The 115,343-nt window shown below is 60.0% G+C and carries 94 protein-coding genes and 8 pseudogenes (2 of these 102 cut by a window edge); 41 read left to right on the forward strand and 61 right to left on the reverse strand.

All coding sequences use genetic code 11. From position 1 onward, the window contains the following. Window positions 1-123, forward strand: partial view of a glutathione transferase GstA gene (gene gstA, locus RG540_RS29070; protein WP_041365703.1) — the end only. It extends 561 nt beyond the left edge of the window; only the last 123 of its 684 coding nucleotides appear in the window; its start codon lies off the left edge, out of view; the stop codon is at window positions 121-123. 48 nt (window positions 124-171) lie between these two features. Here gstA and nadE read toward each other — a convergent pair. Next, window positions 172-832: pseudogene (gene nadE / locus RG540_RS29075) on the reverse strand (ammonia-dependent NAD(+) synthetase); the annotation flags it as partial. A gap of 27 nt (window positions 833-859) precedes the next feature. On the opposite strand from nadE, the pseudogene RG540_RS33380 reads away from it, so the two are divergent. After that, window positions 860-1,027: pseudogene (locus RG540_RS33380) on the forward strand (SOS response-associated peptidase); the annotation flags it as partial. 47 nt (window positions 1,028-1,074) lie between these two features. On the opposite strand, the gene RG540_RS29080 reads toward RG540_RS33380, so the two are convergent. The 7 genes from RG540_RS29080 to RG540_RS29110 all read right to left on the reverse strand — a co-directional run bounded on the left by RG540_RS29080 (window position 1,075) and on the right by RG540_RS29110 (window position 8,101). Then, window positions 1,075-1,368, reverse strand: a complete 294-nt coding sequence (locus RG540_RS29080; RefSeq protein ID WP_155414783.1) for a hypothetical protein — start codon at window positions 1,366-1,368, stop codon at window positions 1,075-1,077. Window positions 1,369-2,005: 637 nt separating this feature from the next. Beyond that, a complete protein-coding gene (locus RG540_RS29085) occupies window positions 2,006-2,755 on the reverse strand; it encodes an ABC transporter ATP-binding protein (RefSeq protein ID WP_041365705.1) in 750 nt (249 codons plus the stop codon). After that, window positions 2,752-3,639, reverse strand: a complete 888-nt coding sequence (locus tag RG540_RS29090; protein ID WP_041365707.1) for an ABC transporter ATP-binding protein — start codon at window positions 3,637-3,639, stop codon at window positions 2,752-2,754. Before RG540_RS29090 ends, RG540_RS29085 begins: the two co-directional genes overlap by 4 nt. A gap of 1 nt (window position 3,640) precedes the next feature. Beyond that, window positions 3,641-4,537, reverse strand: a complete 897-nt coding sequence (locus RG540_RS29095) for an ABC transporter permease (RefSeq protein WP_041365709.1) — start codon at window positions 4,535-4,537, stop codon at window positions 3,641-3,643. Continuing rightward, window positions 4,537-5,595 carry an ABC transporter permease gene (locus tag RG540_RS29100; RefSeq protein ID WP_080725131.1) on the reverse strand — a complete coding sequence of 353 codons (1,059 nt, stop codon included), beginning with the start codon at window positions 5,593-5,595 and terminating at the stop codon, window positions 4,537-4,539. Before RG540_RS29100 ends, RG540_RS29095 begins: the two co-directional genes overlap by 1 nt. Window positions 5,596-5,613: 18 nt before the next feature. Continuing rightward, complete coding sequence (locus RG540_RS29105) at window positions 5,614-7,212, reverse strand: ABC transporter substrate-binding protein (protein WP_046601468.1); 1,599 nt, start codon at window positions 7,210-7,212, stop codon at window positions 5,614-5,616. Window positions 7,213-7,333: 121 nt separating this feature from the next. Continuing rightward, the gene (locus tag RG540_RS29110; protein WP_080725132.1) at window positions 7,334-8,101 is read right to left on the reverse strand and encodes a GntR family transcriptional regulator; all 768 of its coding nucleotides are present in this window, start codon (window positions 8,099-8,101) and stop codon (window positions 7,334-7,336) included. A 90-nt stretch (window positions 8,102-8,191) separates the two neighbouring features. On the opposite strand from RG540_RS29110, the gene RG540_RS29115 reads away from it, so the two are divergent. Then, complete coding sequence (locus tag RG540_RS29115) at window positions 8,192-9,439, forward strand: glucarate dehydratase family protein (protein WP_041365713.1); 1,248 nt, start codon at window positions 8,192-8,194, stop codon at window positions 9,437-9,439. 62 nt (window positions 9,440-9,501) lie between these two features. Further along, window positions 9,502-10,016 (forward strand): annotated as a pseudogene (locus RG540_RS29120) (ribonuclease activity regulator RraA); the annotation flags it as partial. Between the two features lie 155 nt (window positions 10,017-10,171). Here RG540_RS29120 and RG540_RS33710 read toward each other — a convergent pair. Continuing rightward, window positions 10,172-10,243, reverse strand: a pseudogene (locus RG540_RS33710) (winged helix-turn-helix transcriptional regulator); the annotation flags it as partial. Window positions 10,244-10,554: 311 nt separating this feature from the next. Between RG540_RS33710 and RG540_RS29125 the strand changes: the two are divergent. From RG540_RS29125 to RG540_RS29135, 3 genes and pseudogenes are all read left to right on the forward strand, one after another. Then, entirely contained in the window at window positions 10,555-10,827 is a 273-nt protein-coding gene (locus tag RG540_RS29125; protein ID WP_041365715.1) for an AbrB/MazE/SpoVT family DNA-binding domain-containing protein, read from the forward strand. Next, complete coding sequence (locus RG540_RS29130) at window positions 10,824-11,228, forward strand: type II toxin-antitoxin system VapC family toxin (RefSeq protein WP_041365717.1); 405 nt, start codon at window positions 10,824-10,826, stop codon at window positions 11,226-11,228. The genes RG540_RS29125 and RG540_RS29130 overlap by 4 nt, the downstream gene beginning before the upstream one ends. A 242-nt stretch (window positions 11,229-11,470) precedes the next feature. Continuing rightward, a pseudogene (locus tag RG540_RS29135) lies at window positions 11,471-11,833 on the forward strand (IS110 family transposase); the annotation flags it as partial. 5 nt (window positions 11,834-11,838) lie between these two features. On the opposite strand, the pseudogene RG540_RS32695 reads toward RG540_RS29135, so the two are convergent. Next, window positions 11,839-11,961 (reverse strand): annotated as a pseudogene (locus RG540_RS32695) (IS3 family transposase); the annotation flags it as partial. Between the two features lie 112 nt (window positions 11,962-12,073). Beyond that, window positions 12,074-13,255, reverse strand: coding sequence for an AraC family transcriptional regulator (locus RG540_RS29140; protein WP_041365719.1), 1,182 nt, complete (start codon window positions 13,253-13,255; stop codon window positions 12,074-12,076). A 213-nt stretch (window positions 13,256-13,468) separates the two neighbouring features. Here RG540_RS29140 and RG540_RS29145 point away from each other — a divergent pair, with 213 nt between their 5' ends. From RG540_RS29145 to RG540_RS29165, 5 genes are all read left to right on the forward strand, one after another. Continuing rightward, window positions 13,469-14,722 (forward strand): ABC transporter substrate-binding protein, encoded by a 1,254-nt coding sequence (locus RG540_RS29145; protein ID WP_046601469.1) that lies wholly within the window; start codon window positions 13,469-13,471, stop codon window positions 14,720-14,722. Window positions 14,723-14,787: 65 nt separating this feature from the next. Beyond that, window positions 14,788-15,720 (forward strand): carbohydrate ABC transporter permease, encoded by a 933-nt coding sequence (locus RG540_RS29150; protein ID WP_041365724.1) that lies wholly within the window; start codon window positions 14,788-14,790, stop codon window positions 15,718-15,720. After that, a complete protein-coding gene (locus RG540_RS29155) occupies window positions 15,720-16,547 on the forward strand; it encodes a carbohydrate ABC transporter permease (protein ID WP_041366565.1) in 828 nt (275 codons plus the stop codon). The genes RG540_RS29150 and RG540_RS29155 overlap by 1 nt, the downstream gene beginning before the upstream one ends. Before the next feature lie 14 nt (window positions 16,548-16,561). Then, entirely contained in the window at window positions 16,562-18,181 is a 1,620-nt protein-coding gene (locus tag RG540_RS29160) for a glycoside hydrolase family 43 protein (protein ID WP_041366567.1), read from the forward strand. A 10-nt stretch (window positions 18,182-18,191) separates the two neighbouring features. Beyond that, window positions 18,192-19,208, forward strand: coding sequence for an ABC transporter ATP-binding protein (locus RG540_RS29165; protein WP_041365726.1), 1,017 nt, complete (start codon window positions 18,192-18,194; stop codon window positions 19,206-19,208). A 395-nt stretch (window positions 19,209-19,603) separates the two neighbouring features. On the opposite strand, the gene RG540_RS29170 is transcribed toward RG540_RS29165, so the two are convergent. Continuing rightward, window positions 19,604-21,034 carry an MFS transporter gene (locus RG540_RS29170; RefSeq protein ID WP_041365728.1) on the reverse strand — a complete coding sequence of 477 codons (1,431 nt, stop codon included), beginning with the start codon at window positions 21,032-21,034 and terminating at the stop codon, window positions 19,604-19,606. 154 nt (window positions 21,035-21,188) lie between these two features. Here RG540_RS29170 and RG540_RS29175 point away from each other — a divergent pair, with 154 nt between their 5' ends. Next, window positions 21,189-22,016, forward strand: a complete 828-nt coding sequence (locus RG540_RS29175; protein ID WP_197995266.1) for an AraC family transcriptional regulator — start codon at window positions 21,189-21,191, stop codon at window positions 22,014-22,016. Window positions 22,017-22,416: 400 nt separating this feature from the next. Here the strand turns inward: RG540_RS29175 and RG540_RS29180 are convergent, their stop codons facing one another. Beyond that, window positions 22,417-22,932, reverse strand: a complete 516-nt coding sequence (locus RG540_RS29180; protein ID WP_046601470.1) for a hypothetical protein — start codon at window positions 22,930-22,932, stop codon at window positions 22,417-22,419. A 1,037-nt stretch (window positions 22,933-23,969) separates the two neighbouring features. Then, a pseudogene (locus tag RG540_RS29190) lies at window positions 23,970-24,739 on the reverse strand (ParB/RepB/Spo0J family partition protein); the annotation flags it as partial. Between the two features lie 392 nt (window positions 24,740-25,131). On the opposite strand from RG540_RS29190, the gene RG540_RS29195 reads away from it, so the two are divergent. Together RG540_RS29195 and RG540_RS29200 are read left to right on the forward strand one after the other, a co-directional pair. After that, window positions 25,132-25,503 carry a type II toxin-antitoxin system RelE/ParE family toxin gene (locus tag RG540_RS29195; RefSeq protein WP_041365736.1) on the forward strand — a complete coding sequence of 124 codons (372 nt, stop codon included), beginning with the start codon at window positions 25,132-25,134 and terminating at the stop codon, window positions 25,501-25,503. Then, window positions 25,496-25,885, forward strand: coding sequence for an XRE family transcriptional regulator (locus RG540_RS29200; RefSeq protein WP_080725133.1), 390 nt, complete (start codon window positions 25,496-25,498; stop codon window positions 25,883-25,885). The genes RG540_RS29195 and RG540_RS29200 overlap by 8 nt, the downstream gene beginning before the upstream one ends. Before the next feature lie 201 nt (window positions 25,886-26,086). Here the strand turns inward: RG540_RS29200 and RG540_RS29205 are convergent, their stop codons facing one another. Beyond that, the gene (locus tag RG540_RS29205) at window positions 26,087-26,344 is read right to left on the reverse strand and encodes a hypothetical protein (protein WP_041365738.1); all 258 of its coding nucleotides are present in this window, start codon (window positions 26,342-26,344) and stop codon (window positions 26,087-26,089) included. Between the two features lie 331 nt (window positions 26,345-26,675). Between RG540_RS29205 and RG540_RS33385 the strand changes: the two are divergent. After that, a pseudogene (locus RG540_RS33385) lies at window positions 26,676-27,002 on the forward strand (HEPN domain-containing protein); the annotation flags it as partial. Window positions 27,003-27,248: 246 nt separating this feature from the next. Here the strand turns inward: RG540_RS33385 and RG540_RS29220 are convergent. The 6 genes from RG540_RS29220 to RG540_RS29245 form a co-directional block, all read right to left on the reverse strand. Further along, window positions 27,249-28,319, reverse strand: coding sequence for an ABC transporter ATP-binding protein (locus tag RG540_RS29220; protein WP_041365744.1), 1,071 nt, complete (start codon window positions 28,317-28,319; stop codon window positions 27,249-27,251). Then, complete coding sequence (locus RG540_RS29225) at window positions 28,316-29,143, reverse strand: carbohydrate ABC transporter permease (protein WP_041365746.1); 828 nt, start codon at window positions 29,141-29,143, stop codon at window positions 28,316-28,318. The genes RG540_RS29220 and RG540_RS29225 overlap by 4 nt, the downstream gene beginning before the upstream one ends. Further along, window positions 29,140-30,042, reverse strand: coding sequence for a carbohydrate ABC transporter permease (locus tag RG540_RS29230; protein WP_041365748.1), 903 nt, complete (start codon window positions 30,040-30,042; stop codon window positions 29,140-29,142). The genes RG540_RS29225 and RG540_RS29230 overlap by 4 nt, the downstream gene beginning before the upstream one ends. Window positions 30,043-30,117: 75 nt before the next feature. Then, window positions 30,118-31,350: an ABC transporter substrate-binding protein gene (locus RG540_RS29235; protein WP_041365750.1), complete on the reverse strand. Its 1,233-nt coding sequence runs from the start codon at window positions 31,348-31,350 to the stop codon at window positions 30,118-30,120. Between the two features lie 78 nt (window positions 31,351-31,428). Then, window positions 31,429-32,334 carry a sugar phosphate isomerase/epimerase family protein gene (locus RG540_RS29240; protein WP_041365752.1) on the reverse strand — a complete coding sequence of 302 codons (906 nt, stop codon included), beginning with the start codon at window positions 32,332-32,334 and terminating at the stop codon, window positions 31,429-31,431. 11 nt (window positions 32,335-32,345) lie between these two features. Beyond that, the gene (locus RG540_RS29245; protein WP_041365754.1) at window positions 32,346-33,380 is read right to left on the reverse strand and encodes a Gfo/Idh/MocA family protein; all 1,035 of its coding nucleotides are present in this window, start codon (window positions 33,378-33,380) and stop codon (window positions 32,346-32,348) included. 144 nt (window positions 33,381-33,524) lie between these two features. On the opposite strand from RG540_RS29245, the gene RG540_RS29250 reads away from it, so the two are divergent. Beyond that, window positions 33,525-34,541, forward strand: coding sequence for a LacI family DNA-binding transcriptional regulator (locus RG540_RS29250; protein WP_041365756.1), 1,017 nt, complete (start codon window positions 33,525-33,527; stop codon window positions 34,539-34,541). 64 nt (window positions 34,542-34,605) lie between these two features. Here RG540_RS29250 and RG540_RS29255 read toward each other — a convergent pair whose 3' ends face one another. Together RG540_RS29255 and RG540_RS29260 are read right to left on the reverse strand one after the other, a co-directional pair. Next, window positions 34,606-35,049: a MarR family winged helix-turn-helix transcriptional regulator gene (locus RG540_RS29255; RefSeq protein WP_041365758.1), complete on the reverse strand. Its 444-nt coding sequence runs from the start codon at window positions 35,047-35,049 to the stop codon at window positions 34,606-34,608. A gap of 26 nt (window positions 35,050-35,075) precedes the next feature. Next, a complete protein-coding gene (locus RG540_RS29260) occupies window positions 35,076-35,525 on the reverse strand; it encodes a MarR family winged helix-turn-helix transcriptional regulator (protein ID WP_041365760.1) in 450 nt (149 codons plus the stop codon). A gap of 98 nt (window positions 35,526-35,623) precedes the next feature. On the opposite strand from RG540_RS29260, the gene RG540_RS29265 reads away from it, so the two are divergent. From RG540_RS29265 to RG540_RS29285, 3 genes are all read left to right on the forward strand, one after another. Next, window positions 35,624-37,489, forward strand: coding sequence for a chloride channel protein (locus RG540_RS29265; protein ID WP_051909896.1), 1,866 nt, complete (start codon window positions 35,624-35,626; stop codon window positions 37,487-37,489). A 692-nt stretch (window positions 37,490-38,181) separates the two neighbouring features. Next, on the forward strand, window positions 38,182-40,608 hold the full coding sequence (locus RG540_RS31325) for a PAS-domain containing protein (protein ID WP_065814456.1): 2,427 nt from the start codon (window positions 38,182-38,184) through the stop codon (window positions 40,606-40,608). Window positions 40,609-40,755: 147 nt separating this feature from the next. Continuing rightward, window positions 40,756-41,973: a GGDEF domain-containing protein gene (locus RG540_RS29285; protein ID WP_041366576.1), complete on the forward strand. Its 1,218-nt coding sequence runs from the start codon at window positions 40,756-40,758 to the stop codon at window positions 41,971-41,973. Between the two features lie 90 nt (window positions 41,974-42,063). Here RG540_RS29285 and RG540_RS29290 read toward each other — a convergent pair whose 3' ends face one another. Together RG540_RS29290 and RG540_RS29295 are read right to left on the reverse strand one after the other, a co-directional pair. After that, window positions 42,064-44,262 (reverse strand): alpha-amylase family protein, encoded by a 2,199-nt coding sequence (locus tag RG540_RS29290; RefSeq protein WP_051909900.1) that lies wholly within the window; start codon window positions 44,260-44,262, stop codon window positions 42,064-42,066. A 131-nt stretch (window positions 44,263-44,393) separates the two neighbouring features. Further along, window positions 44,394-45,536 carry a LacI family DNA-binding transcriptional regulator gene (locus RG540_RS29295; protein WP_080725135.1) on the reverse strand — a complete coding sequence of 381 codons (1,143 nt, stop codon included), beginning with the start codon at window positions 45,534-45,536 and terminating at the stop codon, window positions 44,394-44,396. A gap of 277 nt (window positions 45,537-45,813) precedes the next feature. Here RG540_RS29295 and RG540_RS29300 point away from each other — a divergent pair, with 277 nt between their 5' ends. From RG540_RS29300 to RG540_RS29325, 6 genes are all read left to right on the forward strand, one after another. Beyond that, on the forward strand, window positions 45,814-47,430 hold the full coding sequence (locus RG540_RS29300) for an ABC transporter substrate-binding protein (protein WP_041365764.1): 1,617 nt from the start codon (window positions 45,814-45,816) through the stop codon (window positions 47,428-47,430). Window positions 47,431-47,596: 166 nt separating this feature from the next. Then, on the forward strand, window positions 47,597-50,176 hold the full coding sequence (locus RG540_RS29305) for a hypothetical protein (RefSeq protein ID WP_051909908.1): 2,580 nt from the start codon (window positions 47,597-47,599) through the stop codon (window positions 50,174-50,176). Window positions 50,177-50,269: 93 nt separating this feature from the next. Next, the gene (locus tag RG540_RS29310; RefSeq protein WP_040125405.1) at window positions 50,270-51,205 is read left to right on the forward strand and encodes an ABC transporter permease; all 936 of its coding nucleotides are present in this window, start codon (window positions 50,270-50,272) and stop codon (window positions 51,203-51,205) included. Next, window positions 51,206-52,099 carry an ABC transporter permease gene (locus tag RG540_RS29315; RefSeq protein WP_041365766.1) on the forward strand — a complete coding sequence of 298 codons (894 nt, stop codon included), beginning with the start codon at window positions 51,206-51,208 and terminating at the stop codon, window positions 52,097-52,099. Next, the gene (locus RG540_RS29320) at window positions 52,096-53,103 is read left to right on the forward strand and encodes an ABC transporter ATP-binding protein (protein ID WP_041365768.1); all 1,008 of its coding nucleotides are present in this window, start codon (window positions 52,096-52,098) and stop codon (window positions 53,101-53,103) included. The genes RG540_RS29315 and RG540_RS29320 overlap by 4 nt, the downstream gene beginning before the upstream one ends. After that, window positions 53,100-54,119 (forward strand): ABC transporter ATP-binding protein, encoded by a 1,020-nt coding sequence (locus RG540_RS29325; protein WP_041365771.1) that lies wholly within the window; start codon window positions 53,100-53,102, stop codon window positions 54,117-54,119. Before RG540_RS29320 ends, RG540_RS29325 begins: the two co-directional genes overlap by 4 nt. Window positions 54,120-54,238: 119 nt before the next feature. Here the strand turns inward: RG540_RS29325 and RG540_RS29330 are convergent, their stop codons facing one another. The 4 genes from RG540_RS29330 to RG540_RS29345 form a co-directional block, all read right to left on the reverse strand. Next, on the reverse strand, window positions 54,239-55,834 hold the full coding sequence (locus RG540_RS29330) for an ABC transporter substrate-binding protein (RefSeq protein WP_157884712.1): 1,596 nt from the start codon (window positions 55,832-55,834) through the stop codon (window positions 54,239-54,241). A gap of 35 nt (window positions 55,835-55,869) precedes the next feature. Further along, window positions 55,870-56,982 (reverse strand): mandelate racemase/muconate lactonizing enzyme family protein, encoded by a 1,113-nt coding sequence (locus tag RG540_RS29335; RefSeq protein ID WP_041365774.1) that lies wholly within the window; start codon window positions 56,980-56,982, stop codon window positions 55,870-55,872. Between the two features lie 244 nt (window positions 56,983-57,226). Next, window positions 57,227-58,066: a MaoC family dehydratase gene (locus RG540_RS29340; protein WP_041365776.1), complete on the reverse strand. Its 840-nt coding sequence runs from the start codon at window positions 58,064-58,066 to the stop codon at window positions 57,227-57,229. Between the two features lie 3 nt (window positions 58,067-58,069). After that, entirely contained in the window at window positions 58,070-60,454 is a 2,385-nt protein-coding gene (locus RG540_RS29345; RefSeq protein WP_162182832.1) for a CaiB/BaiF CoA transferase family protein, read from the reverse strand. 223 nt (window positions 60,455-60,677) lie between these two features. On the opposite strand from RG540_RS29345, the gene RG540_RS29350 reads away from it, so the two are divergent. From RG540_RS29350 to RG540_RS29360, 3 genes are all read left to right on the forward strand, one after another. Continuing rightward, a complete protein-coding gene (locus tag RG540_RS29350; RefSeq protein ID WP_051909910.1) occupies window positions 60,678-61,670 on the forward strand; it encodes a LacI family DNA-binding transcriptional regulator in 993 nt (330 codons plus the stop codon). A 434-nt stretch (window positions 61,671-62,104) separates the two neighbouring features. Beyond that, window positions 62,105-63,334, forward strand: coding sequence for a sterol desaturase family protein (locus RG540_RS31330; protein WP_080725138.1), 1,230 nt, complete (start codon window positions 62,105-62,107; stop codon window positions 63,332-63,334). A gap of 28 nt (window positions 63,335-63,362) precedes the next feature. Then, complete coding sequence (locus tag RG540_RS29360) at window positions 63,363-64,766, forward strand: hypothetical protein (RefSeq protein ID WP_041365780.1); 1,404 nt, start codon at window positions 63,363-63,365, stop codon at window positions 64,764-64,766. A 22-nt stretch (window positions 64,767-64,788) separates the two neighbouring features. On the opposite strand, the gene RG540_RS29365 is transcribed toward RG540_RS29360, so the two are convergent. Both RG540_RS29365 and RG540_RS29370 read right to left on the reverse strand, forming a co-directional pair. Further along, the gene (locus RG540_RS29365; RefSeq protein WP_041365782.1) at window positions 64,789-65,718 is read right to left on the reverse strand and encodes a glycoside hydrolase family 16 protein; all 930 of its coding nucleotides are present in this window, start codon (window positions 65,716-65,718) and stop codon (window positions 64,789-64,791) included. Between the two features lie 42 nt (window positions 65,719-65,760). Next, window positions 65,761-66,900, reverse strand: a complete 1,140-nt coding sequence (locus tag RG540_RS29370) for a glycosyltransferase (RefSeq protein ID WP_041365784.1) — start codon at window positions 66,898-66,900, stop codon at window positions 65,761-65,763. A gap of 185 nt (window positions 66,901-67,085) precedes the next feature. Here RG540_RS29370 and RG540_RS29375 point away from each other — a divergent pair, with 185 nt between their 5' ends. Together RG540_RS29375 and RG540_RS29380 are read left to right on the forward strand one after the other, a co-directional pair. Continuing rightward, window positions 67,086-68,732: a GMC oxidoreductase gene (locus RG540_RS29375; RefSeq protein ID WP_041365786.1), complete on the forward strand. Its 1,647-nt coding sequence runs from the start codon at window positions 67,086-67,088 to the stop codon at window positions 68,730-68,732. Beyond that, complete coding sequence (locus tag RG540_RS29380) at window positions 68,716-69,729, forward strand: NAD-dependent epimerase/dehydratase family protein (protein WP_041365788.1); 1,014 nt, start codon at window positions 68,716-68,718, stop codon at window positions 69,727-69,729. The genes RG540_RS29375 and RG540_RS29380 overlap by 17 nt, the downstream gene beginning before the upstream one ends. Window positions 69,730-69,773: 44 nt before the next feature. Here the strand turns inward: RG540_RS29380 and RG540_RS29385 are convergent, their stop codons facing one another. The 3 genes from RG540_RS29385 to RG540_RS29395 form a co-directional block, all read right to left on the reverse strand. Beyond that, a complete protein-coding gene (locus RG540_RS29385; protein ID WP_041365790.1) occupies window positions 69,774-70,067 on the reverse strand; it encodes a hypothetical protein in 294 nt (97 codons plus the stop codon). 140 nt (window positions 70,068-70,207) lie between these two features. Continuing rightward, window positions 70,208-71,542 (reverse strand): polysaccharide biosynthesis/export family protein, encoded by a 1,335-nt coding sequence (locus tag RG540_RS29390; protein ID WP_046601481.1) that lies wholly within the window; start codon window positions 71,540-71,542, stop codon window positions 70,208-70,210. A 28-nt stretch (window positions 71,543-71,570) separates the two neighbouring features. Beyond that, window positions 71,571-72,689, reverse strand: a complete 1,119-nt coding sequence (locus RG540_RS29395; protein ID WP_244446730.1) for a glycosyltransferase — start codon at window positions 72,687-72,689, stop codon at window positions 71,571-71,573. Between the two features lie 285 nt (window positions 72,690-72,974). Between RG540_RS29395 and RG540_RS29400 the strand changes: the two genes are divergently transcribed. The 4 genes from RG540_RS29400 to RG540_RS29415 all read left to right on the forward strand — a co-directional run bounded on the left by RG540_RS29400 (window position 72,975) and on the right by RG540_RS29415 (window position 78,766). Next, the gene (locus RG540_RS29400) at window positions 72,975-73,694 is read left to right on the forward strand and encodes a sugar transferase (protein WP_080725139.1); all 720 of its coding nucleotides are present in this window, start codon (window positions 72,975-72,977) and stop codon (window positions 73,692-73,694) included. A 286-nt stretch (window positions 73,695-73,980) separates the two neighbouring features. After that, window positions 73,981-76,011 (forward strand): glycosyltransferase family 4 protein, encoded by a 2,031-nt coding sequence (locus RG540_RS29405; protein ID WP_041365792.1) that lies wholly within the window; start codon window positions 73,981-73,983, stop codon window positions 76,009-76,011. Beyond that, a complete protein-coding gene (locus RG540_RS29410) occupies window positions 76,008-77,681 on the forward strand; it encodes a Wzz/FepE/Etk N-terminal domain-containing protein (RefSeq protein ID WP_041365794.1) in 1,674 nt (557 codons plus the stop codon). The genes RG540_RS29405 and RG540_RS29410 overlap by 4 nt, the downstream gene beginning before the upstream one ends. Further along, window positions 77,678-78,766 carry a glycosyltransferase family 2 protein gene (locus tag RG540_RS29415; protein WP_080725140.1) on the forward strand — a complete coding sequence of 363 codons (1,089 nt, stop codon included), beginning with the start codon at window positions 77,678-77,680 and terminating at the stop codon, window positions 78,764-78,766. Before RG540_RS29410 ends, RG540_RS29415 begins: the two co-directional genes overlap by 4 nt. A gap of 5 nt (window positions 78,767-78,771) precedes the next feature. Here the strand turns inward: RG540_RS29415 and RG540_RS29420 are convergent, their stop codons facing one another. Then, window positions 78,772-80,208: an oligosaccharide flippase family protein gene (locus tag RG540_RS29420; RefSeq protein ID WP_041365796.1), complete on the reverse strand. Its 1,437-nt coding sequence runs from the start codon at window positions 80,206-80,208 to the stop codon at window positions 78,772-78,774. A gap of 88 nt (window positions 80,209-80,296) precedes the next feature. Next, on the reverse strand, window positions 80,297-82,261 hold the full coding sequence (locus tag RG540_RS29425; RefSeq protein ID WP_041365798.1) for a hydrolase: 1,965 nt from the start codon (window positions 82,259-82,261) through the stop codon (window positions 80,297-80,299). Between the two features lie 304 nt (window positions 82,262-82,565). Between RG540_RS29425 and RG540_RS29430 the strand changes: the two genes are divergently transcribed. Beyond that, window positions 82,566-83,987 carry an NAD(P)-binding protein gene (locus tag RG540_RS29430; RefSeq protein ID WP_065814458.1) on the forward strand — a complete coding sequence of 474 codons (1,422 nt, stop codon included), beginning with the start codon at window positions 82,566-82,568 and terminating at the stop codon, window positions 83,985-83,987. Window positions 83,988-83,994: 7 nt separating this feature from the next. After that, window positions 83,995-85,071, forward strand: a complete 1,077-nt coding sequence (locus RG540_RS29435; RefSeq protein ID WP_041365800.1) for a glycosyltransferase family 4 protein — start codon at window positions 83,995-83,997, stop codon at window positions 85,069-85,071. Window positions 85,072-85,092: 21 nt separating this feature from the next. Here the strand turns inward: RG540_RS29435 and RG540_RS29440 are convergent, their stop codons facing one another. The 9 genes from RG540_RS29440 to RG540_RS29480 all read right to left on the reverse strand — a co-directional run bounded on the left by RG540_RS29440 (window position 85,093) and on the right by RG540_RS29480 (window position 93,886). Continuing rightward, window positions 85,093-85,824, reverse strand: a complete 732-nt coding sequence (locus RG540_RS29440; RefSeq protein WP_041365802.1) for a hypothetical protein — start codon at window positions 85,822-85,824, stop codon at window positions 85,093-85,095. Window positions 85,825-85,990: 166 nt separating this feature from the next. Next, a complete protein-coding gene (locus tag RG540_RS32700) occupies window positions 85,991-86,152 on the reverse strand; it encodes a hypothetical protein (RefSeq protein WP_155414785.1) in 162 nt (53 codons plus the stop codon). Window positions 86,153-86,710: 558 nt separating this feature from the next. Further along, window positions 86,711-87,679 carry an ABC transporter ATP-binding protein gene (locus tag RG540_RS29450; protein WP_041365807.1) on the reverse strand — a complete coding sequence of 323 codons (969 nt, stop codon included), beginning with the start codon at window positions 87,677-87,679 and terminating at the stop codon, window positions 86,711-86,713. Between the two features lie 3 nt (window positions 87,680-87,682). Continuing rightward, the gene (locus RG540_RS29455) at window positions 87,683-88,693 is read right to left on the reverse strand and encodes an ABC transporter ATP-binding protein (RefSeq protein ID WP_041365809.1); all 1,011 of its coding nucleotides are present in this window, start codon (window positions 88,691-88,693) and stop codon (window positions 87,683-87,685) included. A 2-nt stretch (window positions 88,694-88,695) separates the two neighbouring features. Continuing rightward, a complete protein-coding gene (locus RG540_RS29460; RefSeq protein WP_041365811.1) occupies window positions 88,696-89,613 on the reverse strand; it encodes a dihydrodipicolinate synthase family protein in 918 nt (305 codons plus the stop codon). Window positions 89,614-89,623: 10 nt separating this feature from the next. Then, window positions 89,624-90,535 (reverse strand): ABC transporter permease, encoded by a 912-nt coding sequence (locus tag RG540_RS29465; RefSeq protein WP_174479308.1) that lies wholly within the window; start codon window positions 90,533-90,535, stop codon window positions 89,624-89,626. Beyond that, window positions 90,501-91,460 carry an ABC transporter permease gene (locus tag RG540_RS29470; RefSeq protein WP_041365816.1) on the reverse strand — a complete coding sequence of 320 codons (960 nt, stop codon included), beginning with the start codon at window positions 91,458-91,460 and terminating at the stop codon, window positions 90,501-90,503. The genes RG540_RS29465 and RG540_RS29470 overlap by 35 nt, the downstream gene beginning before the upstream one ends. Window positions 91,461-91,533: 73 nt before the next feature. Then, window positions 91,534-93,120, reverse strand: coding sequence for an ABC transporter substrate-binding protein (locus tag RG540_RS29475; RefSeq protein ID WP_041365818.1), 1,587 nt, complete (start codon window positions 93,118-93,120; stop codon window positions 91,534-91,536). A gap of 31 nt (window positions 93,121-93,151) precedes the next feature. Next, the gene (locus tag RG540_RS29480; protein ID WP_041365820.1) at window positions 93,152-93,886 is read right to left on the reverse strand and encodes a FadR/GntR family transcriptional regulator; all 735 of its coding nucleotides are present in this window, start codon (window positions 93,884-93,886) and stop codon (window positions 93,152-93,154) included. A gap of 128 nt (window positions 93,887-94,014) precedes the next feature. Between RG540_RS29480 and RG540_RS29485 the strand changes: the two genes are divergently transcribed. Next, window positions 94,015-94,968: a dihydrodipicolinate synthase family protein gene (locus RG540_RS29485; protein ID WP_244446731.1), complete on the forward strand. Its 954-nt coding sequence runs from the start codon at window positions 94,015-94,017 to the stop codon at window positions 94,966-94,968. Window positions 94,969-94,984: 16 nt separating this feature from the next. Beyond that, complete coding sequence (locus tag RG540_RS29490; protein ID WP_155414786.1) at window positions 94,985-96,448, forward strand: sulfatase family protein; 1,464 nt, start codon at window positions 94,985-94,987, stop codon at window positions 96,446-96,448. A gap of 2 nt (window positions 96,449-96,450) precedes the next feature. On the opposite strand, the gene RG540_RS29495 is transcribed toward RG540_RS29490, so the two are convergent. From RG540_RS29495 to RG540_RS29505, 3 genes are read right to left on the reverse strand one after another with little or no spacing between them, the layout of a single operon-like run. After that, window positions 96,451-96,810, reverse strand: coding sequence for a hypothetical protein (locus RG540_RS29495; protein WP_041365824.1), 360 nt, complete (start codon window positions 96,808-96,810; stop codon window positions 96,451-96,453). 10 nt (window positions 96,811-96,820) lie between these two features. Beyond that, entirely contained in the window at window positions 96,821-98,050 is a 1,230-nt protein-coding gene (locus RG540_RS29500; RefSeq protein WP_041365827.1) for a flavin-dependent oxidoreductase, read from the reverse strand. A gap of 53 nt (window positions 98,051-98,103) precedes the next feature. Then, window positions 98,104-99,249, reverse strand: a complete 1,146-nt coding sequence (locus RG540_RS29505) for a DJ-1/PfpI family protein (RefSeq protein WP_041365829.1) — start codon at window positions 99,247-99,249, stop codon at window positions 98,104-98,106. 95 nt (window positions 99,250-99,344) lie between these two features. Here RG540_RS29505 and RG540_RS29510 point away from each other — a divergent pair, with 95 nt between their 5' ends. Further along, window positions 99,345-100,277, forward strand: a complete 933-nt coding sequence (locus tag RG540_RS29510) for a GlxA family transcriptional regulator (RefSeq protein ID WP_041365831.1) — start codon at window positions 99,345-99,347, stop codon at window positions 100,275-100,277. Window positions 100,278-100,309: 32 nt separating this feature from the next. On the opposite strand, the gene RG540_RS29515 is transcribed toward RG540_RS29510, so the two are convergent. After that, the gene (locus RG540_RS29515) at window positions 100,310-102,232 is read right to left on the reverse strand and encodes a methyl-accepting chemotaxis protein (protein WP_041365833.1); all 1,923 of its coding nucleotides are present in this window, start codon (window positions 102,230-102,232) and stop codon (window positions 100,310-100,312) included. Window positions 102,233-102,577: 345 nt separating this feature from the next. On the opposite strand from RG540_RS29515, the gene RG540_RS29520 reads away from it, so the two are divergent. Then, window positions 102,578-103,618 (forward strand): SMP-30/gluconolactonase/LRE family protein, encoded by a 1,041-nt coding sequence (locus RG540_RS29520; RefSeq protein WP_041365835.1) that lies wholly within the window; start codon window positions 102,578-102,580, stop codon window positions 103,616-103,618. Between the two features lie 156 nt (window positions 103,619-103,774). On the opposite strand, the gene RG540_RS29525 is transcribed toward RG540_RS29520, so the two are convergent. From RG540_RS29525 to ehuA, 12 genes are all read right to left on the reverse strand, one after another. Then, the gene (locus RG540_RS29525) at window positions 103,775-104,596 is read right to left on the reverse strand and encodes a hypothetical protein (protein WP_041365837.1); all 822 of its coding nucleotides are present in this window, start codon (window positions 104,594-104,596) and stop codon (window positions 103,775-103,777) included. Between the two features lie 31 nt (window positions 104,597-104,627). Next, complete coding sequence (locus tag RG540_RS29530) at window positions 104,628-105,626, reverse strand: polysaccharide pyruvyl transferase family protein (protein WP_041365840.1); 999 nt, start codon at window positions 105,624-105,626, stop codon at window positions 104,628-104,630. Window positions 105,627-105,666: 40 nt separating this feature from the next. Beyond that, window positions 105,667-107,148: a lipopolysaccharide biosynthesis protein gene (locus RG540_RS29535; RefSeq protein WP_041365842.1), complete on the reverse strand. Its 1,482-nt coding sequence runs from the start codon at window positions 107,146-107,148 to the stop codon at window positions 105,667-105,669. A gap of 517 nt (window positions 107,149-107,665) precedes the next feature. After that, a complete protein-coding gene (gene doeB / locus RG540_RS29540; protein ID WP_041365844.1) occupies window positions 107,666-108,673 on the reverse strand; it encodes a N(2)-acetyl-L-2,4-diaminobutanoate deacetylase DoeB in 1,008 nt (335 codons plus the stop codon). Window positions 108,674-108,680: 7 nt separating this feature from the next. Beyond that, window positions 108,681-109,862: an ectoine hydrolase DoeA gene (gene doeA, locus RG540_RS29545; protein ID WP_041365846.1), complete on the reverse strand. Its 1,182-nt coding sequence runs from the start codon at window positions 109,860-109,862 to the stop codon at window positions 108,681-108,683. A gap of 33 nt (window positions 109,863-109,895) precedes the next feature. Then, window positions 109,896-110,888, reverse strand: coding sequence for an ectoine utilization protein EutC (gene eutC, locus RG540_RS29550; RefSeq protein ID WP_041365848.1), 993 nt, complete (start codon window positions 110,886-110,888; stop codon window positions 109,896-109,898). Continuing rightward, a complete protein-coding gene (gene eutB / locus RG540_RS29555; protein WP_041365850.1) occupies window positions 110,885-111,886 on the reverse strand; it encodes a hydroxyectoine utilization dehydratase EutB in 1,002 nt (333 codons plus the stop codon). Before eutB ends, eutC begins: the two co-directional genes overlap by 4 nt. A gap of 4 nt (window positions 111,887-111,890) precedes the next feature. Then, the gene (gene eutA / locus RG540_RS29560; RefSeq protein ID WP_041365852.1) at window positions 111,891-112,667 is read right to left on the reverse strand and encodes an ectoine utilization protein EutA; all 777 of its coding nucleotides are present in this window, start codon (window positions 112,665-112,667) and stop codon (window positions 111,891-111,893) included. Between the two features lies 1 nt (window position 112,668). Further along, a complete protein-coding gene (gene ehuD / locus RG540_RS29565) occupies window positions 112,669-113,328 on the reverse strand; it encodes an ectoine/hydroxyectoine ABC transporter permease subunit EhuD (RefSeq protein WP_041365854.1) in 660 nt (219 codons plus the stop codon). Between the two features lie 2 nt (window positions 113,329-113,330). Further along, window positions 113,331-113,990 (reverse strand): ectoine/hydroxyectoine ABC transporter permease subunit EhuC, encoded by a 660-nt coding sequence (ehuC, locus tag RG540_RS29570; RefSeq protein WP_041365856.1) that lies wholly within the window; start codon window positions 113,988-113,990, stop codon window positions 113,331-113,333. A 106-nt stretch (window positions 113,991-114,096) separates the two neighbouring features. Then, window positions 114,097-114,942 (reverse strand): ectoine/hydroxyectoine ABC transporter substrate-binding protein EhuB, encoded by an 846-nt coding sequence (gene ehuB, locus RG540_RS29575; RefSeq protein ID WP_041365858.1) that lies wholly within the window; start codon window positions 114,940-114,942, stop codon window positions 114,097-114,099. A 60-nt stretch (window positions 114,943-115,002) separates the two neighbouring features. Continuing rightward, window positions 115,003-115,343 carry the final stretch of an ectoine/hydroxyectoine ABC transporter ATP-binding protein EhuA gene (ehuA, locus tag RG540_RS29580; protein WP_040125472.1) on the reverse strand. The gene runs 445 nt beyond the window's last position, so 341 of the gene's 786 nt are visible here — the last part of the coding sequence; its start codon lies beyond the right edge, outside the window; it ends in the stop codon at window positions 115,003-115,005.

Below are 115,343 nucleotides of genomic sequence, written 5' to 3' on the forward strand. Positions count from 1 at the left end.
CCGAAGGTGCGCGAGGCGCTGCAGGCCGAAGAGCTCGAAGCCTTCGATGCCGACGGCGTCTATTTCGCGCCGCATGCCTATCTCGCTTCATCAGGACGGACGGGCGAGCCGGTCAGGCCGTAAACCGGGTCGCGCCCGCACGAATCCCGCGCTCGGGTGATCGACGATTTCCTCACCGACCGGCTTGCCTTCGAGGAAATCGTCGATCTCGTCATAGCTGACGCCGTAGGCCTCCTCGTCGGGGCGCAACGGCCGCTGGTCCTCGAGATCGGCTGTGGGCACCTTGAACACCAGCTCGTCCGGGCGCTGACCCGCTTTGCCAGCAGGCGGACACGGCGCTTGTTGAGGCCGGCCTGTGGCACGATATCGGCTGCGCCATCGCCGATTTTCGTGAAGAAACCCATTACCGCCTCGGCCGCCTGATCGGTGTCGATGACGAGGCTGCCAAGCGCCCCGGTAAGGGCGAACTGGACAATGATCCGCTGACGCGCCTCGATATTGACGAGGATGAAATCCCGGCGGCCGGCATCGGCAAAGGCGAGGCCGCCGTCCTGTGCGGCGGCAAGCATCGCATCTGCCGGCGCCTTGCTGTTGACGACCATTGCATGGCCGGCGCCGCTCGTTCCCAGCGCCTTCACCGCATTGGCCTCATCCGCCTGGACGCCAAAAGGAAAGCGCACGGCCATGAATTTGGCCGCATGGCCGCTTTCCTGCAGCTCGCGCACTGCCCTGCTGAGCCAGCAGCGCCGCCGTCAGCGGATCGACACCGCCGGCTGATGCCGACGACGTAGCCGCGCATGCCCGAGGCGGCGAGATAATCCTTGAGGGATGCGGCCAAGGCACTGAGTCTTATCTAGACTCCCTGCTGACGATGGAGCCGGGGACGGACATTCCCCCTCACCACGACCGGCAGATCGTCATCTTAGAGCGCAACGCCTGGACTGATTGACTCGACCCGACAATCTCTGCGAAGTCGCTCATCAGGCCCCTCCGGAAAGGGACGCTGGCGGTGGAGGAGGTCGGCTGACCGGAGGCAAGAGCGCCCGCGAACGCTTTCCTCAGTACTCTTTATGATTAGACTGCCTTGGCGCCCACCGCGTTTGCGAGCCTCTGACGCAGCGCACGCGCTGGAGATGCCGAGGGCAAATGATGACTGACCGCACCGGCGAGTGAAAGGAGAAACGAACTTCCAACCGAAGGAGACAACACGCCGCTTGCCTTCGTAGCCATGAAATCGAAGGGCTTCAGCGGCATTTCCTTGATAAGGCGCACCAGATCAGCCTGCATGACCGCAGGAACCACATTTGGCGAATATCGGAAGCCGTCGGGAAAAGAGGGCGCCTGCTCCTTAAACAAATCTGCCTGCATGGGTATCACCATCCTTCTTCGAAGCGAGTTTCTTTAGACACCTCTCGGCGGAGCCTGACTTATGACGATGATCTCGCCCGTCACGCCGGCGTCGTCTCGGAAGTCATCGTTTGCGTTGCGCACGGATGGATGGGCTGGTGCGGTCGGATCGGTTTCATCGCCTCCAAACCAAGGAAAATGTTCTCGGTTCCTGGAGCGTCTGCTCGCACAGTTTGTCGATTGAGCTAATGAAGCAAGAGCCGCATGTTCGACCTGTTTCGAATATTCCGGCCGATAAGATACGTCTTTCAGACCATTGCCCTCGCAGCTTAACCATAAGGGATGGATGAAGGGATCGGGCCATTACAAGGGATGGAACAGCGGACCCACCGTTTTGCCTGCCATTTCTGGGGCCCTCAAGCGAACTCGGCTTCTCCTTGATTCGAGGCTCCGGTAGGCCGGTTAGACGGCAACGCCGGAATCCGGGACCGACAGCCCCCGGCGCGCGGGTCCGCTCTTAAACCAGCGACCGCTCTAGCGCCGCTTTTGGGCAGTTAAATGTGAAAGGTCTTGAACAAATTCCGACCCACGACCTGCGTTCTGTTTGCGCGCCGTTATAAGCTGCTTGTGAGCAATAGCCAGGTAAGCGGGAAAGCAACTAAGCCGCCAATCGGAGCTTGCTACTTTCGATCAGCTCGCGCGTATAGGGCTCGCTGACGTTTCCGCGTCGCAGATCTGTCGCGTTTAGTTCCTCCAGAATCTTGCCGCTCTGCATAACGGCGATACGGCTGCACATATGTGCCACGACAGCAAGATCGTGACTGACCAAAAGGTAGGTCAGTCCGCGATCGTCGCTCAGATCGGCGAGCAGGTTGAGGATTTCGGCCTGGACAGAGACGTCGAGTGCGGATGTCGGCTCGTCGAGAAGAACGACATCCGGTTGAAGGATTAAGGCCCTTGCGATGGCCACGCGCTGCCGTTGCCCGCCCGAGAGCTGGTGAGGAAATCGTTCCGCGAAGGCCGGATTTAGCCCGACCGTCCGCAACGCGTCGGCAATCCTTGACTTTGAACGCTCCATACCCTGGGCACGCAGCGGTTCAGACAGGGCCATACCGATCGTGTGCCGCGGATGAAGAGTTCCGTAGGGATCCTGGAAGACCATTTGCACCGTTCGGCAGTCCACACCGTGGCGGACCCGCGGAGCACGCTTGCCCGCGATATTGATCGATCCCGTCCACCCCCGCTCCAAACCCGCGACACAGCGCAGCAGGCTGGACTTTCCGCAACCGCTTTCGCCGACAATTCCATAAGTCTCGCCCTTCTGCACTGAAAAGCTCAAACCGCCGAGCGGATGGACGCGGTTGTTTGCTGTGCCGAAGGACAGTTTCAGGTCGCGGATCTCGATCATAATATGCTGTGCTCCACGATAATGTCCTTGGCCCAGGATGCATCGCGCGCCATTACGGGAAGGCGCCGCAATTCGAGGTCGAGCCGGGGCAGGCTAGCAAGCAGCCCCTGGGTATAGGGATGGCGGGCCTGCCGCAGGGCGGTGGCGGGCAGGCTTTCCACCACCTGTCCCGCATACATTATCAGCAGCCGATCGCAGAAATCCTGCGCCAGGTTCAGGTCATGGGTGATGAAGATCAGGCCGATCTGCTGCATCGTCACCAATCGGTCGAGCAGTTCCAGCAGCTTGCGACGCACCGTGACGTCCAGTGCCGAAGTCGGCTCATCGGCGATGATGATCCTGGGATTGGCTGCCAACGTTGCGGCGATCATGATGCGCTGGCCCATGCCGCCCGACACCTGGTGGGGATAGAGATCGTAGACCCGTTCAGGACCGCGAATCTCCACGGCTTCCAGAAGTTCCAGAACTTTGTTGCGCCTCCCCCTTCCGCCAAGCTTGAGATGCAGGGCGACCGCCTCACCAATCTGGTCGCCGATCCGCATAGTCGGATCAAGCGCGTATTTCGGGTCCTGCATGATCATCGAGATGCGGCTGCCGCGAATGGCAAGCATCTGTTTTTCTGAGGCCCGGCCAAGATCCGTGGTTTCGAAGCGCATCTCGTCGGCCGAGACGTCGGCAACCGACGGCAGCAGCTTCAGGATCGCCCGGCCGAGCGTCGACTTGCCCGAACCCGATTCCCCGACGATGCCCAGCTTCTCTTGAGACAGATCGAAGCTGACATTGCGAAGAGCCCGAGTTGCGTCAGAGCACTGACCGAACCTCACGCTGAGGTTTCTGACGCGCAGAAGCGGTGTGGTTTCGCGAGTGGGGTTGGGAATTGACATGTCAGCCTTTTCGCGGGTCGAGCGCATCACGTAGCGCATCGCCGATCAGGTTGAAGGAAAGACTGGTGATCAGGATAGCCACACCCGGAAAGGCCGCGACCCACCAGTGGTCGATCATCACCTTGCGTCCGGTCGAGATCATCGTGCCCCATTCGGCGCTTGGCGGTTGCGCGCCGAGACCAAGAAATCCGAGGCCGGCCGCCGTCAGGATGACCGCGGCCATGCTCAGCGTGACCCTCACGACGATCGACGGCATGCAGAGCGGCACGACATGCGCGAGAATGATCCGGAACGACGTGGCGCCGTAGACGCGGGCGGCGGCGATGAAGTCGGAGTTGCGGATGGTCAGGGTCTCGGCCCGCGCAAGGCGCGCAATTGGCGGCCAGGCGGTAAGCGCGATCGCCAGCACCGCGTTTTCGGTGCCCGCGCCAAGTGCTGCGACAAAACCGAGCGCCAGTACCAGCGACGGCAATGCCAGAAAAATGTCGACAATGCGCATCAGCACCTTGTCGACCCAGCCACCGAAATAGCCGGCGCAGACGCCGATGATGAGACCGATTGGCGCGACGAGGACCGATACCGAAACGACGATCAGCAGCGTCATGCGGGCACCATAAAGCAACCGGCTGAAAACGTCGCGGCCAAGCTCGTCGGTTCCGGCGAGATGCGCGGCGCTCGGCGGCAGCAGTGTCGAGGTCAGCGACTGCAGGTAGGGATCGTAAGGAGCAATCAGCGGTGCTAGCAGGGCCAGAACGATGAGGAGGCAAACAACGCCGAGCCCCAGCATGCCCGACAGGTCGGCGCGGAAGATGCGCCAGAATGACGGCAGGCGGCTGGTCTGCAGCGTCTCAGGCGGCACGGCGGCAGCGTCCGCCTTTTCGGCAATACCATGAAGCATCAGCGTGTCCTTGGATCGAGAATCTTGTAGAGAATATCGCTCAGCAGGTTCAGCCCGAGGAAGATGGAACCAATCACCAGGGTGGCGGCCATGACGGCGTTCATGTCCCCAATCAGCAAGGCGTTGGTGAAATACTGGCCAAGTCCCGGCCACGAAAACACCGACTCGATCAGCACCGTGCCTTCGAGCAGCCCGCCATAGGCGAGTGCCAGCACGGTCAGCAACTGTACCCGGATATTGCGGAACGCGTGGTTCCAGATCACCTGTCGACGCGATAGGCCTTTGACGCGCGCGGCGGTGATATATTCCTGGGTCAACTGGTCGAGCATGAAACTGCGCGTCATCCGGCCGATGAATGCGGTCGAACTGTAGCCGAGAATGCCTGCGGGCAAGACGAGATGGCTGATCGCATCCCAGAAGATCTCCGTCTCGCCAGCCAACAGCGAGTCGATGGTGATGAAACCGGTTACCCGCTGTACGATATCCATGTTGTAAAGGCTGATCTGGCCTGACCCACCGACCCAGTGCAAGGCGGCGTAGAATACGATTAGCCCCATCAGGCCGAGCCAGAAGATCGGTGCGGAATGGCCCATCAGCATGACGATGCGCAAGATATGATCGAGTGGCTTGCCGCGGTTGACTGCGGCGGCGACACCAAGCGGAATTCCGAGCAACGCGCCGATGACGATCGCCGTCGTCGCCAGCTCAACCGTTGCCGGAAAAACATTGAGGATATCGCTCCAGACCAAGTTACCTGTCAGTCGCGCCCGGCCGAAATCGCCCTGCAGCGCATCACCCATATAGATGAAGAACTGCTGGATCAGCGGCTTGTCATAACCCATTTCCCGGGCGACCTGCTGGTAGGTCGAAGCGTCCGCTTGATCGCCGACGATCAGCAGCACGGGATCGATTGGCAGGATGCGGCCCATGAAAAATATGATCACCAGCAGACCGACGAAGGCAATTGCGATGCTGACAATCGGACCACCCGCGGCGCTGGCCAGCTCTCGAAGGCGCTGGCCGCGCGATTCACCGTGCGGAGAAGGGATAGCGGACATATCCGCTCCTTTCGGCTGCTATTTCTGGCTCTTGCTGACGTTGTACCAGTACGGCGAGCGTGACTGCTGATCGGCAAGCCCCTCGACATTGGCGCGAATTGCGCTCGGCTGGGTGGCGGCCGCCACCGAGAAAAGCGGTGGCGACGAAGACAGGAATTTTTCTTGGATCTGCTGGTAGAGCGCCGTGCGTTTGGCTTGGTCGCCCTCGGAACGCGCTTCGGATGTCAGCTTCGTCAGCTCCGGAATATCCCAGGATGTGCGCCAGGCAAGGCTTGCCGTTTGCGTACTTTTCGGACTGTTGTCGAAATTGCTGGTATAGGCCTGGATGGCGCCGAGCACGTTTGGCATCTGGCCGCCGCTGCGGCCGACGATCATCGAGAACTTGCGGTCCCGCATCTTGCCGTACACCTGGGTTCCGTTCCCCTGAACGATCTCGACCTTGATGCCTGCCTGTGCCAGCGTGCCCTGGATCGCCGTGGCGATATCGACAAAGGGGGAGTCCGAGAGGACCAGCATCTGGGTGCTGAAACCGTTCGGATATCCCGCTTTTGCCAACATTTCTTTTGCCTTAGGGATGTCCAGCTTGTAACCTGGATCGGCGATCGCGCCCGGGTATTCCGCCGGCACCGGCACTTGCCGCTTGACGCCGTAATCTCCGACGACGGCAGTGCCGATGCCATCATAGTCGATCAGGTAAGGCAGTACTGCGCGCACGTCGGATTTAGCAAAAATCTCGTCGGCAGTGCTCACGGCCAGATAATAGAACCCGCCGCTGCCGACCTTCTGAATTTTCATCTGCTCATTGGTAGCCATCGCCTTCAAATCCGGCGCCGACAGCGAACGGGCAACATCGATATCGCCATTCTCGATTTGCAGGCGCTGGCTCTGCGATTCCGGCATGTGGCGGATGACGATGCGGCGCATTTTCGGCTCGCCACGCCAATAGGCATCGTTGCGATCGAGGATGACGGCGTCATTGGCGCTCCAGCGACGCAAGATGAACGGCCCCGAACCGGCCGAATTGTTGGTGAGCCAAGCGCGCCCAAGGTCGTCGCCCTGCTGGTGTTCGATAACCGTCTTGCTGTCGACGATATTGCCCACGGTGCGGGCCAACGTATAGAGGACGATTTCCGGGTTGATTTTGTCCGACTGTTTCAGCACCACAGTTTTTTCATCGGGGGCGCTAAGCAACGTGTCCAGACTTTCGGCCGAATAGCCGATTTCGCGCATGAAAGATGCCGGACCGCGGTTGAGCTTCATCACCCGCTTCAACGACCAGACCACGTCCGCGGACGTCACCGGATTACCGGACTGGAATTTTGCATTCTGCCGCAGCGTGAACGTCAAGGTACCATCTGCAGCCACGTCCCATTTCTCCGCAAGCCCGGGCACCAGCTTGCTGGGGGCCCGGGCGTCCATCTCGACCAGCCGGTCATAGAGGTTGTTGAGGACATCGAAGGATTCCGTCTCGACTGCCTCCGCAGGGTCGAGCGTCAGCAGATTGGTCATCGATAGGCCGATGACCAACTGGTCCTTCGGGGTATCGGCGAAAGCCGGAGACAGGGCCGAAGACAGCATGGCCGCAACGGCAAAAGATGCCAGGATGTGTGTACGCATTCTCATTGATCCTCCCGAATGATGCTGGTGGATGGCGCCTCCACGCCATTGCCACAGTATTGTTCCGCGATCAGCGCCTTCAACGCGCCGACGGGAAGCTTTTTAGTCCATATTCTCGGCATCAGCCGGCTATGCCGATCGACGAGCGAGGCGGCGTCTTGCTGACCGATGCTATGAAATTCCAGAGGACGTGGTCCTCGCCGAGCGCCCAGATGCGCTGGTCGACTTCACCCAGATGATCGCGGATGGCCTGCGCTGCGCGTCCTGGGTCACGGGCTGCGATGGCGGCGACAATCGCCTCGTGCTCACGAATGACGATTTCCGTCCGGCGCACGCCGAGGCGATTTTTAAGGCTGCGGATGCGATCGACCTCGACTTTGGCAGCCTCCATGATCGGGATCAGCCCCGGCAGGCCCGCCGCCTTCAGGATGAGTGCGTGAAACGTCTCGTCCAGCAGGAAAAAATCCCAATAGGCCTCGTTCTCCAGCGCTTCGCGTTGCTGCGATATATTGGCCTTCATCTGGATGATATGCTCATCGCTGCGCAACGTCGCGGCTTGGGCCACTGCTGCCACCTCTATATGCAAACGGGCAAAGCACCCCTCGCGAAACCTGTCGATATCGATCGGCGCGACGCGCGTGCCGCTCTTGGGCACCACCGTCACCAGTCGTTCCTCAACCAGCCGGATCAGTGCTTCCCGGATCGGCGTTTTGCTGACATTGAGGCAGGCGGCGATTTCCTTTTCGGACAGCGCGCTGCCGGGCCGCACCCGGACCTCGACGATCGCCGCCCGCAGGGCACGATGGACTTGCTCGACCAGATTACCTTCCGGCACCAGTGACGCAGAGGTCAGCACTTCAGCAATGTCGGACGAAAATTCCAAAGCCATCTGATATCTCCTAGAGAAATCTGAGATACCACATTGCATTAAAAATATGCAAGTGACATAAAGCACAATATCACGATTTTGGGAAACCTCATGCGGATAGACTACGTAAAGCTCACGCCGGTCGCCATCCCGGACAAGCCGCTACTCAATTGCAAGGGTGTCCACCAGCCCTATGCATTGCGCACGGTGATCGAGATATTCTGTGACGATGGAACCGTCGGCATCGGAGAAAGCTATGGGAGCATCAAGGCTCTGGAGGGATTGCGGGAGGCGGCGCCGGCTCTGGTCGGGCTCGACCCTTTTCATCTCAACGAACTGAAGGCGCGCATCCTGAAGGCCCTACCGAATGGCGGCGGCATAAATGCCAAGACGGCCGTCGCCGACCATAAGGTCACCGACGTCGTCTATTCGGCCTTCGAGGTCCCCTGCCTCGATATCCAGGGCAAGGCTGTCGGTCGGCCGGTGGTCGATCTGCTTGGCGGGCCATTACGTCAGGAAGTGCCTTTCAGCGCCTACCTCTTCTTCAAGTTCGCGGGTCATTTCGGCGAGGATGCCGATGACTGGGGCGAGGTCATGTCGCCCGATGCCATGGTCGGCCAGGCGCGGCGTTTCGTGTCTGAACACGGCTTCGTGTCGCTCAAGCTCAAGGGCGGCGTGCTCGAGCCCGATCTCGAGATCGAGACGATGATCAAGCTGCGCGAGGCTTTCCCCCATCATCCCCTGCGCATCGACCCGAATGGCGGCTGGACCGTCGAGACAGCGATCTACATCGCGCGGAAGCTGGAAGGCATCCTCGAGTATCTCGAAGACCCGGTGATCGGCATGGATGCGATGGCGCAGGTCGCTGCCGCGACTTCCATACCGCTTGCCACCAACATGGTGGTGCTCGAATTCGACCAGATTGCCGAAGCCGTTCGCAAGAATGCCGTAAAGATTGTGCTATCGGACCATCACTATTGGGGCGGAATGCGCGCCTCTACCCATCTGGCCAAGCTCTGCGAGACGTTTGACCTTGGGCTTTCCATGCATTCCAACTCGCATCTCGGCATCACGCTAGCGGCAATGACCCATGTTGCGGCCGCCACCCCGAACCTCACTTATGCCTGCGATACCCATTATCCTTGGACCGGCGTAGACATCATCGAAGGAGCGCCTTTCCGCTTCGAGGATGGCAGCCTGACCGTGCCCGACAAGCCCGGCCTCGGCGTTTCTATCGATCAGGAAAAACTCGGGAAATTCGCGGCGCTCTATGAGGTTGCCGGCGTCAGCGAGCGTAACGACACCGCCTACATGCAGCAGTTCGATCCGACCTACGAGCGGCGCGTGCCCCGCTGGTAATCGATCCCGAGACCAGGAATTTTGACAGTGACAGCTAAACTTCCACCGAGACCCGTGAGGAACTGCGCAATGTCAGCACCGCCACGCTGTGCACCGCGCTGTTCAAACGGGGGTTGCGCGACCAGTTCATCCAGGACATCCATCCACTCGGTAAAATCGTTAGCAACATGGTCGGCGAGGCCTTTACTCTCCGCTATATCCCGCTCGCGAAGACCTGAACCCGTTATCCGTATTTCGTGATCGCGGCCATCCACAACGTAAAGCAGTTGAAGACTGCCCCGAAGGCGCAGTTCTTGTGATGGACAGCCGCAAGGATCCGCGCGCCGCTTCGGCGGGGTCGATCCTGGTGACACGTTTGATGGCTCGCGGCGTCGAGGGCGTCGTGACGGATGGCGGTTTCCGGGATTCCTCCGAGATCGCTGAATTGCCTTTCCCGGCCTATCATAATCGACCGTCGGCGCCGACCAACCTGACCCTAAACCAGGCCCTCGACATCAATGTGCCGATCGGCTGCGGTGATGTCGCAGTCTTCCCCGGCGATGTCATGGTCGGCGACGGCGGGATAGCCGCTTTGCCGCCCACGCAATGTCCTAAAAGCGCGCCTAGTTTTTCCACGAGCGCCGTGAAATCCGTAATTTCTCCTTTGACAGTAAGGCATTCCGCGAGGCAACCGCTCGCTACGGTCCGGGAAACGAAGCCAATTTCCTCCAGCTCCCGCAGTGTCAATGCGAGCGCCTTCTGGCTGATCTCGCCGATTTCGCGGCGCAGGGCGTTAAAGCGCAACGGTCCATAGCCCAAGCACACGAACAACCAGCAAGGTCCACTTGTCGCTGATCCGCGCGAGCACGCGGCTCGTGATCTATCAACGCAATCTTCTCTCTGAGAACGCAGCGTTTTCGCGACTTCCTGCGCTCTTGCATTCGTCAAAAGTGGCCCTGAGACGTTTGCAAGCGATCGGTTTGCCTTATCTAGTATGTGTGAAAATCCGCTAAATCCGCTCCGAAAATGTGGCCATCCAAATTCCCCCAGTCAGTTTCTGTAATGCTGTTCATCACCGTGCTTGATTTTGTAACGCTTGGGATATACATTTGGCATATACATAGGAGGCCATCACCGTGCCTATTCCATTGCCTTCATCCCGGCCGAAAGAAGTGAAGCTGTTCCGCAACAATCGCAGTCAAGCTGTGCGCATTCCAGCGGAGTTCGAGTTGCCGGGGGACCGCGTCTTGATTCATCGTGAAGGAAACAAGCTCATCATTGAGCCTATAGCCAGGCCAGCCAACATCATTGAGCTTCTTGCCGAATGGAAGAAGGAGGATCTTCTCGGACCTGAAGACCAGTTCCCGGATATCGAGGATATGCCTGCCAAACCGGAGAACATTTTTTGACCGGGTATTTGCTCGATACGAACATCATCAGCGACATCATACGCAATCCGTTCGGATCGGCTGCGCGTCGCGTCGAAGAGATTGACCCCAAGGAGATCTGCACCAGTATCGTCGTCGCTGCTGAACTGCGATACGGCTGCGCGAAAAAAGGCTCAACCAAGCTATTGGCGAAAGTCGAAAGCATTCTTGAAACGATACCGATCATGCCCCTGGATATGCCCGCCGACATCAACTACGGAGGCATCCGTGCGAAACTGGAAGCTGCGGGAGAAACTATCGGCCTCAACGATATGCTGATCGCCGCGCATGCTTGCGCGTTGAACCTGACGCTCGTGACGGACAACACCCGTGAGTTCCAGCGCATTCGTGGTCTCGATCTGGAAAACTGGCTTGAGCGATAATCGGCGCGGCCGGCTGTAATTTCATCGTTCGGGAACATGCGTATGGTGCAGCGCGTGCACCGCCCGCCAATGGCAGCGTCAGAGCGAGCCAGCACCGCATCGATCGCGGCAAGCTCATCGTCAAGCAGACTGTTGCCCTCATCGCCATCTCCACTCTCCCCTCCTCCAGCCGGATCGGCACGCACCACGCTGCTTCCTTCTCGACGCCGCCAGCGCCACCAAATGATGTTGCAGGCCACGCCTTGCCGACCATTTGTATCGAGACCCGCCACACCAAGGCCTTTCTCAAGACCCAGATCGACAAAACGGATCGCAACGATGCGCGCGGCATCGCGCAGATGATGCGGGTCAATTTGTTTCGTCCCGTTCAGGTGGAGACCCTGACCAGCCAGAAGCGATGGGCGTTGCTGACGGCCCGCAAGCTGGTGCAGGAAAAGGCTATTGCCATCGAGAATGACATTAGGGGGATGCTGCGCAATTTTGGGCTCAAGGTCGGCGTCGTCAGCGCCGCCGGCTTCGAGGTACGTATCCGTGAGCTGATCGAAGACATGCCGGACCTGGCCAGCATCATAGAGCCACTACTGACCGTTCGGAAAAAGCTGCGTGAGACGTCTACCGTCTCGAAGCTCGTCCACGGTCCGCGCCGATGGATGACCTCGGCCTTATAGAGACCGTTGATCGTTTCGGCGAGGGCGTTGTCGTAACTGTCGCCGACGCTTCCGACAGAAGGTTGATGCCAGCTGTGGATATGTTGGCGGTTACCTGACCCCGCCGACGAGATTGCTGGCCCGCTTCCAACGCAAATTGCCCGGAGACAGCTTTCATCAAAGGATCTACTGCCGTCCTCAGCGTATGACCTGTTGCCTCTGATACTCCCGGGGGCTGCAACCCAGCTCTCGTTTAAAGACTGCATGCATGTATTGATTACTGGTGAAGCCGCTCAATTCGGCAATCCTCTCAAGCGATCGCTCACCTTCCTCCAGCATTTCACGTGCGAGTTGAAGTCGAAATGCCAACATGTCGTCGTGGACGGTCCAGCCAAACGCGCGCCGGAAATGGGTTTCGAGGGTCGTCCTGGAAACGCCCACATACGCCGCAACTTGAGCAACTTTGATCCCCTGGCCCGCGAATTGGCGGATATAATGTCTCGCGCGCATGACGTAGGGATCATAGATGGGTTGGTATCGCGAGGATATTTGCGGGTTGAGCCCGGCGGGCGGAATGATGATCCGCGGCTCATCCAGGATAGCGCCCTTCAAACGGCGGTGAAGCATTGACGCAGCGATCTGCCCCATCTTGCGCGTCCCCTGCCGCACGGAGCTAATCGGAATGCGCGTGAGCATACGCAGAAGAGGATCGTCATCTATCCCCACGATCGATACTTCTTCCGGCACCGCTATGTCTGCAAGAATGCAAGCTTGCAAAATGTGGCGCGCGCGTGAATCGGTGACGGCGATAATGCCGATCGGCTTGGGAAGCTCCCTCAGCCAAGCAATGACGTCCGACAAAATCTCATCCCAGTCAGGACCGAACGTGCCTTTACCGCGGAAGATCTCAGGCTTCGTCAAATCGCGGGCGCACAGCTTGAGATACACCTTTTCACGCTCGACGGCCCAACGGTAACGGTGGGCTTCCGGGGATCCGTAGAACGCAAATCGCGGAAGCCCCATATCGACCAGATGGGTATAGGCTTCCGTTACGAGCTTCTCGTTGTCCGTCGCCACATAGGGCACGTTGCGTGGATAATCCGATTCACGCTGGTATGATCCGCCGACGCCGATAACCGGAATATTCAAATCCGACAATGTGGACTCGAAATCCGGATCATCAAAATCCGCTATGATACCGTGTCCCGACCATTCGGAAATTCCATCGACGCTATCGCGAAAATCTTCATGCAGGAGCAGGTCCCATACCGACCGCGTGGATCGAACGTAATCGCACACGCCAGCGATGATCTCTCTGCCGTAGTCGCCTCGAGCCTTTAAAAACAGGGCAACCTGATAGCTGCTGGGCTTTGAGACCAAAACTCTCCTCCTCCGGGGCCGGACTTTGAGTTCATATGATATCTGCCATTCTTATCAATATCGACGTATTGCAAGTGGAATACTGATTTTATGCCAACCTGTTAAAAATTATAACGCCGGTTGAGAAATTGCTTCCTCTAAGGTGCCAGCAAGCCCGCAAGAACCGGGTCGGAGGAGCTGGCGTAACCGCCAGACCAGTTGGAGGAAAAGATTATGAGATCGCTTTGGCTTGGAGCCGCCACGGCTCTGGGGATGATTTTTGCTGGCCCGGCATGGGCCGAGACCGTTCGCATTCTGACGATTGAGACCAACACACCAGGGGCCCGCGACTATTACACGAACGCCATCAAGGCTTTCGAAGCCGCGAACCCGGACGTCAAGATCCAGTTCGATTACATGGACGACACGTCGTTCAAGGCAAAGCTCCCGACGTTGCTCCAATCTTCATCGCGTCCGGATGCGTTCTTCACCTGGACGGGCGGCGTATTTCACGAACAGGCAGAGGCCGGTGTCCTGAAGGATATTTCTGCGCAGATGGATGAGAATGCCCGCGCACAATATGCCCCCGCTGGTATCGCTGCGCATACATACAAGGGCAAGCTCTACGGCGTTCCGCTCTATGCTGCCGGCGTCGCCCTGTTCTACAACAAAGCGCTGTTAGCCAAAACCAATGTCGATCCGAAATCCATCAAGACCTGGGATGACTTCCTCGGAGCGGTCAAGAAGGTGAAGGCTGCTGGCATTACGCCCATCGTGCTCGGCGGCAAGGACAAGTGGCCGATCGCCTTCTATTATGGTTATCTCGCGACCCGCTTTGCTGGGACCGAAGGCATCGCCGCTGCCGACCGGGGTGAGAATGGCGGCTTCAACAATCCGGACTTCGTCAAGGCCGGTGGAGCCTTCAAGCAGCTCGTTGACCTCGAGCCCTTTCAGCCCGGCTTCATGGATACAACGCAGAACAAGGCGGCCGGTCTTTTCGGCGACGCCAAGGGCGCGTTCTATTTGATGGGCAATTTCTTCATCGGCGTTCAGGCCAAAAATTCCACATCCGGCAAAGGCCTCGGCGATGATCTCGACTTCATTCCCTTTCCGACCGTCGCGGGCGGAAAGGGTGATGCCAACGACACGTTCGGCGGGGTCAACGGCTGGCTGATCACAAAGGATGCCGCGCCGGCGACCGTTAAGTTCCTTCGGTTCCTGACCAGCAAGGAAAATCAGCTCGAAGGCGGCAAGCTGGGGATCTGGCTTCCCATTGCGAAGGACGCTCAGGCCAGTATCCAGGACGCTCGCCTGCGCGGCATCGGAGAATTGCTCGCCAGGGCGCCGCACCACCAGCTCTATCTCGACCAGGCGCTCGGTGCGAGCGTCGGGGCCGCCCTGAACGATGCCGCCGCAGAGATTGCGACCGGCGACATCAAGCCTGAAGAAGCTGCGCAGAAGGTCGAAGAAGCGCGCGAGATGCGCTGAGCTTTCTCCCAATTCAGACGGGCGGCCCCGCCGCCCGTCCGCCGGTTGAACCAGCAAGGTTACTTATGGACACTTTTACGAGAACACGCCCGGGGCGCAGCCGGATGGCGCGCTTATCGCGCATGCAAAAGGACGGGAAGCTGGCAACAATCCTGCTCTTCCTGCCGCCAGCTTTGGTCCTTTTCACGATCTTCGTCATCTGGCCCATCATCAATGCCGCCCATCTGAGCTTCTTCAAATGGAGCGGCTATGGCGCCGTCACGAATTTCGTCGGCATGCAGAACTACCAGCGCCTGATCAACCACTCCGTCTTTCATCAGTCGATGTGGAATTCGCTCAAGCTGGTATTGGCGTCGATCTTGATCCAGATACCGCTCGCTTTGGCCATGGCGCTGCTCATTTACAGGAAGACGCCGGTTAACACGGTGTTCCGGTTGATCTTTTTCGCACCTTACATTCTCGCTGAAATAGCCACCGGTTTGATATGGAGCTTCATCTTCGATGGCGACTACGGAGTATCCGGCCAGATCGCTGCGGCGCTCGGCATCGAGCCGATCTACATCCTGGCCGATCGGCAATACGCTTTCATGGCCATCATCACGGTGATCGTGTGGAAGTATTTCGGCTACCACATGATGATTTTCATAGCCGCACTGCAGGCGGTTCCTTCGGATCTCATCGAAGCTGCGGATATTGACGGAGCAGGACCATGGCAAAAGGTCTTCTACGTCAAGCTGCCGCTGATCAGCCACGCGATCAAGCTATCCGCCTTTTTCGCGATCATCGGCGCCCTGCAGGTCTTCGACATCATCATCCCGCTAACAAACGGCGGGCCGTCGAACTCGACCCACTCCATCGTCAGCTATCTCTATACCTATGGCCTCGCCCAGCTGAACGTGGGCTATGGTAGCGCCGTCGGCGTAGTGTTGTTCATCCTGTGCCTGGTCTCCGCATTTGGCTATCGGCGCCTAGCGCTTTCCAAGGGAGATGTGTTGTGATCCGTCCCGGTTTTTTCCCGGCGCTGTTGCGCGCAGCCGTGCTTTCCATTGTTGCGGCCATTGTCATATTGCCCCTGCTTTCCACCTTCCTGGGTGGTTTCAAGTCCATGGGCGAATTGCGGTCGTCACCATTTGGCATCCCGAAAGTGTGGGACCTGAGCACCTATTCCGACATCCTGTTCAGTCCCCTGTTCTGGACCTACATGCGCAACTCGTTGGTGGTCTCGATTTCGGCCGTGATCCTGACGCTTCTATCCGCGTCGATGGCAGCCTATGTGTTTGCCCAGATCCGGTTCTTCGGTTCCCGATACATACAATCTTACCTGCTCCTGGGACTCATGTTCCCCTTTGCGACAGCCATCGTGCCTCTCTTCATCCAGATTCGCGATCTCGATCTGCTCGACAATCCACTGGGCATTATCCTGCCGCAGACGGCTTTCTCGATGGCCTTCGCCGTCGTTCTTCTGCGCAGTTTCTTCCAGCAATTGCCGAGGGAGCTGTTCGAGGCAGCCTATGTCGATGGCTGTGACTATATCGGCTTCTTCTTCCGGTTCACTCTGCCGCTTTCGACGCCAATCCTGGCGACCGTCGGCACCTTCGTTTTTGTGCAGAGCTGGAATAACTACCTGCTGCCACTGGTCGTGCTGAACGAGCGCAGCCTCTACACCTGGCCGCTGGGCATCATGCAATTCCGCGGTGAGTTCCTGATCGAGTGGAACAAGATCCTTGCTTTCGTGTCGCTGACCATCCTGCCGGCACTCATCTTCTTCACCTTTACCCAGAAATACATCGTTGCCGGCCTCACCCGCGGCTCCGTGAAAGGTTAGTTATGAATCGCGTCATGATCCAGAATCCGATCCTCCCTGGATTCAATCCTGATCCCTCCATCTGCCGCGTGGGCGGGGACTATTACATCGCCGTCTCGACCTTCGAATGGTATCCGGGCGTGCAGATCCATCACTCGCGCGATCTCGTGAACTGGCGCCTCGCAAGCCGGCCCCTCAACCGCGCCTCGCAACTCGACATGCGCGGCGATCCGGACAGCTGCGGCATCTGGGCCCCTTGCCTCACGTATGCAGATGGCCTGTTCTGGCTCATCTATACGGACGTGAAGCGAAAGAGCGGGGCCTTCAAGGACTGCCACAATTATCTCGTCACCTCCCCGACCATCGAGGGACGATGGTCCGACCCGGTCTATCTCAACTCCTCGGGTTTCGATCCGTCCCTCTTCCATGACGACGACGGCCGCAAGTGGCACGTCAACCTGATCTGGGATCACCGCGGGCGCCCGTCACGTTTCGGCGGGATCCTTCTCCAGGAATACGATTCGGTCGAGAAGAAGCTCGTCGGTCCGATCACCAACATCTTTCGCGGCTCGCCGCTGGGCCTAGCGGAGGGACCACACCTCTACAAGCGGAACGGTTGGTATTATCTGATGGTCGCCGAGGGTGGCACAGGTTATTCCCACGCCGTGACCATGGCCCGGTCGCGCAACATCGCCGGTCCCTACGAGTTGCACCCCGACACTCATGTCGTCACGTCGCGCTTCCATCCTGATGCGACGCTGCAGCGCGGCGGCCACGGCGACTTCGTCGAGACGCCTGACGGCGATACCTACATGGTACATCTCTGCAGCCGGCCGCTCCCGGGTCTCTATCGTTCCGTGCTCGGTCGCGAGACGGCGATCCAGAAATGCGTTTGGGGCGATGACGGTTGGCTGAGGCTGGAAGGCGAGAAGTACGTGCCGATGGACGAGGTGCCGGCTCCGGCCTTTCCTCCGCATCCCTTCCCGCCAGAGCCGGAGCGCTACGAATTCAATCCGGACATCGGCCTGCCCACCGCATTCCAGTGGTTGAGAACACCTCATCCGGAACGACTCTTTTCACTATCAGATCGCCCCGGCCATCTCCGCCTCTTCGGCCGCGAATCCATCGGGTCCTGGTTTGAGCAGTCTGTCGTTGCCCGCCGTCAGACGGGCTTCAATTACGATGCGGAAACAGAAGTCAACTGCGATCCGACTTCCTATCTGCAGATGGCGGGATTAATTGCCTACTACAACCGCTTCGCCTACCACTATCTCTGCCTTAGTCATGACGAAAACGCTGGCCGTTCGTTGCAGATCTTCTACTGCAACGGCCAATGGCCGAACGGCATGACAATGCTTGGCCTTGCCGATCCGATCCCCGTTCCGGATGGGCCGGTGCGCATGCGCGTCGAGGTAAGGGGGGCGGCTCTCCGCTTCTTCTACTGGAAAGACGACGCGTGGACCCGCATCGGGCCGGTGCTCGACAATTCCGTCCTGTCCGACGAAAGCGGAGAAGGCGAGCAGAGCAAGATCACCGGATCGTTCGTCGGCATCGGCAATTTCACCGGCGCATTTGTCGGTATGGCCGCCCACGATGTGGGAGGGCTCGGAACGCCGGCGGACTTCTCGTATTTCGATTACAAAAACATCCCTTAGGAATGAGCCCATGTCCGTCCTCGAATATCGCAACATCAAGAAAACGTTTGGAGCGATAGACGTCATTCCGGACGTCTCGCTTCACATCCCGCACGGCTCGTTCACGGTCTTCGTCGGCCCCTCCGGCTGCGGCAAATCCACGCTTCTGCGGCTGACTGCAGGGCTCGAGGAAATCACCGACGGCCAGCTCTTTATCGATGGTCGCGACGTGACCGAAGAGCGTCCGACCGAGCGCGGTATCGCCATGGTTTTTCAGTCCTATGCACTTTATCCGCATATGGATGTCGAGGGGAATATTGGATTCGCACTCAAGATGGCGGGTGTGCCGAAAGCGCAAATCAAGAGCCAGGTCGCAGCGGCAGCCGAGGTTCTGCAACTGACGCCGTTGTTGAAGCGCAAGCCTGCCGAATTGTCCGGTGGCCAACGTCAGCGCGTGGCGATCGGCCGGGCCATCGTTCGTGAGCCTAAAGTATTCCTGTTGGACGAACCGCTGTCCAACCTCGACGCGGCTCTTCGCACCCAGATGCGCGTCGAGCTCGCCCAGCTTCACCAACGGCTCGGCGCAACTATGATCTACGTCACGCACGACCAGGTGGAGGCGATGACGCTTGCCGACCAGATCGTTGTGCTCAACAAGGGACGGATAGAGCAGGTGGGCGCACCGATCGACCTCTACAACGCGCCGAAGACGCTATTCGTCGCCGGCTTCATCGGGTCCCCGAAGATGAACTTCTTCACCGGCGAAACCGCCAAGACTGCGGGTGCTCATACGCTCGGGGTCCGACCGGAGCATATAGAAATCACCCGCGAGGGCGGCACTTGGCGGGGCAAGGTGCAGTTCACCGAACGGCTGGGCAGCGACACCTTCCTGCATGTGCCATTGGAAGGCGCCGGGACCGTTATTGCTAGGGCCGTTGGTGATGTGAACTATGCAAGCGGTCAGGAGGTTGGGCTAACCTACCGACCGGAATTCGTACACCTGTTCGATGAGAACGGATTGCGCAAACAAAACCGGCCCGATCGGTAACGATCGGGCCGGTTTATTCATTGCCTGGAGTTCAACTCGCCTTGGGTGCGTCCGGTACGTCGGGGAACGTCCCCTTTTTAGGTCAAAGGCTTATAAGCGTACCGCCACAGTCGGATGAAGGTGAGCTGGACGATGGCCGGGAAGTCGACGGCAAGCTTGTCGTCGGTGGCTCTTGGGCGGGTGTTGGAGTGGTGCCCTGGTCCTGGATCAGCTCGCGGAAGATACCAGACTGCGAGACTCGCTAGTTGGCCCGAATCCCGGCGCTGTCCACAACTTCCTTCCTTGCAGAGTGATGTGGAGTTGGCCACGCCTATCGCCGGGCGTGAGGACGATGCGGTCGATCACCTCGCGCAGCGCGTCGGCGGCTTCGACCGCGTCGTCGCGATGGCTGAGGATCAGGAGGGGTCATGCCGGAGCAGCAGCGAGGCGAGCGCCGAGACCGCGCTGATCGCTCCAGTCGCAATGAACGCCGCGTGGTAGCCGGCGAGCTGACCGAAGGTCTCAGAGCCTGTGCCGCTCTCTGCGACCGACACCGAATGCGCGAGCGTCACCAGGGCGGCGATGCCCACGGCTCCGCCGAGCTGCCGGGCGGTGTTTTGCAGACCGGCGGCGAGACCGGATTGCGCATGGGGAATACCGGCAAGAACCGCGTGCGTCGCCGTCATGATCATCAGGCCGAGGCCGCCGCCGACAAGCAGTGACGGCCACAGGATATCGGCGACATAGACGGGCGCGGCAGGAACCCAAGCCAGCCAGACCAATCCTGCCGCAGCCATCAACCCGCCGAAGAACGGCAGGCGGTCGAAGCCGGCATCGCGAAGATAACGCGACGAGATGGAGGTGATGGCCAGGAGCAGCGCCATCGGCAGGATGGCAAGGCCAGTGTCCATCGGGCTGTAACCGGCGATCTGCTGGAGGACGAGCGAGATGAAGAACATGGACGCGGTCAAAGATGCGCCAAGGCCCATGACCATGACGATACCGACCGGGATGTTGCGATGCCGGAAGACGCTCAAACGGATCAGGGGCTGCTCGGTGCGGCTTTCGATGCCGACGAACAGCGCAAGAAGGCCAGCCGCGATGCCGAGGGCGCCAAGCACGACGGGCGATCCCCAGCCCAATGCGACCGATTGGGTGATACCGTAGATGAAGCTGCCGATCGCGAGCGTGATCGAGATCGCGCCCGGCATGTCGAGCTTCAGGCGATCTTCACCATGAGGCTGCGGCGCCAGGCAGGTCGCAACGACCAAGCTCAGAAGCGCACCGATCGGCGCGTTGACGAACATGACCCAGCGCCAGCTCAGAACGCTGACCAGCACACCACCGATGATGACGCCGAAGGCGGCGGCGATCGCCCCCGATGCGGCCCAGAAGGAGATCGCCCGTTCGCGCCCGGCTCCCTTGGGATAGACGGAGATGATGACGGCCAGCGTCGAGGTTGCGAGCGCCGAAGCACCAAAACCCTGAACCGCCCGTGCCGCCAGAAGCATAAGGCCGCTCGTCGCGAAGCCGCCTACCAAGCTCGCCAGAGTGAAGGTGACGAGACCCGCCTGAAGGATGGTGCGGCGACCGTAGATATCGCTCGCACGTGCCGCGAGCAGCATGAAGCCGCCGAGCGACAGCAGATAGGCATCGACAACCCATTGCTGACCAATGGTGGTCAGGCCGAGATCGGCGCGGATCGCCGGCAGCGCCACATTCACGATGGCTCCGTCCATGACGACCATGAACGAGCACAGGCAGGCAACCACTGCGGCAATCCACGCCGGAACACTGCTACGCAAAAGGGAAGATGGAACCACCGGGGCGGCGGAAACAGAAGACATCAAATGCACCTCGTCGGGTTGGATCACGGTGCATCCGTCTGGAAGACCGTTTGCGTCGCCTTCCAGGATCGACTGAGATGGGTTATGAGCGGTATCGATATATGGACATAAAATACTGAGAGATGGCCAAAACGGTATGACAACAGCCTCGTCGATGCCCGTCGATCTCAGCGACCGGCTCGATGGCCCGTCGCTGATTGCCGTGTGGGGCAATGATGACCCCGGCACGGAGTATCGGCTGGGAACGCGGGAATATGACTGGCACACGCACCGGCGCGGACAGGTGCTGTGCGTCGAAAGCGGCCTCATTCATGTTCGGACGGCGCATGGTTCCTGGCTGCTGCCGCCGCACCGCGCGGGCTGGATTCCGCCGGGCGTCGCTCATGCGGTCAGCGTCAGCGGCGCGCTGAGCGGGTGGAGCGTCTTTATTGCCCCCGACGCCGGATGCGATCTGCCCGACGCCCCCCGTGTGATCGGCATCGGGGAACTGATGCGCGCGCTGGTTCGGAAAGCCGTCACATGGAACACCATGGACAGGCTGCAACCGGATCAGGATCGCGTCGTCGCCGTTCTACTCGACGAGATCGCACAGGCGCCGCAAGAGCGTCTGCATTTGCCGATGCCATCCGATCCGCGGCTGGTGCGCATCGCCAATGCGATCCTCGCCCGGCCCGAGAACGAGCGAACGCTCGACGAATGGGCGACATGGGCGGCGATGTCGTCGCGCACGCTGCGGCGTCTCATTCTATCCGAGACGGGGTTGAGCTTTGCCCAATGGCGACAGCAGGCACGTCTGACCCACGCCCTCGAAATGCTGGCCCGAGGTGATCCTGTCGGCATGGTCTCCGACGCTCTCGGCTATGCCGCGCCAAGCAACTTCATCACGATGTTTCGCCGCGCCTTTGGCGACTCCCCGGGTCACTATTTTGCCGTTACCGAAAGGCGCGATGGTGTCCATTCCACTCAGAAGTCCGATCGCTAATCCCGACAATCGCGGTGAAAACGCCGACTGTGTTGCCGAACGTTCGACAGGTGTTGGAAGCGAACGAAAGTCGCCGTTGATCACCTGGTAACGTCGCTTGGATAGCGTGCAGAAGTGAAAAGTGCAGACGAGAGGGGTCGCGATCATCAAAGCGCGAACGCATAGCTGTGCTGCACAAAAATTAGGTGCAACGCGATGAAAATTCGTGCATACAGACTTCAGCTGATGCACATGGCGGCTTCCTCCCAGTTCCGCCGCAGCAGCTGTTCCCCTCTGGAGGTCCATGACCTTCATACTTTATGGGCCGCGGTTTTCCGTCGGCCCTTTTTTCTTTTCCGAACCATGTCGCAACGGCTTTTCGGACGCAGGAGAAATGCGGGGCCGCAGCCCCGCCATCGTCCTATTCGAATGCTGCCATCTGAACCGTTGCGGCGTTTTGGTCGACCGAGTTGGCGGGCTGCTCGACCGTGCGCTCGTATGGCTTCCAGGTCTCGCCTGTGATCTCCTCGTAAGCCGAGACGGCGCCTTCGGCTGCTATGCGAAGCACATGGGCCTGCAGTCCCATGTCGGCTGCGAACTCGCGCTTGCGCTGGGCGCGGCTGTCGAAGCCTACCGGGCCGTCGAGGTCTTCATCCCTGAAGTCGTTGGAGAGTTTCGTGGTGAGATCGCGGGCTTCTGTGACCGCGCGGCTGTAGAATTGTCCGGCGCCGTAGGCTGAGCTGACGAAGGATCCGACGATGCGCTGCATGTGGATCTGCATGGCCTTTTCGGCGAGGCCATCTTTGGGCGCATCAGCGCTTTCGATCAACTGGCCGCGATGGAGGTCGCGGATCCCGTCGCTGTCGATGAGGGCAAGGCCGAAGCTTTCGGAGATGCGCAGTGCCTGGGCTGTATCGGGGCAGGCGTGCCTGACCATTTCGAGTGTGGTGGCGCGCTGGGATTTTGCAGGGCGGTTTTTCTGGGTGGAGCGGTGCCATGATCGGATCCTTTATGAGCGATGTTTCAGCGAAGCCCGGGGTGCCGGTTGTCGTCCGGCTCAGCCCCTCGGGTGCGGGCAAAAGGACATGGGCGTCAGCGGCCCGGCCCAAGGTCAGGGTATTGCCAGGAGGAGCGGGGTAGGTTTGCGGATGGTGCTGCCCGCCTTTAAGCGGGCTGCGCCAGACGCGGGCCTGCCTTGCGACGAGGCGATGATCCTGCCGCAACGCGGCGCGCCAGCGGCCTTTGACCGGGACGCGCCCATGTCAGACCGCAGCAAAACCGAGGTGCTGTGCCGGCCGACGATCTGGTTTACGGCAGCATGAGGCAATCGCCGTCCAGGATCCGACTTTGCAATGCCGCGTCACCCTCGAAGGGTACTGACAAATCTCGATCCCAGCACATTAGAGTGTAAGAGAGTGTAAGCCGGTTGCCCGTTCGCTGGCTCTGCATTTCGATCAAAGCTTTACCCCTCCCTCGATTGGTCGGGTTTACCGCTTTCGCCCGGCTCCGTTGATATGCGTGCCATGACTGGTGGCTAGCCATGCCGTACTTTGCATTTCCACCGAGCCTTCGTTTTTCGTGTCAGCTCTGCCCGCCGAGAGCGGCAATCGTGCTGCCGTGCCCAGATCCTGCGATGGAGTTCGATGAAATCGATCACCTGATTTCGGGGAGTGTCGCTGTCAGTGAACGTGACAGTCATCGTTGCGCCGCCCAGGTCACGAAGCTGGACGGACCATCATATGGCTCGCTTGATGGATTGATGACGAAGCCGTGCCGGCCGATCACGTAGTCGGAGCCTAGAACCAGAAACCGCCGTTCGCCGGTCTCGCTGCGGATCCCACCCAGTGTCGCGATGCACTCGACAAAGCCGGGCCTGTGATCGGAATTGAGGGCTGCGATCACCACCCAGTCGTTGCGATGTCGCTTTTCGAATTCCTGAGCGTCACGGGCGTGGGACTGGTCCTCCTGGAGAGTGACCGAACCACGCTTCGGCAGATTGTTGGAGAGCCACTCCTGCTGCGCCCCGGGAAACGCCTCGACGTCCGTGGTGTAGCGGTTGTCCTCGTCGGCGGGTGCAAACAGGTCCTCGACCCAGACGATGCCATAGGCCTGCGCCAGTTCGTCGCCGAAGCTTGCGTGCTTGGCGAGCATCCGGGTCGTGGTCAGTGCGCGAGCCACCTCCCACCACGACACCTGCGGATCCTGCTTCCTCGGCTTGTACTTCTTCCAGACCTCGGCCTGCTCGTCCTGGCCGGCGGCGGCGATCGTGCGCAGCTGCTGCTCGTTCGGCATGTCGCCTCGCGCCATCTGGTCGAGCATCGCGGGCAGGATGTTGGCAAGCAGCCGCAGCTTTCGGATCTGCCGGACCGGAAGCGCGATGGATTCCTCGGTCCAGCCGAGAGCGACGAGGCGTTCAATGGCGCGCCATTGATTGACTGGGTTCAGCAGCTCGCGGGCAATGTTTTCCGCGACTGCATGGCGCCGAGATCGTCGCTGGGTTCGGCGACCAGAACCGCGATCTCCGCGATATCCGCCGCCACGGCCTGAGCGGCACGGCGGTGACCGAAGACGATGATATAGCTGTTGCCGCCGTCGGGATCGGGCTTGACCACCGGTGGCTGCACCACTCCGATCGCCTTGATCGACGCGCAAAGCAGTGCATCGGACTGGGGGGAGGATTTCGACTGGCGCGCCCTGTCGGGATTGTCCTTCAGGCTGCGCGGATCGACTGTCATCAGTTCCATGAGAGAAGTCCTTTATCGGGTTACGGGCGGACAGGCTGTCCTTGCCCTCTCGTCTTCTTCTCGAAGACATCCCCCGAAACGCGGGACCGGCCTGCGGCTGCAACTGCGCCGGAGCGGACCTGGCGTGCGAACAAGCGAGGCACACCTGCCTTGCGAGACAAGCAGGCCCGGTCTCGGCGACCGGCGCGATTGAGGGAACCGGCAGCCGTTGGACCGTCCTTGCGAACCGGTTTCCTTCCTCTTCTTTCCCCTCCCCGTTTTACCCTCGCCTTAAATCTGCCCGACTCCGATTGGCCATTCGCACCAGGCGCTGTAGGATGTTGATCACGGACACCGAAATAGAATCACCCAAAACATATAACCTTGACAGCATATAACTCTGAGATCATATTGTGACGAAGGAATGGGCGGTTCTGCTCCACGACGAATTCGACCCGGAGTTTTCAGCACTGCCGGAAGAGGTGCAGGACGAAATCTTCGCGGCACTGCCGCTTCTGAAAGCTTATGGGCCGCAGCTTGGTCGTCCATACGCCGATACGCTCAAGGGATCGGCACATGCGAATATGAAGGAATTGCGGTTCAAGGCTGCAGACGGTGTTTGGCGACTGGTCTATGCTTTCGATCCCGAGCGTCGGGCAATCCTTCTGGTCGCAGGCGACAAATCGGGCGGCAGTCAGACGCGGTTCTACAAAGTACTGATCGCAAAAGCTGATCAGCGATTGACACAGCACCTCAACGCAATGAAGGAGAAAAAGAATGGCTAGATCATTGGATGACGTCCTTCAGGGCCTTCCTGCGGAACGTCGCGAACGGCTCGAACAACTGGGCAATGAGCGGCTTGAAGAATACCGGACACTGCAGGATCTGCGCAAGGCGCGCGACCTCACCCAGGTCCGTATGGCCGAAACGCTCGGTGTAAAACAGGAAAATATTTCGCGCCTGGAGAAGCGGAGCGATCTGCTTCTGTCCACGTTGCGCAGTTATGTCGGGGCCATGGGCGGCACCCTGGAACTCGTGGCTCGTTTTCCGGACCGGCATCCGGTCGTCCTGTCTTCCTTGTTCGATGATGATGCCGGGCCTGTCGCAAAAGAAAACCCGGCAAGATCTCGTACCAAAAAAGCACCGCTCCGCAGCCTGACGGGCTGATAAAAAATCTGGATTCGATGGCAAAAGTGCTCGCGCACTTGAAAACGAAAGGGCGCTCAACCCTTTCGGGGAGCGCCCTTTCCGACCCGGACAGTTTCAAACGCGCGGCAATCGCCACTGCAGGAAACTATCGAAACGGGTGATGACCGATAGATGTGTATGACACGATCCCGTTTCAAGTGACCGCGGATATGCCGCTGTTTACGCGGCTTCCTGGCGATCCTCCTCTGGTTCGTCGGCGGTTGCCGCCAGATGCCTTTCGATCTCGTCCAGTTGGCTCAGCTTGAGTTCGAGCTTGGCTTCGAATGGGAAGCTTTCATCCAGACGCGGTGTGTAGGAGGCAAGGCGACGTTTCGCATCGGCGAGGCGAATGCGATGGCTCTCTCGCTCCTGTTCAAACCCGCCAAGCGCGTGCTCGAGCCGAGAGATGGCACCGATCGGCGTCGTTGTTATGGCCAAGTCGATCTCGTAGTCGCCACCTGTGCGTTGAAGCAGCGTGTCGTAGCGGTAGCCATCCTTGCCAAACCGTTCGCCATGGTATGCGTGTGAATCAGCACCGAAGGTTGCCCCCTATGATCGGTCCCGTAAAACCTTGATCTACTGAGATGAAATCCAGATCGGGTGGGGTCACGATCGGCGCCGATGACGCCCCGCCCAAGTTGCAAATTTGCAAGTAAAGTCAGGTGCTTACCGCCTTTTCAAACGGGGTCAACCTTCGGTGCTGTTTCACAATCTATGTAAATTTCGCGCGCCTTGACCCCCATCCCAGGTAGACGAAAGCTGGCGCAAGGATGCCGCCTTCGCGCTCGATCAATCGCTCGAGCAGGCTTACGCCTGCGTCCTCCTCACGCTCACGAATTACGGCCCGCCCTCGCACAACAACAAGTTCCTGCGCTCGCTCGCCGAGGAGCAGGACCGGCGTCTGGCCGAAGCCTTTCCCCGAGATCAGCACCGCGAACGCGCCTGGTTCAACACGCTCAACGAAGCCTATGGGAAGGCGCGGTATTCCAAACATTACGAAATCAGCGAGGAGGCCCTGTTATGGCTGGCAGAGCGAAGCAGTCTGCTGCTCGACCTGATCAAATCGGTCTGCTCCGAGCATCTGGGATTTTTGGAAAGCAGCCTCGGCAAGTGCCGGATTGATTGCGGTCGATCCAGTTATCTGAGCACTGCAGGGCTGCTTGACTGGTCCGCCCCCACCTCGAGGAGCTTTATCGGCCAAGAACAACATACTGGCTCTCCTGATCGAAGTGGACCGGACGGTAGATGCGTTCTCATTTGCGCTCAGCTGAGCCAGCCTTCTCCGTGAACCGGCACTCGGTTCTCGACGGCAATCGACACATACCATAACGCGCCGGCACGATCATTTGAGGCTCTGTTCGGTCGCGGCGTCGAACAGATGGACATTGCTTACAGCAAACGTCAGCCGAATGGTTTCGCCCGCCGCCACTACGCTCCTGCCATTCAAGGCAACGACAATCTCAGGCGCGGTGGCGGTGGTAATGAACGTTGCCGCGCCGGTCGTTTCAACTGTCGCGACATCCACCTTGAAGCCGACGGCATCGGCCGCGGCGAGAGTAAGATGCTCCGGGCGGATGCCGACGATCAAGGCACGTCCAGCTGGAAGCGGACAACCGAGATCGACGGTCTGCGGCTCGGCAAGGTCCAGAACCAGGGCTCTTCCGTCAGGCGTCGCTCGCGCCGGAATGAAGTTCATCGCCGGCGACCCGATGAAGCCGGCGACAAAGCGATTGGCCGGACGGTCATATAAATCGAGCGGCTTGCCCTGTTGCTCGATAATGCCATTGCGCATGACGACGACATGATCTGCCATCGTCATCGCCTCGACCTGATCGTGGGTCACATAGACCGAGGTCGCGCCGAGGCGGTCGTGGAGTGCCCTGATCTCCTTGCGCATGTGAACCCGCAATGCTGCGTCGAGGTTCGAGAGCGGTTCGTCGAAAAGGAAGGCTTGCGGGTTGCGGATGATGGCCCGGCTCATCGCGACGCGTTGACGCTGCCCCCCGGACAATTCCCGCGGATACCGGTGCAGCAGGTTCGACAATCCAGTGATCGCCGCCACATCGGCCGCCGCCCTTTGCCTCTCTGCCTTTCTCACCCCGTTGATCTTCAGGCTATAGGTCAGGTTTTGTTCGACGGTCATATGCGGGTAGAGCGCATAAGACTGGAACACCATGGCAAGATCGCGCTTTCGGGGCGGCACCCCGTTCATGCGTTTTCCGGCGATGACGAGATCGCCGCTCGATATGGTCTCGAGCCCCGCCAGCGAGCGCAGTAGCGTGGACTTGCCGCAGCCGGACGGGCCGACCAGCGCGACGAACGAGCCCTTGCGAATGGAAAGATCGATATCCTTCAGCGCGTGATAGGCGCCATAATATTTGTTGACGGCCGAGAGTTCAATTTGGTGGGTCATTTCAATGCTCCCGATGTGAGCCCGGACACGATACGGCGCTGCAACAGAACGAAGATGGCAAGGATGGGCGTCACATACATGGTGGCGTAGGCCATGATGTTGTTCCACTCGCTGGTGTTCGGCCCCATGAAGGAGTTGAGTCCGACGCTGGCGGGCTGGAGCTGAATGTCCTGGATCATCGATTTGGAATAGACGAATTCGCCGAAGGCCTGCATGAAGATGAGAATGGCGCTAACCAGAATGCCGTTGCGCGCCAATGGCAGAACGATGTTGAAGAAGGCCCCGATGCGGGAGTTGCCATCCACCAGCGCCGCCTCCTCCAGCTCCATCGGCACGGCCATGAAGGTTGCGCGCACGAGCACGACGAAAAAGGGCATGCTTTTGGCGGTGATGGCCAGGATAACGGCAAAGCGCGGATATTCGAGCAGGCCCACTTGCGAAAAACCCACGAAGATCGGCGTTATCATCAGCGAGGCCGGCAGAACCTGAAACATCAGGATGAGGAAAAGCCCGATATCCACCCAGACATTGCGGTAGCGCGCCAGCACATAGGCACAGCCGGTGCCCAGAAACGCGATCAGGGCCACCGCACCGAAGGCAATGACCGTGGAGTTCCACAGGTAGCGGCCCATGTTCCGGCTTTCCCAGACATAGGTGAAGGTGCGCCATTGGGCAGAGGAGGGCCAGAATGTCGGCGGTGTGGCGAACATTTCCGAGCCGCTTTTCAGCGCCGTCAGATACATCCAGTAAAGCGGGAAGAGATAAATAGCCGCCATGACGACGGACAGGGCAAGCAACAGCCGATTTCGTGCGATTTCACTCATCCGCGCACCTCATGGCGTGTGGAACGGACATAAACGGTTGCGGCGAACATCACGAAGACGGTCATGATGACGGAAATGGTGGCGCCCTTGCCGAAGTCATACTGCCGGAAGGACAGATCCCAGGCCCAGTATTGCGCGACATTGGAGGAATTGTTCGGCCCGCCATCGGTAATCGCGGCAAACAGATCGAATTGCTGCAGGGTGAAGATCAGCCCGAGCGCGATGATCGCGCCGATGGTGGAGCGCATCATCGGCAGGGTGATGGTCCAGAAGCGCTGCCAGGCATTGGCGCCATCCATTTCCGCCGCCTCGTAGAGATCTGCAGGAATGGCGGCAAGACCGGTGGCGAGCAGGATCATGTTGAAGGAGGTGCCGAGCCAGATATTGGCCAGAATAACCGCCCACAGCGAGAAATTCGGATCAGACCTCCAGAAGATATTGCCGTTGACGAGGCCGGTTTGCTGCAACAGAAAATTGAGCACGCCGAAGTCCCCGGACAGGATCCAGTTCCAGATGGCGCCGACGACGAGACCGGGCATGACCCAGGAAACCAGAAAGAGGCCGCGCAGCCAGGATGCTCCGGGAAAATTGATCCAGAAGAACAGGGCCAACGAGAAGCCGACCAGAAACTGCCCAGCGATCGATCCCACCACGAAGATGACCGTGTTCTTGAGGATGGATATGGTTTCAGGCTCGGTGAACAGGTCGACATAGTTTTTGAAGCCGACAAAAGGCCGGATGACGCTGGCCAGGCTGAACATGTCCACTTCCTGAAAGCTCATCAGGATGTTGTAGAGCAGCGGAAGCCCTGCCAGTGCCAGGAGGAACGTGAAGGGCACGCCGACCAGAACAAGGTCGAAACCGCGGCCATCCGTTACGCTGGAAAACACTCTTTTCATCGAAACCTCGCTGGAGCCTGCAGGACGGCCCGGCGGCTGGGGTGCCGGGCCGTCGCTGCGGGAGGGGCGGCTGTCTCAGCCGTCGATCGACTTGATCTTCGCAGCCGCCTGATCGAGCGCGGCCTTCGGCGCCATCTGGCCTGTCAGGGCCGCCTGTATCGCGTCCTGGATGGCTTTCGAGATTTTCGGCCATTCCGGCGAAGGGCCGCGGGGTTGCGCATATTTCAGCTGCTCCACGAAGGTGGCGAGTGCTGAATCCTTCAGGGCATTGCCCGTGGGCGGAACCGGAAGGTCGGATCGGGCCGGAAGCTGGCCGAAATTCTTGTACATGGTGGCATCCTTGGAAGCGAAGAATTCCAATGCCTTGAATGCCTCTTTCGGATGTTTGGTGCTGGAAAAGATCGCCCAGTTGAAATCACCCATGGCGGATGAACGCTGAGCGCCCTCGCCCGGCACCGGCAGAAGAGCGGTGCCCCATTGGAATTTGGCATCGCTCAACATCCGGTCGATTTCCCATGGACCGGAAATCGCCATGGCCGCATTTCCGGCATTGAAGGTGGCGGTCGAATCCCATTGGCTTCGGGTGAGCGTGTCCGGCGAGGCTAGTTTTTCATCCAGCATCTGCTTCCAGACGGTAAGCGCGTTGACGGCACCTTCGCTGTTGATCGATTTATAGGTGGCGCCGCCCATCTGCGCCCAGGGCAGGAACTGGAAAGTGCCCTCCTCGTTGGCCTTGGCGGAAAAGGTGATGCCATAGATGTTCTTTGAAGGATTGGTGAGCTTTTTCGCCGTCGCCACCAGGTCGGTCCAGGTCTGCGGCGGCTTTTCGGGATCAAGACCTGCGGCCTTGAACAAATCCTTGTTGTAGTAAAGCGCAATCGTGTTGGTCGCCTTCGGCACCCCGTAATATTTGTTGTCCCACGTCGCCGATTTCAGCGGCCCGGGAAAGTAGTTTTCCGGCTTGATGACCTTGGATTGCTGGATCATGTCGGTGAGATCCAGAAAGGCTTTGCGGGAGGCGAACATCGCATGGTTGGGATTGTCGATGGCAATGATGTCGGGTGCCTTGCCCGTGGAATAGGCGCGCATGGCCTCGCTCACCACGTCGTCGAACTGAAGCTGGCGATATTCGATCTGGATGCCGTTATTCTGCGCGTTGAATTCCTTGATGAGGTTCGGCGCGGGCTGGATATCGCGGTCCAGCGACCAGAGGACGAGTTTCACATCCTCCGCTCTGGCGCTCATGCCGGCAAGTGACACACTGGCCAGAGCCAATGCAACGGAAATCATAGTCCTGCGGATACCCATGGTTCTCCTCCTTCTTGGTTATCCTCAATTCTCATCCGGCTGGCGCAGAGCTCCTTCTATGGCCAGCCGGCCGGCGCATCAGACCGGATCGACGACGAATGTGCCGCCCCTTGCCTGTTTCAGATGGTTCAAGGCGTGGATCTGCCCCGTCATTTCCAATGCATCCCGATAGACAGGATCATGCCATCCCTCGATGTCGATGGAGCCCGACCAGCCGGCCAGCCGAAGTTCCGAAATAATGTCGGTCCAGTTGCTGTCGCCGAAACCGGGCGTGCGCATGAAAACGAAGGGATGTTTTCCGAAGATGCCGTGCTCGCGGATCACATCCCAGCGGATGGTGGCATCCTTGCCGTGGACGTGGAAAATCCGCTGCGCCCATTTGCGGATCTGTGGCAAGGGCTCGATGAGATAGACCATCTGGTGGCAGGGTTCCCATTCAAGCCCGATATGCTCGTCGGGCGTTTCGTTGAAAATGAGTTCCCAGGCATCTGGGTTATGGGCGATATTCCAGTCGCCGGTTGCCCAGTTGCCGTCCATGGCGCAATTTTCAAAGGCGATGCGGACGCCGTTGTCGGCGGCGCGGCGGGCAAGCTCGCTCCAGATCTGCCGGTAACGCGGCAGGCTTTCTGTCAACGGCCTGTTGCGGATGCGCCCGGTGAAGCCGGCAACGCAGGTGGCGCCGAAATGATGGGCGTTGTCGATGCAGTCCTTCCAGCCCTGAAGCGTCTGGAGATCGAGCTCCGTTTCTTCCAGGGGATTGCCGAACATGCCGACGGTCGAAATGGTAATGTCCCGCTCGCCGATGGCCTCGCGGCAACGTTTGCCAAGCTCGGCGATATCCTGGCCGTTGGTGGTCTGCCAGAAAAAGGGCTGGAAGCTTTCAAAGCCCATATCGGCGATCTGGGAAATTCGCTCGGCCGCCTGGCCCTTGGTGGCGCTGATCATAGTGCCGATGCGGATGGAATGGTTTCGCTGTCCGGTCATAGTGCTGGCCCTTATGCTGCAAGGTCGATGGTTTGCCGGGATCTGGCGCTTTCGATCGCGCCAAACACCATGGCAAGGCTCTTGATGTTGTCCCACCCCACTGTTTCCGGCACGCCGCCGGTTTCGATGGCCGAGAGGAAATCGGCAATGACGCTGGCATGGCCGTGGGTTTCCTCTTCACGGGCTGGCGGCAGAACCTCGATCGGCGTCGCGCCCCGCAGCAGCCCGCTATCGCTTCCTGCAACGGAGGCGCGGAAGGTGTCTTCTCCGTCCCAGGTCAGCATTCCGTTCGAGCCGACAATACGCCATTCGCTTTCCCAACTCGTGCGCTGGCCTTCCGCGCACCAGGAGCCGCGATAGGTGAAAACCACGTCGTCGGTGAGCTGAAACACCGCATTGGCGCTGGCGCCGTGGGCATACCAGGATCCGGGTGGGTTTGTTTCCAGGCAGTAGACGGAAAGCGGTGTCTTGCCGGAGACGAAACGGGCCGCATCGAAAGTGTGAATCGCCATGTCCAGAAGCAGGACATTGTCCATCTGCTCCCGGAAGCCGCCGAAATGCGGGGCGATGAAGAAATCGCAATGGATTGCGGTGATCGCGCCAATCACGCCGCTTTCGACAAACCGCCGCATCCGCCGCACACCCGAAATAAACCGCCGGTTCTGCACGATGGAATGAATGCGCCCCGCAGCCTTCGCGGCGCGGATCAGATCTTCCGCCTCTTCCATCGAGGTTGCCATGGGTTTTTCGCTCAACACATGGCATCCGTGGGAAAGCGCGGTCTTGACGACGGAATAGCGGGCGACGGGAATGACGACATCGAACACAATGTCCGCGCCGGTTTCGCCCAGCACCGTGGCGAGATCGGATCCGATGGAGATTGGCTGAAGAGAAAATTCGGCGGCCAGCGCCTGTGCAGCCGAGAGGTCGAGATCGACCAGACCCACGACGGTCAGCGCCTGCTTCAGCGCCGGCGTGGACTGAAGCGCGCGCAGCCATCCTTTGGCCATTGCTCCGCAGCCACACAAAACGACCTTGTATGTCACCAATTTCCTCCCATGCAATGTTTACGGCACGACACCTCCCGTGCATCCGTAAACGTTTACGGTACTATGAACGCATCGATTTTTTTGTCAATACTGCTTCCGAAAACGATTACGGTCTTATACCGAACCCTCAAGAGGCTCCCTGTGACAGGCATCCGCCAACTTGCCGATTATCTGGATATTTCCATTGGCACCGTGTCCCGCGCGCTCAATGGAAAGGCGGATGTGAATGCGGAAACCCGCAGGCGCGTCCTGGAGGCGGCGGAGAAGCTGGGATACGTCCCTAACCAGTCGGGCCGCTCGCTGCGCAAGGGCTCGACCGGCGTCGTGGGCTTCATGATGCAGACCGGGCCGGAAATCAACAGCCAGGGGGATGCCTTCTTCATGAGCGTTTTCGACGGGGTGCAGACTGTGCTTAGCCGACACAAGCTGGATCTCGTCGCCCTGCTCTGCTCTTCCAATGAAGATCCCTATGCCTATTTGCAACGCACCGTGGCGCGCGGCTTTGCCGATGCCATCATTCTCTCGGCCACCCGGCGCAACGATGCACGGTTCGAACTGCTGCACCGGCACAACATTCCGTTCATCTCGCTTGGCCGCAGCCTGACCGATGTCGGCCAGCCCTGGATCGATCTGGATTTCGAAGGAATGGCGGAGATCGCGATCGAACGGCTGGTCAAGGCGGGCCACAGAGATATCGGGATCATCTGGCCCCATGGCGATCTCAACCTGGGTTACGTGTTCGCCGATCGATGCCGCGAGGTGCTCGCAGAACATGGGCTTACCCTCAGGGAGGATCATATCTTCCGGGCAAAACCGAGCGAAGCGGGGGGCTATGCCGTAGCCCACGAGATCGCATCCAGATCTCCACGCCCGTCGGCAATCGTCCTGGTCAATGAGATCCTGGTTACAGGGCTCTACAAAGGGTTTGAGGACGCTGGCGTTAAGCCGGGCAAGGACATTGCGATCATCGGTCGCTACAGTCCCCAGGCTCAGTACCTCTCTCCGGCCTTGACCTGCTTTACGTTGTCTCTTCGTGACCTGGGGATCAGCCTGGCGGAGCATCTGCTGTCAGTCATACCCGACTACCAGTCCCATTACGTCGGACAGACACCCCGCGTGATCTGGCCTATGACGTTGATCGAGGGCACAAGCGGCTGAACGGCCTCAGTCTGCGCCGCGGTCTCCAACCATTGCCGACCAAGTGCGTTCAGGCCGATTCTGCTTACTCGTCGTCAGCAGATGCCAATGGCATCTTTTCGAGTTGAGAGAGCAGCGCCACCAGCTTCGGTGTCATCTCGCGGATTTCCACGATATGCGCTTTGCTTAGGCGGCCGAGCAGCTCCTCGGCCTTGTCCGTTAGTTGAACGGTCTGGCGCCGTCGATCTTCCTGATCCACCTGCCGTGCTGCGAGCCCCCCGTCAACAAGCCGATTGATCAGTTCCGTTGCAGTATGAGGGGCGATGAGGAGCCGTTCGGCGAGCATTCCGACCGTCATCGGTTTGCCGTTGCGATTGCCTTTTATCGCCAGAAGCGCCTGGTGCTGCTGGGGCGGCAATCCTTCTACCTGTGCAGCAGATGCACTGAAATCCATGAACTGCCGAAGCGCATAACGAAGGTCGGCGAGCGTTTCGTAGTCTACCTGCCTGAGGCTGCTGAGCTTCTTCATCTGCTCTCCGTTTTCGTCACCGGCAGTCAAAGCATCCATGTCATGTGCTGCATCTTCTGGCGGTCCTGCAGGACCCGAAGCGACTGCATCAATTCCGGCGCCATCTTCCGGATCTCGAATAGATGGGCACTTGCCAGTCGGTCAAGTGCATCCTCCGCCTTGGGCGTGAGACGAATGACGTGTTTGGCGCGACCCACCGTTGACGGCCCTGGCTCGACATAACCTTCGTCGATCAGTTGCTGAATAAGGTCATCCACCAGTCTTCCGGTCATCAGGAGGCGCTCGGCCAGCATCCGTGCGGTCATCTGTCTGCTGCTCGGCAAGCCCTTTATCGCCAGCAGCGCCTGATGTTGCTGCGGCTTGAGACCAAGCTTATCCGCCTCTTTCGCGCTGAACTGGCGGAAGCGGCGGATGCTATAACGCAAGTCAGCGAGTGCTTCGTAGTCTCCCGCGGTGAGGCGTTCCTGATGCTTCATAGCCAAATCTGCTCCCGGATTTACGGCTTGATTTACATCGTATCACGATATATTCGACGTACTCAAGCCACGCCCGCCCGACCCGCCAAAGGAAAGCCATGTCGCAGCATCAACCCGGCAACCGACCGCACGACTTCACCGGAGGGCTTTCAAGGCGCGAGGCAGGAGACTTCACCACCGACAGGCGCGTTCTCGTCCTGGTCGGGATGTCGATTGTCGTGGGCACCGGCGGCGCGTTCGCGGCATGGTGTCTTGTGAGCCTGATTGCGCTGGTCACCAATATCGTCTGGTTCGGCCATATCGGCATAGAACCGGCCTCGCTCGCAGGCGTGCCGCGATCCCCCAGGATCTTGCTGATTCCTCCTTTGGGAGGATTTGTCATCGGCCTGATGGCCCGCTTCGGATCAGAGAAGATCCGCGGTCACGGCATTCCCGAGGCGATCGAGGCGATCCTTATCGGTGGCAGCCGGATGTCGCCCAAGGTCGCGGTACTGAAGCCGCTGTCGTCGGCGATTTCGATCGGCACAGGTGGCCCGTTCGGCGCGGAAGGTCCGATCATCATGACGGGCGGAGCAATCGGATCGTTATTCGCGCAATTCTTCCATATGAGCGCCGCCGAACGCAAGACCCTGCTGGTGGCGGGGGCAGCGGCTGGCATGACGGCTATTTTCGGTTCGCCGATTGCAGCGCTCATGCTCGCCGTCGAACTCCTTCTGTTTGAATGGAAACCTCGCAGCTTCATCCCCGTTGCCGTTGCAGCGTGCGTCTCGATATGCTGGCGGCCGATACTGTTCGGCACGGGGCCGCTGTTTCCCACGCACTTTGACATCGCTCTGCCGTGGTGGGGAATTTTCGCCTGCGCCGCGATCGGCGTCGTATCAGGTCTGCAATCCGGGCTACTCACCACTCTGCTCTACAAGATCGAGGATCTCTTCGAAGAGCTTCCGATACACTGGATGTGGTGGCCGATGCTCGGCGGCATCGTGATTGGCGTCGGGGGGTTGATCGAACCTCGCAGCTTGGGCGTCGGCTACGACATTATCGACGGCCTGCTCAACAACAGGCTGCTCGCCTCGACCGTCCTGACCATCCTCGTGGTCAAGACCTGTATCTGGCTATTTGCGTTGTCCTCCGGGACCTCCGGCGGGGTTCTCGCCCCTCTCCTGATTTTCGGCGGCGCCTTGGGCTGGCTTGTCGGTCTGGTAATGCCGGGTCATGATCCCGGCTTCTGGGCGTTGCTCGGAATGGCGGCGATGATGGGCGGGACGATGCGCGCGCCGCTGACCGGCACGTTCTTCGCGGTCGAGATCACGGGGGATATAAGCACCTTGGTGCCGCTTCTGGCAGCGACGGTGGTCGCCTATGCCGTGACGGTCCTGCTCCTGCGACGTTCGATCCTTACCGAGAAGATTGCGCGAAGGGGGCAACACATCACCCGCGAATACGGCATCGATCCGTTCGAATTCACAAGGGCCGGTGAGATCATGATCAAGGAGGTGGACACGCTACCGGCGACAATGACGGTAAGGGACGCCTGTGACCTCTTTGCGTCTCCGCAAAAAACCCACCGCATTTACCCCGTGATCGACAGCGCCGGGCGCTTGGCGGGGGTTGTTTCCCGAGGCGACGTACTTGCCTGGCAAGGGAAGGCCGAACTGGCGGAGCAAACGCTTGCCGAACAGGTTTCGGACGCTTCGGTCCCGGTTTGCCATCCACAAGATACGGTCGGTTTCGTCGCAGATGTAATGCTTTCGACCGATACCGGACGGGTTCCGATCGTCGATCCCGGCAGCGGAAAATTGTGCGGGCTCATTGCGCGAAAAGACCTTCTGCGCCTGAGAAGTCTGCTGCGAACCTCGGAATTCGAGCGACGGCCATATCTTTCGAAGAAGACGCGAGATTACTCGAGCATGGGCAAAGAGACCGGTGTTGGACAAGCCGCGCAACGAACAGAAATTGATTGAACCGTTGGCCACTTCGGCCTGATCAATGCCGCGTTCGTGTACATGTCCGCTCGTGAATTTCTTGATATACATCGCCTCACGACATACATTCGATGGGTGAGGAGAACGCCACGTTTTCGCAGCCTCCTCCTCCCCGGCATCCATTGATGAGGAGCATAAGGTATGAGCGACCACAGGAATGTGCCCAGTGTTTTGCAACGAATGACTGAAGATGTTGAGGCCGGCTACGGCTCCACCGTCCTATCTTCGCCGACCGCAAAGATGGATTTCCTTCGTGCCCAACTTGCTCAGCGAGGTCTGGCTTCAGAACGCATGAGCTGGAGACTGCTTCTGCTCGAATGGCAATACGATCTCGCCGTTCTCTTCGGGAACGTCGGTGATTGGATAAGGTATATCGATCGGCGCTTCAATCGGACTGACGTATAGAAATCTCCGGCCTGATTTTCGAGCTTGCCATATCGATCTCCGCCCCGACGGAAACCGCGCGCAGATGCGGCGGATTTCGGCAATAAGCTGTTAAGCCTAAGGATATCGCGACACGCCTGCATAAGCTCTCCTTAATAGTCGATACGTATTGTAGGCCTGCGACAGATCAGCGGCGGAATGGTAGGCGATCTTCATTGGCGACAGCATTTCCCCCACAGTTACACTCATCTTCGCTGCCCGCGGCCCCGGACGGAGATGCTGTTTCGATGGCAATTGCCCGAAACATCGCTCACCGACGGACGACAGTTTTTGTTATCGGCGCGGATGCAGCCAAGCTGGATCTCAGTCAGCTGCCAGTGGAAAACATTGAGATTTCGGTTGTCTCCGCGTGCGACCGCCCGGAGAACCTGCAAACAGTCGTCGAGGCGTCACAACCTCACCTTATCCTGCTCGACATCACGTTTGCAGACCTGTGCGGCGTCCAGATCTGCCGCAACCTGAAGCTCAGTTCGGGGACGTCTGAAATACCGGTGATCCTGGTCGCTTCTCAGGGCGATATCGAAGGACGGATCGCCGGTTTTGAGGCCGGTGCGGCTGACTGTGTCTCAAGCATGATCGACAGCAGGGAACTTGGCGCGCGCGTGAATACTCAACTGGCATCAAGCCGTAGCCGCAAGCAGATTCTTGGCCACGAACAACAGCTCCGCACCGCACTCGCCAGCATGAGCCAAGGGGTTTGTCTCTTCAACGGCGACGGCACGTTGGCGCTGTCCAACAGTCGCTACGCCGAGGTTTACGGCGTGGACCCAGCCTTGATCCACCCTGGGCAGTCGCTCGAAGACATTATAAAGCTGAGAGACGAAGTCGGCGCCGTCCCGACGATGTCCACAGAGGAATATCTCGCATGGGCGGAAGACACGAACACTGCCGATGCTTCGCAAGTCTGGATAAAAGAACTTAAAACCGGAAAAGTCATACGAGGCTGCCATCAGCGCACCGCCGACGGGGGATGGGTGTCGACGCATGAGGACGTTACCGAGGCGCGACTAGCCGAACGATCCCTTGCTCAAGCTCATGCTCAGGCCGAACACGCAGAGCAGGAGGCGCGGGCAGCCCATGCGCGCCTGCTGGCCGCCTTCGAAGTCGTCCCCGAAGGCTTGGCACTGTTCGATGAAGACGATCGATTTGTGATGTGGAACCGCCGCTACGAGCAACTTTACGCCGATAGCGGCGCCCCCCTGGTCAAGGGCATGGGTTTCGAGGATAGACTTCGCAGCGGGTTGCAGCGTGGCCAGTATCCCGAGGCGATCGGCCGTGAGGAAGAATGGTTGGCCGATCGGTTGGCCCGTCACGCAGAGCCGAAGAGTGCTCATGAGCAGCGCCTGCCGGGGAACCGCTGGGTGCGGATCGAGGAAAGACGCGTTTCAGGTGGCGGAAGCGTAGGGATTCGCGTCGACATCACCGATCTCAAGATGCGCGAGGCTTCCTTCCGGCTATTGTTCGAAGGAAACCCTCTGCCGATGTGGGTTCAAGACCGTGAGAGTCTCCAGTTTCTCGACGTCAACCAGGCGGCTCTTGATCATTACGGCTATGATCGTGACCTTTTTCTTTCCATGACACTTCTGGACATCCTTCCGCCGGAAGATTGGGGAAGAATGAGAGTCGCGGCCACTGCTGCGGGGCATGGCAGCGAAACCAATCGGTCTCAGCGGCATCGGACCGCTCGCGGAGCCGAAATCGAGGTCTTTATCTATTCAAGCCAACTTGCCTTCGACAGTCGTCCGGCATCGCTGATTGCCGCTGTCGACGTCACCGAGCGGAAACGGGCGGAAAGGGCGCTGCTTCAGCACCGCGATGATCTCGAGGAAACAGTGCGCAGCAGAACCGCAGAAATTGCGCGTCAGGCTGCGGAGCTTGAACGGATGCTTGATCAAGAGCGGCAGGTCAACGAGTTGCAGCGGCAATTCGTCTCGATGGCGTCTCACGAATTCCGGACGCCGCTTTCGATCATCGACGGTGCGGCGCAGCGTCTCGTTCGCCGCAAGAACGCGGTCACGTCGGAATTCATCGGTGAGAAGACGGAGCAGATCCGCGGTGCGGTCTCGCGAATGCTTGAGTTGATGGAAAGCATTCTGGCGGTCGGGCGCTTGGATCACGGCTACATCGATATCGTTCGCAAGCCGTGCGCACTGGGCGACATCATTGGGACCTGCAGTGCGCGGCAAGAGAGCATACGCAAATCGCACCGGTTCCTGCTCGATCTGGAGCGGCTTCCCTCGACTATTTATGGCGACGGTGCGGCGCTGGAGCAAGTGTTCACCAATCTCTTCTCAAATGCCGTGAAATACGCGCCGGACGCTCCGAACGTCTATGTCACGGGGTGGCAGCAAAACGACTGTGTCCAGATTACCGTTCGCGACGAAGGCATTGGCATCGACGCGGATGATTTGCCGAAGATGTTTGGGCGCTATTTCCGGGCGAGAAGTTCGTCCGGCATCGCTGGCACGGGTATCGGCCTGAACCTGGTGAAGCAGATCGTCCAGTTGCATGGCGGCGAAATTCACGTCGACAGCGCGAAGGGCGAGGGAACGGTGTTTACAGTCAATCTGCCGATCGCGCGGCCTGAGCACATGGAGGCGGACACGGCCGGGACGATCGACCGGATAAACCTGCCGATCGAGGCCCAGGCGTAAAAGTAAAACTGGCGACCCGAGTCCGGTCGGCTCGCTAGCCCGTCTTGTCCCCAGTCATCTGCACCCTAGATCCGGCGCATGGACGCCAAGCGAATTACAGGTTCTACCAAATCGGTAACAGCGTCTTCGCGGAAACCTCTGCCGAGGCTGAGCCCAGCCATTGTGGAACAGGTCGAGCGCCTTCTAGGCGGACGCACGCGGGATATCCGGCTCAATGGGGACCTGGCCCGGCTTTTTCGCGAACGTTCCTGGCCGCAGACCGCCAAGATCATCCGCGCGTGGATGATCTGGGTTATCGTGCTCGATGTCCTGACGTTGGGCCTCTACGCGATCCTGCTCCCGACCCAAACCGTGGTGACGATGCTGTGGCCGGCATCCCTCCTTCCGCCCGCAGCTCTTGTCGCCGCGATGGTCTTCCTGCGACCGCACGCCTTGTGGCTGCAGGGAGTTATCATTCTCTCGGCAGTCTTTCTCATTCTCCTGTCCGTCGCTTTGGTAGGTGTTCACGCCGGTGGCGAGTTCTACGAACGCCATCTGACTATCATGCTTTTTGTGGCGGTCACCGCCATCATTATATTTCCCATTCCGCTTGGTTGGGCGATAGCGATCAGTGCTTTTGCTCTCGGTATCTATTTTGTTTTTCAACTGCACAATCCGAACATCGAGGTGGGAAGTGCTCTGGCCGGAACGCTGTTTTTCGCGAGCGGTGTGGTAGCAACCATCGTTGCCCGACGCACCGCAACGATCCTGGCTCACAAGACTTTCCTGCTCGAGTTACGAGATCGAAGTCGCCTCGCGGAGCTAACTGACGCCAATTCCCAGCTGGAACTGCTTGCACGAACCGACCCGCTGACTGGCGTCGCCAACCGGCGTTCGATGATGGAGACGCTCCATCATTTCTGGAACGCCGACCTTAAACAAACGAGCGGTGCGGCGATGCTGATGTGCGATGTCGACGACTTCAAACGCCTCAACGATAATCTCGGGCATGCCGAAGGCGACCGATGCCTTGTGAAAGTCGCCGGCATCATCCAAAGCAGTATGAGGGACGAGCGAGACCAGGTCGCCCGTTATGGAGGCGAAGAGTTTCTTGTCTTCCTCCCGGGCGCCGACGAACAGGAGGCCAGGGTGATCGCCGAGAGGATCCGCAACCGAGTAGAAGCTGCGTCTCTTCCAAACCCCACCTCTCGCGTCGTTCCTTATGTGACTGTCAGTATTGGAGTGGCGATATTGATGCAAGACTGCGGACTGGTGTCGGCAGAGCAGCTTCAGCGCCAAGCGGATGCGGCGCTCTACCTTGCCAAAAAGGCCGGTCGCAACTGCCTGGTGGTCCATACTCCAGAGACCGACCAGGCCCCCGATTGACCTGCCGGCTCCCGTATCGGGTCTTCATGTCCAAAGACCATGAAGCACGATCGGCGCCGCCCCGACGGCAGCCTGCGGTTCCGGATTTAGCTATGCCGGATCAAAGTCCATAACGGCGACTTCGTGATCCGCGACGGCCGACACCTCGAAAACAAGCTCGGTGCCCTGCTTTATGGCCGGAACAGAGCGGCCGCTTACGGTCAGGCGAATGTTAGAGGATACTATTCTCGAGCCGATGCGCAGGCGGACCGTGATCGGACCGACGGGCAGAAGTTCGTCCTGTCGTCCCGGCATTTTCGCCATGATCAGGCGGTTGTTGAGATGCAGGATATAGCGACCTTGCTGCTCGTAAAGCGCCGGGCTTATGACACCGTGCCCACCTTCGAGCGACACCAGTTGTCGATCAGCGAGAGCCCAACGGACAGCGTTGGCGATGATCGTCGCATGTTCCGGATGCTCGTCCCGGGCAAAACACCGGTCGAGATCGCCAACCAGCCAGATTAGCTTGCTGCCGCCAGCCGGCTCGCGGAGCGTGATCATCGGCAGATCCGACCGGGGCTGGCGCATCCAGGAGGTTTCCGGCGGGTAGATCGGGAAATCGGGAACGAAGGTTGCCAGGACCGCCACGTCATCATCGACGCTGACGACGGGAAGGAAGCCGCCGAACGGGATCGTGTCCGTTTCCTCCAGACCGCTTAACAGCGGATGGCGTATTCCGACGGCAGCCGGCGCCGTGTTATCCGTCGGGCCATAAAGGGCAGCCCGCAGTTCCGGGACAAGGCGGAGATAGGTATGTCTTGCGGCGGCCTCGATATCCGGGTTGGCGAGCTCCTGCCCGCCCCGTGACCCGCTGCCGCGGTGCACGCCAAAAAGATCCGCCAGTCCAAAATCTCGCCTTTGATCGCCTGAACCATCATAGAGGCTGGTTTCGGACGTGGCGATTACCGAGCCACCCGCTTGCGCGAATGCCTTTACGGCGTTCACCTGATCGTCTGACATCGCGCCGAGATTGGGCAGAATGAGGACACCCACGCGGCCGATCGCACCAGCCACGTCTTCGGCGTGGATCGGCAAATAGGTGATCCCGGCGCGGTCGAGAGCACGGATCGCTCCCCTGTAGGGATTCATCGTGCGGTCGTTGGCTTTGTCCTGGCCATGGAAGTCGTGGTTGTCCTGCGACCACACCACGCCCACGTCGGCCAGCGGCCTGCGATTGAGAAGAATATCCTCATTGGCTTCATGCCAAGAAAAGATCGGTTCTGCGCTTTTATACTGGCGCCGGTCTTCGTGGAGTGAGCCGATATGGTGCCACCACGGCTGGATGCCCCCGGCAAAGCCGGCCGACGACCATAACCTCACCTCTGCAGCGGGCATGCTTGCGAGCCGGAAGGCCGGGCTTCCGAGCTGGTATTGCGGCATGCTTTCCGGAATGAGCTTTTCCCAACCGCCCACTTCATGCAACCGCTTGCCCGCTTCCGTATTGTCGGCAAACCCATCCACGGGATTGCGGCGCTGGTGGTCGAGCATGACGATTTCGGTGCGCGCGAGAATGGCTTTCAGATCGATGAAACGCGAACTATTGTTCAGCACGTCGCCGCTGATCATGCCCATCCACCGGCAATGTTTGCCGCCGGCTTTCATCGTGACGGAGTTGTTGAGTTCCCAGATGTCGGTGCGGCGCTGATAGTTCCAGCGCACCCATCGCCGATAACGCTCGTCGGACCAGTCTTGAGCAGACGGCAGGTCGATGCCGGCATGAGCGCGGAACTGCTCTGCGCAATGCCGGCAATGGCAGATGTTCTTGCGCGGAATACCGGCCCAGCTGTTGTCGGCAAAACCGTCCGGATTGCTGTGTTCTATAATTTCCCGCATGACCTGCGGCAGATATTCCCAGTAGTAGGGCGAATTGATGCAGGTGACATATTTGTCCGCCTGACGATATGGTTTTCCGGTCGCGTCGACGCAGATCCAATCTGGATGAGCGCGGTAAAAGTCCTCCGCGACCCGGTTCGAATCCATGCGGGCTATCACCTTCAGCCCCGCTTCCCGTGCATCCTTGACGATTTCGCCGTAGAGGTCCCTTTCCCCAAGCGTGTGAGCGCGATGATGAAGCGGGAAAACGGAAGGATAGTAGGCAACAATGCCGCCGGCATTGACGATCACGCCTTGGATGCGCGTCCTTTTCCAGTGAGCCCGCCACCAGGCGCCATCGTAGCGATCGGGATCGATCTCGACCAGGTTGGTCTGTCCCCAACGTGTTGCGGTTCTGTACCAGGGTTCTTCAGCCATTAAGTATCCTCCCTTGGCCTGCCGGCTTCTTCTGCGATCAACCTCTTGTCTGCCGATCCGCACGGCGCCTCCTCGACGCGCTTGCTCAGATCATGTCCGTCTACCCAACAGGTCTTTCGCGCGGCAAGGGTTCAGCGATCGTCGCCTGCGGCACGCGTCTGTTGGAGCGCCACGGCCGGAGCCGCAGCATCGTCATCCCGCAGCGGTTGTGCCCTGCGATCGGTGCTGGCGCGCTTGACGATATCGAAGCCGACGTCAACGATGCGCTCATCGTCCGGCTCGCCGTCCAGCTGTCGGCGCAGGGCAATCACCGCGTCGTGTCCGACGGTCCAGCGATGTGTTCTGACACTCGACATGGCGGGCGACGCCGCCTCCATGAAATCCTCGTCGTTGAACCCGGCGATGCCGAAATCATTCGGAACCGACAAATCGCGGGCCTGGCACTCGAAGAGGGCGCCAAGCGCCAGCACGTCGTTGTTGCAGAAAACCGCATCCATACGGGGCTCCCTGTTCCAGAGCTCGCTAATCAGTTCCCGACCCATTGCAGGTGTCGAATATTGATGCTTGTCCCAACTGCCCCGCAGCGCGAGCGCGCCAAGATCACCGGCTGCGTTCGTCAATCGCGGATCGAATATCCCGGCTTCCTCGAGCGCTTCGACGTAACCCGACAGACGCCCTTTCGAACGGCTGTTCATCCAACCGCTGAGAAAACCGATACGGCGATATCCGACTTCGATGAGATGTCGGGTCATCGCCTTGGCGGCGTTGTGGTGGGAAAATCCGATGATCTTGTTGACCGGATTGTCGGACAGATCCATGATCTGGATCACCGGGCAGTTGGCTTTTTCCAGCATCCGCCGGGAAGCGGCATTCTGATCAATGCCCGAGACGATCAGGCCGGCCGGCTTGTGCCGGAGAAGCTCAGCCAGAAGTCGTTCCTCCTCGTCCAGATCGTAACGGGTGTTGCCGACCTGGATGTGCAGCCTCGTATGGCCTATCCCGTCATAGATGCCGCGCAGTACATCCGCGAAGATGTGCTGAGTCAGGGAGGGAACGAGGACGCCGACCACATCGCTGCGGGTGGATGCCAGGGCCCTCGCATTGAGATTAGGCACATAGCCAAGCTCGCGGACAGCGATATCGATCTTTTCGCGCAGCATATCGGAAACCAGCGATGGATCGCGCAAGGCCCGGGAGACGGTAATCGCTCCCACACCCGCCAGTGCGGCCACATCGGCTATCGTGGGTCTACCGTCCGTCCGGCGTTTCGACATCTAAGGCTCCATCAAGTGGATGTCCGACGGCGTCGCATCTGCAGAGATGTTTGCCGCACGGCCATGTTTGCGATGGCTGGAATGATATCCGCCTTGCCCCAGCTAATCCATTTTCTCTGCCGGGCCTTTCGGCCTTTGTCTCCGCTCATGCTAAAAAATCGCTCTTCAGTGCTTGACGATCCGTCGATGGCAGCGCTACCATCGGATTGCATTGTTCGTCAACCGTCTTGTGCCGTGGAGGCGGAACAGGGTTCGGTACGCCCAGGGAGGGAGTGACATGGCAATATCTCGGCGCATGTTTATCGGCAGCACGGCTGCAACTATTGCTGGTGCAAGCATAGCGACCAGTTTGGGCGGATCTGCTTTCGCACAGGCACCAGACACGCTGCGGCTGGCCTTTGCCGCCCGCGGCGTACGCACCATAGATCCGGCACGTTCGATTCAGGGCGCCGACGAATGGGCCATCATTCATATCTTCGACAAACTGGTCGAAGTGCCCCTTGGGCATTTCCCGACCAGCGTCGCCGAGGTCCAGCCAAGCCTTTCGACCAGCTGGTCGGTGACACCGGACGCCAAGAGTTGGACATTCCAGCTTCGCCAGGGCGTGAAATTCCACAAGGGCTACGGCAACCTGACGTCAGACGACGTGAAATTCACGTTCGATCGCCTGCGTAACGACAAGGCACTGGGCGGCAACCGCGTCCTGTTCGACAATATCGCGGACGTCAAGGTGGACGGTCCGACGACGGTGATCTTCACCCTCAACCTGCCGGACCCGCTGTTCATCATGGGTCCGCTCAGCCATTATTCGTCGAGCATCATTTCCCGCAAGGCGCTCGAGGAAAAGGGTGCGCCGGCCTTCGAAAAGGATCCGATCGGAACCGGGCCTTACCAGCTGGCCAGTGTCGAAAGCGATCCCTCACAGGGCGTGAAGCTGACCGTCAACAGGGATTATTTTGGAGACGCGCCAGCAACTCCCAATCTTCAGATCCGCTATATCGCCGATACAACGGCCCGGACGCTGGCCCTGTTGTCCGGCGACGTCCACATGATCGAAGGGGTGCGCGCGCCGGGCTGGGTGCCGTCGATCCAGCAGCGGAATGCCAAGCTGCACTTCGACGTGGCTTCACCGGGCAGCTTCTTCACAGTGTCGATGAACCTGACTGTCAAACCTTTCGACGATATCCGCGTTCGACAGGCGATTGCCTATCTGATCAATCGCGACGAACTCGCGAGCGCCATGGCACCGGTCAGCCAGCGCACGTATGGCCTCAATCCGCCGTCGTTTCTCGGCGGTTTCACCGCCGATACCATACCGGCGGCCGTGCGCTACGACCACGATCCGAAAAAGGCCAAGCAACTGCTGGCCGAAGCAGGCTTTCCGAACGGGTTGTCTTTCAACGCCTATACCTCGCAGCGAGAAGACTATTCCTCGGTGATGCTGATCATCCAGGAACAGCTTCGCGCCGGCGGCATGGATATGAAGCTGGACATCAAGGACCACACGGCCTTCCATGCTGACCAGGCGAAGGGCACCAATACGATGTTCCAGCGCTCGGCAGCCTATCCTCCGGTACCGACCCAGGCGATCATCGAGCAGCTGACGGCCGCCGCTGAGGTCAAATCCGACGGCTCGGGCGGTCCGAATTTCAGCCACTACGGCGTCGCCATTCCCGGCATCGACGACATGCTGAAGAAAGCGATGCAGGAACCCAATCTCGAGAAGCGTGTGAAGCTGGTCCAGGAGATCGAGGTCAAGTTCCTGACCGACATGCCGCTCCTGCCGATCAGCGACAACGGCTATCTGGTCGTGCGCGCCGCCAATGTCGACCTCGGTTACGAACTCAAGTCGGGTTACGCCCACTGGCGTCTGACAAGAGCGAAAATCGGCTGATCGACGTCGCGTGACTTCCAAACGACGACGCCGACCGGGAACCCTTCCCGGTTGGTCCGACCACGGCCAATTCAAGACATTCGTTTGCCGGGGGCGAAGGCCGCGGAGCGCAGGTAATCGCCGCCGCATGCAACGACGAATGGTTTCATATTCTAAGGATGACGTTATGACTGCACCGACTTCGGTCACCATTGTTCTGCCTGATGCGGATGACGCAGCGTTTCATCCGGTCCGTTGGGCGGCGACCGAACTGCAGGCGGCCCTTGCCCGCCGCAATGTGCAGGCTCAAATCGCGAGCGCCGCACAATCGGGAACGATCATCACCGTCTCCGGAGCCGGTCTCCCCGGGAACCCCGACATGGCGGTCGACCTGCCGGAGACACCGGAGAGCTTCGTTCTTACCCGTCAGGGCGATCGCATCTCGGCCTGGGGCTCCGACATCCTCGGACTGGTCTTCGCTTTGACTGAACTCGCCGACCGTGTGCAGTTTGCGTCCGGAGTGGATCTCTTCGAGGGAACCTACCCGCTTCTCGAGCGGCCATCCGCCCGCGTGCGCAGCATGAGCCGGATGTTTTGCAGCGAACAGGAAGACAAGGTCTGGTTTTACGACCGCCAGCAGTGGCGCGACTATCTCTCGATGCTCGCGGCAAATCGGTTCAACCGCTTCTCGCTCGCACTCGGCTTCGGATATAACTATCCCTATCACAACCCCTGGATCACCGACGTCTACTTCTATTTCCCCTATCCATATCTGCTCGACCTTCCAGGCCATGACGTGACGGTGGTGGAGCTGCCGGAGGACGAGCGCGAGCGGAACCTCGAAATGCTCAAGTTCATCGGCCGGGAAGCCGCCAGGCGCGGCCTTGAATTCCAGCTTGCGCTGTGGACCCAGCGATATGATTTCGATGATGTGCCACGCGCCAATTATACCGTCCGCGGCGTCACCAAGGACAATCTCGCACCCTATTGCCGCGAAGCAATCACCACGCTTCTAAAGGAAATACCGGAGATCACCGGCCTTACCTTCCGGGTGCATGTGGAAGGTGGCATCGCGGAAGGCGAATACGGATTTTGGGAAGACGCGTTCGCGGGCGTTGCGGCTGCCGGCCGGCCCGTTGAAATCGACATGCACGGCAAGGGTCTCGACCACAAGATGATCGGGATTGCCCGTGACAGCGGCATGCCGATCGCCGCCTCGCCAAAATATCTCGCAGAGCATATGGGGCCGCCCTACCACCAATCGGCAATCCGCGAGAAGGAATACCCGCCGGAGGTTGCTCGCAGCGAACGGGAGCAACTGAGCGAGGGGTCGCGAAAATTCCTGCGCTACTCCTATGGCGATCTGCTGACGGCCGACAAGGACTACAAGGTCATCTACCGCATCTGGCCGGGCACGCAGCGCGTGCTCCTGTGGGGAGATCCCGAATTTGCAGCGGGTTACGGCCGCAGCTCGATGTTTGCCGGGTCGGACGGCGTGGAATGGTGCGAGCCGCTGGGCTTCAAGGGCCGCATGGGGACCGGCATTCCGGGCGGACGCTTCAACTATCAGAAGCAGGGCTATGCCACGCGGTACGACTGGCAGAAATACGACTATCAGTATCGGGTCTGGGGCCGGTTGCTCTACAACCCCGCCGCGCCGCGCGAAAGCTGGATGCGCTATCTCCAACAGGTCTGCGGCGATGCCGCCGAGGAATGCGAAAAAGGAATGTCCTGGGCAAGCCGTGTTCTGCCGCTGGTTACTCTCGCGCATGGGCCATCCGCCTCGAATAACCACTATTGGCCGGAGGTCTACACCAATCTTGCACTCGTCGAAGGCTCCGGTCGACGCGCCTATGGGTTCGACATGGAAGGTCCGGTTCGGTTCGGCAATGCACCGACATTCGATCCGACGCTGTTTGCCAACGCGCGTGAATATGCCGAACTGCTGCTCGCCGGAGAACCATCGCATCGCTTTACGCCGCTGGATGTCGCCGATTGGCTGGATGAGATGGCAAATGGCTGCGAAAGCGAAGTCCTGAAAGCCAACAGCGCGTCCAGCTTCGGCAGTATTGCCGTCCAGAGAATGCTCATCGATATCCGGATCTGCGCCGGACTGGCGCGGTTTTTTGCAGAACGCTTCCGGGCAGCATGCTGGGCTGAACTGTTCGTCGCCACCAAGGTCACGCCGTTGATGGACCGCGTTATCGACCATGCAAGACGTTCGCTGATGGCATGGGAAAAGATTGCCGATATCTCGCGCGATCTTTACGCCGATGACCTCACCTATGGTCCGCAATCATGGCTGCGTGGATCCTGGCATTCGAGGTTGCCGGAAATGCAGGCGGAAGTGGCAGATCTGGAGTCGCTCCGCGGCGGCGGTTGCTATGAGAGCGTTGAGGCGAGCCCGAAGGCCGCAGCGGCAATCGCCGCGCTGGAGGCACGTTTTCCGGTTCTGTCCCACCCCTCCGGCGTGACCGGTGCGCCGACCTTCAAGCCGGGCGCCGATTTCGAAGTCCTATTCGATGGAAAGGCGGAAGGTGAACCGACCCTGCATTACCGACACATCAACCAGGCAGAGCGGTGGAAGTCGCTTCCGATGAAGGACCAGGCCGGAGGTTTTGCCGCCACGGTGCCGGGCAGCTACACCCAGTCGCGATATCATCTGCAATATTTCGTCAGCTTCCGGCAAAATGGGCGCTCTTGTCTGTCGCCGGGATTGCAGCCCAACCTGTCCAACGAGCCTTATTTCACGTCGTTACAAAATTGAGATTGGCTGTCGGCGGTTTGCTGCGTGAAAATAGCGTGTTCCGGAATGCGAGGAGGCAGGATCGGAACCGCGACCAGGGAGGAGGAACACACCATGGCGCGATATTTGCTGCTGAGACTGGCCGATGCCATTCCCACGGTTCTGCTTGTGCTGACGCTCGTCTTCATCGCCATGCGCATCTTGCCCGGCGACCCGGCGATCGCGGCCCTGGGGGACATGGCAACACCCGAACAGCTGGAAATCTTCCGCGAGCGGATGGGGCTCAACGCCCCGCTGTGGATGCAATATTTCAGTTTCCTGTGGGGGATGCTGACACTCGACTTCGGCACGTCGCTGATGAACAATCAGTCGGTGCTCAGGCTGATTGCCTATAACCTGCCCTATACGATCGAGTTGACTATTGTCGCCATGATCATGGGGGTCGGCGTCGGGATTCCACTCGGCGTGCTGGCCGCGACACACAGGAACAAGGCACCGGACGCCGCCGTTCGCGGATTCTCGCTACTGGGCTACGCCGTCCCGGACTTTTACCTCGGCGCCCTGCTGCTGATCACCTTTTCGCTGAACATGGGGTTATTTCCGATCAATGGCGGCGGCGAAGGTTTTGTCGACCGCATGCATCACGTCTTCCTGCCGGCCTTAACGCTTGCCATGGTCAAGGCCGCGTTCATCGGACGACTGACGCGAACCTCTCTGCTGGAGGTGTTCGGCAAGGACTATATTCGCACCGCACGTGCCAAGGGCGCTCGGGAACGCCGGGTCATTTACCGGCACGGCCTGCGAAACGCGATGCTTCCGCTCACCACAGGCATCGGCCTCAGCATGCTTGCGACCCTGTCCGGGTCGGTCGCGATCGAACTGGTTTTCAACCGGCCGGGGATCGGCAAGCTGCTCATCAGCGCCATTGCTGAACGTGACTACGCGGTCATCCAGGGCGGTGTTGTGATTTTCGCGCTGTTTGTCGTGCTCATCAACCTCCTGATGGATCTCGTTTACATCGTCGTCGATCCCAGAATCCGGGTGCAGTAAATGGTCGTCACCACCGAAAACTCCCAGCTCTCCTCACCCTTGCTCGCCCCGGAACCGAAGCCGCTTAGCCAGATCGGTTATACGTTGTTCTCGCGCCCCTCGACCATCATAGCGTTCGTGGTCGTGCTGATCTTTATTGTAGTGGCGATCTTCGCGCCGCTCCTCGCGCCATACGATCCGCTTGCCCAGAGCATCCTCAAGATCAACCGGCTCCCCTCGGCCAGCAACTGGCTCGGCACCGACCAGTTCGGACGCGACGTACTCTCGAGAATGATCCACGGCTCCCGCAATTCGTTGATTTTCGGCCTGATTTCTCCGGTACTGGCGGCGATCTGCGGGACTGTCCTCGGCGTCGTCGCAGGGTATTTCGGCGGCATAATCGATCGGGTGATCTCGCGCCTGATCGACCTGCTGCTGGCTTTCCCCGAACTGCTGCTCGCCATCATGATTGCGGCGGTGCTGGGTGGTGGCTTCTGGAACGTCATAGCAGTTATCACCGTCGCCTTCATTCCCGGCTTCGCCCGCGTGGCGCGCGCCTCGACGCTCGCGGTCAAGCAAGAGCCCTATATCGAGGCGGCCACGGCGATCGGCCTGCGCACGCCGGTCATCATCTTCCGTCACGTCATTCCCAATATCGCAGCACCGATCGTGGTCCTGATGACGCTCTGGGTCGCCTCCGCGATCCGCCTTGAGGCGTCGCTGAGCTTCCTTGGCATCGGCACCCAGCCGCCGAACCCGAGCTGGGGCAATATTATCCGCGACGGCCTCAACAATCTCTTCGGTTCGCCATGGCCGATCATCGGCGCCGGCTTCGCTATCACCTGCGTCGTCCTCTCGTTCAACCTTCTGGGCGACGTTGTGCGAGACGTGCTCGATCCGGAGATCTCCGAATGACGGTGCCGCTCCTGAAGGTCGATAATCTTGCCGTCGAATTCGGCCCGAAGGCCAACCCGATCCGGGTGGTCGATGGCGTGAGTTTCGAAATCCCACCCGGAGGGGCGGTCGGAATCGTCGGGGAATCCGGATCCGGCAAGTCGATCACCTCGCTCTCCATCCTGCGGCTGATCTCCGAACCGCCCGGACGCATCGTGCAAGGCCGTATCGAATTCAACGGGGTCAACCTGCTCGACCTCCCACGCTCGAAAATGCCCGAAATCCGCGGCCGGGACATCGCGATGATCTTCCAGGAGCCGATGAGTTCGCTGAACCCGGTCATGAAGATCGGCGACCAGATCGGCGAGGCGGTCATGCTCCACGAAGCAATGACCGGCGAGCAAAGGCGCGCGCGTGTCATCGAAATGCTGGGGCTGGTCGGCATACCGGATCCGGCCGGACGCGTGGATTCCTATCCGCATCAGTTCTCCGGCGGAATGCGTCAACGCGTGATGATCGCCATGGCATTGGCCTGCAACCCGAAACTACTGATCGCCGACGAACCGACGACGGCGCTCGACGTAACCATCCAAGCACAGGTTCTCGACCTGATGCACAAGCTGCGTCGCACGCTGAACACTGCGGTACTGCTGATTTCGCACGATCTCGGCGTTATTGCGGATGTCTGCGAGCGGGTGGTGGTGATGTATGCCGGCAGGGTTGTCGAGGAAGCGGATGTCCTTTCGATTTTCCGCACGCCCTGTCACCCCTATACGCGGGGATTGTTGCAATCAATCCCGCGGCTCGACGACGACCGCGATCGTCTCTACCAGATCCCGGGATCGGTGCCGCTGGCCGGATCGATCAAGACAGGCTGTCCTTTCTACGAGCGATGTTCCTTGCGCATCGAAAAATGCGCCAGGGAAATGCCGCCGATGTTCTCCTTCGGACCGGACCAACGGGCGGCATGCTGGGTGACAGCCGGACAGGCGGATGCAAAAAAGAAGGAGGCATCCCTGCAATGACCGATCCCATCCTTCGCGTCGAAGATCTCGGCAAGACGTTCGGTTCCGGCCTCGGCTTCAGCCTCGGGAAGCGGTCCGACGATGTGCGTGCCGTCGACGGCTGTTCCTTCTCGGTCAATCACAGCGAGACGCTGGCGCTTGTCGGCGAATCCGGTTGCGGGAAATCCACCCTCGGTCGCCTTCTGCTGCGGCTGATCGATCCCACGGCTGGCAGGGTCCATTTCGACAATACCGAGTTGACCGGGCTGGCGCCCGCACAGATGCGCGACATGCGCCGCCACCTGCAGATGATCTTTCAGGACCCTTACGGCTCGCTCAGCCCCCGTCGCACGGTGGCCCAGATCATTGCCGAGCCGTTGGATGTGTTCGGCCTGGTCAGGTCCCGGCGCGACCGGCGGGAACGCGTTGCGGACCTGATGAACCAGGTGGGGCTCTCTCCGAGCTTCATGGACCGCAACCCGCGGCAGTTTTCCGGCGGCCAGCGCCAGCGCATCGGCATTGCACGCGCGATCGCGGTCGATCCGAAATTCATCGTGGCCGACGAACCCGTCTCCGCTCTCGATGTCTCCGTCCAGGCGCAGATCATCAACCTGATGCAGGACCTTCAAAGGAAGAAGAACTTCTCCTTCCTGTTCATCGCCCATGACCTTGCTGTCGTTCGCCACATCGCCGATCGCGTGGCGGTCATGTATCTTGGTCGGATCGTCGAGATCGGGCCAAAGAAACAGATCTACGGGATGCCGCAGCATCCCTATACGCAGGCGCTGTTATCGGCAGCGCCTGAACCGGATCCCGAACGCAAGGGCAAGCGCATCATTCTGGAAGGCGACGTCCCGAGCCCCAAACGCGTGCCGCCAGGCTGCAGTTTCCATACCCGGTGCCCAATCCGGCAGGAGATCTGCAGCATCGAGCGACCGCCGCTGCGCGAAGTCGCACCGGGCCAATTGGCGGCATGTCATTTCGCAAAGCCGTTTCCCATCCCGCTCGCCAGACCGTCTCCGGCGATCCCGGCCTGACGGCGCCTCACGGCAAACCTCAAGACGGATTGCCGTCATTTTCCGAGCAACAAAAAGCCATCCCCCGCAAGTGCGACGCGCTTGCGGGGGATGGCGGATTTGGAACTCGATCGACGACGTCAGGCGGTCTTGGTGGCGCGATGGAAACGCCAGCGGGCGTAACCGCTCTTGACCGGATAGCCGAGGTTGACGCGCTTGTTGCGAGCCACGGTGAAGGAAAGGCTCGAAAGCGCGATCAGCGGCAGATCACGCAGGACCTGCAGCTCGATCTTCTTGCAGAGTTCGAGATAGGTGTTGTAGTCGGTCGCCTGCAGAGCCTGGCTGAGCAAATCATCGATACCCGGCATAACCACACCGTAGTGGCTATAGGCACCGCCGCCCTTGCCATCCGGCTTGGCTTCCGATTTCGACGAAAGCTGCTGGAAATAGAGCTGGGTCGGGATCGGCGGATAACTGGACGAGTGCATCGCAAGCGTGTTTTTGTCGCTGCGATTGTCGGCGTGATAGGCGGTATGATCGCCGATCTTCAGGTTCATGCGCATGCCGACACCGCGTAGCTGTTCCTGCACGATCAGCATCGTCGATGAATAGTCTTCGCGCTGGCTGCAATTGCTGTCGAAATCGAAGCCGTTGGGGAAGCCCGCTTCCGCCAGCAGCGCCTTCGCCTTTGCCGGATCGGGCTTGTACTGCAATTCCGGCGGCAGGTCCTCCGTCTTGAAACCGGCCGGGAAAAAGTCCGGCTGCAGACCGGCCATGAACCCGCCCATCGGCTTCAGCGCGTCGGCGACAGCGTGACGGTCGATCGCATACATCAACGCCTGGCGGACCTTGAGGTTGTCGAAAGGCTTGCGTTTCAGGTTGATGTGGAGCGTGTTGAACGACCCCGGCTGCGTCATGTCGAATTGCAGGGTCGGATCACGCTGAAGCATCGAATCCACCCAGCCAGGCGCGCGGACGGCCTCGATCATGTCGACATTGCCGGAGAGAAGCGCCAGTGTCCGGGCTGTGGTATCGGCAATGAAAACACATTCGACGCCGGCGATCTTCGCCTTGGTTCCCCAATAGCCCTCGTGGCGCTTCATGGCTTCGCCCCACTCGCTGTCAAAACGGGTGAGTTCATAGGGACCGGTTCCCACCGCATCCGTCATGAATTTCTCGGCACCGATCTTGTCGAAGGCTTTCTTCGAAACGATCGAGGTATTGTTGGAAAAGATCGTCGTACCCAGCAGGTTCACGTCCGGCGTCTTCAGGACGACGTCGACCTCGTACAGCCCCTTGGCGACCACATCCGCGACATTCGACATGATGGTCTTATTGGTGCCATCGGCAATGGCGCGCTTGTAGGAGAAGACGACATCCTCCGACGTCATCTCTCCGTAACCCTTGTGGAACTGCACGCCCTGACGCAGCTTGAAGGTCCAGGTCTTGGCGTCTGACGACGATTTCCATTCGGTCGCGAGCGTCGGCACGTATTTGTCGGGCGTCGTGGCGAAATCGCCATCTTCCGGCCGGACGAGCTGTTCGTACATCTGCTCCGTCGCCCAGTTGTCGGAACCCTGTGTGGTGAAGTTGGGGTCGCTGGTGCGAGGGCCGCCCGCAGCAATGCCGATGCGAATGACATCGGTGCTCTTCTGGGCATTGGCGGTGCTGGGGATACCTGTCGCGCTCAGCGCCGTGGCGGCTGCCGCCAGTTCAAGAAATTCTCTTCTGTTCAAGCTCATTATCTCCTCCCAAAGACAAGTTTCGCTTTTCAGCTTCGCCGTTTGTCCAATTCGGCGTCGTGGATCACCAGACCGAGACCCGGACCGCTCGGAACTTCGAATTTTCCATTTGACGGTTTTGGCGGATTGGCAAACGCGCCATGCATGCGCGTCGACGGATCGGCGAATTCCGCCGGCTTCGTCAGATGCATGATGGTCGCCAGAACGTGCAGGTTAGCAGCATGTGCAATGGTCGGCTGGGTCTGATGCGGCACCAGTTCGACGCCGTGTGCGTAACAGACCGCAGCGCATTGCATGAGCCCGGTGATGCCGCCCATCTTGATGATGTCCGGCTGCACCATGCGGACACCGGCATTGATGATGTCGATCAGTGCCTGGGTGGTGTAGGTCTGTTCCGCCGCCGACACGGTGATGTCCAGACGCTGCGCGACCTCTCCCATCGCGCGCACGTTATAGTGTTGGACCGGTTCCTCGAACCAGAGGTAACCGAGCTCCTCCAAAGCTCGGCCCACCCGGATCGCTCCGCCGACCGAATATTGATTGTTGGCGTCGAAGGCGAGCGGGAAATCGTCGCCCACCAGCTTGCGCACTGCCTTGGCTTTGGCGATATCGCCCGGAACGTCATAGTCCTGCCGAGTGCGATCGCCGTCCCAGCGGACCTTGATAGCGGCAGGCGTCTCGGATTTCCAGCGCGCCTCGACCGCCTTCACGGTCTCGTCGACGGTGCGTCCGGCATTCCCCCCGATCGAGGCATAGAACGGTATTTCCGTGCGCCAACCGCCGCCGAGCAGCTTGAAGATCGGCTGGTCGAAATATTTGCCCTTGATGTCCCACAGCGCAATATCGAGGGCCGCAAGCGCGCCCGTGACGGCCCCTTCCGGGCCAAGCTTCACATATTTATGCAGCAGCTTGTCGTAGAGGACCGCATGGTCCAAAGCATCAACCCCAACCAGGGAAGATGCAAAGTCACGAACCACCCCGAGCGAGTGCTCGCCACCCATCATCGGCGAGGCCTCTCCATGTCCGACAATGCCGTCGGTGGTCGTCACGCGGACGATGGCGCTACGGCGACCCGGCGGCTCGTTCGGTTCCCAGCTAACCTGAAAAGCCTCGATGGATTTGATCGTCGTCGCCGTCGCCACTGCGCACCTCATTAAGACGAAATCACCCGGCCAAAGCCGATCCCAAAATCTCGATAGGAGCCATGTCCGTCCATAGTGGCCGTTAGCCCGATGCCGACATGCAGTTCGCTGACCTCGTACGACTCTCCCCGGCCGCATCGATCATGTGACCGACTTGATGCCGTCACCCTCTTCCATCCTTGCAGCATTGCGCAGTTTGCATCCGTATGCAAGCGCTGCTTTTCGAAAAATATGGCTGAGGCAATCATGGGCCGGGAGTGTCATAGGCATAGATCTGGGTGCGCCGAAAGCGCGCGACGAGAAGCCCATCCGCCAGCAGGAATTCCTCGGTCCCCAGATAATGCTTGCCCTTGCGCTGATAGACCTGGGCGACCTGCCCTACCGTTGCAAGCCGCTGGCCGGGCCTGACCTGCGCAAAGTGCTCGGTCTCGATCTCCGTCAAGACGACCGGCGAGGGAAACCGGAAACTATTATGCGCATCTCCCATCGCAAGACGCATGGCGCAGCCGGAGTGGACGATGCCCTCACGCTTGTAGAAAGGTTCGCCCTCTCCGAAGGCGCGCAGAGATGCCTCGAAATCACCCTGGGTCAGCACCCGGTTGGCCGTGGTCAGTGACATGCCCGGCTGGAGGCTTCCTACGTCGCCTTTCGAGGGAACCTCCGGTCTCGGAATGGGCGCAAATGCCGATATATCGGGCACGACCGGAGCCGCGTCAGGCAGGCCGACCCAGCCGCTGGCCACCTCTTCGCCCCCCTCGTTGGTCACCGAAACCTGCGCACGGCGCATGGCTGCGTCGCCCTCCAGCATTCCGGCGCGAATGAGGAGACGACCGCCGTTATAAACGGGCCGGCGAAAGCGAGCACCCATGGCGCCGCGTCTCGTCCAGGCCTCTCCCCAGGCCTGCAGTGCAACGCGACTTATGTGACCGTAAACGAAAGCCCCCGGAATGAGCGCAGCCTTGTAACCCCGCGCCCGGGCGATGGCATCATCGTGGATCGTGCCGACATAACGCGGATCGTTGTCGAGCTGGATATCGCCAGTCAGATCTCTGGGGAAAACTAGGGGCATATCGTCCTGATCCATCTATCAACCATCCGGAAAAGGGACCGTGGCCATAACATCGCCTGCCGAAACGCGGGCGATTTCAAGGGCAGGCAGGGCGAGGATATCTTCGAGGACATACCTATTGTCTCCGCCGAACTGCGGGGCCGGGCGGCGCTGGCTGCCCGGCGTCCGACTGAGGTGGATCGGCAGGCCCGGATAACGATGCCGCCCGGCATCCGGATGATCAAGCTCCGTGAAGAACCCCCGATGGGCAAGATAGGTGCTGGAGGCGACATCGGCGGCATTGGCAACCGGGGCGGCGGCCACCCCGGCATATTGAAGAAGCCTTGCGACCGCGTGCTTGTTTCGCACAGCAGTCCACTCGGACAGTATCGCAGTCAGTTCCGTTTCATGGCGCTTGCGTGCTGCAAGATCGGAGAACCGCGGGTCGGTTGCGAGCCCAGGATGCCCGATGGCGGAACAGAGCGCCTGCCATTGCACCTGGTTTTCGGCAGCGATGACCACCCATTGGTCTTCGCCCCTTGCCGGAAAAGCGTCATGCGGCGACATGTTCGCAACGCGGTTGCCATCCGGGAGGGGGTCGACCCCGCTCTCGGCCGCCAGCAGGAGTTCCGCGCCGATGAACTGCATCGCCGCTTCGACCTGGGGCACCTCGACATACTGGCCCCTGCCCGTCCGGTCCCGATCATGAAGCGCCGTCAAGATCGCAGCAGCCGCGTTGAAGCCGCCGATCGGGTCTAGGTAGGAAGGCCCGCTGTTTTCCGGCTGCCCGCCCGGATAGGCCATCATTGCCGACATTCCGGTTGCCATCTCCATGGTCGGGCCCAGCGCTGCGTATCCCGACATCGGTCCGCTGCCTCCGAAAGCAGGGAGCTCCGCAACGATGATGTCCGGCTTGATTGCTGTGAGGCTTTCGTAGTCGAGCCCGAGTTTTGCGAGCGTGCCGGGCCTGAAATTGCAGATTAATATATCGGCGACGGCAACGAGTCGGCGCAGCGTACTGCGCCCCTCCTCCGTCTTCAGGTTGAGGATGCAGGAGAGTTTGTTGACATTCTGCGAGTTGAAGAGAAAGGACCGGTCGAATGGCCGGGAGCCCGGTTCGCCATCCGGAAAATTGATCGGGTTCGGCCTCTCCTTGTTGAGCCGCCAGGAATTCACGCGGTTCGGTGATTCCACATGGATTGACTGCGCACCGAAATAGGCAAGGACCCGGCCCGCCATCGGGCCCGCCCAGGCCGTGGTGATCTCGATCACTCTCAGACCATCGAGCGGCGGCAGTTGAGAAGATCTCGACGATTGCCGCGGCTGCCGGCTTTTGGCCTCCCAGACCGCGGGATCGATCTTCAGCGCCCCAAGTGCGGGCGCGCCGGATCTGACCACGCGCGGTGTGGCGCTCAAGCGGAACGGCGGGCCAAGGATCAGCCGGTCCTCGACCTTTTCCCAATAGTGTCGGCCGTTCAGGTGGCGGTTATGGATCTGCTCGGATGGACGATAGGCTTTTGCGGCAATGACCTGGGCTTTCTGCAGCCGATCCACCAGGTCCTCAGCAGGCCAGTTCGCGACCTTGTCCTGAATGATCTCGTAAAGGGTATCCCAATTTGCCCGCCGCACCTGGGGATCGGAAAAGCGCGGGTCGGTTTCCAGAGGGAGCAGATCGAGCGCGGTGCAGACCGCGCGCCAACGGTGATTGTAGATCCAGATGCAAACCCAACCATCGCGGCACTTCACTTGCCCTGCCGGGATCGTCTGGTCCTGCCTCGTGTGGATCGAACCGTTATAGATGTGTCGCATGACATAAGGGAAACACATGGCCGCAGCGGTTTCGGCGGCATCGATCGCCACGATCTGGCCGAGACCGCTGGAATGGCGCTCGTGCAAAGCCGTCATGATGCCGATATAGGCCGCCTGCCCTGCGGCAAACGATGCACGCTCGCCGACGCCATAGAGAGGTTCCCGCCCATAGGCGCCATTGTTGTTCATCATCCCGGACAGGGCCTGAAGAACGATCTCCGGCCCGCGCCACTCCTTCAGCGGTCCGTCGCAACCAAAGGCGGAGATACAGACCGCGATGCAGGCGGGATTGAGGTGCATGACCTTCTCGGGATCCAAATCCTCCGGCAGTAGGGCGATATCCGCCCCGCAAAGCATGGCCTCCAACGTCTCCTGCCCACCAGCGCTTGTCCGATCGATGACGACGGATTTTTTGCCGGTGTTCAGATGCCAAAATCGCAGCGAGAGGGCCGGATCGGCTAGAGAAAACGGCGGCATACGCCGGATAGGTGAGCCTTCCGGAGGTTCGATCAGCGTTATCTCGGCGCCGAAATCCGCCAGCAGCCGCGCGCAAAACTGTCCCGCCAGGGTATCCGAGAAATCGACGACCCGCAGGCCGTCCAGAGCTTTGGACATCCGCGTCTCCACCATCCGATTGTCTGGGCGGGTGTCCTCCCGACCGATGCCGAACCTAACGTGCGTTGCATACGGATGCAAGCTGGCCGTCCGCCTCAATTTTTCATATTGATGGCCGGCTGTTTGAGGCATAGTGAGAAGCGCGCATCGGTTGCAGCCAAGCCAAGGGGAGCCGTCATTGAGCAGGAATGAGACCGCCAGCGAAAAAAGCAGACGCAAGCCGATGACGGCGCGTGAACTTGCCCGCATGCTCGGCGTCAGCCAATCGGCGGTCTCACGCGCCTTTACGCCGGGCGCGAGCATCGCCCCCGAGTTACGGGAAAAGATCGTCCGTTTTGCCGAGAACGTGGATTACCATCCCAATGCGATTGCAAGCATGCTGTCGAAGAGCCGCACGAATATCGTCGGCATCGTCATCTCCGATATGCAGAACCCGTTCTATCCGGCGCTGATCGAGCAGCTATCGCGCGCCCTGCAGCGCATCGGGCTGCAGAGCCTGATGTTCAACGTCACCAGGGGCACCGATCTCGAGGAGCAGCTTTCGGCGCTGAGGCGCTACAATGTCGATGCGGTCATCATCATCTCCGCGACCATCCTGTCCGGCCCGACGCTGCAATGGGCAACCGACGGCAGGGCCGCGATCCTGATCAACCGCGTGGCGGAAGACACCGAACTCAGTTGTGTGATCTGCAACAATGCCGAGGGCGCGCGGGCCATCGCCGACCATTTTCATGCTATCGGCCGCCGTCGCGTCGCCTATGTCGCAGGCCTTTCGCACACAACAACCAATCGGGAGCGGCAGAACGCCTTTATCACCCGCGTCGCCGAGCATGGCATGACGCTTTCCGCCCTGATCGATGGCAATGAATACAGCTACTATGCCGGAAGGTCCGCTGCGCTCGACATTCTTGCGCGGGGAGAAACTGACGCGATCTTTTTTGCCAACGACATCCTTGCGGCCGGTGGCCTCGACGCGCTTAGGGAAAGCGGTGTGCGCGTGCCCGAGGATATCGCTGTCGCAGGCTTCGACGATATAAGCATGGCCGCCTGGCCGCATTACGATCTAACCACGTTCCGTCAGCCGATCGATACGATCGTCGATGTGGCAGTGACGATGCTGGAGAACGGTTCATGCGCTCCGGGCCAACCGCCGGTCATCCGCCGCATTTCCGGCGAACTCATCAAGCGGGGTTCGACCGGCATTACACGAGAATAGTCGGCGACAGACCTGGCCTGGCGGCATCGCCGAAGGTAACCAGCGACCGACCGTCGGGGCAGCCAATTTTTGCACGCCTGATCTAGGCGTTTTACAGACGCCAGCCCGAGTAGCTTCACGGAACCACTGTTCCCGATCGCGCGAAAGTGGCCGATCCTTCCGCAGTTCTGCAAAATACGCCTTTCGGAGGATGGATAGGCTGGCTTCCGCAGAACGCCGGCAGGATCGTCGGCCATTTGCCCAAGAAACCCATGGAAAGCTGCTCAAGGCTTAAACCTTTTGATCCTGTTGCCAGGACGGCTCAACGCGATACGATCCACCGGCGATACGGAGATAACCTAGGGCTCGGCTCGGAAAACGACCGACCTTGGGTTTTGCCGTAACTTGCGAAGCATGGCGAAGGCTCGATCCTTGGGGCGGATAGGGCACGAGCCTTGGAACGGATCGTTCGGCAGTTCGTCGCTGCGTTGCATGCCTTGCCACCCATGGCGACCATACACAGTCCCCCAATGCGTCCTGACGTGAAGCACGTTCGGCTCCACGCAACGAGTGAAAGGGAACAAATGGAAAATCTACAGACATATTTTCTGAATTTTCCGCAGTTCGCCGTCACGTGGGGGATTTTCTTCGGCGCGGGCTTGCTGAGCTTCTTCTTCCTGCTGTGGAGAGACCGATCAGACTTTTCATTCCGCGAAATGTTCGAGCACTGCGTGCCTTTCAATGTGCTCACATCGAAGAGTTTCCACATGGATGTCATCATCTATGTCTGGAGAAAGCTGACGGATCTCGTCTTCGTCGCCCCGGGGCTCGCGGCCACGGCTCTGGTATCCAGCGCGACGGATTTTGGTCTGCGATCCGTCTTTGCAGATTTTTCGCCGCTGGGTATCAATTACGTCGTGACGTTCGCGTGCACGATCGTAATGCTGATTGCGGCCGAATTTGCCGATTATCTGGTGCATTACCTCGAACACAAGGTGCCCGCCCTGTGGGAGTTGCACAAAGTCCATCACTCGGCCGATTTCCTCAATCCCCTGACATCCAAGCGCGGCCACTCCTTCCCGCTGGTCTATGGTGGGATCGCCGCCGGCGTGATCACCGGCACATTTGCCGGGCTGTTCATGTTCCTGTTCGGCATCAGCCTCGTCGAAGCGGTCGCCCTGCGGGCCGTGGCGAGCAAGATATTCACCATCTGGACGCTCGATCCCCTCAAGCACTCGCATATTCCGGTCAGTCTGGGTTGGTTCGACCGGTTCCTGATCAGCCCCCACATGCATCAGATCCACCACAGCAAGGTCGAGCGCCATTGGGACAAAAATTTCGGAACCAACCTTTCGATCTTCGACTGGATGTTTGGAACCGGCTACCGGCCTGAAAGAGGAGAAAAGGCAGTGTTCGGCATCTCCGGCTACAGCAACGCCTCATTGCAGAAATTCAATACGTTCAAAGGCGCCTATTTCGATCCGGTCATGAGGAGCTGGAAGGCGATCGTCGCCCAAGTGCGCCCTGACGTCCATGCCAAGCCTGGCGCCAAACAAGACCCGCCGACGTTCATCATCGAAACACAGAAGAGGACGGAGCAAGGCGCCGAAACGGCTGGTTCGGCTCCGGCCGCCATCGGCCCACGACCTCCTTCGCCGGCATCAAATAGCGGAACGATCGGCTGATGGGCGCTGGCAACGACAGGTATCGCGCATGAGTTTGGAGCCCATCGGAATATTTACGCTCGTTCTGGGGCTCTATTGCCTGTTTGCAGGATACCATACGAGCATCGTCGTGTTCATCGGCCTTTCCGTTTTTGGCGCTGCGGCCGCGATCCTGATCGGATCCGCAAACATCCAGCCGGCGCATCTTTTTCTCGCATTCCTTGCCCTCAGCGTCCTGACCTATCGAGACAAGTTCAACATCGCGCTCAAGGCACTGTCCTTCCCCAAGCCCGGGTTCTGGCTGGCCTGTCTGCTGATCTACGGAACAGCGTTGGGTTTTTTCGCGCCGCGCCTGCTTGCCCGCATGACGGACATCATCCCGCTCGGCGTTTCCGAATATCCATCCACCGGCCGCACTGTGCCTTTGGGGCCGGTCTCCAGCAATTTCACCCAGGCGGTCTACGTTTCCGCAGATCTTCTTGCCTATGTCCTGATCCTGGCAATCGGATCCACCATGGCCGGCTTCAGGGCAATCACCATCGGGGTTCTGGTATTCGCCGGCGCGAATGCCTTCTTTGCCGTACTCGACATCGCAACCTATGGCACTGGGGCTCAAGACCTTTTTCTCTACATCCGCAACGCCCAATACACATTTCACGACGATGACGTCGTCGCCGGTGTCAAGCGTATCGTCGGCTCGTGGCCGGAAGCGTCGGCATTCGCCGGGATCAGCCTCGCCTCAGTCGGGTTTACCGGCACGCTGTGGCTCTGTGGGCGCGACCTGAGATGGAGCGGCGCCCTTTTCCTTGTCACGACCTTGCTGGTGATACGGTCTACGTCGTCGGCGGGCCTGTTGGCTTTGCCGTTTTGCTTCGTGATCCTGTATATCACCGCCTTGTTCCGTTCCGGCGGGCAGTCCGGAACCCGGAACAGTTCGGCGATCGTGCTGTTTGCACTGCCGCTGATTTGTCTCGTCGCATTGGTCATTGCCCTCAATGATGCGCTTTTCCGGCAACTCTACGACTATTTTGACCTGCTCATCTTCAGCAAGTCCACCTCGTCTTCCGCGGTCGAACGCGGTTCCTGGAACACCTATGGATACCAGAATTTTCTCGACTCCTACGGTCTCGGGGTTGGCCTCGGCACCTCCCGCACGTCGAGCTTCCTGTTCGCGCTGCTCTCCAATGTCGGAATACCCGGAACGATCATGTTTTTGCTCTTTGCGATTTCGGCATTCTCGAAACGGCGCGGGACGCCGCGCACCTTCACCTCGGATATCCGGCTGGCCGCGCGCAACGGCTGCGCCTGCCTGATGATCGGCGCCATGGTTGCGGGGCCGACCGTCGATCTCGGCCTTGTGTTCTTCATCCTGGCCGGCCTTTCGAGCGCCGAGCCGGATGGCGAAACGCTGACCGCTCCGTCGACCCGCTACATGACGGCAAAGGTGAGTTGATTGCGCAGCGAAAGCTTGTCCGTCAGGCATAGACCCGGAAATAATCCACCCGCATGCGTGTGAGCGTGTCCGCGGGCAGGAGCGGCTGCGGATAAGGGACATCCGAACGCAGCGCGAGCGTGAGGACCGGCCAGAACACGTCCTGATCCGCGTCGAGTTGCGCGGAGCGGTTGATCGTCCAGACCGCCGGCATTCCGGTCTTGGTATCAACGATGGGCTGCCGCTCGAAATAGATCGTGCATTCGGTGTCGGTGACCAGCACCCCGTATCGGCAATAACCGGCGGTCATATCGATGGGAGTAGGCACGCCGGTTCCTTCATTATGCTCGCCGGGTTGCCCCCATTCGTGCAGATAGGCCCCGTAGAGCGTCGGCTCCCAGCCCTTGTGCTCGACGACGTCGATTTCGATGCTCGTCTGAGGACGAAGGATGCTGCGTCCGTTCATCATCCAGAAGGCAGGCCAGCTCAGCGGGTGTCTCGGAAACAGCATCCGCGCCTCGAAATAGCCGCGCCGCCAGCCTTTGAGGACCGTGCCGTCGCGCTTGGCCGTCTGAAGGTTGCCCGATATCCACTGAAACTCGGCGAGGTCATTGCCGTAATAATTGGGGACCTTCATCGGCCGTCCGATATATTTTGCAGCCACTTCCAACGCCTTGCCGTCGCTCGCATTTGGGTCGTCGACAATCGCATAGGGATTGAAACCCTCTTCGCCGCTGTCTCTCGCGAAGGCCGAACGGCCGTAAAAGCCCGGATCGGAGGTCGTCGGCTTCGGACCGGCGCTCCAGGCCGACCAATCGAGCCTGGTGAAATTGTCCTCGAATATCAGGGCTCGCCCGCTGGTGGGGTCCTCCAGGCGCTCCGACGCCTTCGATCTCCAAACGAGACCGCCGCCAAGGCCCGCCGAGGCCAAGGCGCCGACCGCGAATGAGCGACGGGACAATAACGTCGTCATGATCCACCTCACGTCGTTTCATTCAGGCTGGCCCGCAGAGATCTATGCCGCTGCCGCACGCCGCAACGCATTGGCATGCACCTCAAGCACCCGCTCCGGGCTGTAACAGTCAACGAACTCCTGGCGGAAGCTGGCATGGGCCTGCTCGCCGCGCAGGTTGTCGCAATAATAAATCATCGCGTTCACGAGCTCCTCGGGACGATCCACCGGCACGAGCATGCCCAGCCTGCTGTCGACGAGGATATCGCTCGGGCCGAATTCACAATCGGTCGCGATGACCGGCAGGCCAAACCGCAACGCTTCACAGATTGCGAGCGACCATCCCTCCCATCGGGAGGTGGAGACATAGACGTCACTTGCCGCCAGCGCAGGCTGGGGATTTTCGGGATGATGCTCCAGGCTTACCACGTCGGTGAGGCCCCGGCGGTCGATCTCTGCCCGCAAGGCCGCCTCCCCGTCACCATAACCGACGATTTTCAGCAGGACATCACTGCGTTTTTTCCGCAGTTCGGAAAACGCGGCCAAAAGAATGTCCTGGCCTTTCTGAAAGGAGAAGCGACCGATATTGATGAACGTGACGTTATCGTCGACGCGTGCCTGGCCGGCATCGGAAAGGTCAAACTTTCGCACCGGGTTCGGCACCCAATAATGCGGCCGCTTGCTCTTGAACATCGCATTGAATGAGGTGAGCTGCCGCGGCGAGGTTCCGAAAACCGAGGCGATCTTCGGCAGGAAAAGTGTCTTCATCAACAGGAAGAGTATCTTGGCTTTGATATGGCTGCGCTCCAGCTTCGGATTGCCGTGAAGATGGACGGCAAACCGGCGCCGGATGCCGATGCAGGAGGCCATGCAGATCACCGTCGGCTCGATCTGCGGCACGACGATCAGGTCATAATCCTTGCTCGCAATGACCTTCCGGAAGTTGCGCATCAGCTCGATCCGGCTCGAAGCCACGCGGTCGATAACGGTGTAATTCCTGCCCTCGGGGCGATTTTTGTGAACCGACGTGTAGAGGACGTCCACTTCGAAGTCGCTCCCATACTGATCCGTCAGGCCGGAGCAGATCGTATCCACGACCCTTTCGATACCGGCGAAAGCGCTCGTACCCGGTTGGACGTAGAGGATCTTCAAAGGTGTATGGGTACTAAGTCTTTCGGAGTAGGGCATGGTTGCTATTTGCATATACCTTAACCTCTTTGAATTTTCCGAAGACCATGTATAGTAAGGAAAATCTCATACAAAAAACGTCGGAAACATCCCTGCTGAAATATTAAGTTAAAACTGGCGGAATACAAGAAGTTATTCACCGCCTAGCGCAATAACATTGATACAACGTCGATGAGATTGCAACAGCAAAGGTTTTCTGGATGTCCGTCATCGAATTAAACGCGATTTCGGGGAAAACTGTACTTCCGCTACCAGCCTGCGATATCTGCATTGTCGGGTCAGGACCTGCCGGCACGACGCTTGCGCAGGAATTGTCGAATACGAACCTGCGCGTCACTCTTCTGGAGAGCGGCGGCATGGCCCGTGATCCCCTGATGGATGCGCTTGACGAGATCGACAATGTCGGTCGTCCGCGGGCGGGTGACCAATGGTCCGTCCGCAATCGTATCGTTGGCGGCAGTTCCCATACCTGGGGCGGACGCTGCGGCCCCTTCGATGCCATCGATTATGAAGAGCGTCCTTGGGTTCCGTATTCCGGCTGGCCGATCGATGGCGCGGATCTCGAACCTTATCTGGCGCGCACTGCCTCCCATCTCGGCCTGGCTTTCGGCAATGGCTACAATGATGAACGGTTCTGGGCGATTGCCAACCGCCAGCGGCCGACACCCGATCTCGATCCGGCAATCCTGATCCCTTTCTTCTGGCAGTTCAGCCGGGATACCGAAGAAGCTTACCCTTACGAATATATGCGCTTCGGTCGTCATGTGGCCAAGCGGATCGGCCCCAATGTGACACTCGTCACCGGGGCGACCGCGCAGAGCGTCCACGTATCGGCGTCGGGGGATGCCATCCGCGGCGTGCGATTTACGGCGGCCGATGGCAGCCAGCAGGTATTGGCCGCATCCATCGTGATCCTGTGCTGCGGAGGCGTCGAAAATGCACGCATACTGATGAACTCCGACGAGACGAAACCTCACGGAGTGGGAAACGACCACGACCAGGTGGGACGCTATCTCATGGACCATCTCAGGGGTTCGGTGGCGACCTTTTCGCTGCCGGGTTCCGATGCTCTTCAAAAGCGCTTTGGCCGATACAATGTCAGTCGCCATTTCTTTCGCGCCGGATTTCGGCTGAGTCCCGATATCCAACGGCGCGAACAGCTGCTCAACTGCGCCGGCTGGCTCGGCGAGGTATTGGCAAAGGATGATCCCTGGGATGCCTTGCGACGCGTGGCGGGGCGCACCCCGAAACTGCCGCAGGACCTGTTCAATATCATCGCGAACAGCAATTTGCTCGTCAGGGGGCTGAAGGACTTTCTGGGCGCGAAGAATGGAGTGCCGCGGAAGCTGACCGAACTCGACCTGCAATGCATGTGCGAGCAGGTGCCCAATCCCGATAGCCGCGTGACCTTGTCGGAACGACGCGATCGACTGGGCATGCGCTTGCCGCGAGTGGACTGGCGCAGCCACAGCGATGAGTCCCGCACGATGCGCAGAATGGCGGAATTGGCTGTCCAGGAACTGCCGAAAGCCGGGCTGCCTGCGCCGAAGCTGGAGGAATGGGCCAGGGACGGCGCCGAAATTCCCTCGACATTCGTCGATGTCGCTCATCCGACCGGAACGACGCGCATGTCCACGCAGCCCAGCCATGGCGTCGTTGATGCCAACTGCGAAGTGCATGGCGTCAGCGGTCTCTTCGTGCAGGGCAGTTCGGTCTTCCCGACGGCCGGGCACTGCAATCCGACCCAGATGATCGTCGCACTGGCTGTTCGCCTCGCCGACCACGTCAAGGCGAAGCACCCATATCGAGAACCAGTTCTGGTGACGGCCCATGCCAGATTTGCTTAAGGCAAAGCCGGTTCTGGTGACCGGCGCGACCGGCAGGATCGGCAGGATCGTCGTCGCGGATCTGATCGAACGCGGTTATGCCGTACGTGCCACCACATCGAAACCATTGGCGGCGGATAGGGGCCAGATTGACGATCTCCTGGAGTGGCGGCGGTTCGACTTTATGACGGATGACGATTGGGACGGGCTCGTCAAAGGCTGCTGCGCCGTCCTGCACCTTGCGGCGGAGCTCGGCAAGATGGAGCGCATGCAGCGGGTCAATGTGGACGCCACCCGACAACTTGCGCAAGCCTGCGAGCGTCAGGGTATCGCCGCCTTCTGTTATGTCAGCACCGTTTCAGTTTACGGGAGTGGACGAAAGCGTCTGATCGATGAGGGCTCGCCGGCGTTGACCGCCGATCGGGATATCCCCTCGCAATACTGGGCTCTCGACTATGTTCGAATGTATGGGCGGACCAAACTGGCAGGCGAGCTCGCATTGCGCGCCGTTGCAAGACAGACCCGCTTTACGATCGTGCGGCCAGCCGTGGTCGTCGACATCAACCAGATCATCGGGATCCGGGACTGGAACCCGATCAAGCGACTGCTGGGCGCCCATCGCCATGCACATCACATCTATGTTCGCGACGTCTCCGATGCGATGATCTGGCTTATCGTGCGTAGCCTGGCCGGACACGGCCAGCCGGGTCAGGTCGAGGTCTATAACCTCGCGGAGGACGATTGCCCCGACCCACGGCACATCGATTTCATGCGAAAGGCTTTCGCCGTCAGCCATGACCGACGCTACAGAAGCGTGCCGATACCGGCATTCGCCGACTGGCTTCACGATTTCCTGAGGTTTAGAACCCTGCCTTTGAGAAACCCTCTGTGGCGAATGCGCTTTTCCAACCAGCGCCTGAAGGAGGCCGGCTATCGCTTTCGTTACGGCATGGCAGACGCCCAACGGCTTGCGCTTTCCGCCCTCGAAAAGGGCGTCGAAAATAGAGAAGCCGGGTGACGAAGCGCCGCGTGACTGCACTCACATGCCCGGTCTTGAGCTTCTCATTCTCCGGAGTATTTCGAATTCACGCCCAACGAGGATTGCTCTCGCTCGTTTACCCGCCTCCGGACATAGAGAAGATAGAAGATTCCATTCATGGCGACACACCCCGCCTCAAGCGCCACCGCCACCAGGAACGCCCAGGTCAGCGCATCGGATACCGAATAATCGAGGACAATTGCGGTTGTCGCCAGAATGATGACGACTGCCAGAACGACAAGCGTGAAGATCAAAATTGGCAATCGGGCTGCGCAAAGCAAGCCGATGATGAATGCAATGACCAAGTCCCAAGTCATCAGCGTCCTTTGACCAGTTCCGTCTCCGGTATTTGAGAATTTTATTCTAACATGTGCTGAATGTCCCTAGCAAGCGGGAATCGGCTAGCTTCCAGCTTCGAGCTGGACGGCGATTTTGTGCTATCGGCTCCGGCTGCGGTTTAGAAATTCTTCGGCCGAATATCTCTCGCTCGTCTTTCCACCCGCACGACGTCGCCCGGGCCCACCTCGTCATTGTCGGTGACGACCAAGGTCTGCATCGCTCCCTTGATTGTCCGATTGACCTTGATGACAAACGCCGGCTCGCCGTCGGCTTCCAGCGCGGCAAGGGCGGCGGGAGCGCGCAACTCGATGTTCGCCAAAAGCGCACGCGCCGTTTTCGCTTTTTCGGAATTGGCGGCCAGCCGATCGCGCAGGTCCACAGCCTCGGTAAGCGCGTCACCTCTGTATTTCTGGCGAAAATCGCCCATTTCCTGATCGAGCTTGGCGAGATCCTGCTGCGTCTTGAGAATTGCAAGCGAGACGTCCAGGCTGCGGCTTTCGAGATCCGCGAGGCTTTGGTTGGCGCCCAGTTGCCGAGACGATACCGTCAAACCCTGGGACACCATCTTGTTGACGGCGTTCAGATCCTTTGCCGCCATTTCGGTCTGCCTGGCGAGCGAGCTTTCCTTGAGCCGCAGGGTTTCGAGCTGGTTCGTGGCCAGAATCTTGGCCTGGCCAAGCCTGTCGAGTTCCGTGTTCATCAGGTGCAGCCGGGTCTCGAACAATGCCTGCTCATCCTGCATCACGCGCGCCAGCGCCGGTCGGGAGGCTTGCGATGTCAGATCCTGCGGGAACGAGATCGTGGTCGCGCCGGCCAGAAGCGCCTCGACACGCGCTTGACGCGCCAGAAGCCCATAATGTTCGAATTCCAGTTGGCCGAGGTCCCCGTGACTGACCAGCGCATCGCGCTGGAGCGCGAGCATTTCAGGATCTCCCTGCCCAAGCCCGCCAGCCATGCTGATTGCCTGGATCACCGTCAGGCCGGGGACGTAGCCGTATTTCCCCGGCTTGGACACCAAGCCGGTCACGAAGAATGGCCGATAGACCGAAACCTCCACGGAAGCATTGGGCCGTTTCTGCAAGCCAACCTGTTTCTGAAGCTGCTCTCCGATCAAGCCTGATACGTCATCCAGCGTCTTGCCGGCGACCGAAACGGTGCCGATGATCGGAAGCGACAACGTGCCTGCGGCGGAAACGGCGAATTCACCGGTCAACGGCACCCATTCGAACGCCACTCCGGCATTCGGCCGCCATTCGAAAACCCGAATTTTAAGAACGTCCTGCGGCCCGAGCGTGTAATCGGCCGCACCTGCCGGAATGCCCGGAGAAAAAACCGCAAACCAGGCCATCATCACCAGGAAAAGCTTGGCTAGGTAACGCAGCCGGGAGGCTGATGCGGCCGATGCCCTGACATCCGTCGCAGATGGGCACTGCAAGAAACTCAGTTGCTGCATCCGGTCACTCCTGTTTCTCCGGTTGGCTTTACGCTATTCGCACGTCATCCCAGATCGGTCCCTGCCCGGTGAGATGATTGGCGTAGGATCGGAATTTGTCGATGAAAACCGACGTCCTGAAATCCTGCGCCCGCGCCACGGCATCGGCGGGATTGAGATCCATTTTATCGAGACGCTCCACGGCATCAATGACGGCCTCGACCGACTGGATGGGAAAAAATACACCGGTCTTGCCGGCGACGACGGTTTCCGTCGCTCCGCCCCGTCCATAGGCGATGACAGGGCGACCGCTTGCCATCGCTTCAACAGGCACGATGCCGAAATCTTCCTCGCCCGGAAATACGAGTGCCCTGCAGCGTGCGTAGTGGTGCTGAAGGACGTCGAATGGTTGGGCACCCATGATCGTCACGGTCGGTCCAGCGATCTTGCGCAGGCGAGCCAGCATTTCGCCGCCACCGATGACCACCAGCTTCGCCTTCATCTGGTTGAACGCTTCCACGGCAAGATCCGGGCGTTTGTAGCTCACCAGTTCCCCGGCCATCAGATAATAATCCTCGAGATCGCGGGTGGCGACCGGTCGAAAAGCCTGGGTATCGACGGGCGGATGGATAATCTGCGCATCCCTGCGGTAATAGCTCTTCACCCGCTGCGCCACCGTCGTGGAATTGGCGATGAATTCATCGACACGGCTGGCTGCCGCGACATCCCAGGTCCGCAAATAATGGGCCAGCGGCGGCATCATCATTCGCGTCAACCTGCCGGAGGTCTCATAGTACTTATTGTACATGTTCCAAATGTATCGCATCGGCGAATGACAGTAACAAATATGGATAGCCGGCGAGGTAGGTATTACTCCTTTTGAGGGTCCCGACTCGCTACTAATGACGAGGTCATACCCGCTGAGGTCCAGTTGCTCCAAGGCCATGGGCATCAGCGGCAGATATTTTTTGTACATCCGCTTCGCGTAGGGCAAGGAATCGATGAAGGTCGTCTGGATGCGATGCTTCCGGATTTCCGCTGAAATTACAGCAGGATCATACACATGGGTAAAGATATCGGCGCCTGGATAAATCCGGCAGAGCGCCTCCAGGACCTTTTCACCGCCCCGCATTCCGACCAACCAGTAATGGATGATTGCCACCCGCATGAAGTCTCCCCAATGACCGAGCAATAGGCCAAGTTCTTTAGCCATTGCAGCAATTTGGCTCACGCTCTAGATCGAAAGAAGTAAATATAATTATCTACCCCAGAATGTGCAGTTTAATTCGCACATATATCGGTAAATATTACGATACATTCCATGATTGCCTAAATAGTGCGCCGCAATAAAAGTATTGTCAAATGAAATACCAAGAGCTAACGTGGTGTGGATGCCGCTATAGATTGTCTGCCCATACCCTTTCGTCTTTTTCCTAGAGTACGGAGCCCGCAGATGAATGACATGAATGTCAGTGGTAATTTGAATGCGATGAACGGCACGCATCTTCAGGCACCCGAACAATTCGCTTTCCCGAGGATCGGAAACGAGGCCTCTCATCGTCTCTCGGTCTATCTGAAACGGGCTCTCGACACGGTCATTTCCCTTATCGCCCTTATCGTTCTCATGCCGATGATCGTGATGCTGATCGCCCTGCTTTATGCCGTTCAGGGTCGCCCGATCTTCGTCGGGCACCGCCGGATTGGCAAGAATGGGGTGATGTTCCCCTGTCTCAAGTTCAGGACAATGGTCCCCAATGCCGACGAGGCCCTGCTTCGGCATCTCTCCGCCAATCCGTCGGACGGGGCGGAATGGGCCGCCACGCGCAAACTGAAGAACGACCCCAGGATTACGCCGCTCGGCGCCTTGCTGCGCAAGAGCAGCGCCGACGAGATACCACAGCTCCTGAACGTCGTATTGGGGCAGATGAGCATCGTCGGCCCGCGCCCGATCGTATCGAGCGAGGCGGAGTTCTATGGTCGCCACTTCGTGGATTACATCCGGGTTCGGCCGGGCCTGACTGGGCTTTGGCAGATCAGCGGCCGCAACGACATCAGCTACAACGCGCGCGTCGAACTCGACATGCGTTATGTCCGGGAACAAAGCATCTGGGGGGATATCGTCATCATGGCCAAGACCGTCCCGGCGGTCCTGCGCGCACACGGCAGCTATTGATTATTCACCCCATCCCGCGGGGGCGGTTAAGAAATGGCGGACGCTCCGCGGGAGCGAGCGCATACGGCAGACGCAATGCAATAGCATCGAGGGATCAGCACATCTTGCAAGCCAGTTTTGAGATCGTCAGCAGAAACTTTCAGCAAAACGGGACCGCCATCTGCCTTTCGCTGCGGCCTTGTTTTGCGCAAACCGGAAAATTCGCAGATGGACGGAGCTCCCTCGTCCACCGCCCTTGGTCCCCGCACATCCCCTCTCTCCGCGCGAACCATGATGGAGGGCAGTCGTGAGCTCATTCGAGCACTGCGCCATCAACGGGCGGTTCCTGACGCAAAATGCGACCGGCGTTCAACGTTATGCGATGAATGTCGTCAAGGCTCTCGACCGCACCTTCGGTCATGACGAGTGCCTGCCGATAATCGCGCCCGCCGGCACACCGGATCCGGGTTTTGCCCAACTTCCGCTGGTCACCTCCGGTGGCTTCGGCGGGCACGCGTGGGAGCAGGCCGTGCTTGCCCGGACTTGCCAGGGGCCGCTGCTCAATCTTTGCAATTCGGCACCCGTTCTTAAGAAGGATCAGATCGTCTGCATCCATGACGCCAACATTTTCGCCGCCCCGGAAAGTTATGGCCGCGCCTTCCGTATGGCCTACTCCCGACTGCATCCGCTTCTGGTTCGACGGTCCGCTCGCATCGCCACGGTCTCCCACGCATCAGCGCGGCAACTTGCCCGCTACCTGCCTGTCCGGCAGCAGGACATTGCCGTCCTTCCCAATGGCCATGAACACGCTCTCGAGTGGGATGCCGGGCTGGCGAAGGTCGCTCCGCAAATCGTCAGTGCCATAAGCGCAAGGGGCCGCCAATTCGTTCTGGCGCTTGCGTCCCGTGCTCAGCACAAAAACCTTGGCTTGCTGATGAAGGCTGCTGAGGCTCTGGACGACCTGGATATCGACATCGTCGTCGCCGGCGGAAGCGCCGGCATTTTTGCCTCTGACCTTCTCGAGAAACGGCCGAACCTCCTCCTCGTGGGGCGGGTGTCGGACGACGATCTTGCCTATTTCCTGAAACACGCACTCTGTCTGGCGTTCCCCTCCATCACCGAGGGTTTTGGGCTGCCCATTGTCGAAGCCATGGCCTTGGGTTGCCCCGTCGTGGCGTCCGACTGCGCAAGCATGCCCGAAGTATGCGGTACGGCGGCGCTGATGGCCTCTCCCTTCCAGCCGGAGGCGTGGATCAGGCATGTCGCCGCCCTGAAAGGGTCCGATCTGCTCAAAGGCGAGTTGCGCGGCCGGGGCTTGGAGCAGGTGCGCAACTTCTCCTGGGCGAACACCGCAGCGGGTTATCGGGAACTGCTTCAGGACCCTGCGAAAGGCCTTGTTCCCGCTAGATCTTCCAACTCGACGGAACTTAGCCTGGCAGTTGTCATCGCCACCCGCGGCCGTCCGGCCGTCGTCGGCGCGACGGTGCGCCATCTTCTCGCAACCCAGACAGTTCGGCCGGATACATTGGTGGTGTCCTGTGTCGATACGTCCGACGTCGGCGACCTGGTTTCCGATCCCGAAGTGACGATCGTCGCGGGAAAGGCCGGCCTTGCGGCCCAACGCAACCGAGCGCTCGCCAACCTGCCCGCCAGAACGGACGTGGTCGTCTTTTTCGACGACGATTTCGTCGCCCATAGGAATTGGTTGGCGTCCGCCCTCTGCGCATTTCGCGATGAAAGCCGCCTCGTCGGGCTGACGGGCCACGTGATCGCCGACGGAATCAAAGGCCCCGGCATCCCCTTCGACGAGGCCCTTCGCCTTCTGGATCGCGCACCGCCCCGCGGCTCGAGGTGGCATGAACCCTACAGTCCCTATGGCTGCAACATGGCCTTCCGCATGTCGGCCATCGGTGAGGCAAGGTTTGACGAACGGCTGGTCCTGTACGGCTGGCTGGAGGACCGTGATTTCGCGGCCGCACTTGCCAGGCAGGGTGGACGCTTCGTTAAATCGGACGAGGCCTGTGGCGTACATATGGGCGTCAAGAGCGGCCGCGTGAGCGGTGAACGGCTGGGATATTCTCAGATCGTCAACCCGCTTTACATGATGCGCAAGGGCACCATGACGCTTGCGCAGGTCGCCGACCAGGTTCTGCGCAACATCACCAGCAATTTCGGCCGGCTGTTATGGGCGGAACCGTTTATTGATCGACGCGGGAGGGTCAAAGGCAATCTCATGGGCCTTGCCGATGTTTTGCGGGGGCGCCTGGAGCCTGAGCGTGCTGCTCGATTGCCAGTTTTCGACGCTCTTGCGCTGCGGACCGGAGGAAAGGCCAAATGACTTTCAACAGGCCCGGCCCTCTGGAGGACGCTTCCCGTCTGTGGCGCATGGATCGCGAACCGATGGGCGATGCCGGCGAAGGCCCACTCGCGCTGTTGCGCCTGATGATCGCGCTTGCGTGGCGCAACAAGATGCGGCTTATCGCGTGCACGGCGGCGGGGTTCCTGCTCGCCTTTCTTTATGCGAACTCCCTCCCCAAGGTCTACAATGCCACGGCAACGCTTCTGCTCGAGCCGCGGCAATTTGCTTCCGCCGGCCGCGACATCAGCGGGCAGCAGAACCTGGACCTGAACAGCGCCGAGAGCGAATTGCAGATCATTCGTTCGGAGCGGCTTCTATCCGCCGTGTTCGAAAGCCTTGTCCTTCAAGGCGACGCCGAACTCGGCCCCCGGCCGCCGAAGGAATTCAGCGGCCTGGCGGTTCAGGTGCAGGACACGATGTCGACGCTCGTGGACAATGGGTTGACGACGCTTGGCAAGACATCAAGGCGGGCCGAGGATTCACTGGATCCGACCGCGGATCCCCGCGAAAACGCACGTCGCATTGCTTTTGCGAATTTCGTCAAACGGCTGAGCGCGCGGCGGGTGGGGCAATCTTACGTCGTCGAAATCGAATTCTGGTCATACAATCAGAACCTCCCTGCCCGCGTCGCAAACGCCATGGTGTCGGGATACATCCTGCAATCGATTGCCTCAAAAGAACAGATGGCGCGAGCTGGCACGGACACGCTGCAAGGACGACTGGACGCGCTGGCTATCCAGGTCAATGCGGCCCGGGAGGCAATGAGGAACGGCACGTTGCCGGCGGTGGCCACACCGGATGCCGATGCCCGGATCATCGGCGCCGCACTTCCACCACTCGATCCCTCCGGCCCGCGCAAGACACTGATCGCCGCATTGGGTGGGCTGCTGGGGTTCCTGATCGGCATGTCGACCATAGCCATCAACGTGGCCTTTGATCGCCGGGTACGCGATGCGAAGGAACTCTCGCAGGAAGCCGGCATTCCATGCTTGGCAACGGTTCCGGACACCGGGAAAACAGCAGGCCTCGGGTGGCATTTCGATAGCCCGGCGCTTCAACGATACGCGAGCGTCATTCGCGACTTGAAAACCTCCGTCGATGTCGCTTGCGCATCACAACGGCGGGAAAGAAACATCGTGATCGCGTTCATCGGGGCAACGGCTGCGACCGGCGTTTCGACCCTGTCTCTCAGTATGGCGCAGCTTCTGAGCCGAAGCGGCCACCATGTGACGTTCTTCTATTCGGGGTTGCCGTCCATGGTTGAAGAAACATCCAGTTCCTCGACCTCCCTGGCCGACGTGGCGATCTCAGGTCTGAAGGCGGATCAACTGTCGTTCGGCAATCTCGATGGCATTGCCACTCTGCCGATCCACTCGATAGACCCGCATATCAACATTTTTGCAGATTTCCGTCATTCCAGCGTGTTGCGGATTCTGGAAACGGCTCGATTGAAGGGAGATGTCATCTTCGATCTTCCGGCCCTTGATACCTCCCTGGATGCGCTGGCACTGGCATTTCATGCCGATGCCGTCTTGATCGTCGCAAAAAGCGGACGCACGACGATTGACGAGGTGAAGGACGTTCACAATCAGCTGCGGCGCGCTGGCGCGCCGGTGATCGGCACTGTAGTCAACAGGGTCAGGTCATGACCGCAGACCCCGTGGTTTCCCGAGAACCGCCTCCACAGGTGCAGGATTCCTTCGGAGCTGAACGATCCGCGGATGATCCGGAAGGCAGTATCTGCAAGCTCGCGATCATCATCACCTGCTTCAACTATTCGCAATTCATCCGGCACGCGGTTGAAAGCGTCCTTTCGCAAAAGTGCAGGCAGTGCCAGATCCTCGTGATCGACGATGGTTCCACCGATGGTTCGTGGGAGGTGATCCGCGAGCTGGGGGTGCGTGCGTTTCGGCTTGCAAATGGCGGTCAACGCAAGGCCTGTCTTTTTGGACTTGAACAGACACAGGCACCCTTCGTCCTATTCCTCGATGCCGATGATGAGCTCCTTTCCGGGGCATTGGAAGTAATCATCACCAACCTGGACGACGGCGTTGCGAAACTTCAGTTTCCGTTGAAGCGGATCGATGGCGACGGCAATGTCATCAGCGGCCCGATACCCGAACTCCAGGCGTTCAGAGGGCGTGAACTGGCCGGGCAGGTCTTGCGCACCGGCGTCTACGCGACACCTCCGACCTCCGGCAACGTCTTTAGACGCGACGTGTGCGAACTCCTGAAGGACGCAGACTATGACAGGGCAGTCGATGGCATTATCCTGTTCGCGGCTCCATTCATCGGCGATGTGGTGAGCCTGCCGCAGCCGCTCGGTCTCTACCGGGTCCACGACCGCAACGATTCCGGCTTCGGTGACGAATTGAATACACAGGCTTTGCATCGGGATCTTCAGAGATTCGTCGCCAGGACGGAGCATCTGCGCCGGATCCTGCCAGGCTATGGCTATCAGTCTGGCCTCGTATCCGCCGAGCACGCCTATTTCTATCGCGAGCGGCGTTTCTATCTTGCGGTGGCGGAGGATGAACGGATTTCCTTTGCCAGCCTGTCTGGACTTGTGGGGCGGCTGTGGCGGGACAAAAACCCGCTGGGGATGAAGGTTTCGATGACACTGTTTTTCACCGCCATCAGTCTGCTTCCGAGAGATCGCGCCCGAAAGGCGCTTGCCTATCGTCTGGGTGCCGGGACCCGCTCGACGCGCGGGCTCATTCGAGCACTGACCTGAGCGGATTAGCGATCGACCAGGTCAGGTCTCCCGGCTGTAAGGGCAATCCGCATGCCCAGCCCGAACAGTGTGACGAGATAGGTGGCTGCGCCCGCGCTCGCTACCGCGATAAGCTGTACCACAACGGGCAGATCGGACGCCGGCATTCCGGTTCGCAACCAGATGACGACAATTGCCATGACCGCCGCGGAAGCCAGAACTTTCCAAAGGTTCCGGAGCTGCTGCCATGGCCCCAGCCCGAACAGCCGCCGTGCCTCGGCAATGTAGAAAACAGCCATGACGGAAGCGACCAGGATTCGGGCAATGCTCGCTCCATGGGCGGCGAACAGATAGAAGCCAATGGAGATCAGAACGACCCGGAAACACAGGTCTATCGTATTGAGCCTGAAAATGACGGAGGGACGATCGAGAGCGAGGCTCGCCGAATAGAGCGTCTGGAAATACGGTATCGGAATGACTGAAAGGGCGAGCAGGCTGAGATAGGGAGCCGCGTCGCTCCATTGCGCTCCGAGCAGGATAGCGGTCACGAGATCTGCCGTCAGGGAGAGGCCGACGCAAACGGGAAGCGAAATCAGCATCGCGAAACGACTTGCCTTGAGGAAAGCCGTCCTCATTCGGTCCGCGTTCGAACTGATCTGCGAAAAAGCTGCCATGACCGGCTGCAGCGCCGGGCCGATTATGCTCTGGGTCGGGATGACGGCGATGTCACTTGCAACGGCGTAGCGGCCGAGCATGGCGCTGTTTCCGGCAGAGCCGATCAGGAAACGATCAAACTGCCAATTCAAGGCGGACACCAACTGCGCCGAACTGAACCAGCCGATAAAGCCGGCAAAATCCGGGAGCCGCTTCAGCGAGAATGCGGGTCTGTAAGGGGCTACTACATAAGAGGCAATGGTGGCGACAAATGCGGTGGTCACGAAATTGACGACGATCGCCCAATAGCCGCCTCCGGCAGCCACGGTGGCGACAGCGGCCGCAAAAGCGCAGAGCTTGCTGATCGTTTCGATCGCGAATGTCGGGCGGAATTCGAGCGCGCGGGCAAAATGCACCATGGCGGGGCTCATGAACCCCTTCGCGACAGGGCCGAGCGCCATGGCGGCGATCACCGGGACGAGCAATGGATTTCCATTGACCAGAGAATACGGCCAGGTCCCAACAAGAAAGATCGCGGCGATCGCCGAACTTCTCAACACGCCGAGTGTGAAGCCGGTATCAAGATGGCTCTTATCGAGCACCGGCAGTCGCACCAGTGCCTGGGTGACCGGAACCTCCAGAACCGTATCGATGACGACGACCAGCGCCATTGCGAGGGCCGCCAGTCCAAAATCCGTCGGAGACAACAGGCGGGCGAGAATGAGTACGTTGAAAAAGTCGATAAACCGCCCGACGAAGCGGGAAAAGACGAGCCAACTGGCTCCTTTGAGAGCTGCGAACGCAAGCATTCTTCACCACGCCCCTGTCTCACCGCCGGGCTCCACGAACGAGGAGGCCTGCTTCTTTTCCGTCGTTGGTATTGTCCTCGAATGCTCTTCAACGGTTCAGTTTGGCCGAGAAGCCTCGAAGGACATGCGCCATTCCAACGGCGCGGAGCAAGGCCGGCTTCAACCGCGGAAACTCCTGCGCAATCGCGCCTTCGCGCCACAGCTGGGATTTCACGGCCATCAACTTGCGTGCCATTCCGGCCCGTGTCGCCGGCGCGACAGTCGCTATGAACTCACCTCGCCCGAAATCAACCGATCGGGGAGCGACACCCAAGGCGATCACATCCGCCTTGGACGGGTTTATGATCGCTTGTTTAAGTCTCTGCCAAGCCCGATCCGCATCGCCTAGGACCTGAGCGCCGCTGGAGAGACCATCGATATAGCGTAGCGCGCCGGTGAGAAGCGGATTGCCAGCGGCTGGATCGAGCCTGCCGAAGCGAATCTCTCCCGAATTGCCGATCACCATGCCGTCATGTCCCATGCTGAGCGTTTTGACGGAAGGTATGGCCGGCTCAAAAAGGCTCTCGATGATATGCCAATACCGCAGGACCACTGTCCTCGTCTTGAAGGGATTGTAGAAGCGATCCTCCACCACGAGACCCGCCACATTGGGGAAATGGTCTTCGCTAAGCCCCTTGTAATTGCATCGCGCAAACTGCACCGTTTCGAAACGATGCTCCGGCAGCCCGGCGGACAGAAGCCTCTGGGTGCTGCCGTAGAGCCCGGTGTCGCAGAGGATAATACGTTTGGCATCACCTGCGATTTGCCCGATATGGATCTTGAAGCAGTCATTCTGACTGTCGATGTCTTGCGCGACGGCGCTGCCGGCTGTCGTATCGAGCATGTCGAAAAAGCGGCTCGCATCGAAAACCTGCTGCCACTTGTCGGGTAGATCATAAGAACCGTTGCCGAGCGCATGTGCAACGGCGGCGAAACTTGCGCATTCGAATTCGCGCGCCAGTTCATCGAGGACAGCCGGGCTTCTGGCCGCCACCGCTGAGCGGGCAGCAATCAGGCGCGAAATCAGGATGTTCTCGCGCTTCAACGAAAGAGGCAGGTCGAGCACGGACTGGAGGCGTTCGAAAGCTTCCCGTATGCCAAGTCCCCCGCGCGCGCAAAAGAGCATTGTCGCATCACGGTCCGAACTCGCCTGCTGACCATATAGCCATAAAAAGAGACAAAATTCTGCGACGATCGGACCGAATACATGTTCGCCGAAGTGAACCTGATCGCCGATGGGCGGTATGGCCCGGCGAGAGCCCGATCCACTTTTGACTTGCCGCAGCCCTTCCGCCAGGGCGCCGTTGCCCCGTGAAACGAGCCGCTTGAGGCGGTTCTTCGGCATATGGATGGTCTGTATCCCCATGCTCTTTGGGACGAGGCAATCGGCGAGGAGGTCGTCACCGATGTGCAGGGCGCGCGAAGCATCCACGCTTTCAGCCTCTAGAACCAGAGAAAACAGGTCGCCCTGCCGCTTGCTGGCCTTCATATCCGCACTTGAATAGATCTCGTCCAGGAGGCCCGGGCCGTGAAAATGGTCAATAAGCTCGCCGACTTTTTCACCGGACAGCCCCGTATCGGTGATTGCCACGACCCTCACACCGGCTTGACGATGGCGCCGCAACAGCATGGCAAAATCACCATTCGCAAAAAGCGCCCGCTTTTCGACTTCAATCTCGATAGCGATCCGCTTCTCTATCACGCTGCGCGACAGCCCGAGAATGGCGGCTTGGCGGCTGATGACATCGCAAAGGCACACCTCGCCCCGACCGCCTCCCATGTTCAAGGCACGATATGCCATCTTTTCGGCAAGCAGCCTGGCCCGGATCAGTTCGTCGGGGCACATGGGCGAACCCTGGCCCTGCAGAAAGCGGGCAAACATCTTTTCACCCGCAATGATGCGCGACCGCCGGGACAGGCCGTTGCGCAACAAAAGGGTGTCGAACACGTCTGTCGCAATCAGCTCTATGGAATGAAGGGGCCGATTGAGATCGTCGAGGCTCCGTCGCGGCATCCAGCATACCCCTCGCAAATTACCGGGACCAGCGCGCCTTGACGGGCCAGCGCCAATCCAAATCCCTGATAGAAAATTTCCCCCGAACGCATCCGAAGAAGAAGAACGCATTCGTGCCGATGGCAGAGTGTAACAGACATAGACAAATGCCATCAAGTTAAATTACTATATACCAATTAGTATATCTGCCAAAAATATGACCACTCCGGTATTTATTTGAGCAATAACGAGGCGCACGAAATATATATTGAATTTCCCGTACTGTAATAACTCGGAAGTACTAGATCAAACGATGGAGACCTGCATGCAGGAGGCGAAGTTCCCCACCCCTCAAAAGGCGGCCGATCTGGAGTATGATGCCATTGTTTTGGGAGCGGGGGTTAGCGGTCTCGTTTCAGCTGCCGTGCTGGCCAACCAAGGATGTCAGCAAATCCTGGTCGTCGATGAATACGGCCACATCGGCGGGAACCACATGGACTGGTCGACGAATGGATATACATTCGACATCGGAAGCCTGATTTTCCAGGACGATTCCCCCTTGCTGACGCATTTTCCCGAACTCCTCCCTCTCTATGTGCCGATTGAGCCTCGCTGGGGGCGGTTGAATCCCCAAAAGATGGTCACGGATTATCCGATTTCGCTGCGCGACGACATTTTGCGGGCCGGCGCCATGGGGATGATGCGCATCTTCGGGTCGGTGTTCTATGCACGCCTGTTCCAGCGCGAAATGCGCAACGCAAGAGACTTCTCACGCTACTGGATCGGCGCCGAGCTTCTCCGGCGGTCCGGCCTGGAATCCTACATGCGGAGGTTTTACGGGATTGCGCTTGATCAGATCGATATCGATCTGGCGAAAAAAAGGATGCTGTGGATCAGCGAACATGCCTCGCTGGGCAACCTCGCCCATCGCCTTTTTCGTCGCCGACGCCAGGGTCCGACCAACAAGCAGCTCGCCCGCCCCAAATCCGGATTTGCGCCCCTTTACCGGCTCGCTCAACAAAACCTGGAGAACCGAGGGGTGCAATTCGCCCTGGGCGTCAAACCAGTCGCAATCGACCGATTGGAAAACGGCTTTCAATTGAGGCTGGAGGACCGGGTGATTACCGCAGGCCGGCTGTTTTCGACGATCCCGATCGAGCGGGTGCAGGCCCTGTGCGCCATCGAGCGACAGCACGTTCTCAATACCACCACCCTGATCAGCCTCTATTTCAGCTTTCGCGGAGAGCGTGGTTTTCAGCAGCCGATTATCTACAATTTCTCGCATGATGGTGCATGGAAGCGCTTGACGGTCTATTCCGACTTCTACGGCCAGGCCCATGGGCGGGAATATTTCGCCGTCGAAGTCGTTGCCGACCAACCGGACAGCCCGGTTGAAATGGCCGAATTAGATTTTCGGGCGCACGTTGCGGCGAACGGGCTGTTTCGGGGGGATCTGAAACTCGAAGGCGCCCAAGTCCTGACCAATGCCTATCCCGTCTACAGCCGGGACGCCGCCCGCCAGGCGGACGAAGCCATCGCTGCACTGCGTGCGTTTGGAATACAGTCCTACGGACGCCACGGCGGGTTCAACTACCAGCCGACAGCCCGTGTCTCCACCCTCGATGCGGAAGCCGCTCTCGGATTTGAACGGAAGGTCTCTCAGCCACCGGGAGCAGTCGAAGCTTCTTCTCCTCAAATGGAGCCGGCACCCTCGCCGCTTCTGATATCCTCTCCCACAACACCGTGAGCCCACTATGCGGATCATGCATGTTCTGAACCACACCCGGCGATTGAACGGCAATGTGCATGCAGCTGTCGATCTCGCCTGCGCCCAGGTAAAGCTCGGCCACACTGTCTGCATGGCAAGCGGTGGAGGCGATTTCGACGGATTGCTTGCACGCAACAGGGTAGAAACGGTTTTCGTCGATCAGCAGAGAAAGCCTCTCACCGTGCTCAAGTCGCTTTGGGGGCTGCGACGCCTCATCCGTGACTGGAAGCCGGATATCGTGCATGCGCATATGATGACGAGCGCTGTTCTTTCAGTCCCAGCCTGTCGTTTATCGTCGACGCCGCTCATTACCACCGTTCACAATGCGTTCGAAAAAAGCGCCGTGCTGATGGGGCTTGGCACACGCGTGATTGCCGTTAGCGAAGCCGTCGGGAAATCGATGCAGGAACGCGGCATATCGGCATCGAAACTGCGCGTCGTTCTCAACGGCACAATCGGATCGGCACGGTTCGAAGGGCGCGACAGGACGCCGGCGTCCCTTCGCGGTCCAAGCATACTTTTCGTCGGGGGGCTGCATCCCAGAAAAGGGTTGCCCGACCTCCTGGAAGCCTTCCGCCTGGCGTACAAGCAATATCCCGACAGTCACCTTTATATCGCCGGCGGCGGGCCCTTTGAAGCCGCCTATCGGCAATTGGCCGGCGAAACGGGCTGCGCAAGCGCCATCACATTTGTCGGCGCCATCGACGAACCGTTTCCCTACATGTTAGGCGCCGACATCTTCGTCCTTCCCTCCCATGCCGATCCGGCTCCGCTCGTCCTGTCGGAAGCGCGCGAGGCGGCCTGTGCGGTGATCGGCACCGACGTCGATGGCATCCCGCAGCTGCTCGGTTTCGGCGAAGCCGGGATCCTTGTCCCACCGCGCGATCCGCAAGCCTTGGCAGCCGTTCTCTGCGACCTGCTGGCGGATCCCGAGCGGCTGGATATGTGGAAGGCAAAGAGCCAGCTGCATATCAACAATCTGACGATCGAGCGCGTCGCCCGCGAGACGCTCAGCGTCTACAAGTCCGCCCTGTCGCCTGGAACCGAGGTCGTCCCGGCCTAGTCGGCGACGGGAAGTATCGGATTAACCGCGGCCGAGCTGCCGCTTCAGGTAACTGTCGGCGTGTGGATCGGCATAATGGAACAGCGCCGTCGCCCGCACAGCGCCTTCGTCGACAGGCTCATTCGTGTGAATGCTGCGATAGCCCCAGAACAGATAGAGATTGCCGGGAACCAACGACACATGCTTCATGCCCTTTCCGCCGGATGCGCGACTGCGCAGGATCCGCTGCGTGAGCGCATTGTCGAGGATCGCTTTGTCGGCGAGATTAAACAGGTAATTCGATCGGATTCCGCGGGTATTGGGGATAATCAAGAAGTCGCCGCGCTTGCCGAATTTCGGGATTTCGATTGGTAGCAGTGCCGTGATCGCGTAGGAATCGTAGTGAAATATCAAGGAATGTTCCGTCACGCTTTTACCCGTGAGACAGCGAAGAATCTGATAGAATTTAACGTCAGGCGCAGGCCGGCCTAGACCGATGGAATAGAGGCGGGAAAAGAGAGCCTTGAATTCCGGGGAATTGCCGAGGTCGTCGAGGCCTGATCCCGCGAGCTCATCGCTTTTCAGCGAAATCGTCTGGCGGCCCTCGCGCGTGATCGTGGAGGAGACAAAATTTTGCATCTGGCTGAGATCTTCGGCTGCCAGGAAGTTGGGAGCGCAAAAAATTCCGTCTTTGTTGATTTCATGAGCGATGCCACGAACATCCCCATCCGATAGCGCAGATAGCCACTGTTTGGCATTGCTGAGATAAGACATGGCAGGCTCCGTAGCAGCACGCGATTCTGTCCTGGAACACATCAGGAAACACCAGGGTCAGGCAATCAACAGGATCACTCGGAAAACGAGCCGACTTGGCTGAAATTGCCGTGCTCCCCGCTATTGACGCCGTCCGGCGACAACGGGTCGGGCCAGCGGTCGAAGCTCAATCGACCCTTCCGATGCGCAGCCGCCGCCTGGGCAAAGCCGGCACGTGATCGTCCTGGTTTCCTTCCAACGGCAGCGGAGAGGTCATCCGCTCCGGATCAAGCAACCGCCACTCTCTTTCAAGCCGCAGCCTGATGGATATCCAGATGTCGCTCGTCATCACTCACCCTTCGATCAGGATAAAATCCGTCATTCCCAAAGAATCGACCTACGATGATTTCCGCTTAAACTCGGACCATACCATGTAGAAAATACCTGCGAAATAGCCTGTCTGCATCAAAAGAAAGCACACCGAAGTATAAGCCAACGAATTCAGGAAATCGCCCTGGTAATTATATGTAATTATACCGAAGACAATCGAAGCGATGGTCATCTGCGCCAACGCTGCTGGCGCCAGCAATTTCACCGATTTTCTCAAGAGCAAGCTCATGCGCGCCACTCGCTTCGCTGGCCTTCCTAATGTGCACCAACACGCTATTCGGGCCATCGACGGTTCAAGGCTTCACCGCTTCCGCCCTTCAATGAGACAAGACGTGAACACGGCTCCGCTTCGGAATTGGAAGCCAACAGCAAATCGCACCGGGAAGGAAGAAACTCTTTGTGATGATGCACTACGTCCAATGACGTAAATCCACGTCGAAGCCTGGACCGTGCCGGGCAACCCAGACGCCGACAGGAGCCCGTTTTTCATCGTCAATGATTTGCCTGCTTTGCCGGATCAGCCGAGATCGTCACGGATGCAGGCCTTGAAGTGTCCTTTCGTCCCTTCCCGCAGTGGCGGCACGGCACTCGCGCAAGCGTCGACTGCAACTGGGCAACGGGTCCGGAAGACGCAACCGCTTGGGGGATTGGCGGGACTTGGGATGTCACCTTTGAGGATCTGCCGGTTCGCATGCCGTGAAGGGTCGGGCGACGGAACGGCCGAAAGTAGAGCGCGCGTATAAGGATGCTGCGGGCTGGCATAAAGCTCGCGGCTGGGCGCCATCTCCATGATCCGCCCGAGATAGAGCACGATCACCGTATCGGCGACATATTCGACCACCGCGAGATCGTGGGCGATGAACAGCATGGTCAGGCCGAGCCGCATCTGCAGATCGCGCAGCAGATTGACGATCTGCGCCTGGATCGACACGTCGAGCGCCGACACCGGTTCATCGGCGACGATCAGCTCGGGCGCAAGCGTCAGCGCCCGGGCGATGCCGATGCGCTGGCGCTGGCCGCCGGAAAACTCGTGCGGGTAGCGGGAAATCGCATCCGGCGGCAGATCCACCGAAGCGAGGGCCTGGGCAGCTTTTGCGGCCCGCTCCGACCTGCTGCCGATCCGCTGGATATCCAGCCCTTCCGTGAGGATCTCGCCAATCGTCATCCGCGGTGAGAGGCTGGCGAAGGGATCCTGGAAAATATATTGGACCCGCGCATGCAGGCCGCGGAGTTCGCGACGCGACAGGCTCGTCGTTTCCGAGCCTTCAAAACGGATACTGCCGGAGGTAGGTTCGATCAGTTGCGCGACCATGCGGCCGATGGTGGTCTTGCCGCTGCCGGATTCGCCAACCAGCCCGACGACTTCCCCACGTTTGATGTTGAAGGAGACATCCTGGACGGCGCGGACGACTGGGCCGCGGGCAAATGCCACCGGGGCAAAATCCTTGCCCAGCCGGCTCACTTCGAGGAGAAATTCCTGTGACATCGGTCAGATCTCCTGCCATCGGATGCAGCGGCTGAACTGCCCCTCTCCGGCGTCTGCCAACGCCGGATAGGCTTCTGAACAGACCTCTATGCGGTAGGGACAGCGGGGAGCGAAAGGACAGCCCGACGGCAGGTCCATGAGGCTCGGAACCGACCCTGCGATGGTCGGCAGCGGAGTGCCCGCCTCCCGAAGAAGCGTCGCGGTTCCAAGCTGCGGCACCGAACGCATCAGTCCCTTGGTATAGGGGTGGCGCGGATGGGAGAAGACCCGCGCGACGCTACCGGTCTCGACGAGCGAACCGGCATACATGACAGCCACGCGATCGGCGATCTCGGCAACGACCCCGAGATTGTGGGTGACGAACAACATGCCCATGCCGCGTTCTTTCTGCAGCCGTCCGAGCAGGTCGAGGATTTGCGCCTGGATGGTGACATCGAGAGCCGTCGTGGGTTCGTCGGCAATCAGCAGCGTCGGATTGCAAGCGAGCGCCATCGCAATGGTCGCTCGTTGCCGCATGCCACCGGAGAGTTCGTGCGGATATTGCCGGGCACGTCGGTGCGGATCGGGAATGCCGACATCCTCCAGCCGCTGGATGGCGTCCGACAAGGCCTCCTGACGGGATTTTCCCATATGGATGCGGATCGGCTCGGCAATCTGTTCGCCGATCGTAAAAACCGGATTGAGGCTGGTCAGCGGCTCCTGAAAGACGATGCCTATATCATTGCCGCGCACCCGGCGCAGGGTGTCGCCGCCAATAGTCTGCAGTTCGACGACTTCGCCCGTCTTGCGCTTCAACCGCAGCGTACCCGCTGCGATACGGCCAACGCCGCGCGGCAGAAGACCCATGATCGACAAGCTGGTCACCGACTTTCCCGAGCCGGATTCGCCAACCAGCGCCACGGTTTCTCCCGTCGCCACGGCAAGGCTCAGGTCCCGCACGGCGACGATCTCCCGATCGCCGATGCGGAACACCGTCGTCAGCCCGGAAATTTCGAGGATCGACTCTGCGTTCATCGTCAATCCAGAAGCCCGGTTTGCCGCAGGATGCCGTCGATGACGGCCGCCTCTTCGTCGTTCAGGGATCGCTGCGGGCGGGCCATGACATTGGTGTCGATGACCCCGAGCCTGCGCATGGCGGTCTTGAAGGCCCCCACTCCGGCAGAACCCGCACTGGTCCGCGCCAGGCTGACCCAGACCATCTCGAAAAGCCGGCACAGCCGTTCCTGCTCCTGCCGTGCACCGGCAAAATCACCCGCCTGGCAGAGATCCCACAGGCGTACGTAGCCGTGCGGGTCAACATTGCCAAGGCCCGGCACGATGCCGTGCGCACCCATGTTCACCACGCTGTCGGCGACGATCTCGGATCCCGTCATGACGAAGAAATCGGGAAGATCGGCCGTGTCTGCCATGACATAACGGAGATTGCCGTCGTCGCCGCTCGAATCCTTGACGCCTACGATCGTGCCTTCGCGGGCAAGCGTCACGGTGGTCCGGCGTTCGAGCTTGGTGTGGACGCAGACTGGGATGTCGTAGGCGATGACCGGTATGTCGATCGCCTCCCGGATATAGCGGAAGTGATCGATGGTTTCGGCCTGGTTTGTCCGGGCATAGAACGGCGCCGTGACGACAACCGCGTCGGCACCCGCCGACTGCGCCACCTTTGCATGGGCGATCACGCGCTCGGTTGTGGGATCGATCACGCCGACCAGGATGGGCACGCGGCCGTGCACCTGTTCGACCGCATGTTCGATGATGCTGCGGCGCGTGGCTTCGTCATGGAACACCACTTCGCTGGTCGAGCCGAGAACGAACAGGCCATGCACGCCGCCATCGAGCAGGTGGTCTATGACGCGCGCGAAGGAAGGATAATCCACCTCGAAAGTCGTGGTGAGCGGAGTGACGACGGGCGGAATGACACCGGTAAAGAGGGGCATGTGCAACCTTTCACTTGAGTTCGGAGCGCGGATCGAAGGCATCGCGAAGCCCATCGCCCACGAAGTTGATGGCAAGAACGGTCACGACGAGCGCGCCGCCCGGAAACATCCATTGCCAGGGATAATTTTCGAGCACATGCGTGGCGCGGGCAGCATTCAGCATATTGCCCCAGCTCGCTTCCGGGGGCGTGACCCCAAGACCCAGGAATGAGAGACCGGCCTCCAGCAGGATCCCATTTGCCACCTGCAGAGTAGCGTAGACCACGAGGATATCGATCGTATTGGGCAAACCATGCCGGATCAGCAGGTGCCAGAGCCCTGCGCCCATGCCCCGGGATGCCACCACGAAGTCACGTTCGCGCAGTTCCAGCAGCCGAGCCCGTACCATGCGGGAGAGAACCGGCCACGACAGCAGCGAGATCACGAAGATGGTCGGCATTATGCCGCTGCCGACGATCGAGGCGAGGACCAGAAGGAAAATGACCGGCGGCAAGGTCATCGCAAGATCGACGAACCGCATCGTGGCACCATCAACGAAACGTCCGGCAAAGCCGGCGATGGCTCCGATGAAGAAACCGAGGAACGTGGAGATCGCCATCGACACCGTCGCTACCAGCAGCGAGATCCGTCCGCCCTGCAGCAGTCGCGCCATGATATCCCGCCCCACCCCGTCGCTGCCGAGCCAATGGGCCGACGACGGCCCCTGGTTCATCGCCAGCAGGTCGATGTCGTTGGGCTTGTGGAGCCACCAGAGATCATAGGTGAGGGTAAGGACCAGGATCGGGATCAGGATGGCCAAGCCGACCACGGCCGCACCGTTCTCGAAAAAGCGGGAAAGTGCGCGTCGGATGGGACCGGCGGAGCCGGCATGTGTCAAGCTCGCCATCTTATGCCACCTTGATGCGCGGATCGACAGCGGCATAGGCGATGTCGGTGAGCAGGTTGACCAGGATGACGCAGGCGCCCGTCAGCAGCGTAGCGCACATGATGACCGGGTAATCGCGTCTGACGACGGCATTGACCATCAGCAAACCCATGCCCGGCCAGTCGAACACGCTCTCGATGAAGATCGCGCCCCCGATGGCGATGCCGATGGTGGAGCCGATCAGGGTGATCACCGGCAGCAGGGCGTTGCGGACGGCATGTTTGACGATGACCCAGAATTCCCGGACACCCTTGGCGCGCGCCGTGCGCACATAGTCCTGCGACAGCACTTCAAGCAGCGAGGAGCGCATGTATCGCATGATCAGTGCGCCATGGCCGATCGAAAGCAGGGTGGCGGGCAGGATGAGGTGGGCCAGCAAGTCACCGACGGAAAAAGGCGCGCCCGGCGTCAGCATGCCGCCGGCCGGCACCCAGCGCAGATTGACCGCAAATACGTAGAGCCCCAGCAGGGCGGTCAGGAAAGCCGGACTTGAAATTCCCACGAACGCCGCCGTCGAAAGTGAAAGATCGGCCAGCTTGTTGCGGCGGACGGCCGCAAAGATGCCGGTTGAGATGCCGACAACGACGGCGATGACAAGCCCACTGAACATCAGCAGGATCGTCGGGCCGATGCGGCTAAGGACAAGCGGCAGCACTCCTTCGCCGTTATACTGGATGGAATAGCCGAAATCCCCCATCAGCGCCGCGCCAAGCCAGGCGAAATATTGCACCGGCAGCGGCCGATCGAGACCGAGCCGGGTACGAAGCATCTCGAGATCGGACGCAGAAATGGGGACAGACGGATTGACATAGGCATCGATCGGATCGCCGGGCGTCAGCCGCAGCAACGTGAAGATGAGAACCGTCAGGGCCAGCAGCATCAGCAGGCCGACGGCCGTACGGCGAAGGATGTATTGCAGCATGTTTTCACCAACAGGGTCCGCGGGGGATGCGGTCGGGCTTGCTCGCCAGACCGCATCCCGGCTCACGGACACATCACGGAGCGAGATCCCATTTTTCCGGGTGGGAGACGTACGGGCCGCCGCCTGGAGCGGGCGTCCAGAAGAAGTCCTTGAGCTTGCTGGACACGACCCCGTAGCGGCTCGCAACCCACATCGGGGCCCAGGGAAGCGCAGCGTTCATTTCCTTGCAGACCTTCTGCCATCTGCCGTCGGCCTTGGCCGGGTCGGTTTCCGCCATCGCCGTATTCAGCGCATCCGTCAGCGCAGGCATTTCGACGCGCATGATGTTGTTGCCGGACGGAGGTGTCTGTGCGGCATTCAGCCCGACATTGAGCGATCCCGGATTGGGGCCGTTTTGCAGCCCCGCATAGACCAATGGGAAATCCTGCCATTTTTCGCTTCGCACGATGCCGTTATAGCTCGGAACGTCGAGCGCGCGCGGAACAACATTGACGCCGACCTGCGCCAGCATCGCCTGCACCGCCGCCATGACGTTGGCGACCTGCGGCGTATTGTAGTAGGTCAGCCACGGGATCGGCTTGCTGCCGTTGACCTTCTCCCAACCCGCCTCCGCCAGCAGGTCTTTTGCCTTTTGCGGATTGTAGGCATAGTCGGCCAGATCCTTCCCAACGAGCTGCGGCGCGACATAACCGCAGTTGGCGAGCTTGGCGGCACCGCCGAACAGGCTGGAGACGATGGCGTTTCGGTCGATGGCGTACATGACCGCCTGACGGACGCGAAGGTCGTCCCAGATTCCGGCCCGCTGATTGAAGCCGATATAGTTCACCACATAGGAGTCGCCCTCGATGACCCGGAAACTGCCGTTGCCCTTGAAGGTTTTGGCATCATCTGGTTCGGCGAAGGTGAACTGGATCTCTCCCGCCCTGAGGGCCGCGACAGCTGCAGCCGGATTTGCGAAATAGCGGTTGATCAGGCGATCCGCCTTCGGCTTTCCGCCCCGATAGCCGTCATAGGCAGCCATTTCGACATACTGATCGCTGACATGCTTCACGAACTTGAACGGACCGGTTCCGATCGGCTTGGTGGACCACCATTGGCTCTTGGCAATCTCCTTGACGTTCGCCGACGACAATGCCTGCTGCGGCAGCATCATCAACTGCGACAGAACGGAGAGGAATGCCGAGTTCGGCTTGCTGAGCTTGACGACTGCCGTGTGCGCATCCGGCGTCTCGACCGATGCGATATCGGCAAGCCGCGCGGCAAAAATGCTGCCGCTTTCGGCATTCTTGGCAAGCTCCAGGGTGAACTTGACGTCGGCCGAGGTAAAAGGCGTTCCGTCATGCCAATTCGTCTCGGCGAGCTTGAACGTATATGTCAGGTTGTCTTGGCCGAGGGCGAACTCTGAAGCCAGCGCGCCGGTAAGTTTCGATAAATCGGATGTGTAGATGACCAGGGGCTCGAAATAGGTGTTGAGCCAGGTAAAGCCGGCTGTGGCAGTCAGCGGGTTAAAATTGCCCTGGAAACCACCTGGGCCCACGTCGAACCCGCCGACAATGGTCTTGCCCGTCTGCGCCTGGGCCGTCGCGGGCACCACTGCGGCAGTTGTGGCAAAAAGCAAGGCTCCCGCCGCCAGAAGGCGACCGAAATTCCGTCGATGCATGCTCTCCTCCTCTTTTATATTTCGATTATCGCTAAACCGGATCGACCTCCTCGGGCCGGTTGATCGCGATGACTTTCCGGATACCGGAATAGTGTGCGCTCAGGCGTTTGCGGCCTGCCTCGACGTCTCTCGCCGCCACGGCTTCCGCGATCTCATGGTGATCCTGCCAGGTCGCCAGGGGCGTGGGACTTGCCAGATTTGCGAAGCCTGAAGCCTTGTAGAAGGCCGACCAGAAGATATCGATCAGCGCGCTCAGCATCTTGTTGTTTTGGCAGCGGAACAGAAGCTGATGAAATTGCTGGTCCTCCTCGGCGAAGCTTTCGCCGCGCTCAGCGCGCTGGCGCATGCGATCGGTAAGCCGTCGGAGCTCGGCCACGTCATCGTCGCTGATCATTTCGATGGTCTTGTCGATGAGACCCGTCTCCAATACGCGACGAATCTCCAGCAACTCCTCCACATCACGCAGCGACGCCTGCAGTCCATAGGCGAGATTGTCCAGAAGCGGCTCGAACGAGAATTCCTTGACGAAAACGCCGATGCCGCGCCGCGTTTCAAGGATGCCGACGGATTCCAGCGCCTTGATCGCTTCGCGAACCGAATTGCGCCCCACGCCCAATTGCTGCGCCAGGAAAGTCTCCGGCGGCAGAGCCGCGCCAGCCGTCAGGTCATTGTCCTCGATATAGCTGCGCAGGCTTTCCTGCACGCTGACATGCAGAAGCGGCGGACGCTCCAGAGGTTTTATGGGCTTGGCCAACAACTGCTCCATGCACATTTCGACATTGACATGATTGAGGTATATCGACTTGTAGGATATCTAGCAAGTCGATAAATTGAGAAAGCAGCTGAGCGAGGCCGGCCGGCATGGATCCGGCTGCTGCAAACGGGAGGTTGGTTGTGGCAATCACAAAATTCGAGCGGCGGAATGACCGCTGGGGTCGCATTCGGGGAAATTGGGCGACGTTATTGCTGCCGATCAATGAAGACGACTCCATCGATTTCCCGCGTCTGGCTGACGCGATCGACCGACTGATTGCCGCCAAGGTGGACGGCATCTACTCAAACGGCACCGCTGGCGAATTTCACAACCAGACGGAAGCGGAGTTCGACCGGATTCAACAATTGTTGGCGGACCGCTGCAGTCCTGCAGCGATGCCATTCGTCATCGGTGCGTGTCAGCCCGATCCCCGCATATCCCTGGAACGTGTACGCCGGGCGGCGGCGCTCGAACCGGAGGCAATCCAGGTGATACTTCCCGACTGGTGGCCGGTGACGGCCGCGGAGGCGACCGATTTCCTGCAGATGGCTGCTGGCGCTGCCGACCCGGTGCCGCTGGTGCTCTACCAGCCGCCGCATGCCAAGCGCGTCTTTGCCCCGGAGGAACTGGCGGCAATCCTTTCAGGCGTACCGCAAGTCGTGGGCATCAAGCTTGGGGATGGAGATGCATCCTGGTACGATCAGGCCCGCAAGCATCTCGATGGGTGGGGAATTTATGTCCCGGGGCATCATCTTGCGACAGGCGTCAAGCAGGGCGTTGCGGTCGGGGCGTTCTCCAACGTTGCCTGCCTGAGCCCGTCCGGAGCACAACGATGGACCGCGGCGATGACCGACGACATCGACCGGTCGCTTGATATCGAGAAACGGCTGCGCGCCTTTCTGGACGACCACATAGTGCCGTTTGCCAGGGTGCACGGATATTCCAACGCCGCATTGGACAAGCTCCTGGCTGCAATCGGGGGATGGGCGGAGATCGGGACCCGGCTGCGCCGGCCTTATCGCTGGATTGACCCATCGGTCGTTCCCGCACTGCGCGAGAAGGCCAGGATCGCCCTTCCCGACATCATGCTGTGAACGTCGAGGTGGCATCGTGACACGACCCAACATTCTGATGATCATGACGGACCAGCAGCGTCGGGACACGCTCGGCATCTATGGCTGCGGCTGGATTCCGACACCTCATCTCGACAGGCTGGGCCAAGCCGGAGCGGTATTCGAGCACTGCACAGTCGACAACCCGATCTGCACCCCTTCCCGGGCCAGCATCTTCACCGGCAAGCCCGTGCCGGGTCATGCGGTCCAGCGGGTGCATGACAACCTGCCGCCGGACGAAGTGCTGTTCACCGAACGGCTGCGGCGGGAGGCCGGTTATCGGACCGCAGTTTTCGGCAAGCTGCATGTCAGCAGCCGTATTCAGGAAGAACGGCAACGTCATCCGCATGACGGTTTCGACATCTACGAATGGTGTCTCGAGCCATCGGTTTCGATCGGCAGCCCCTTCAACGGCTACGCGGCCTGGCTTCGCGAGACGGCGCCGGATTTCCTCGACGCCCTTCAACGCAACGGCCGAAAGGAACTTCATCACCCCGAAGCGCAACACATGAGCAAATGGGCGGCCGACCGGACCATTGCCTTCATCCAGTCGATGAAAGCAGAAAGACAGCCCTTCTTTTGCCTGATGAGCCTGTTCGACCCTCACGACCCCTATGAGGATTACCCCCTCACCTTCGGAAATTGCATCGATGCAGCGAAGATTCCGGAGCCGGTGGTTTCGCGCACGATACAACCCGGATGCGTCCGCCAGGAGCAGCAGGGCTCCTATCTCGGACGTTTCTCAGACTTCTCTGCGGAGGAGATACGCAAGATCCGTCTCGGTTATGCCGCTTCCATTGCCTTCCTCGATAAACAGGTCGGCCGCGTTCTGGCGGCACTGGACGAAGCGGAGATGACCGACGACACGCTGGTCTTATTCCTATCCGACCATGGTGATCAGCTTGGCGATCACGGGCTTTTCGTCAAGGGAGTTGCACTCTACGAACCTACCGTCGGAGTGCCGCTACTGCTGCGTTGGCCGGGACACGTCAACGCCGGCTCCCGATGCACCGCGCTTGCGCAAGGTCGCGACGTGGCGGCCACGTGCCTCGCAGCAGCAGGCCTCGATACGCAATCCTGCCCGGAAAGCGAGGATCTGGTGGCAATGGCATCGCGGAACGCGACGCGGCGCAGCAGCGCGATCTGCGCCTACCGTAACTCCGGTGTCAACGACAGCGGTAGTTTCTGGGACCCGCCGATGCGGGCCACGATGGCACGGGACCAGCGCTTCAAGCTGACGCTCTATACGAATGGAGGATTGAGCGAGCGGGAGTTGTTCGACCTTCAGACCGACCCGCGGGAGACCGTCAACCTTTCGGGGGACCCCACCCACGCCCCAACCGAACTCATGCTGCTTGGCGATATCGCCGCGTTTCTGCAGGCGGAAGCCGCCGGCGCAGCACCGCGCGCGACATCGTCCCTTCCCAATGCGGCTCAGCGGATGCAGAACAGGATTAAATAGGATCACCACACAATTCGGCTCCTCACCAACCAGACGAGACCAGAGACCAGGATCAGGATCATCACCACGTGTGTGACGTAATCGAGCGTGGTCTGCGGACCGATACCGACCGCGATGGTGAATGCGCCGACGAGCGTGCCCAGCAGAGCCAGGGACTGCGCGGAAGTTGCGGCCACGCGGCTCCAGGGCCGGCGGAGCCTGACGGATAACAACCCGAGCAGCAGGATCGCCGCGATCACGGCTTCGGCGATCATGGCTTGCCTGTGCTCATGACCTTCGACGAGGAAGCCCGCGTGGGTCAGCGATGCAATCGCGTAGAGACACGTTTCGGCGAGAAAAAGCGTTACGGCGGCGGCAACCATGGAACCATCCTCACCGTGTCCGCCCACGAGCGAGCGAAGCGTAACCACGAACCATTGCTTTACGTTCTTCGAACGAGGCCACCGCATCGATGTCGTCGAAACCGTCGGGCGCACGGGCCTCGATCATGTCGATGACCCCCTCGGGACCGCCCAGGCGGTTGGAGAGAACGATTTCCGACGTGACCGGCCGCCGTTCGGCATCGTAACGGGAAAGAGCCGCCTCGATACCGTCTCCGGATTGGAGATGTCGTGCCAGGCAGCGTGTATCGAGGATTGCCTGGCTCGCTCCGTTGGAACCGACCGGATACATGGCATGGGCGGCATCCCCGAGCAGCGTGACCCGCTCGAACGACCAGCGGGGCAAGGGATCCCGATCGCAATTCGGGTATTCGTAAAAATTCTCGGTGGCCTGGATGATGGAGGCGGGATCAACGAAATCGAGATGAAAACGGTCACGCACGAAGGGCAACACCTCGTCCGACAGGCCGGAGCGGCTCCAGTCCTCGCGGCGTAGCGGCGATGTGCCGGGCTCGCCCACCTTGGCCATCACGGCCCAGTTCGTCAGCCGCATTTCAGGCTCCGCAGGATCGGCTCCGATCGGATAATAGACGAATTTTGCGAAATTGCCGCCGGCGATCACCATCGTCCGACCATCGCGCCAGATCGGCCAGCGTGTGGCGCCGCGCCATAACATGATCCCGCTCCAGATCGGCGGCCCCTCATCGGGATAGAGCTGCGCCCGGATCGCGGAATGGATGCCGTCGGCGCCGATCAGCAGATCCCCGCGGGCCGTGCCACGCCAGCCGTCCGTTCCGCAGAGATGAACCACGACCCCGCCTTCCGTCTGCTCGAGGCCCTCAACCCGGCAACCGGTCCTGATGACGTCGGGTCCGAGACGGGCGATCACCGCTCTATGGATCACGCCGAGCAGCTTGCCGCGATGGATGCTGACCTGCGGCGCCTCTTGACCGGCGTCCAGGCCGCGCAGTTCCTGCCAGACGACCTGACCGAAACGGTTGGTATAAATCAGTTCCCGCATACGGATCCCTGCAGCGTCGAGGCCTGCCTGCAGTCCGAGATCGGCCAGCACCGCCACGGCATGCGACAGCATGTTGATGCCGACCCCGAGTTCACGAACCTCGCCGACGCGTTCGAAGATCTCGACCTCGATCCCGGCTTCGTGGAGTTGAAGCGCGGTCGTCAATCCGCCGATGCCGGCGCCTGCGATGAGAGCTTTCATGATTGGTCCTTTCTCGTTTGCGGGACGAGCGGCAGGATGTAAGCCGCGTCGATCTATTGCGGCGTCACTCGTCTCCTGTATTCGAGCTGCATGGCCACGAAATCGGCCGTGTTTTCCCGATAGCGCTCGGCGATGGCCTTCAGCGTATCGTCCAGCGCCTCCGCCGGTTTGCGGCCCAGCGGCGCTGCGGGCATGCGCGTTGTCGACGCGCTCACCTCGTCGGGAATGATGCGGATGCCGTTGCGGCTCTCCACCACATCCGCGCTGGCTGCGAAGGTCATCACGCGCGAACGGTAGGTGCGCGACCAGGCATCCGCGACAAGCGCAAGCGACACCTCGTCCACGCCTTGCGACAGTTCGATGCCGAGCGTTTCGCGGTTCCAGAAGGCGAGCGAATTGCCGATTGCCGTCAATGCGAAAGGACGCGTGAACGTGAAGGCGCCACTGGCGTGTCGCGCATCCCAATTCGCGACGCCCAGCTCGGCCGCGACAGCCTCGGCTTTCTCCCGCCCGGCGATCGCCTCGATCAACGTCAGCGACATCGGCATGGAGGCACTGATCCCCGTCGTCGTCGCAACGCGACCGTCAACGAGGAAGCGGCGATCGGCGACATGGCGGATGGAAGGATGTTCCCTCAGCATGGCCTCCAGCGAATACCAGTGGGTCGTGGCTTTTCGCCCGTCGAGAAGGCCGGTGGCCGCAACCACCTTGGCACCGACGCAGACACCGACGATCACCGCGCCTTTTTCCGCCTGGCTCCTGATCCAGCGCAGTGCCGCCGGATCGTCCTCGCGGACCATCGCCGGGACGATGACGTAATCGGCACCTTCCGGATGCTGCGCATCGAAATCCGCGATCGTCGCCTGCGGCTCAACCTTCAGCGCTGGATAGAGAACCATCGGCCCGGGCTGCGTTGCCAGCGCCACGACATCCGCGACATCGGCGCGGCGCAGAATACCGTAGGGCATCAGGTAATCGGTGATCTCCGTCCCGTCGTTGATGCCGACGACGGCGACCACCGGGCGGACGCGTTTGGTTGGCTTCAAAGCCTCGACCGTGGCGCGTGTCTCCTCGCCGGGAATAGGCTGGAGGGCCCCGGCTGAAGAAGCAGACGGCAGAAAGACTATCCAGCCCCCGGCGACCACCAGGAAGACCGCAGCAAGCCCCAACCCGCCTGTAAGAACAAACCGCCACGTCATGATAGTTTCGCCCGATCGATCGGTTGCCCTGTTTGCAGGGAAAGTTACCGCTGCTATCGTCTGACTGAAATGACATTAATCGGGCAAAAACTGCCATGGTTCGCACAGTCGCTCTTGTGGTGCATCCGGGTTTCCAGCTTCTCGATACGGCGGGGCCAACGTCGGCTTTCGAAATGGCGGAGCGATTCCGGCCGGGCAGTTATGACCTGGTGCTGATGGCACCGGGTGGCGGCGAGATCGAGAGTTCATCGGGCCTCAAGCTGTCGGCTGCGCCGCTCCGGGATGGGCCGTTCGACACGGTGATGATCTCGGGCGGCGAGATCATCCGCTCCATGGAGGCCGTGCACGAAATTCTCGAATGGCTGAAACGCACGGACGCAAGGCGCGTGACGAGTGTGTGTTCCGGGGCCTATCTGCTCGCCGAAGCCGGGCTCCTCGATGGACGTCGGGCCACGACGCATTGGGGCAGTTCGCATGACTTTTCTCGCCGCTACCCAAAGATAGAGCTCGATGCGGAGCGTATCTATATCAAGGACGGTCATGTCTGGACGTCAGCCGGCATATCTGCCGGTATCGACCTGGCGCTTGCCCTTATCGAAGACGATCTGGGGGCGGATATCGCGCGCAGAACCGCACAACAGCTCGTCGTTCATCAACGCCGGCCCGGTGGCCAGTCCCAGTTTTCAGCGCTTGTCGATCTTGGAGGGCACACGGGCAGGTTCTCTGCGCTGATCGGTTGGATGCGCGAGCATCTGGCCGACCAGCTGACTGTCGAGCGCCTCGCCGACCAGGCGGCGATGAGCCCGCGCAACTTTGCAAGGGCGTTTGCAGCCGAAACCGGCACAACACCGGCCAAGGCCGTCGAGCGACTGCGCCTCGAAACGGCGCGGATGGCCGTCGAGACCGGCCACCTACCGCTCGAACACATTGCCGAGGCTGCCGGTTTCGGCGACGCCGGCCGAATGCGGCGGGCGTTCCTGAGAAGCTTGGGACAGCCCCCGCAGGCGCTTAGGCGTGGGTATAAATAGCCTCGGACGCCGATAGCCGGTCAAGTGCGCGCCTAGAACTCCTGCCAATCGTTGTTGACCGCAGCGGCCGCGGAGCCGCCGGAGAAGGCCGTGGCAACTCTGCGGGCCAGATTGCGGGCCGGCGAGGCCGCCGGAGTGTCGCGGCGATCGGCCGGGCGCGGAGCGTGGCGCTGGCCGGGCAGCTTGAACTGGGCCAGCAGTTCGTTGAGCGATGCCGCATCCCGGGCGAGACCATGGCTTGCCGCGGTCGATTCCTCGACCATCGCGGCATTCTTCTGGGTATCCTGGTCCATCTGGTTCACGGCCGTGTTGATCTGCTGAAGGCCCGAAGACTGTTCCTGGGCTGACTCCACGATTGCGTTGACGTGCCGGTTGATCTCCTGCACTTCCGAAACGATCGTTACCAGCGCCTGTCCGGTCTGGCCCACCAGCTGCACCCCGGCATTGACCTGCTCGTTCGACGTCGTGATCAGCGCCTTGATCTCCTTGGCGGCCTTGGCGGAGCGCTGGGCGAGTTCGCGCACTTCCTGGGCAACGACGGCAAAGCCCTTGCCGGCATCGCCCGCACGGGCCGCTTCGACGCCGGCGTTCAATGCCAGAAGATTGGTCTGGAAGGCGATATCGTCGATGACGCCAATGATGTTTGAAATCTCGCCTGAGGACTTCTCGATCTGTTCCATCGCCTTGACGGCACGCTGGACGACCTCGCCGGAGTTTTCGGCGCCGCTACGGGTGCGGGCAACGAGCGCGCCGGCCTCCTGAGCGCGCTTGGTGGCGTCCTTCACGGTGGTGGTGATTTCTTCGAGAGCTGCGGCGGTTTCCTCGACGGAAGCTGCCTGCTGCTCGGTGCGCTTGGCCAGATCGTCGGCGGCCGCCTTGATCTCCGCCGAACCGGCCTGGATGCTGCGGGCATTCTCCGCCACCTGCTCCAGGGCCGTCTGCAGCTTTGTGGCCGAGGCGTTGAAATCGTTGCGGACACCGTCCAGCGTCGCGGTAAACTGCTTTTCGATGCGATAGGAGACGTTGCCATCGGACAGATGGCTCAGGCCCTCTGCCAGGTTGTCGACGGCAAACTTGATCTCGGCGGCTTCGCGCGTCTTCTGGGCTTCGCGCTCCATGCGCTCGCGCTCGGACAGGCCGCGATTGTCTTCGGCTTCCCGTTCCAGGCGAGCACGCTGCAGAGCGTTGTCGCGGAAGATGGCGACGGCCTTGGCCATCTCGCCGATTTCGTCCTTGCGGTCGAGGCCGTCGATGGCAGCTTCCGTCTGGCTGGCGGCCAGCGAAGCCATACGCTCACGCAGGCGGGCCATCGGCGCGGTGATGCCCTTGTGGGCGATGGTCATGGACAGGACGGCAGCGATCGCGATGCCTAAAAGCATGCCGCAGATCGCATAGGTGATCGTGCTGGAGACCGATTGGCTCAACGTCTTGGCGCCATTGTTGAGAATTTCGGCCATGGCGCCGTTATTGGCGCCGAATTTCGGCGAGAGATCGACGATGGCCTGGTCGAGCTTGGCGGAAAGGGTGCTGACCTTTTCCTGGTCGCCTGCGGTATGGGCCTTGAGAAGATCGTCGCCGACTGCCTTCAGCGCATCCGCACCGGCAAGCAGTTCGTCGATCGCAGCCTTGCGGCTCGGCACCAGCGCCGGGATCTGGGTCAACCGGTCACGGGCGCCAGCAAATTCCTTGGAAAACCGGCCGGACAGATCCTGGAACGCCGCGCTTGCCGGGTCCTGGGCCAGTGCACGGCTCAGCCATGTCGTCGCGGTCCACATGCCGGCAGCGCCGCGGGGTCCGAAGGTCGCCGCGTTACTTTCCTTCTGCAGGAAGCCGGAATAAGCCTCGTTGGCGGCGCTGAACTTGCTGGTGACATACATCAGGCCTGCAAGGGAAATGACCGCGAGGATGGCAATCGCCATGAGAAATTTTGTTTTAATCTTTAAATTCTTGAGCATCAGATACCTCAAAAAACGGTGAAAGAGCGACGGTGCATCGAAAGTGAAAAATGCCGGAGCCGTGCCGGACGGTGCACATCATGCGCATGGTGATCGAACTTGATCCTCCGTTTTTCATAAGCGCTTTTTCATAATAAAATCTTACTCTTGCCGCAGCGCATCTAAGGCACATTCTGACTTTCAGGTGGTTTTCACCATTGCTTAACCAAAGGCGGCAGAAGGCAATCTTGTTTGTTGCGACGCACAATGGACTGCCTTTAATTGGGAGCGGACCATGGTCTCGGTTCCCCGTCAAACCGGGCAAATTGATATGAAATCAACTATCCATAATCAAAGGACTTCAACGTGAATTTTTCACGCCGCAACATCATGACGCTTTCAGCGGCCGCCCTGGCAACCACCTTCCCGAAAATGGCATCCGCACAAGCGATCGGCTTTAGGCCGAGCCCGATCTATCCCGATCCGGCTATCCAAATCCTCGATCCGAGCTTTGCGAAATATCGCGTCGCCAGCAGTTCGCTCGAACAAGTCGCAACCGGCGCTCGCTGGCTGGAAGGTCCGGTCTGGTTCGGCGACGGGCGCTATCTGCTTGTCAGCGACATTCCGAACAATCGCGTCATGCGCTATGACGAAGCCAATGAGAGCTGGAGCGTCTACAACGCCAACGCCAATTATGCCAACGGCCACGCCCGCGACCGCCAGGGCCGGCTGCTTTCCTGCGAACATCTGACACGCCGGGTCACCCGCACCGAATATGACGGGTCGATTACCGTGCTCGCGGACAACTACAACGGCAAGAAGCTGAACTCTCCGAACGACATCGTCTGCAAGTCGGACGGCTCCATCTGGTTCACCGACCCGCCCTTCGGCATCGCCGGCGAGTGGGAAGGCGAGAAAGCGACAGCGGAATTGCCCCACTCGGTCTATCGTATATCGCCGGACGGCAAGCTTGGCCTCGTCACCGACGAACTGAAAGGCCCGAACGGCCTCGCTTTTTCGCCGGACGAAAAGAAGCTCTACATCGTTGAAGGCCGCGCATCGCCATTCCGCATAATCTGGAGCTACGATGTCGGCGCAGACGGCGTAAAGCTGTCGAACAAGACGGCATTGGTGACGGCCGACGACAACGGCGGTCTCGATGGCTTCAAGATCGACGTCGATGGCAATCTCTGGTGCGGCTGGGGATCGAACGGCGCTGCAGGCGCCCGGCCTGAGGATCTGAACGGCGTCAAGATATTCAACCCGGCCGGCAAGGCGATCGGCTTCATCAAGCTTCCCGAGCGCTGCCCGAACCTTGTCTTCGGTGGCCCGAAGAAGAACCGCCTCTATATGGCGAGCAGCCACTCGGTCTACGCGATCTACGTGGAAACCCGCGGCGCCGTTTAATCGCCGCGACGAAATCTGAAGCGGCCGGCCGTCAGGTTCCGGCCGCTTTCGCCGCGGCCATCGGTGCGCCACGCTTTCGCCGGCAATCCGCATCGCCGCACCGTAGCCTTCCGATGCTCGTCAGCGGATCCCAAGCTTGGACCGGACGCCGCGATTCTACTCCGTCTTTCCGGCGGAAAGCCCAAAAAACTCTTTTCTGTATCCCGCCGACAGCGGTCGGAGCTTTGTCAAATTCTTGAGAACTCGGACAGGCTGCCTGAGAACGTTTCTGTTCAAGAAATACATATGGATCAGACTGGGAGCCTTGCTGTGCGATCCCTTATGGGCGACACGATAAACTGCACCTCGGAACGGTAGCGCGTTCAAGGGCGTACCGCGTTCGGTCAAAACCGATTCTATGCGGACATGGCTGCCAAGCATGTCCTTGACCCATTGGAGTGAAACGTCTTCCGCCTTGGATGGCAGTCCGTAGAGGTCAGAGCGGATGATCAGCGACGTTCCGCAATAGTGGTTGAACTGGTCGCGGCACAACAGAATGCTGCCGCCGTCGTCCCAGATATAGCCCTTGTCGATCGTCCAGCCGTTCTCGTTCTGGTGCCGGGCGGCGTATTCGGTAATTCGAGCGCTGACAAAATCGTCGTCGTCGACGATCATGAAGAAGCGACAATCGCGGGCCGTGAGCATGCCCGCAAGGACGCGGCGGCCTTTGTCGGCGCGGAATGAATCGAGAAAATCCTCTTCCGTCGCATCGCCGCGCTCGTGGATGTCGTTCGGCGGAAAGTCCACCCATGCCACCGAAAACTTGTCCGGCAGGACCGGAAGATCGGCGCCCCTGTTGGCGACGATCACCCCCCGCCAGTCGGGACTGGTCTGGTTGGCGATGGACGCCACCGTCTGCGTCAGATTTCGCTTCAGGATGCTCCAGTCACGTGCGTTGTCCTGGTGCCTGACGGGAATGATGAAGGTGATAACACTCATGACAGCCTCCAGCCGTTGATCTCAGGCGCGATCATGCCGCGACATCCGCCTGTTCTCTTGCCCATCTGATGCCGTCATCGAGCGAAGTCGCCTTATAGGAAAGATCGGTGCCTCCCGAAAAGGCATTCATGAAACGCCGGATTTTGCCGTAATTGTTGTCGAGCACCGCATGGCGGCGGCCGATGAGAAGCGAGCAGATATGCACATGCAGGCGGTCGGTCACGATGGCCCCGCCACGGGAAATCTGCCGTATGCCACGCTGGAAGCGGTTGTTGGCCGCGGCGTCCAGTTTACGCAGCCGCATTTCGGAAGGGGTGAAATGCAGCAGTGCCGAGGCTGCTCCGAGTGCTTTCGCAACCCGCACCTTCGACCGGCTCTCGGTAATCCAATCCTCCTTCGGGATGTCCGGATAGGCGGAAAAGTCGACGGTTCCGACCTGCTCCTTGTCCTGGCGGAGCATCGCAAGCACGGGAAATTCCGGCGCGGCGGGCTTTATGCTGCCGATGCAGAAGGCCATGTCCGGGCACAGATGGACCTGGCAATCAAAATTTTCCTTGGCGAACTGAAACGATTCCTCATCGCGCACCAGCAGCACGAAATTCCTGTGCTTGCCGATCGCGCGCTTGCTTTGCTCCAGCCGTTCCGGGGACTTGTAGTGAATCGATTGCGGAAACTGGACGATCTGCCGGTCGGGAAACAGCTCCATCACGCGCTCCCGGAAATCCTGGTGAAACACCCAGATATCGCCAAAATTGCCGCCCCCATGGATGAAGATCGGACCGTTCGGGGCTGAAGTTTTAAGTTCATCCGGTGAAAAATCGTCAGTCGTGCAGACGTAGGAAGGCCGCTTTGCGTGCCGCTGCTGCAAATAGGCCATTTCTCCCAGCCAGATCGCGGAATCTCCGCAGTTCCTGATGTCGGGAAAGTCCAGTATCGCTATCGGTTCATCAGGGCGGATGAACTCTTTAAGGCAATCGTGGGTCCTGTCCTGAAGCTTGGTGATCAGTTCGGATTGCTGAACGGGTGACATTATGCCTCTCTTTCAAAAGTTAGAACAACAAGTCCCGCGATCAGGCGTGACTGACTTTGGACAACACCTTGGAAGCGATCTTTCTGACTTCAGTCTCCGGACCATTTGGACGATCCATAACCAGCCAGAGAAAGATGCTGGAGCCGCAATAAAGAACGCCTCCAAGGCAGATAAGGGCGGCAAGTTGTAGAACAAGTCCGGTATGCGTGGCCTCAACTCCCATGTAGCGGTCTGCGAGCGAGACGCCGGCAGCCATGACCGCCGAACTGGCAAGCGCTCTGAAATTTGCCCATAGCTGGGCGGTGACCGAGACATTTATGAAGCGCTTGACGATCACCATGTTCACCAAAGCGCTGAAGAGGCCGGTGAGCACCCGACTGAAGATCAACCCCGGAAGCCCCCAGAACACCAGGCCGATCGTGATCACCGGAATCCGGACGAGAAGCATCTGCGCGTCGCGGATGAACAGGGTCCGGGTTTGCCCCAGCGCCATGCCGAGAGGCTGATTGAGGGATCCCAATGTCTGCAGCGCATAAACTGACGCCAGCGCCTGGATGATGAAAATCACCGGAAGCCATTTTTCACCAAGCACGAGCCTGACCAAGGGATCTGCGATGACAGCCATCCCTATGCCCGCGGGTAACGCGACCGCCGTCAGCAACGCCTGCGTTCGCTGATAGGCTGCGGCGAGACGGGCAGGATCATGGCGGACATTGGCGAAGGCGGGATAGATGGTGGCGGTCAGAGGCGCCGTTGCTTCGCGCGTGGGCGTCATCGCCAGCTGCCCGCCAAGCGAATAATATCCGAGGGCCGAACCCGTCAGCAGCTTGCCGATCAGCAGGTAATCGAAACGCCAATTGAGGGTGTTGACGATCTGCCCGGCGGTAATCCAGATCGAGAACGAAAAGAACTCGCGCATATGGGAAAAGGTGACCCGGGGGCGGAACGGCAGGATAAAATAGGATGCCACAACGTTGGTGATCTGCATCACCAACGTGCCGACCACAAGCGCCCAATAGGTTTGATAAATGACGGCGATGGCGACGGTCGCCACAAATCCGGCAATCTTCTGGGCAACATTGAGAACGAATTCCTGCCAGAAAATCAGCTCCCGCTGGAGCATGATCCGTCGCGGATTGGCGAACCCGTTTATGAGGAGGCTAAGGCTCAGAACAAGAAGGACGCCGAAAAGGCGCGGCTCGTCGTAAATGAGGGAAGCCGGATAGGCGAACGCGGCGAATAAAACGCACAATATCAGACCGCGCGTTGCAGCCAGTGTCCATGCAGCGCTGAAATGAGATTCCCCGGGCGCCTCGTGGCGGATGAGCGCCTCGTTCAGGGAAAGCTCGGTTATCGTCGTCACGATGGCGAGCATCGTTGTCGCAAGCGCAACCAAGCCAAAGTCCGACGGCAAAAGATACCATGCCAGGACGATGGTGCTGAGGGTCGACAACCCGTTGACGATGACCCTCGAGAGCGAGACCCAGAGACTTCCCGTTACCAGGCGATCAGCAATGCTCATGGCCGACCTCTTCGCAACAAATACCGATCGTACGTGAGCGACATCATTCCATAGCTACCCTTTTTCGTGGAGTTTCGGCCTCTTTTCAAGCCGCGAGAAGACTGCGCCGTCTTACCGCAAGCGCGGGTTTGGCGCGCATGATGCGTGAGATCTCCTTGCCGCATTCGAAGGGCGGGCTATCTGCTGGACACTTCGGTCATCGAGTTCTCCATGCAATTTTTCCCCTAGTCGTTTAGCGCGCATTCCCAGTGATTGAACGAGGCGATTGCCTCGTTCAACGGCGCGATCCGGGAGCCATGGCCGAGGCTGAGGACCGCTGACGATCTAGTTGGCGGGAAATGATGTTGGTTTTGTGGTGCTCTTCGCAAGTGCGAAAGAACCTGCGCGCACGGCCGCCGTCCGGGGCGGCATCACCTGCGATTTGCGCGCATCCGGGCTTTGATCCAAGCTCGGAATATATTGGCTCCGCCGCTTTCATAACGAAGCGGCGGAGCAGAAAAGACAGTTTTCGATTACGTCAGCTGACGACGACGGCGATGACGACCACACAGTCGCCGGCCTTGACCAATCCCGGGAAATGCCGGGCGCATAGGATGCCGCCCATCTTCGCGCGGATTTCACGGGGAGCTGCGCCGGTCCGTCCGGTTGGGTAGATGCGGGCCACAATGGCGCCTTCGCCAACCTCCTCTCCAAGATCGAAGACGGGCTCGATCAGTCCGTCTTCCTCGGCGAAGGAAAAGCAATTGCCGTCCGGCATGTCGAGCCAGGTCGTCGGCGTGACTTCCGCGCTGCCCGTGACGATGCCTGCATGGCGCAGCACGTTGATGACGCCGCGCTTGGCGATCCCCGCGCTTTTCGCCGTCGCGGTGCCGCCACCGCCGAGCTCCGTAGTGATAAAGACCTTGCCCATCTCCTCGGCGGCCGTGTCGTACATGCCGACCGCGTCGATCTCGAGCATCTTCATCGAATAGGGCGCCGAAAACGCCTTGACCAGCTCGAATGCGCGGCCTTCCTGATCCTTGTCGGGCAGGATATGGGCCGCACAGAAGGGCAGGAAATCGAGTGTCCTGCCACCGGAGTGAAAGTCGAGGACGACGTCGGCGCGGGGCAGCAGATCGCGCTGGAAGTAGTCGGCGATCTTCTGCGTTACCGTGCTGTCCGGGCGACCGGGAAAGCTGCGGTTCAGGTTGCCCTTGTCGATCGGCGACGTTCGCGTTCCGGCAAGGAATGCCGGGTAATTCATCGCCGGAACGATGATCACCGTGCCGCTGACATCCTCCGCCTTGAGGCTGCGGGCCAGATCGAAGAGCGCAATCGGCCCTTCGTATTCGTCGCCGTGATTGCCGCCGGTCAGGAGCGCCACAGGCCCCTTGCCGTTGCGGATAACCGTAAGCGGGATCATCACCGATCCCCAGGCGGAATCGTCGCGGCTATAGGGCAGCCGCAGGAAACCGTGCTGCACGCCGTCGGCGTCGAAGTCCACCGTCGGGCTGATCGGCGACGGTCGCAAGGCGTTCTCGCTCATCGCAGTCTCAATCCTTGACCATCAGCTTGCGCGGTACGTTGGCGAAGCATTCGACCCCGGTGTCGGTGATGAGGATGCTCTCGGTTGTCTCGAAACCCATGTCCTCGAGCCAGAGGCCGGTCATGAAATGGAAGGTCATGCCAGGCTTCAGCTCGGTGCGGTCGCCTGGGCGCAGGCTCATGGTGCGCTCGCCCCAGTCCGGCGGATAGGATAGTCCGATCGGGTAGCCGGTGCGGTTGTCCTTGGCGATCCCGTATTTCTTGAGCACGGCGAAGAAGGCATTGGCGATATCCTCGCAGGTATTGCCGGGCTTGGCCACAGCAAGGCCTGCCTCCATGCCCTCCAGCGTCGCCTTTTCCGCGTCGAGGAAGGCTTGCGTCGGCTTGCCGAGGAAGACCGTGCGCGACAGCGGCACGTGATAGCGGTTATAGCAGCCGGCGATCTCGAAGAAGGTGCCCTCGCCCCTCTTCATCGGCCGGTCGTCCCAGGTCAGGTGCGGCGCGGAGGCTTCGACACCTGACGGCAAGAGCGGCACGATCGCCGGATAGTCGCCACCGATGCCGTCGACGCCGCGGGTGCCGGCATCGTAGATTTCGGCGACCAGATCGCATTTGCGCATGCCGACCTCGATCTTGTCGAAGATACGGGCATGCATTGCCTCGACGATCCGCGCGGCGTTGCGCATATATTTGATCTCGGTTTCGCTTTTCACCGCACGCTGCCAGTTCACGAGCGCGGTCGCATCCGCGAAACGGGCGTTCGGCAGATGTTTTTGCAGCGAGGCGAAGGCAGCCGCCGAGAACCAGTAATTGTCCATCTCGACGCCGATCGTCAGCGTGCCGAAGCCGCGGTCCGTCAGAATACCGGAGAGATAATCCATCGGGTGGCGCTCAGTCGACTGCACGTAATGATCGGGATAGCCGACGATATTTTCCTGGCTGAGATAAGAAGTCAGCTTGGCACCGTTGGCGTCCTGGCCGCGGCCGAACCAGACCGGTTCGCCGGACGGCGGTACGATGACGGCCTGATGCACATAAAACGACCAGCCATCATAACCCGTCAGCCAGGCCATGTTGGACGGATCGCTGACGATCAGGAGGTCCACCCCCTTCGCCTCCATGGCATGCCGGGTCTTTTCCAGCCGCGCGGCATATTCCCCACGCGAGAATTTAAGATTGGGCTGGGTCATGTTTCTTCCCTTCTTATCCGGCGCAAGGCCAGCTCAGCTTTCGAATGCGGTGCCAGCGCCGGCGGCATCCGCCCGCGCGAAGGCGAGCGTGGCGATGGCAGTATCCTGGATGCCGGTCCCGGTGAGGTCGGCGAGTGTGATCTGTCCTGTGTTTTCGCGTCCGGGGCGGATGCCGGCGATGACTTGCCCAAGTTCGGAAAATTCGGCATCCGGTGAAATGAGCCCGGCCTTGACGGCGTGATGCAGTTCCCCGAGCCGGCGCGTCTGTTTCAGGCTGTCGGCGACGTAGACATCGGCCTTGGCGATGGCTGCCGGGTCGATCTCGTTCTTGTGTTCGGCATCTGAACCCATGGCGGTCACATGCTGGCCGGGCTGGAGCCATTCCGCCTTCAGGATCGGGATTTCCGATGGGGTCGTCGTCACAACGATATCGGCACCGGCGACGGCGATCTCAGGATCGACCTCGGCCCTTACTGTGATGCCGAGCCTGATCGTCAATTCGGCGGCAACGGTTTTGGCTTTCCCGAGGTCGCGCGCCCAGATGCGCGCCTCACGGATCGGCCGGACCAGCGCCAAAGCCTCCAGTTGCAACCGCGCCTGCATGCCTGCGCCAAAAATCGCCGCAACGGCCGAGTTCGGACGCGAAAGATGTTTTGCCGCAACCGCACCCGCCGCGGCCGTCCGGACATCGGTCAGGTAACCGTTGTCGAGCAACAGCGCCTGCACGAGACCCGTGCGGCTGGACAGCAGGACCATCATGCCGTTCGTGCTCGGCAGGCCGATCTTCGGATTGTCGAAGAAGCCGGGGCTGATCTTGATGGCGAAGCCTTCGATGCCCGGCACATAGGCCGTCTTTACATCCACCTCACCGCGATGTTCGGGAATATCGAGGCGCAGGATCGGCGGCATGGCGACCGGCTTGGTGGCAAGCGCATGGAAAGCGTCCTCGACGCAGGCGACCGCTTCGCCGTCGAGCGGAACAAGCTTGCGCAGGTCCTTTTCGGCGAGAATGATTATCCGGCTCATGCGGCGTCCTTTCCATGGATGGCGTCACCGTTGATCACCTGCCGGTGCTGTTCCATGTCGATATTGCGGCCGGAAAGGATAGCGACGATGGCCCCAAGGCTCTTGACCTTTCCGGCAAGCAGCGCCCCGATGCCGACAGCGGCGGCGCCTTCCACCACCTCGCGCTCGACCGAATAGGCATGTGCGATGCCGGCGGCAATTTCCGCTTCGGAGAGCAGGACGACATCGTCAAGAAGATCCCGGCACATCGCGAACGTCACGCGGTTGTCGAGTCCGATGCCACCCCCGAGCGAATCCGCAAGGCTCGCCACTTCCTCGACCAGAACCGGCCTGCCCGCATCCAGGCTCGCCTTCATCGCCGCGCCGCGCTCCATCGTCAGGCCGATGACCCGCGCCCGCGGTCTCAGTCCCTTCACCGCGGCAGCGATGCCGGCGGCAAGCCCGCCTCCGGACAGCGGCACCAGAACGGTCCCGATCTCCGGCACCTGTTCGACGATTTCAAGACCGAGAGTACCCTGCCCCGCCACGATGGCCGGATGATCGAAAGGCGGCACCATGACCAGCCCCTCTTCTGCCACCAGCCTGTCCACCTCTTCCTGCGCTTCGTCCTGCGAACGTCCGATGATGCGCACGCGCGCACCGAGGCGGCGGATTTCCGCGACCTTGTTTTCCGGCACCAGCGACGACATGCAGATGGTTGCGACGGCACCTTCCGCTGACGCCGCAATGGCGAGCGCCCGCCCGTGATTGCCTGTGGAGGCCGCCACCACACCGCGCGCCCGCTCCTCGCGCGTCAGCGAAAGGATGGCGTTCGTCGCACCACGCAGCTTGAAGCTGCCGGTGGCCTGATGGTGTTCGAGCTTCAGATGGACCGGTACGCCCATCCGCTCGCTCAGAACGACCGATGCCACCATCGGCGTCCGGCACACGCGGCCATCGATGCGGATCGCGGCGGAAAGGATATCGTCAAGTTGAACCGGCAAGGTCTTCCCGCTCATGGTCTCAGCCTTCCGGATAGGGCTTGGTCATCAGCGTGCCCAGTTCGGGACGCGATGCCGTTTCCCCGCAGAGCCGCAGGCAGGCCCAGCCGGTGGCGAGGTTGCTGCTGACGACAGGCCTGCCAGTCTCGGCTTCGATACGGGCGACGACCTGGGCGGCGCGCACCGCCGTACAGGAGATGAAAAGCGCCTGCGATTCCGGTGCGATTGCATCGCGGGCAAGCGAAACGATCTCATCCGGCGCAATGCGCGCCATTTCGCGGTCGTCGTCGAAACCCAGGCAGGTAAACCTGTCGATCGTGAAGCCGAGGCCGGCGAAATAATCGGCCATCGGCCGGCTCGTCTCCACGGCATAGGGCGTCAGGATCGAAATTCGGCTTGCACCGATAGCCCGCAGGCCTTTTACGGCCGCAGCCGTCGGCGTCACCACGGGAACGCCCGGCTTGGCGGCGCGGATCGCCTCCTCGATACGGGCATCGCCGATGACCACGGAGGCGGACGTGCAGGAATACATGACCGCATCCAGCGTCTCGCCCGGCAAGATCAACGAGGCGCCTTCAGTCAGCACCGGCTGCATCCTGATGAGATTTTCAGGCGTCGTCGGATTGGCATAAGGGATGCGGTTGACATAGACGCCGATGCGATCGCTCGCGACCATGCGCTGGAAGTCGACCTCCGTCGTATGGTCGGTGGCCAGGATCACCAGACCGATGCGTTTCTGAAGCGGGCGATCGTCCAGTCGCGGTTTCCGGCCGGCGAGGCTTATCTCAGCGCAAGTCATCTCAGTCGTCCATCCTGGCATAACGTTCCTCCAGCCAGCGCAGCCCCAGGACCGAGATCAGGCTGACCACGAGGAAGAAAACGCCGACGAGCGTCATCGGCTCGATATAGCGATAGTTGCTGTTGGCGATGCTCTTTGCCTGGTTCATCAGCTCCAGCACGGTGATGGCCGAGAGCAGCGGCGTTTCCTTGAACATCGCGATGAAATAGTTGGCGAGCGCCGGGATCATCGGCGGCACGGCCTGCGGCAGGATGACGTGGATCCACGCCTGCCTTGTCGTGAGATTGGTCGCCTTTGCCGCTTCCCACTGGCCGCGTGGCACGTTCTCGATGCCGGCGCGGTAGACCTCGGCGGTATAGGTGGCGTAGTGGACGCCGATGCCGATGACGCCGGCGACCAGCGGCGACAGGCGGATTCCGATATCCGGCAGCACGTAGAAAATGAAATAGAGCTGCACGAGAAGCGGCGTGCCGCGGATGAATTCCGAAACGAAGCCGACCGTGCGCGAGACGGCGGTGATCGGCGAGCGGCGCACGATGGCAAGAGCCAGACCGATCACCGCCGCCACGGCCGCACCGAGGACGGTCGCCAGGAGGGTGATCTTGAACCCTTCGAGAAGGGTCGGCATGATCTGCCAGACGAAGTCCCAATCCCACTCCATGGTCAGGTCCTCACGCCGTCGAGGCTGCGCGTCACCCGCCGCTCCAGCCAGCGCATCACTGTGGAAATCGCCCAGGCCATGACGAAGTAGAGAAAGAGGATCGTCGCGAACGGAATGAGCGTATTGCCGGTCTGGGCACGGACGACTTGCGCCTGGAAGGTGAGGTCCGTCAGCGAGATCAGCGACACCACGGCCGTGCCCTTCAAAAGCTCGATGGCGTTGTTGCAGAAGGTGGGCAGCATCAGCGGCAGCGCCTGCGGCAGGATGACATGGCGCATTCGCTGAAAACGGGAGAGATTAAGGGCGATGCAGGCCTCGGTCTGCTCTCGCCCGACCGCCTTGACGGCACCGCGCACAACTTCTGCCCCGTAAGCCCCGACATTGAGCCCCAAAGCCAGAACGCCCGCCTGAAGCGGCGTGAGGGTGAGGCCCGCGAAAGGAAGGACGAAATAGACCCAGAAGAGCTGGACGAAGATCGAGGTGCCCCGGAAGAACTCGATATAGGTCGTCGCAAGCGCCCGCACGGCAAAGAAGCGCGAAAGCCGCCCGAGGCCGGCCAGGAAAGCCATCACCAGCGCCAGAGCCGAGCCCATGACGGTCAGCTGCAGCGTTACCAGCGCGCCCTCGAGGATCAGCGTCAAATAGCCGGACCAGACCGACATCAGCGGAAACTTCCCATCATCCGAGACAGTGCAGAGACGGCCCAAGGCCATCGCGATCGGTGGCGGAACGGCACATGAGCCGCTCCGTCCACCTCAGTTCGGCCGTTTACTGGGCGGCCGTGCATTGCTTGTCGCGAGTGGTCGACATGGCGGCCTTGGCGGAGAAGCCATAGGGTTCGATGAGCTTGGCGAACTCACCCGATTCCTTCAGCTTTTTGAGCTCCCCATCAAACGCATCGCGGAGGGCCACGTCCTGCTTTCGGAAGGCCGCGCCATCGCAATAGACCGGCGCGCCGACCACCGGTGCGACGACTTCGAGATTCGGATCCTTCGCCTTGTCCAGGAGGTCGTGGATTGACAGGACCGGAAGAGAATAGACGTCGATGCGGCCATCCTGGAGCATCTTGATGCCGCTCTGCCCATCCGGCACGACGATGACGCGCTCACGCGGCACGCCAGCCTGCAGGGCCAGCTTCTCCTCGGTGCCGCCACCCGGGGCGCCGATCTTGGCGTTGGTATTGTTGGCAATGTCCTTGTAGCTCGTCAGCTTCAGCGGGTTGCCTTTCCTGAGGGCGAAAGCTTCCGCGTCGCAAAGGATCGGCTCGGAATAGGCCACCGCGTTGCAGCGTTCCGGCTTCATGAACAGGCCTGCGGTGATCGCATCGTGGCGGCCGGCCTGCAGGCCCGGGATCATCGCACCATATTCGGAGATCGAAGCCACCACCTCCTTGATGCCGAGACGCTCGAAGATGACGCGGGCAACGTCGGGAGCGGCACCGGAAACCTTGCCGTCGGCGCCGACCGCCGTATAGGGCGGCTCGTTGGCGATGGCGATGCGGGCAAAGCCCTGTTCCTTCAACTGCTTCAGGTCCGCTGCGGATGCAGAAATGCCGCCCCCGATGGCGGCGAGGACCGAAATGCTGACGGCCGATGCTAAAATTCTCGTTTTCATTGTTCCCTACTCCTCTGGTTTTTTCCCGATGTCTTCGGGCTGTATCGCTGTCTTTGGCGGTCAGACGCGGTGGCCTGCCGCTATGATCTTGCGCAGGAAGGTCTGGGTGCGCTCCTGCTTGGGGTTCCGGAAAATCTCATCCGGTCCGCCCTCCTCGACGATCTTACCGCGATCGAAAAACAACACGCGGTCTGCGAAATCATGGGCAAAACCCATCTCGTGTGTCACCAGCAGCATGGTCATGTCGGTCTCGGCCGCGAGCCGCCGCATGACATTCAGCACCTCCTCGACGAGTTCCGGATCGAGTGCGGATGTCACTTCGTCGAACAGCATGATCTTCGGAGAGAGCGCGAGCGCCCGGGCGATCGCGACACGCTGTTTCTGGCCGCCGGAAAGCTGTG

The sequence above is a fragment of the Neorhizobium galegae bv. orientalis str. HAMBI 540 genome (genome assembly GCF_000731315.1).
GTDB classification, from domain to species: Bacteria; Pseudomonadota; Alphaproteobacteria; order Rhizobiales; family Rhizobiaceae; genus Neorhizobium; species Neorhizobium galegae.

Excerpts from the sequence above, each read along its gene's own strand:
- RG540_RS29370 (WP_041365784.1), bottom strand. The coding sequence starts at position 66,900 with ATGCAAATAGCAACCATGCCCTACTCCGAAAGACTTAGTACCCATACA.
- RG540_RS29385 (WP_041365790.1), bottom strand. The coding sequence starts at position 70,067 with ATGACTTGGGACTTGGTCATTGCATTCATCATCGGCTTGCTTTGCGCA.
- RG540_RS29395 (WP_244446730.1), bottom strand. The coding sequence starts at position 72,689 with ATGCGGGTGGCAATCATCCATTACTGGTTGGTCGGAATGCGGGGCGGT.
- RG540_RS29165 (WP_041365726.1), top strand. The coding sequence starts at position 18,192 with ATGTCCGTCCTCGAATATCGCAACATCAAGAAAACGTTTGGAGCGATA.
- doeA (WP_041365846.1), bottom strand. The coding sequence starts at position 109,862 with ATGACCCAGCCCAATCTTAAATTCTCGCGTGGGGAATATGCCGCGCGG.
- RG540_RS29375 (WP_041365786.1), top strand. The coding sequence starts at position 67,086 with ATGTCCGTCATCGAATTAAACGCGATTTCGGGGAAAACTGTACTTCCG.
- RG540_RS29160 (WP_041366567.1), top strand. The coding sequence starts at position 16,562 with ATGATCCAGAATCCGATCCTCCCTGGATTCAATCCTGATCCCTCCATC.
- RG540_RS29435 (WP_041365800.1), top strand. The coding sequence starts at position 83,995 with ATGCGGATCATGCATGTTCTGAACCACACCCGGCGATTGAACGGCAAT.
- RG540_RS29325 (WP_041365771.1), top strand. The coding sequence starts at position 53,100 with ATGACCGATCCCATCCTTCGCGTCGAAGATCTCGGCAAGACGTTCGGT.
- eutA (WP_041365852.1), bottom strand. The coding sequence starts at position 112,667 with ATGACTTGCGCTGAGATAAGCCTCGCCGGCCGGAAACCGCGACTGGAC.
- RG540_RS29175 (WP_197995266.1), top strand. The coding sequence starts at position 21,189 with ATGCCCGTCGATCTCAGCGACCGGCTCGATGGCCCGTCGCTGATTGCC.
- RG540_RS29525 (WP_041365837.1), bottom strand. The coding sequence starts at position 104,596 with ATGAGTGTTATCACCTTCATCATTCCCGTCAGGCACCAGGACAACGCA.
- RG540_RS29495 (WP_041365824.1), bottom strand. The coding sequence starts at position 96,810 with ATGGTTGCCGCCGCCGTAACGCTTTTTCTCGCCGAAACGTGTCTCTAC.
- RG540_RS29505 (WP_041365829.1), bottom strand. The coding sequence starts at position 99,249 with ATGACGTGGCGGTTTGTTCTTACAGGCGGGTTGGGGCTTGCTGCGGTC.
- RG540_RS29265 (WP_051909896.1), top strand. The coding sequence starts at position 35,624 with ATGTCGCAGCATCAACCCGGCAACCGACCGCACGACTTCACCGGAGGG.
- RG540_RS29085 (WP_041365705.1), bottom strand. The coding sequence starts at position 2,755 with ATGATCGAGATCCGCGACCTGAAACTGTCCTTCGGCACAGCAAACAAC.
- RG540_RS29455 (WP_041365809.1), bottom strand. The coding sequence starts at position 88,693 with ATGAACGCAGAGTCGATCCTCGAAATTTCCGGGCTGACGACGGTGTTC.
- RG540_RS29340 (WP_041365776.1), bottom strand. The coding sequence starts at position 58,066 with ATGGATCAGGACGATATGCCCCTAGTTTTCCCCAGAGATCTGACTGGC.
- RG540_RS29315 (WP_041365766.1), top strand. The coding sequence starts at position 51,206 with ATGGTCGTCACCACCGAAAACTCCCAGCTCTCCTCACCCTTGCTCGCC.
- RG540_RS29400 (WP_080725139.1), top strand. The coding sequence starts at position 72,975 with ATGAATGACATGAATGTCAGTGGTAATTTGAATGCGATGAACGGCACG.
- RG540_RS29440 (WP_041365802.1), bottom strand. The coding sequence starts at position 85,824 with ATGTCTTATCTCAGCAATGCCAAACAGTGGCTATCTGCGCTATCGGAT.
- RG540_RS29430 (WP_065814458.1), top strand. The coding sequence starts at position 82,566 with ATGCAGGAGGCGAAGTTCCCCACCCCTCAAAAGGCGGCCGATCTGGAG.
- RG540_RS31325 (WP_065814456.1), top strand. The coding sequence starts at position 38,182 with ATGGCAATTGCCCGAAACATCGCTCACCGACGGACGACAGTTTTTGTT.
- RG540_RS29500 (WP_041365827.1), bottom strand. The coding sequence starts at position 98,050 with ATGAAAGCTCTCATCGCAGGCGCCGGCATCGGCGGATTGACGACCGCG.
- RG540_RS29200 (WP_080725133.1), top strand. The coding sequence starts at position 25,496 with ATGGCTAGATCATTGGATGACGTCCTTCAGGGCCTTCCTGCGGAACGT.
- RG540_RS29080 (WP_155414783.1), bottom strand. The coding sequence starts at position 1,368 with ATGCAGGCAGATTTGTTTAAGGAGCAGGCGCCCTCTTTTCCCGACGGC.
- RG540_RS29305 (WP_051909908.1), top strand. The coding sequence starts at position 47,597 with ATGACTGCACCGACTTCGGTCACCATTGTTCTGCCTGATGCGGATGAC.
- RG540_RS29090 (WP_041365707.1), bottom strand. The coding sequence starts at position 3,639 with ATGTCAATTCCCAACCCCACTCGCGAAACCACACCGCTTCTGCGCGTC.
- RG540_RS29470 (WP_041365816.1), bottom strand. The coding sequence starts at position 91,460 with ATGCTGCAATACATCCTTCGCCGTACGGCCGTCGGCCTGCTGATGCTG.
- ehuC (WP_041365856.1), bottom strand. The coding sequence starts at position 113,990 with ATGTCGGTCTGGTCCGGCTATTTGACGCTGATCCTCGAGGGCGCGCTG.
- RG540_RS29535 (WP_041365842.1), bottom strand. The coding sequence starts at position 107,148 with ATGAGCATTGCTGATCGCCTGGTAACGGGAAGTCTCTGGGTCTCGCTC.
- RG540_RS29170 (WP_041365728.1), bottom strand. The coding sequence starts at position 21,034 with ATGTCTTCTGTTTCCGCCGCCCCGGTGGTTCCATCTTCCCTTTTGCGT.
- eutB (WP_041365850.1), bottom strand. The coding sequence starts at position 111,886 with ATGAGCGGGAAGACCTTGCCGGTTCAACTTGACGATATCCTTTCCGCC.
- RG540_RS29100 (WP_080725131.1), bottom strand. The coding sequence starts at position 5,595 with ATGTCCGCTATCCCTTCTCCGCACGGTGAATCGCGCGGCCAGCGCCTT.
- RG540_RS29420 (WP_041365796.1), bottom strand. The coding sequence starts at position 80,208 with ATGCTTGCGTTCGCAGCTCTCAAAGGAGCCAGTTGGCTCGTCTTTTCC.
- RG540_RS29235 (WP_041365750.1), bottom strand. The coding sequence starts at position 31,350 with ATGGGTATCCGCAGGACTATGATTTCCGTTGCATTGGCTCTGGCCAGT.
- RG540_RS29360 (WP_041365780.1), top strand. The coding sequence starts at position 63,363 with ATGAGTTTGGAGCCCATCGGAATATTTACGCTCGTTCTGGGGCTCTAT.
- RG540_RS29255 (WP_041365758.1), bottom strand. The coding sequence starts at position 35,049 with ATGAAGAAGCTCAGCAGCCTCAGGCAGGTAGACTACGAAACGCTCGCC.
- RG540_RS29460 (WP_041365811.1), bottom strand. The coding sequence starts at position 89,613 with ATGCCCCTCTTTACCGGTGTCATTCCGCCCGTCGTCACTCCGCTCACC.
- RG540_RS29510 (WP_041365831.1), top strand. The coding sequence starts at position 99,345 with ATGGTTCGCACAGTCGCTCTTGTGGTGCATCCGGGTTTCCAGCTTCTC.
- RG540_RS29220 (WP_041365744.1), bottom strand. The coding sequence starts at position 28,319 with ATGACCCACCAAATTGAACTCTCGGCCGTCAACAAATATTATGGCGCC.
- RG540_RS29230 (WP_041365748.1), bottom strand. The coding sequence starts at position 30,042 with ATGAAAAGAGTGTTTTCCAGCGTAACGGATGGCCGCGGTTTCGACCTT.
- RG540_RS29365 (WP_041365782.1), bottom strand. The coding sequence starts at position 65,718 with ATGACGACGTTATTGTCCCGTCGCTCATTCGCGGTCGGCGCCTTGGCC.
- RG540_RS29320 (WP_041365768.1), top strand. The coding sequence starts at position 52,096 with ATGACGGTGCCGCTCCTGAAGGTCGATAATCTTGCCGTCGAATTCGGC.
- RG540_RS29465 (WP_174479308.1), bottom strand. The coding sequence starts at position 90,535 with ATGCCGCTGTCGATCCGCGCATCAAGGTGGCATAAGATGGCGAGCTTG.
- RG540_RS32700 (WP_155414785.1), bottom strand. The coding sequence starts at position 86,152 with ATGACGAGCGACATCTGGATATCCATCAGGCTGCGGCTTGAAAGAGAG.
- RG540_RS29450 (WP_041365807.1), bottom strand. The coding sequence starts at position 87,679 with ATGTCACAGGAATTTCTCCTCGAAGTGAGCCGGCTGGGCAAGGATTTT.
- ehuB (WP_041365858.1), bottom strand. The coding sequence starts at position 114,942 with ATGAAAACGAGAATTTTAGCATCGGCCGTCAGCATTTCGGTCCTCGCC.
- RG540_RS29110 (WP_080725132.1), bottom strand. The coding sequence starts at position 8,101 with ATGGCTTTGGAATTTTCGTCCGACATTGCTGAAGTGCTGACCTCTGCG.
- ehuD (WP_041365854.1), bottom strand. The coding sequence starts at position 113,328 with ATGGAGTGGGATTGGGACTTCGTCTGGCAGATCATGCCGACCCTTCTC.
- RG540_RS29240 (WP_041365752.1), bottom strand. The coding sequence starts at position 32,334 with ATGACCGGACAGCGAAACCATTCCATCCGCATCGGCACTATGATCAGC.
- RG540_RS29150 (WP_041365724.1), top strand. The coding sequence starts at position 14,788 with ATGGACACTTTTACGAGAACACGCCCGGGGCGCAGCCGGATGGCGCGC.
- RG540_RS29425 (WP_041365798.1), bottom strand. The coding sequence starts at position 82,261 with ATGCCGCGACGGAGCCTCGACGATCTCAATCGGCCCCTTCATTCCATA.
- RG540_RS29345 (WP_162182832.1), bottom strand. The coding sequence starts at position 60,454 with ATGTCCAAAGCTCTGGACGGCCTGCGGGTCGTCGATTTCTCGGATACC.
- RG540_RS29115 (WP_041365713.1), top strand. The coding sequence starts at position 8,192 with ATGCGGATAGACTACGTAAAGCTCACGCCGGTCGCCATCCCGGACAAG.
- RG540_RS29530 (WP_041365840.1), bottom strand. The coding sequence starts at position 105,626 with ATGTCACCCGTTCAGCAATCCGAACTGATCACCAAGCTTCAGGACAGG.
- RG540_RS29350 (WP_051909910.1), top strand. The coding sequence starts at position 60,678 with ATGACGGCGCGTGAACTTGCCCGCATGCTCGGCGTCAGCCAATCGGCG.
- RG540_RS29095 (WP_041365709.1), bottom strand. The coding sequence starts at position 4,537 with ATGCTTCATGGTATTGCCGAAAAGGCGGACGCTGCCGCCGTGCCGCCT.
- RG540_RS29225 (WP_041365746.1), bottom strand. The coding sequence starts at position 29,143 with ATGAGTGAAATCGCACGAAATCGGCTGTTGCTTGCCCTGTCCGTCGTC.
- RG540_RS29380 (WP_041365788.1), top strand. The coding sequence starts at position 68,716 with ATGCCAGATTTGCTTAAGGCAAAGCCGGTTCTGGTGACCGGCGCGACC.
- RG540_RS29300 (WP_041365764.1), top strand. The coding sequence starts at position 45,814 with ATGGCAATATCTCGGCGCATGTTTATCGGCAGCACGGCTGCAACTATT.
- RG540_RS29515 (WP_041365833.1), bottom strand. The coding sequence starts at position 102,232 with ATGCTCAAGAATTTAAAGATTAAAACAAAATTTCTCATGGCGATTGCC.
- RG540_RS29180 (WP_046601470.1), bottom strand. The coding sequence starts at position 22,932 with ATGGTCAGGCACGCCTGCCCCGATACAGCCCAGGCACTGCGCATCTCC.
- RG540_RS29410 (WP_041365794.1), top strand. The coding sequence starts at position 76,008 with ATGACTTTCAACAGGCCCGGCCCTCTGGAGGACGCTTCCCGTCTGTGG.
- RG540_RS29415 (WP_080725140.1), top strand. The coding sequence starts at position 77,678 with ATGACCGCAGACCCCGTGGTTTCCCGAGAACCGCCTCCACAGGTGCAG.
- RG540_RS29480 (WP_041365820.1), bottom strand. The coding sequence starts at position 93,886 with ATGGAGCAGTTGTTGGCCAAGCCCATAAAACCTCTGGAGCGTCCGCCG.
- RG540_RS29105 (WP_046601468.1), bottom strand. The coding sequence starts at position 7,212 with ATGCGTACACACATCCTGGCATCTTTTGCCGTTGCGGCCATGCTGTCT.
- doeB (WP_041365844.1), bottom strand. The coding sequence starts at position 108,673 with ATGAGCGAGAACGCCTTGCGACCGTCGCCGATCAGCCCGACGGTGGAC.
- RG540_RS29475 (WP_041365818.1), bottom strand. The coding sequence starts at position 93,120 with ATGCATCGACGGAATTTCGGTCGCCTTCTGGCGGCGGGAGCCTTGCTT.
- eutC (WP_041365848.1), bottom strand. The coding sequence starts at position 110,888 with ATGAGCCGGATAATCATTCTCGCCGAAAAGGACCTGCGCAAGCTTGTT.
- RG540_RS29145 (WP_046601469.1), top strand. The coding sequence starts at position 13,469 with ATGAGATCGCTTTGGCTTGGAGCCGCCACGGCTCTGGGGATGATTTTT.
- RG540_RS29295 (WP_080725135.1), bottom strand. The coding sequence starts at position 45,536 with ATGTCGAAACGCCGGACGGACGGTAGACCCACGATAGCCGATGTGGCC.
- RG540_RS29290 (WP_051909900.1), bottom strand. The coding sequence starts at position 44,262 with ATGGCTGAAGAACCCTGGTACAGAACCGCAACACGTTGGGGACAGACC.
- RG540_RS29260 (WP_041365760.1), bottom strand. The coding sequence starts at position 35,525 with ATGAAGCATCAGGAACGCCTCACCGCGGGAGACTACGAAGCACTCGCT.
- RG540_RS29310 (WP_040125405.1), top strand. The coding sequence starts at position 50,270 with ATGGCGCGATATTTGCTGCTGAGACTGGCCGATGCCATTCCCACGGTT.
- RG540_RS29390 (WP_046601481.1), bottom strand. The coding sequence starts at position 71,542 with ATGCAGCAACTGAGTTTCTTGCAGTGCCCATCTGCGACGGATGTCAGG.